Below are 115,343 nucleotides of genomic sequence, written 5' to 3'. Positions count from 1 at the left end.
GTCAGTTCCAGGAATCCGCCCTTCAACGCCTGATCGTTATAGAAGGCCCAGTTCGCTGTATACACGAGGTCGAAATCTTCGTTCGCCGCGAACTTCAGCGGGTATTTCTGGGTCCAGTCGGACCAGTCGAGGAACTCAGTTTCTACGGTAGCATTGATTTTCTCCTTGAGCTTGGTGTTCAGTTCTCCGAAGACCTTATCATAATCCCCAGGCTGTGGTCCGAGCAGAATCATTTTGAGCTTCACTTCTTTGGAGGTGTTCGGAGCGCCCGAATTTGTTGCTCCTTCCGATGTCGCCGGAGCCTTAGTGGCCTCCGCTCCTGTATTAGCGTTATTATTGCCGCCACCGCATGCACTGAGGACCGTCCCTAGTGCCATCATCGTTGCAAGCGTTACTGTAAGTTTCTTTTTCTTGTTCATCATGACCGATATTTCCCCCTTAAGTAATAGTTGCCTCAAGTCTTGTATTGATAACCAGGTTACCCTGTGATCATCCTTTAACTGCACCAATCGTAAGTCCTGTTACAAAATACTTCTGGATGAACGGATATGCCAGCAGGATCGGACCTGTAGCTACAATCGTCATGGCCATCTTCAGACTTTCGGTTGGCAGGTCCGTGTTGACTACCGCACCGGAAGCCATCATCGCCTTACGCATTCCATCCATGTTACCTAACATTTTGTAGAGATAATACTGGAGCGGCATCAGCTCCGACTTGGAGATGAAGAGCAATGCGTTATACCAGTCATTCCAGTAGGCCAAGGCAATGAACAGACCAATGGTCGCCAGAGCGGGCTTGGACAACGGTACAATTAACTGCATGAAGATCCGGAAATCGCCGGCTCCGTCAATTTTGGCGGATTCTGTAATCGCATCCGGGATGCTGCTCATGAAGGACTTCATGACAATAATATAGAAGACGTTCATCATCATCGGCAGAATCAGTACCAGAAGCGTATCCTTCAGATGCAGATAGTTGATGATCATCAGATACCATGGAACCAGACCGCCGCTGAACAATGTAGTGAAGAAGAAGAAGAAGGAGAAGCGGCTGCGCCATTTGAAATCTCTCCGGGACAGCACGTAGGCTGTCATTGATGTCAGGAACAATCCGACGATCGTACCGATGGCTGTAACGGAGATCGTCACGCCATACGCTCTGAGCATCTCAGCCGGATACTTGAACAGCAGGCTGTACGCTTCTGTCGAGAAGGCGGTCGGGAAGATCTGGAACCCTTTCTCGATAATCGCGCTCTCTTCACTCAGAGAGGAAGAGATAACCAGAATGAACGGGAAGATACAGAATATGGCCAGTATCGTAAGGGTTACGTATCCGATAACGGATAGCACCATTTTGTCCCGGTTTGCAGGCTTTCTGCGTACTTCCGGTGATTTAATATTAGCAGTGGTTGAACTCATCGGGCATTACCTCCTTGTCCTAGAATAGAGCGCGATCCTTGTCGTATCGGCGTACTGCATAGTTGGCCAGCATGATAGTTGCGAAGCCGAGCAGAGATTGATAGAAGCCGGCTGCTGCAGACATCCCGATTTCATTGGATGTGGTCAGCGAGCGGAAGACGAAGGTGTCGATTACGTCTGTGGATGAGAACAACAGGCCGTTGTTGCCGACCATATTGTAGAACATCCCGAAGTCTCCGCGGAAGATATTACCGATCGCCAGCAGCACCAGAATAATGACGGTCGGCATCAGGTTCGGAATCGTAATTTTCATAATACGCTGGAAAATATTCGCGCCGTCAATTTCGGCGGCTTCATACATCTCGGTGTCAATGCTGGTAATCGCGGCCAGATACATGATCGTTCCGTAGCCGAGTGTCTTCCACGCGGATACGATAACCAGAATGAACGGCCAGTAGGCTGCCGTATTATAAATATCGATTGGCTGCATACCCAGTCCCTTCAGCAGCACATTGACCGTACCTACATCGAAGTTGAACAGGTTGTACGCAATCGCGCCCACAACAACCCAGGAGATGAAATAAGGCAGGAACAATACCGTTTGGGTCAGCTTGCGGAACCATTTGCCCGCTACCTCGAACAGCAGGATAGCTGCGAAGATCTGAAGCCCGTTGTTCACAACGATGAATGCAATGTTATATAGCGCTGTATTTCGGGTTACGCGCCAGGCGTCGCCGGAATCAAAGAAGAATTTGAAGTTATCCAGCCCGTTCCACGGACTGCCGAATACCCCGCCCGTATAATCAAATTGCTTGAATGCCAGCACAATGCCCGACATAGGCAGATAAGCAAAGAGCAGAAAGAACAATACTGCCGGTGTCAGCATAAGAAGCAAGGATCTGTATTTCTTGACGTCATCCCAGAATCCATGTTGTTTCTGTTTCATCTTGAATCCCCTTTCCCATTCCCATTTCTCTATAGACTTATTATAAATAAGCGTCCATCCGGTGTGGATTAGGGCTATCAACTAAAAGTAATACTTTTTCAACGATCCGTTTAAATATATATACTTTCCAAAAAACAAAAAACGTTGCCCTCTGATTTGAAAACCAGAGCTGGCAACGTTTGGTAAGCAAAGCCTATATCTTCTGCTTCTTGCGGTATTCCCCGGGCGTCATGCCGGTGATCTGCTTGAACTGACGGTTGAAATAGATGATATTCTTATAGCCCATCCGTTCAGCTATCTCATAGATCTTAAGCGTCGGATCACTGAGCAGCTCGAACACTCTGCCTGTCTTGCGTTCGTTGACGTATTCACTGAAAGGAACCCCGTATTCCTCCTTGAACAGGAAGCCCAGATAATTCGGGGTGAAATCGAAGTGGGCGGCTACCTCCTTCAGTGTGATCTTCTTCTCCAGATTCTCCTCGACATAATTCATAATCTCGTCGATCAGCTTGCGCTTCTGCCGTTGCCGCTTCACATACAGCAGCTCTGACAGCTCGAAGAATCTCCGTCTCATCCACGACAGGATATCATGAATCGTCTCGAACTGGAACAAGATATCCGGCTGATGGGACTCCCACTGGAGCAGCTCATACAGATTCTCATTCTGCTGCTGAAGATCCGCATGCAGCTTGGAGGTGATACGGATAATCAGCTCATAGACATCCTTCTTGCCCGCATTCGTGAACAGCTCCAGGAGATGATCATCAATCGCCACCAGATCGTACTGGATGATCGCCTCCAGCAGTTGCACAACAGTCTGTTCAATCCTTGCCCCCGGCGTCCCGCGCGGGGAGGACTCCAGATTGTCGCGGATCAGCCGGTTCTTGCCCAGCAGCCACTTCGCACTGAGTGCAGCCGTTGCCTGCTGGTAGGATTCATGCAGCCCCGCCTCATTCTGGGCGTAACGCCCGACCCCGATGGTTAAGGTGCAGGGTGAACTCCCGGCCATCTGCTTAATCAGCTCATCCAACAGACTGAGGAAGCTGTCCGGCGGAAGGCTGCACAGAATGACGAACCGGTGATGATGGACAGGAATCAGCGTTCCCAGCTGGGCGCTCTCTACGAACGCTCTAATCTGTCCAGCCATCTGCCGCGTCTTGACACGCGCATCCTCCTCGGACAGGTCGCGCATTTTCCATTCCAGATCATCAATCTCAATAATCGCTGCAGCCGCCCCCTTCATGAGCAGCGGATTCAGGGCACTGCGCAGATGCTGCTCCGCCGGCTCAGGCGATGCATCCTCGAACCAGCGCAGAATCAGCTCCTTGTTCACCAGGGACAGCGCCTCGGTGAAGGAGCGGTTCTGCTCCCGTTCCTGCTCCAGAGCGGCAGACAGAGATTCCAGCATGTCATAGAGATCCTTGTCTTCTACAGGCTTCAACAAATAACCGGAGGCATTGATCTCAATTGCTTCCTTAGCATAGCTGAAATCCTCATGGCCGCTGATGAAGACAATTTTGACCTTCGGATGGATGACCTTGGCCCGCCGCGCGAATTCCGTCCCCGTCATAATGGGCATCCGTATATCGGACAGGATGATATCCACCCGCTCCTGTTCCATGATCTTAAGCGCATTGAAGCCGCTGTTCGCCGTTCCTACCACTGCAAGATCCAGCGGGCTGGCCAGCACTCTGCGCCGCAGCCACTCCAGATCGATCGCTTCATCGTCAACCAGCAATATATTGATACTCATCGCAATCTTGTCCTCCTGTATGTGTAACTGACCCTATGTCCCTCAGCTATTCGAATTATAGCGCCCTTGGTTTACAGCTCCTCATCGCCCTGGAGCCCAGCGGGGAGCAGCAGCCGCACGGTTGTGCCGCCACCGTAGAAGCTGGCAATTGTCACTCCGTACGCATCGCCGTATCTGAGCTTAATCCGCTCGTCCACATTTTTCACACCGTACCCGCCTGACTGGCTCGGCCCCTGCATCATACGCTTGACCACCTCAGGGCGCATGCCGATCCCGTTATCGATTACCTTAAGTTCAATATTGTCCCCTACCCGCTTGCCGGTCAGCCGGATGGCAATGGTCTCACCGAACCAGGCATGCTTGAATATATTCTCCACAAAAGGCTGAAGCAGCAGCTTAATCACCTGCATATGCAGAATCTCCTCGTCCACATCCACGTGCAGCGTGAAGGCATCTGCATATTTGACCCGCTGGATCTCCAGATACGTAGCCACCTGATCCAGCTCCTTTTCCAGTTCAATATAGACATTGCCCTGATTGAGCGTCAGCCGGTAGAACCGGGACAGCCCCTGGACCATCTCCGTAACTTTACCAATCTCACCGAGATTAGCCAGGCTGCTGATCGTAGACAGTGTATTATAGAGAAAATGCGGATTGATCTGTGCCTGCAGGGCTTCCAGCTCCGCCTGCTTCTTCTGGATTCCCTGCACATACACGCTGTTGATCAGCCCCTGGATGTTGGAGGCCATATCATTGAAGGAATCCGCGATCTGCACGAATTCATCATTGCCGGAGAAGCGGATACGCTTCTGGAAGTTCCCGTCCTGGAAGGAGCGCACCAGGCCTACGATCCGGCTCATTTTGCGGCCCGATATCCGTGCCACCACATACCCGATCAGGGTCATGACCAGGAAGCTAAGACTGCAGACCGCGATAATCACACGGCGCAGGCGTCCGGCATCCTGGGTGAGATATTTATGCGGAACCATCGCTTCAATAATGAAGTTACTGCCCGGAATCGGTTCCTGCAGCCTGAGGAAGCTCCCCTCTGCACTGCTATTATTGGCCGGACCCCGCTGGAACAGAACGTCACCGGTGGTCTCCTCCACCAGCCGCAGCGTAATTCCTTCCTCCAGCGGAAAGGTATCGAAGCCGCCGAACAGGTCCTCCAGCGATACCGTAATCCGCACATACCCGATCAGCGACTTGTAGTCACTGAAGTTGACGAGTCTGCGCACATGCGAGAGATTGCCCAGCTTCTGGTCCGTATCAATCTGCAGCCACAAATTATCACGCTTGGAATCCTTCAGTGAGCGGTACCATGAACTGCCTGTAATATCGTCCAGCGGCAGAATGTAGTAATCGCTGGTAATAATCGGCTCATCCAGATTATCGCCCGACACAATGTTCAGATCAGCGTTCGGGGTGTAGAGCATAAAGCGGATCTTGTTCCCGAACAGCTGCAGCGGCGCGGTAATCTGGGGGACAATCTCGTCAAGCATCGTCAGATAGATCTCAAACGGCGTCCCCTTCTGCTCAAGCGCACGCTGGAATGGCTGGCTGCCGAACAGGTTGTCCGACATCCGCTGAATCTCGTCCATCTGATAGCGGATATTGTTCCTCGACTGCTCCATGCCGGTACGGATGTTGGACTCGGCCATCTCTGTCCGGGAATCGGTCAGCATGGAATAGGAGATATAGCCGATGAACACATCCGTAAGCAGAACCAGCAGCAGATAAGGAATCATCATTTTATAGGTGAAAGGCATGTACTTCTTAAGCTTGGGCATCATTCACTGGACATCCTCTGCATGGAATTCGTTATAGCTATTCTACTCCGAAACGGTCTTTATGATAATACCAGGAACACGCCAAATAGCCCAGGGAGGATTAGGAAACAGCTCCCCGGGCTTATAGGTTATGGCCTCATACAAAACGATTCATTAAGGCTTACTTCACAGTTTCTCGCTGACTGCCCCGCCCGCTGTAATCTTCGCATTGAAGGAGAGCTGGTTCAGCTTCTTGATGGTCTCTTTATTGTAGGCATCCCCCATGAAATTCGGCTGGCCGCCAATGATTTTGACCGGCGTAATGCTGCTGGTTACCCCTGACGGGATAATGGTGAAATTAACCAACATGGAATGCAGGGTCTTGTCTCCGCCCCGTGTAGAACGGTTGAACACAAAATTGCCCAGTGAATAATAGATCGGCTTATGCTTGTAATATTCAATGCCCATCAGGCAATGACTATGCGCACCCAGGATGATATCTGCTCCGCTGTCGATCATCTGCTTGGCCAGCTTCCGGGCATACGCTTCCGGGTAATCCTTGAATTCCTGATTCCAGTGAATATATACAACCGTATAATCATTATCCTTGGCAGACTTCTTAATTGCACTCATCAGCGGCTCTGCCGTATAAGCGGAAGCTGCACCCGGACTGTTCTTGCCTGCATACCACGAAGGATCTGACAGCACACGGCTTGTACCCAGAACGGCGATCCGCTTGCCCTTGACGGTCTTGACATACGGTTTGAACGCTTCAGTGATATTGGCACCCGCACCGGTGTGCCCAATGTTGTTCTTATCCAGATGAATCAGCGTATCCAGCATCGCGGTCCGGCCGTAATCCAGAATATGATTATTGGCTACGGTCACGCCGTCGATCCCCGCTTTGCTTAATCCCTCAAGGGCCGCCGGCTTGGAGCGGAAGGCGAACGTCTTACTGGCCGCAGCCCCGCGCACAGAGACCGGAGTCTCCAGATTGGCAAAAGCCATATCTGCCTTCTGCAGCACCGGCGCTACCTTGGCGAACGGGAAATCAACGCCATACTTGGCAATCTGGTCGCCGACAAAGCCGTCCAGCAGAATATCCCCGGCAAACGTAAGGCGGATCTCCTCCTGCGGGGCAGCCCCCTTGGCGCTTATCCCCGCGGCAGGGACCAGTAGAAGAAGAATTATGAATATAACAGCATATCTGCGCAAAGTTCTCTAGCCCCTTTTTCTAATGTAATATAATAATGACTGTGGCTAGGAAATATAGAACACAACGCAGGATGCGCTCGCACTTGCCTGCTGATAGAACTCCCGGATGGCCTCGAAATAAGTATAGATATAATCAAAAAATTCATCCGCCTCATCATCATCCATCAACGGATAGATTCCTTCCTCCATCATCTGCCGGAACGGGTAGTGTTCCCGGAGCCAGGCTTCTTCTATTTCCTCCAGAGCCTCTGCGGTTAGCTTCACCTCATCCGGTTCCAGGGCGAACACCTCGGCATCGGACAAGTGCCCGATATAATGACTGGTCAGAGGAACAACAGCACCCAGAGGCGAAGAATTGCCTTCCTGTCCGCCATTCAGTATATAGTGCAGGGCTTGCCAGGACTTATCAATATCCAGCTTAGGCCCAATTTCGTGCAGGCTCACTTCTTCCGCACGGATCGACTGAAGTAATTCAGCAGGTACCGCCAGATAATTGCCGATCATCCCCATGAGATTGTCTCCTTCTTTCTTATGCCCTTGAAGCTATTCTACTACAATGGAAGGAAACAACCAAATGATGGATGAACTTTGCTAGATTTGAGCTTTTTTAAGCACTGCCCGGAAGCAGCTCAGGCCGCCCCACTGATCTGTCCGCACCGCATCTGCCGGAAGATTGAAGTCCGTCTCGCCCCAATACTGGAATCCGGCCTGCAGCAGAATCTCGTTCATCCGTGGCAGGTTGACAGTCGGATGGTCAAAGGTCAGCACCAGCAGACCTTCTCCGTTAAGCGTTCTATGGAATTCGCGGACTGCCAGCACCGCCTCCTGAACAGACAGATGCTCCAGCACCGAGATACAAAAAACTGTATCAAAGCTCTCATCCTCATAAGGCAGTGAGGTCAGATCAGCCTGGGCGAGATGCAGCCTGTTCACAGGTCCGGCCTCCACCTGGCGGGCTGCAGTTGCTCCGGCATCCTCGGTGATATTCTCCATTATCGCTTTATGCGACAGAATCCGGGCATCCTTATCGCAGGCATACACCTCAGCGCTATGCTCGGCAAGATAGAATTTGAGCGGGTGAGAGATTCCGCAGGCTGCGTCCAGTACCACATCATGCGGTGAGATGAAATGCGTACACCATTCGTATTCATACGGGCGGCTCCACCAGGCTTCCGGCAAATCATAAACCAGCTTGTCACGGCGTGCATCGGTATTCACAAAAAAACGGGAGACGTAAGGATGTGTCGGCATGGCCAGGACTCCTTTACTCGTGGGGATTTCGGTAGTGAGAGTATATTCACGAATCCCGGTTTCATGCTATAACCTCGCAGCAGCCTGACATGGGGATTATTTCGTAAGCTTCATAAAGTAGATTCCTATACCCAGATTATAAATGGCATGGGCAATAATCGATGAAATCAACGAATCCGTAAAATAGAACAATAAAGCAAATATCAGGCCATTAATGAATACTAATGCGTAAGCCAAATGTACCCCTTTATACTGTGGGATATGAATAACCCAAAATAAAAAAGTACTTATGACAATCACAACTCCATCAAGGAAAGAGCCATAACCTGTAAACAGTCCAATTAATACGCCCCTGAAGAAAAATTCTTCTACAATTCCTCCGCCCAGTGAGCTGACGGCAATGCCGCTTGGAGTTCTCATGATATTACGTATAATCTCCGTACCTTCCGACTGAGGAAGCACCGTTTTAGTTGTTATGATAAGACCGACTGAGATAAGCACTACAATCGTACCCACGAACAGACCCAGCAACGTAACTTCAAGAAAAGACATCCCACTGGGAACAAACAAGGACTGGATATAGGGAATGATTTCACCCCACCGGAAAATTGCAATGAGTGCTGCGCCTAAAACCAGAAATGGCACTAAACCTAACCCAATCTGGATCAGCCATTTATTATGTTGCCGAGTACTTAATTCACTCAATTTCTATTCCCCCCTTCCTTCAAACTGGTTGTTATAAAAGACATGAACCGCTTCAGCAAAAAATTCAGCCATATCATCAGGCAACAAAGCTCTTAAAATGTCCGATGGTTTGTTGGAGCCCCGATCTGAATGAAAAAGCTCGTTCATAGATACCGGAACAAGGGCTAATACTTCCTGTAACTCCCGCTGTACTTCTTGACTATCAGGACGCAGTCCGCTGTCAATGGATGTCTGAAAAAGAGACAATAACCTCCGGTTTAACCGATCGAATGCTATCTGTTGCTGTTTATTTTTGGGCATGATTTTATCTACCGTGGTTGCAGGGAAGTATTGTTGTAAAATCGTTCTTTGATCTTCTTCTAACCGGATCGCATTCATGAGCAACATCAGATCTTCATTGCTCAAATCGCCCGTTTCATTCATTACCTTCTTGATTCGGGCTATCATGTCCAAGGATTCGTTTATTATTTTTCGCTTATCAAGAAGCACAGCCTCCTGCATTTCCACCATTTCTCCAAAAGAATACACGGTCTCTTCAAGCATTTGTTTGATTTCGGTTAGCGGCCAGCCCATACTCTTAAGCAACTGTATGTTATAGAATTTCTTGAGATCATCTCTAGCATAAATTTTCTGATTGGCATCGTTTTTCTTTCCGGGAACAAGAAGCCCGATTTTCTCATAATGTCTTAGTGTCCTTATCGTCGTATTAACAGCGCTGGCGAATTTGCCCACCGTGAGCTCCATATAATCCCCCCATGTATTACCGTTTTAGATTTATAAGTACCGTGTTTTTTTATTATAAACTGTGACGTAACGTCCTACTCAATCCCTAATATTCAGGGTGGAAGGCTTCGCAAGCAAAACAGGCGCTATCCGTTAACGGACAGCACCTGCTCGGCGTAATCTATAGGACTTGTATCTATAAAATCTACTTATACATAATAGCTAAGCAGCTTCGCATCGACGCCGTGCCTGGCGATCAATCCGTCCAGCATCTTGGACCAGTCATGGTCTGAGGTGCAGCGTTCCGGCTGGGCTTCGAACCAGGCAACCGACCGCTTCACGCCTTCCGCGAACGGCAGGGTGGCCTGGAAGTCAGGCACCAGACGTTTGATCTTGCTGTTGTCGAATACACTGCTGACTGCCTGATCCCCGACCAGTCCGTCCGCCGTTCCCGCTGGAGTATTCGCAGCAATGAAGTCCGTAGACATGTGTACAACCTTCGGCTCACGGCCGGCTGCCTCCCCGATGGCGGCATAGATCTGATTCCAGTTCAGCACCTCATCCGAGGTAATATGAACCGCTTCTCCAATCGCTTCCTGGAGTCCCAGCAAACCAACGAAGCCTTTGGCAAAATCCGTATTATGGGTCAATGTCCATAGAGAGGTGCCATCGCCATGAATAACGAGCGGCTGTCCCTTGCGGATGCGTTCCACCAAGGACCATGGATGGCTCCAGCTGGTCAGCGCCGCCGGAATGGCTGTATCTCCGTAAGTATGCGAGGGACGGACAATCGTCACCGGGAAGCCGCTGCTCTGGTACGCTTCCATAAGCAGTTCCTCGGAAGCAATCTTGTCCCGGGAATACTGCCAGTAGGGATTCACCAGCGGAGTCTCTTCGGTAATCAGATAATTACGCTGGGGCTTCTGGTAAGCGGAAGCCGAGCTAATATAGATATACTGCCGCGTCTTGCCAGTGAACAGGTCAATATCTGTCTGCACATGCTCTGGCGTGAAGGCAATCCAGTCGACTACAACATCGAAGTCATACCCCTTCAGCGCTTCGGATGCCTGCTCCTTGTCACGGATATCACCGTGTATCACCTGTGCACCCTGCGGCACGAAGCTGCTGCGTTCTCCACGGTTGAACAGATACAGTTCTATTCCCCGTTCCACTGCCAGCCGGGAAACCGCCTGACTAATAAGCCCCGTTCCTCCGATAAATAGAACCTTCATCTGTATCCTCCCTCTCTCTTAACCGATAATTTCATCAATTCGTGTCAGTATATCCTCATTCAGCTCAATGCCGGAAGCCTTTACATTCTCCTCCACCTGCTCAGGGCGGCTCGCGCCCACCAAGGCACTGGATACATTAGACTGGCGCAGAATCCAGGCCAGTGCCAGGTTGCCTACAGAGATATCCAGTTCAGCGGCAACCTTGCCCAGCTCCTGAACCTTCGTAATCTTCTCCTCCGTAATTCCTTTACGCATCCAGTCGAGCCGGGCAGCCCGGCTGTCTGCCGGAATATCGGAGACCGAGCTGTATTTGCCGGTCAGCAGACCTTGAGCGAGCGGGGAGAATACGACTTGTCCGATTCCCTTGCGCAGCCCAAGCGGGATAATCTCCTTCTCGATATAACGTTCAAACATATTATAGACCGGCTGATTGACCACGATATGATCCAGCAGATACCGGTCGGCAACCGCAAAAGCTTCGGTCATCTGCGCCGCTGTCCATTCACTGACTCCCACATACATCACCTTGCCCTGACGGACCAGATCATCCAGTGCCCGCAGCGTCTCTTCGATCGGGGTCTCCGGATCATACCGGTGACAGTAGAGCAGATCCACATATTCAGCGCCCAGCCGCTTCAGGCTGGCATGGCATTGCTCGGTAATATGCTTACGGGACAGGCCCCGGTCATTGGGCCCGTCACCCATTACCCCGAATACCTTGGTCGCCAGGACATAGGATTCGCGCGGATAGCTGCTTAGGGTGGCTCCCAGCACCTTTTCCGCCGCCCCCTTCTCATAGACATTCGCGGTATCAAAAAAATTAATGCCCAGGGAGTAAGCGGTTTCAATGGCCTTAACGGCATTGTCCTGCTCTACATAACCTCCGTAGGTCAACCAGCTTCCCAGGCTGATCTCACTGACCTTAAGTCCGGTCCCACCTAATCTGCGGTATTTCATTAATCCCTTGCTCCTCTCTGAATCCGGCGGGTCCCGCCAACCGGTTGCTATATGCACCTATTCATTCTAGAACAATTTGGTAGAAATAGAAAGCGGAGCGGACGGCTCTACCGTTCCGCTCCACTTCTGCAGATAGATTCCAGATGAACATTCAGCACACGGATCACACGTTGTTTATTCATCCGGTCAGGCTCAAGCATGGCATGAAGAGCCAGGCCATCAATCAGGGCATATAGCCGCTCGGCTTCATCGCCCTTGTCCAGCCCCGGCTTGAAGAGCGCATGATGATCCAGATAGTCAATAATTTGGACAATCAGCGGATAGATCGCATCATTAAGCTCAGTAGCTCTCTCCCCGCCAGTCTTGAGATGGAAGGTAAATGCGAACCATACCTCCATCTCAGCCATGCTGCTGTCGTCCGTAGGAAGCAGCTCGAGCAGCACCTGCAAGATCTGCTCCCGTGGAGGAAGCTCCGACTGCATAATGTACACAATTCTCGCTGTTACGCGCTCCTTCACCAGATTCATAGCAAACTCCAGCAATTCCTGCTGGGTAGAGAAATAATGGCGCAGCGCACCCAAGGATACACCCGCCTCGGCAGCAATATTACGCACTGTAGCCCCTTTGATTCCCTGCCGGATAATGACCCGCCAGGTGGCTTCGGCAATATTCGATTTTCGTTCGGAATGATCTACAATTTTTGGCATGACCATATTGTAGCATACCGGAATTGATAAGCACAATTTAAATAATACGGTTGTATTATTTAAAATCCGCTGATATACTTCGACTAAGCTATACTTACTATCAACTATAACAAGGGGTGCGATATGAATCTGGTTGCATGGGCGATTGTTACCTGTGAGGTATTGTTCTGGGTGGTTATTCTTGCAGGCTTTACAGCGCGTTATATCTTCAAGCGGCCAACACTGGGGCTGATTTTGCTGGCGATGACTCCGGTCCTCGATATCCTTCTGTTGATGATCTCCGGCGTGGATTTGGCACAAGGTGCTACCGCTACGACAGCACATGCGCTTGCAGCTGTGTATATCTCCGTGTCCATTGTATTCGGTAAAAGCATGATCGCCTGGGCCGACGAACGCTTTCGCTACTATGTTACCAAGCAAGGAGCGAAGCCGGCCAAGCGTTACGGCATGGACCATGCCAAGCATTATTTTCAGGGCTGGGTGAAGCATTTGCTCTCTTTTGTGCTCGCTGCCGGTATTCTCTATGGTCTCATAATGTGGATTGACGACGCCGCCCGTACGGAAGCCCTGTTAAGTATCCTGACCGTATGGTCCGTGGTGGTCGGTATTGACCTGATCATCACTGTTACTTATTTCATCTGGCCCCGACAGGCCAAGCGTTCAAACTAAGCCGGCTAGACGCCGGCTCTTATATTTTTCACCGTCCGCTGTTCCAGTGAGAAATCCTTGTATATTCTATCCCCGCCATCGCCGGTAGGGGCTTGCGCTAACAATCCGACCTTGACCGTATCTCCCACCGGAAGGGTAAAGAAACGCATCATATCAAACTGTACGCCATCCGTCGAATAATGAAAAGCAAAAGCATTCCCGGACCTTGCGGCCTGCAGCCATACCTCATTGCCCTCAATATTGCAGCCATTCGCGTCATCCGAGGTCTGGTTCGTAACTACGCTGACCACCGCATGGGTATCGAAATCTGTCAGCTCAAAGCAGGCCTTCGCCCAGACCGACAGATCCTGCATCATCATAATGGAAGAAGAATCGTACGTGTCCCGGAAGTCATGACTCACCTTCACCCGCAGCACGAAATCCCCGGATACTTCAGTATAGAAGAACGGCGCATTAGTCAGATTCTCAGGCGTCAGCCCTTCTTCCGCAACTGCCCCGTTATTGCAGAAAAAATCGCTTTTTGCAGGCGCACTCATAATCACTGTATCTTCCTCAAACCGGATCGTCCCTTCATTCATCCACTGGTATGCTGCGAAATTAGTCTTGGTCATTTGGTAGTCCTCCTATTTTTGGATCTTTCCAATTTATTGTAAACGCATTCTTATACTATAGCAAAATGGCAAACCTGCCGGAAACCATATTTTAACAGACTCCAGAAAATGAGGTTGACTTAAACCATGGTTTAAGTCGTATCCTATAACTGTCGACACCTAAATAATCACTTGGAGGTCTCCAGATGAACTATTATTCCATTGGCGAAGCTTGAGGTGGCACCGCCGGCCGTAAATACAGATCTCGGCGGAACAGGGCTGCATGTACACGGCGAGCCGTTAGCTGCGTTCACGGACGGGATTTTCCAGGGACTCGCTGAGGGACTCCAAGAGATCGGATACGGCACTTCTGTGGACCGACTGCGCATGTCACGGGACCAGATTGACGAATATGCAGCCCAAATGTATGAGGCGACGAAGAGCTTTATCGAATAAAAAAAGAATCGCACCAAAGAGACCGTCTTAGGGTAGACGGTCTCTCTGTGTGCGTATACGTTATTTAGGGAAAGCCTGCTTACATCAGCTTCTTAATCTTTTCCACCGGTAACTCCAACGCTTTGGATACCTCTTCCGGGGTAAATCCGTGAAGCAGTAATTTACGGATAATCTCCGCCTGGCCTTGTTCTATTCCTTGCTCTATTCCTTGTTCTATTCCTTGTTCTATCCCTTTTTCTATTCCTTCAGCTATACCCTCTTCATATCCCCAACGCTTCCAGGCTGGCATGAGTTCCATAATCGCTTCACCCTCCTCCGGGTATTGTATCATTAATTCTTTTATGATCTCTTCATCCTGGGCCCGGTCCGGCTTGAAATATAAATCTGCCACTGACATCACAAGCGCCAGCCGACCTTGATCAAGTCGTGTCTTCAGCTTCATGAACATGCGCAGGAACTCCCGGCGCACTTCTCTTGCTTCTCTTGTAGTATACCCCATCTTGGCTAGTAACGCAGCAGCCACTGCATTGTCCGAATCAATAAATCTTCGCCAGTTCTGCTTACGCAATTCCACCTTTAGAAACTGGAAGCGCAAAATCTGGTGCTCAGGAATAACCATCTCCAAGGTGTCCTGCTCTTCTCTGATCTCATCTGAAGTGAAGATGGCAATCGGAATAATCAGCTTATGCTCTTTGCGGTAGCGCTCAAACAGACGGCTGAAATAGATAAACATCCGTTCATGAAACCGGTTATCCCGATACGACTGCGGCTCTAGATGAATTAGAATATAACCGTCCAGTCCTTTGTAGCGGATTTCCAGCAGCAGATCCAGCTCCCGCGCTTCCTCGCCAACAATATCAACCAGCAATTCCTGCATCAGAAACCGGGTTTCACTATAGTCCAGCATTGCATCAAGCTCAGGAAAAAACAACTCAATAAATTCCTGAAAGAACGTCTCTAGCAGCTTCTTAAAAGCCTCATCATGCGGTATGGGTATTTTAGTCGCCTCCTGTTATGTACAGCTTGTTTGTTGTGAGTATATTCCAATTAAATGGAATTCGGTATAATAAAACGCACATGCGTTCTTGTTTCGTCCGTTAAAAAAAGAGCAGCCCGATTAAATGGCTGCCCTTGTCTGATCAGAAGCATTAGCTTTATCTATCTAACCTACTCCTTATCCGCTTCAACAAGCTTATCCATGAGCCGGATGATCATCACTACAGCTTCAGCACGGGAAGCAGATTCCTTCGGTTTAAAGGCGCCGTTGCCTTTCCCAGAGACAATTCCCGCATTAGCGAAGGCATTAATTGGCTCTGCCGCCCAGCTTCCCGGGAGGTCAGAGAATAGTGCCGCCGTGCCGGGAACATAGCTCGTAAGACGCGCCAGCATAGTCACAGCTTCCGCACGGGTGATCTCCTGCTTAGGGTGGAAGGAACCATCGGCGTAGCCCTGAATGACTCCATGCTCTTGAAGCGCCGCAAGTGCCTTCGAAGCCCAATGCCCCTGCGTATCGGAGAATCCGTTCCCCTGTGAGCCGGTTAAGCCAAAGGCTTTTGTGAGCATTACAGCAAACTCAGCGCGTGTTACTTTGGCTTCAGGATGGAACGAACCATCTGCATAACCCGTTATCATCCCCATGCGGGCTGCGCGTTCAATGAACGAGGCACTCCACAGCGTGGAAGGCACATCCTTGAATGAAACAATAGCCGCTGTCTGGCCTTTTGCAACTATAGATTTAAGCGTATCTAAGTCCAATCCATCTTTAAGCACAGGCCTCGTTACGGTTGGCTTCATAGGACCGGCAGTTATAGCTGGTGTCGGTTTCGCTGTCGGTGTTGCTGTTGGTGACGATGTTGATGCTGGCGTTGCTGGCGTTGTTACCGCCGGCTTTGGTGTTGGCGTTGCTGCCGGTGTTACTCCCGTTTGTGGCGTTGGTGTTGGTGTTGCTGTCGGCGTTGGCGTTACCACCGGTGCCTTTCCTCCCTCAACCACGATGGGAATCGCAACGGTTAAGCCGCCGAAGGAAGCTGTAATCGTTACTCCATCCCCCGCTGCAACACCCGTAATGATCCCCTTGTCCGATACCGAGGCGACCCCAGGATCTGAGGTCGTCCAATGGACCTGATCTGTAACCACTGTACTTACTCCATTGTCATATACCGCTGTAATCACGGAAGCCGCTTGTTTGTTCACCTGCAAGGTGTGTGTACCAGGATCGGCGGCCAGCTTCAGTAGCTTAGGCAGCGTACCTTCTGTCTGAACAGTTACCGATAACTTCACCGGCGGCAGGTTGCCGTAATTCGCCTGGATGGTCGCCTCGCCCACTTCAACGGCATGAATGATGCCCTGGGCGTCTACTGTAGCTGACTGTTCATTAGAAGATGTCCATATGGCTTGGTTCGTGACATCGGCCGTGGAGTTATCGCTATAGGTAGCTGTAAGCACCGTTGCGTGCTTATCACCAACATTCAGCTTCAATTCGGCCGGGGCTACGGCCACGGAGGTTAGCGTCCGCTCATCTTTTTTCACAATCGTATAGTTGTCAATTAATTCTGCGCTTTGCGTAGTGCGGGCTTGGATTACGATCTTGTCATGGCTCACCTGAATGGCAGAATAGACCGGAACATCCTCGTCAAACATGAAATCCAGATACTCGTATTTGCTTCCATCGTAGAACTTCCAGCCAGACGCTCCGCCGTCCAGATAGACCGTTCCTTGCTCTCCGCTTGGCAGTGGCTTGCCTTTGCTCATCGGATAGGTCCGAGCATATACATGGTCATGGCCTTCCAGCACCAGATCGACCTTCAATTCTTCGAGAATAGGGGCAAAATAAGTCTGCGTGTATTCAATCAGATCGCCGCGTCCATCTTCGGTATGATAGGCAGGTTTGTGGAACATGACAACTTTCCATTTTTTGTTGCTGGTTAGTAGATCCTCCCGCAGCCACTCCGCTTGCTTGCCCATCGTGACTTCGTCTGCTTCTGAGTTCAGTACAATGAAATGCACCTCTCCTGAATCGAACGAATAGGCATACTCCTTCTGGAGCTCAGGTCCGTTAACAGGAAGCCCCAAGGCTTTGGCGAAAATGTACTTCCCTCCCCCTTTTACATCATGATTCCCCATGGCATACGCGGAAGGAACAGAGGAGGAATAGATCGACGAGGCTTGCCAGAACTGGCTCCATTCATTCAAAACCGCCCCGTCATCGACCATATCACCGCCATGCATAACGAACTGGGTACCCGGATAATTGGTGAACGCATTCTTGATCAATTGCTGATAGGTCTCCAGCCCATTGTCCCCTTTGGTATGCGAATCGGTTACAAATACAAAGGAAACAGGCTTGTCCGGCGCAGCCTCCACCGTCTTATAATTGTTCCAATCGCTCCAATGGCCATCGTAGCCAACTCTGTAATGATAGCCCGTACCCGGCTCAAGACCCGTGACTAATGCGTTATGAAACTTGATTTCGCCCATAGGTCCGCCTGCAACCTCAGGAATGACCTCCACCTCGGAGAGCGCACGCTGCATGGCTGCTTTTGCCGGAGCATTCGCCAGGTCACTATCCACCCAATCACTATCTTTCATATACTGGATGTAAGCTTCTTGAACGGTTGGCGCGCTCTGCCACCCTACACTCAGCATCGTCTTCATATCTTCGGTAACAAAGGTCTGCACATATTGCGGATCTTCCCCGCCAAATGGAGCTACAACATTCATACTGATACTCTCGCTTGTCCCGCCATCCTTGACAGCCTGCACGCTCCAGGTGCCAATGGCAAGGTTCGTCAGGGACGTATGGATCTCTCCCAAGGCATTGGTCAAGCCTATTCCTGTGCTAAGATCACTCTGCTCCACATCTGTGGATGAGATGTAACCCGCCTTGCTGCCATCCGGCAAATACACCTTGATGAATCCGGAGGCACTGCCTGCTGTGGCGAACATCCGCGCGTTTTTCTCAACATTAAGGAGCACTGCGGACGCTGAATCGGCTTTGGCATATACTTTGGACCCATCGGCGGTTACATGCACATAAGTCTGAGGACCGCTGGTATCGGTAAAATCAATCCCGGCTCCTTCCACCGGCGCTCCTGCGCGAGAGGTAACCGTGATGATATTCTGCGTGTTCAGGGCTGATCCCTTGATGCTGATCTTGTAAGGAAACCCGATCTTATAAGGAAGAGGGGAGGCTAAGGAAGGAACTGGCATTCCGCTTCCATACCCGAAACTGCCCTCCACCATGGTCATCTGCTTAGCTGTCTCTCCGCGCTCCATTTTCGCAGACCGGTTCACTTCAAAATCAATACTTGCCAGCGCATCCGCCTGATCCCCTTGCAGTCCCTCGGCACTGACTTCAACATAGCCGCCTGTATTATCGAGGGTCGTCTGCACATGGCTGAGGCCGGAGCGTGCAGTAATCACATTTGCCTGCAATGTCTCTGGATCGAACTTGATTCTGGCATGAAAGCTCTTGGCTTCGCCTACGTCCGTCGCCTTCAGCTTCAGCCGGTAGGTCTCATTACTAACAGCCTCCTCCGGGGCTTCCAAGATAAATCTGGCCCCATGCTCAATCTGAAAAGCATATTCGGCCGCTGCTGGATTGCCGGCCCTATCCTTCACTTCTGCGAGCACCTGATGATAACCTCCGGCCAGCGGAAGAGCCGGGTGATAGGTAATCTGCTGAAGATTCAGATCATAGGCATACGTTGACGATGCCACAGCCTGACCATCCACCGTTAACCGGATGGAATCCGGATCAATGCCCGACTTGGCATCCTTCGCTGATAGAATAAGATCAGAGACAGGAGCGCTCAAGGTTTGATTAGGAGCCGGTGCCGCCGGAGTTAACACAGGCACATCCATATCTTCATTAATGGGCTCATCATAGATCAGCCTGACGTCATCAATCCAAATGGAGCCTTTATTCTTTTTGCTCATTTGTCGTTCTTTCATCTGGAAGTAGAAGGCCAGGGTACCCGGCATGGTCAGGTCTGAACCTATATCCGCCTCAACATACTTCCACCCGCTCCAGTCTATCCCGGTCTCTTCACTCCTGATTTCATACGTTTTGGATTTGCCGGTGGAAGAAACGTAGAACTTGGAGGTAAGACCATGACCTTCCTGATTGGCATATACCCACATCCCGATTCTTTTAGGGGTTCGGTTAGTCAGCGCTAGCTGAGTTGCTGGCCCAACGGCAACCTGAGAGGGGTTATCGGTTATGCCAATGAAATCATAATCAATCCGCAAGGACTTCGCTCCGCTATGTACGTATTTCGGGTTCGACTCCAGCGCCAGACTGCCGCTATGAATGCGGGCACTATCAAAGGTTAAGTCCGCTAAGCTCACCTGTTCAAAATCCTCAACCTTCACGACCCCGCTGGTCTCCGCTGCCTCCCCAAAGGCAGTCGGTAACGGAGATAGAGCTGGGGTAAGGGTGGGAAGCAGAACCGTCATAGCCAAGATTCCGCTCCATACTTTCTTTACAAATGGATAATTACTCACGAACTTTCACGCTCCTTGTTGTCTGTTCTAGTAGTCAGCATAACGGCGTAATATGTTCGTAGAATCATCACAATGTAAGCATATTAAATTTTATTGTATTAGACAGCAACAGCAATCGCCTTCAGGGCCGGGGAGATCCATAGCTCGGCCCCCGTTGCCTGCTGAACCTCTTCTACAGTCAGACCCGGTGCGATTTCCATCAGCATCAGCCCTTGGTCCGGGATCACCTCAATGACCGCCATTTCAGTGACAATCGTATTTACGACATGCACCGCTGTCAGGGGCAGCTTGCAGGCTTTGACTATTTTCGGCTGCCCGTCCTTGCTTACATGATCCATAGCGATAATGACCCGCTTGGCCCCAACTACCAGATCCATAGCGCCGCCCATGCCCGGCACCTTTTTCCCCGGAATCATCCAGCTTGCCAGATTGCCCTGCTCATCGACTTCAAGCGCACCCAGCACGGTAATATCCACATGCCCTCCACGGATGATTGAGAAGGAGACCGCGCTGTCAAAATAGCAGGCGCCGGCCATCGTGGTCACGAAGCTGCCGCCAGAATCGATACAGTCGATGTTTTCCTCAGACTTCGCCGCCTTGGGGCCTACCCCGAGAATTCCGTTCTCCGCCTGTAGCATAATCTGGACATGATCAGGAATATAGTCTACTGCCAGGGTCGGCATCCCGATCCCCAGATTCACTACATCACCGTCTTTGAACTCCTGGGCGATTCTTCTCACAATAAATTCCCGGTTATTCATGCGTATTCCCCACCTTTACAATAGCATCAATCAAAATTCCAGGGACGTTGACATGATTGGGATCAATCTCCCCGAGCTTAACATAAGTATCTACCTCAGCTACTACATAATCCGCCGCCATCGCCATCACGAAATTGAAGTTCCGGGAAGAGCCGTCAATCACAAGATTCCCCGCCTCGTCCGCCTTATGGGCCCGGATCAGTGCCACATTTGCATGGAGAGGCAGCTCTAGCAGATACTCCCTCCCGTCGATATCAAGCTTTCTTTTGCCTTCCTCGACAATCGTTCCTACTCCTACAGGAGTTAACACACCGCCCAGCCCCGCTCCTCCGGCCCGGATTTTCTCAGCTAACGTGCCCTGCGGAAAAAGATTCACCTCGGCTTCCTTAGTCATTAGCAGTCTTCCGGTCTCTGGATTGGAGCCGATGTAGGAGGCATAGATGCGCTTGACCCGGCCGCTTTTAACCAGCTTATAGATCGATAATTCCGGGGTGCCGGTATCATTGGAAATTAGCGAGAGCTGACTGGCTGACTGCGTCTCGACAAGCGCACGCACCAGCTCTTCGGGGTGGCCTCCAGCCAGAAAACCGCCAACCATCACGGTATCTCCATCCTTCACCCTCTTCACGGCGTCTTCGGCGGAGATTAATTTGTTTATCATAGATTTCAGGCTCCTTGTTCATTATTTGGAGACAAGCTGGTTATTGGAGATAATCATGAATGACTTTCCCATAAGGCAGCGTTAGATCGGCAATAAAATGCTTTCCCCCGTGATACGTCTTCACCGGTAAATCGGCCACAGGGGCACTCACATGAGGAATCAGGCTTAAGCGGGCCGGCCCGGTCCAAGCGCCCTTTACGTGAACATCTTCAAGAGTGTAGGCAACCAGCTGCGCAATCTTAGGGGTCCCATCCACATCGGGAATCAGCTTCAGATTCACTTGGGTTTTGGCGATAGCTCTAGCAGTGTCCTCTGTATCCAGCAGGTTATGCTTATAAGGCATCGTTCCCACGGCCACCAGGACATCGTTATAGTGCAGCGTGCCGGTCAGCGTCTCTGTGCCTGCAACGGTCAGGCGGGGAGAGGCCCACTTTTTGGGGAACCCCCAGATTTCCCGTCCTCCCAGAATGGCAGGCGCATTATCCAGATACATCTGGGCTACAAAATTGCAGGGCTCCCCCTGAAAGGTACACGGAATCACGATCCCGCTCTCCTCATAGCTTCCCAGGCCCGACGAATCAGGCATCTTGATCCATTCATAAGACACGGTGTTACTGCCATCCGGCTGCAAGGGTTCCGGGACCGCCTGTCTGATCGCCGCAGGGTCGGATTCATAAGTGATGACCATAAATTCACGGTCAATGAAGCGGTAGGGCGGACGCCCGTAACCCGGACTAGCCGCAGGCATGGATTGCAGCGATAGCACCTCTTTTGCATTCATAATGATCTTAAACTCCCTTTCTGTCAGAATTGTGTTAATAACGTGCGTTCTCAACCAGCATGGCAATGCCCATCCCCGTTCCGATGCACAAGCTGGCTATACCGTAATGTTTAGAGCTTCGGACCATTTCATGGACCAGCGTAACGAGTACCCTGGCTCCGCTGGCCCCGACAGGATGTCCAATCGCTATCGCGCCGCCGTTAACATTCACCTTCTCCGGGTTAATCTCAAGCTCATGCAATACCGCGATGGCCTGTGCCGCAAAGGCTTCATTAATCTCGAACAAATCGATGGCCTCAAGAGGAATGTTCTGGTTCTTAAGCAGCGACTTAATGGCCCTTACCGGACCCATCCCCATATACGCAGGGTCTACGCCCACCAGTGAATACCCCCTAATATAAGCTAAAGGCTCTACCTCATGCTCCTTGCATTTGTCTTCCGACATGACCAGCACAGCAGCCGCTCCATCATTGATCCCCGAGGCATTCCCAGCAGTAACCGACCCGTTTTCCTTAAAAGCTGGCTTTAGATGAGCAAGCTTTTCTATGCTGACCTCTCCTCTTACATGCTCGTCCTCCGAGAACCATACGCTTTCCTTTCTAGTGGTGGTCATCACGGGCACAATCTGCTCGGCAAAAACCTGGTTCCGTTTAGCTTCGGCGGCCTTGATCTGGCTGTCATAAGCAAATTCATCTTGCTCCAATCGTGAAATATGATATTTCTCAGCAATGTTCTCGGCAGTAATACCCATATGATATTTATTGATCGGACAGGTCAGGCCGTCAGACACCACGGTATCTACCAGCTCGCTGTTCCCAAGTTTATAGCCGTTTCTTGCATTTCTCAGGACATAAGGGGCATTCGACATACTCTCCATCCCTCCGGCCATGAGGATACTCCCTTGTTCAGCCCGAATAGAGTTGTAAGCTAAAGCGACGGCATGAAGCCCAGAACCGCAAACGGTGTTAATAGTTGTTGCAGGGACTTCAATCGGGAAACCGGCTTGCAGCGCCGCCTGTCTGGCAGGATTCTGGCCCTCTCCCGCCTGAAGGACATTGCCCAGATAGATCTGCTCCACTAACGCAGGTTCTACATGGCTTTGCTGAAGGCAGGCCGTCATCACATTTGCTCCTAATTCTGTAGCACTAAGTGTCGAAAGTCCGTTGTTAAACGAACCAACTGCAGTCCGTAAGGGACTTACCAATGCAACTCTGTTCACAAAATTTCACATTCCTTTCTGATGGTATTGGACTTACATGCGGGTATTTATCACGATGTATGAGAGAGTATGCATTACGGCTTAGATCGGCTTAATCAGTTTGATTAGCTTGATCGGCTCAGCCGCCTTGATCGCCTTCCTCCATCTGATTATTTGGTATTTATTTACATATTTAGTGTAAGTCTAAACGCAGGTTTCCTCAACGCTCAAAATTATACATAATTTTACATATGGATACCTCTAGGCCCTTGTACACTCCCCCAACGAAGTCATACTATCATTTCCTTTGATATTCTGGTTATTAATGGTTATTTCAGAAAAACGCATGAAAACATACCAAAAGAGTTCACATCCTTTGTAGCGGATTTCCAGCAGCAGATCCAGCTCCCGCGCTTCCTCGCCAACAATGTCCACGAGTAATTCCTGCATCAGAAACCGGGTCTCACTGTAGTCCAGCATGGAATCCAGCTCAGGAAAAACAACTCAATAAATTCCTGAAAGAACGTCTCCAGCAGCTTCTTAAAAGCCTCATCATGCGGTAAGGGTATTTTAGTCGCCTCCTGTTATATCCTGCTTGTCTCTTGTGAGTTTATTCCATTTTAGTGGAATTCGACATAACAAAAGGTACATACGTTCTTGTTTTATCTTCTCTGCAATGAGTTCAATCTAGACAGCAAAATCTCACATTCCCTTCTTATGGTATTGGATTTACGGCAAAACGCCTCCGCCAGTTTCACTGGTCATGGAGGCGTTATGTACAGTTCTATGTAACACTTCGGGTTATACCTACTATATAGCGAAACAATATTAACAATGCAGGAATGCTGTTCCAGAGCTATGGAAGAACACTCACAGATTATTGCGCAGTGTTAGCTACCTGCCCGTCCATCAGTATGATTATCCTGGCATTCCCTGCTTCATCATACAATGTCGAAAGCATCTGTATGTCCCTGAGCGCATCTCCGGTGAGCGAGTTCCATTCCTTAACTGCCCTTTCATACAACTGTCCTGATTCGGAGTTGTAGTAATAATCCATATATTTGTCATTCTCTATGGCAGCTTTCGTTCCATACAGCTCTTTAATCCTTGTCTTACTCATCCCTAATTCTGCTCCCCTAGCGGTCCGGTAGACCCCCTGCGGTTCTCCCGCCATCGCCATGGAGACGACCTTATTATCTCGATAGATTACACTCACTCCGAATTCATAAGAATACGAATTAGGCAGGCCTACCGTACCCTTCCCCAGCACCTTCTCTGCGGCCTTGCGGCTCATACCATAGCTAACCCTTTCCTTGCTATTATCTGCCTTGAAGATGGCCATGTCCTGTTTGGAGAATGTATCCGGCTCCATACTAACGGCTTCATTATTACCGCAGCCAGGCAGTGCAAACAGCAGAAGAATGACTGTCCAGACTGTATAAACTCTTTTGAAATTCAATATTTTTCCTCCTAAGGTTAATATCAAATAACACTACCACAAAATTCTTTATCAGGCTATACAACCATCCCTTAAACTCGAATATAGGCTGTCCAGACTTCAGAATGCATAAAGAAACCGTTCTTTATAAAATGGATGACGATGACTGGTATCTCCATTTTACCAATAGAACGATTTCTTCATGTGTTTCAAGAGTATCTATTCATAGTTAAGTGGACGAACTGACCTGTGGATAACCTACTTCAGTAGCATCAACGCTCAGAACACCCGCTTCTTATCCTTCTCCTCGATCAAAATCTGCACCGATTCCTTGAACCGGATCGCATGAATGATCTCCCGCTCGCGCAGGAACTTGAGGCTGTCCTGCAGATCCACATCGTCGGTCATGTCAATCAGCCACTGGTATGTAGCCCGGGCCTTCTCCTCTGCGGCGATGTCCTCATACAGGTCAGCGATCGGATCGCCTTTGGCCGCAATGTAGGCGGCTGTGAACGGAACACCGGCAGAGTTGTTGTAGAACAGCGCATGATCCCGCTGCGCATAGTTCGGGCCTAAGCCTGCGGCTTCCAGCTCCTGCACCGAGGCATCCTTGGTCAGCTTGTAGATCATTGTGGCAATCATTTCCAAATGGGCAAATTCCTCGGTGGAAATATCCGTTAGTACCCCAATTACCTTATCGGGTATAGCATACCGCTGGTTCATATAGCGCAGCGCCGCAGCCAGCTCGCCGTCCGCACCGCCGTATTGCTCCATCAGATACCGGGCCATCCGCACATCACATTTGCCGACACGCACCGGGTATTGCAGCTTTTTCTCATAGATCCACATTCGTGAACTTCCCCCTCCTTAAGGCTATTTCATTTCCGGCTTCATGTCTTAGACTTGCCAAGGCCAGGGACTCTCGATCCATTGCCATGGAGCCTTAGAATAGGCACGGCCGAAATTCTGCAGAGGTCCGTATAGCTCCTGGAACTGGTTCGCCAGCTTGGTGCGCTCATAGGTCAGCTGATTGAACTGCTCAATCGCCTTCACATCCTCCGGATGAGTATCCAGGAACAGATTCAGCTCGACGAGTGCAAAATCAAGGACCTGCAGCTGCTCCAGCATCTCGTAATAACGGGGCTCACAAGGATTAGCTTCCATAGCCTACTTCCCTCCTTTGAACTTGGACTCATAAGGGCTGTATAGCGATGGCCATAACGTTCCATGCTTAAGCGCCTCCGGCAGGGAGAACTGCGGCAGATTCGGGGGCTGAAACGTGACGAATTGATTCGGCGGCACAACATACGTCTTGAACGGCACCGGCGGACAAGGATCAAACGGTCCCCTGTACGGTGTCCATACACGATCCTGGGAGTTCAATGATCATTCCTCCTCTTAATTGTTGAGAGCATACCTTCATGCTTCCAGATCTTTGACAGTTACCTTCGTAACTAACTTATGACCGCTCCTGAAGGGAAAAGAACCCCTGCGCAAAAAAACAAGGTACATCAGCAGCCCTGTCATGGCTGCTTGATGTACCCTGTTGTAAAGGTAGCCGCTATTCCGGCGGCTCTTCAGCATACTCTCTCTTCCTCCGCGTCCTCTGTATCCTCTTCGGCTGCAGGCGGAGCTTTCCACTGGGTATTAACTTACCTCATTTAAAGCGCATCACATCACGGGTAAGAACACATCTCTCCTGCCTGCTCCTTATCAAGTACCAGCCGACGATAAAATTGACCTGATTGTGGTTCTGGACACACTCTTTCTCAGGGGATATTGTTGATGTTGTTTCAATATCTCTTGCATGGAGGAGTGTACGCAATGATTAGACAAGCAACCGCCGATGATTGGAAGGAAATATCCTCTTTACTTGACCTGTTGGGATATCCTAATACCGGCTCTTTTATTAAAGGCAATATAGAAAAGTTAATCGCTCATCCTGACGAAGAGCTAATGGTATATGAAGATGAGGGACGAGTTGTAGCTTGCATTTCGTTGCATTATATTCCCCAGCTAGCTCTTCCAGGGGACATTGCTTGCATTAGTTATCTTGTTGTTGATTCAACAACAAGAAGTACAGGCATTGGACGTGAAGTTGAAGAATACGCAAGCCAGGCAGCTAAAAAGAGAAACTGCGACAGAATCCAGGTACATTGCCATTCCCGGAGGGTTGACGCACATCGGTTCTATAATCGGCAAGGTTTCTCAGAGTCTCCAAAATACTTCACAAAGATGTTATAACAAAAGAGCGCGGAATAACTCCGCTTACTCTTTATCTTCTTCCCAACCTTCCGCATCCTCTTCAGGCTCTGGAGAAGGCTCGCGGTGGATGTTGATCCGGGTGATCCGCAGCCGGGTGGACTCCTCCACCTCGAAGGTGACATCGCCAACTACAACTTTCTTGCCCTTGGACGGATTGCCCTCCAGCTCCTTGAACAGCCAGCCGCCGATGGAATCCACCTCGTCATCCTCAATTACAACGCCCGTGAGATCGTTGACGTCTTCAATCAGCATCCGGCCCTCCACGGAGATGTAATCCCCGTTACGCTCCACGCTGGGACGTTCATCCTCGAACTCGTCATGCAGATCGCCGACGATCTCCTCCAGGATCTCTTCAGCGGTCAGCAGCCCCGCAGTTCCGCCGTACTCGTCGACTACCAGCGTCAACTGGGCCTTGTTCTTCTGCATCAGTCGCAGCGCATGGCTAATCTCCATCGATTCCGGTACATTCAGAATCGGCCGGACCAGGGAAGCCAGATCATTTTGCTGCTCAGGTGGGGCGAACAGCAGATCCGTGATATGGATGAAGCCGATAATCCGGTCCTTATCTTCTAAGGCCACCGGATAACGCGAATGCTTCGTTTCCGTAATGATCCGCATGTTCTCCTCCAGCGGAAGATTGCTGTATAGTACATCCATATCGGTACGCGGCAGCATCACCTCACGGGCAAGCAGGTCCGAGAATTCGAAGATGTTGTCCATCAGCTTCATTTCATCCTGATCGATCACCCCGCTCTTCGCGCTCTGATTCATCAGAATGCGGATTTCCTCCTCTGAATGGGCAGCCTCAGCTTCACTGGCCGGCTCTACGCCGAACAGTCTCAGCAGAGCGTTCGCTGACGCATTCAGCACCCAAATGAAGGGCAGAAACAGATTATAGAAGAACATCAGCGGAGCGGACAACAGCAGTGCCGAGCCTTCTGTTTTTTGGATAGCCAGCGATTTCGGTGCCAGTTCCCCCAGCACAATATGTAAGAAGGTAATAATGGAGAAGCCGACGATCACAGATACCGTAGAGATTAACGTTTGGTCAGTAACACCGATCTGGTACATCAGAGGCTCCACCAGGAGTTCCGAGATCGCCGGTTCCCCGACCCAGCCGAGTCCAAGAGAAGCAAGTGTAATCCCGAACTGGGTGGCTGAGAGATACGAATCCAGCCGCTTGTTGACCTTCAGCGCATATCCGGCCATTTTGTTGCCTTCGCTGACCAGCTGGGTCAGACGGGATTGTCTGACCTTGACCAGTGAGAATTCCGCCGCAACGAAGATACCATTTAATAATACGAGCACCAGAACGAGCAAAAGATTAAGCACTAATCTTCCTATGTCAAATTCCGTATGCACTATAATAACGCCCCATTTCTACAAGGTGATCGCTTTTCTGGTTTTGAAATCGACCCCGGGATAATACATATCGGCCACGAGCAGGTTAGGCCCGCAGCAGCCTGCGGCATCGCAGTAACAATTCACTTGCTGATTCAAGGGATGCTTAGTCTGCCACTCGGTGAAAATATCATCCAGCTTCGCGCTGCTGATATTGCCAAACGCGGATATATCGGCAAAGTCCGTTACAAAGACGTCGCCCGTGAACAGGTTCACATTAACCCGGTTTCTTCCGTCCGGATCATTACGCAGCGTTACATTCTTCTCGCTGCGCAGTCTGCTCAGCAGCTGCTGGTCTTCCTCCAGGAAGCTGCAGGCGAAGAACGGCAGCGTGCCGAACAGCATCCACATCTCCGGGTCACGATGATCCAGGAGGGAATGAATCGCAGTATTCATCTCCCGGAGCGACAGCACAGGCAGCTTCGAAGCGAAGCTGGAGGCGTACATCGGGTGTACCTCATGACGTCTTGCCCCCATGTCCCCAATCAGCCGGTGAATCTCGGGAAGCTTGGTGTGTGTACGGTAGTTGATCATCGACTCGGCAGAGATCAGCATTCCATCGCTGCTCAGCTGGCGGGAATTCTCCAGCATCGTGTCATACAGCCGATAGGCGGCCTCCTTCGAGACCGGGTGACCGCTGTTCGCGAAGCCCACCTCGTGGAAGTCATCGCCGTTCACATAGTTGAACGAGATATGCATAACGTCCAGGTAAGGGAGCAGCTGCTCATAACGGGAATATGGCATGGTCAGGTTCGAGTTGATCTGTGAACGGATACCCCGCTCCCGTGCATATTTCAGCAGCGGTACGATAGTATTCTCCACCGTTCCTGCACGGAACATCGGCTCCCCGCCCGTAATGCTGATGGTCTGCAGGTGCTCTACCTCCTCCAGACGCTTCAGCATCTGGGTCAAAGGCAGCAGCTCTCCCTCTTTCATCGTGAGACTATCGCCGACGGCGCAATGCTCGCAGCGCATATTGCACAGATTCGTGACCGTCATCTCTACACTGGTCAGTACATGCTGCCCGTATTCGCGGAGTGAAGTAATCGGGTCCCACGGATCATACTCCGGCGACAGCTCTTTTACAGGGATTATAGATGATGGCTCTAATATACTCATTTCTTAAGGCTCCTTTAATGCTTATTCCTTATTATTAACCCAAAACAAAAGAAAAAGAACGATAACTTAAGCTATATCATACCACGACTACTCAAAAAAACAGCAAGGCGGAGAATACAGCTCCGCAATTCCTGCAGATACCCTATTCTCTCCTCGCTGCGCAGAACACCTATCCGGTACTTTTCACTACAGGTTCTCCCCCGTCCGTCACATCCACAATGACTACAGAGAGGGCTTTGCTGAGATCACGTTCATAGGGGGTAACCGTTTCGCCTTCGGGTCCGTTCAGCACCCGGACAACAGGCCGATGCGGCGTGCTGGGATCAATCTTGACCACCACACCGCTCTCGCCGGAGCTGAGCTTCACCGTAAGTCCCAGCGGATAGATGGCCACACGGTCTCTGAATAACTCCAGCTGCTTTTGTTCGTACAGGGTTCCAGAGCCGACATACAGCGCTTCTACCGCCTGATGGGGCAGCATGGCTTTTTTGTAGATCCGGTTGGAGGTCATCGCATCATAGGAATCTGCTACGCCCAGCCATTTCGCATATTCATGGATCTGCGGACCCGTCAGGCCGCGCGGATAGCCGGAACCATCAATCCGTTCATGATGCTGCAGAGCACAGTGAGCCGCCAGCAGAGGAATATTCGGCTCTTCCTTGAGAATGCGGTATCCAATCTCGGTATGCGCCTGCATATGGCGGAATTCCTCCTCGCTGAGCATACCGGGCTTTTGTACAATTTTGACAGGAATCTGCGTCTTGCCGATATCATGCAGCAGCGCCCCAAGCCCGATGACCCGCAGCTCTTCTTTGCTGTAGCCATGGGCAATGCCGAGCACCAGCGTATACAGGCATACGTTCAGGGAATGGACGTACAGGTAATTATCAGCCGTGTGCATGTCAAGCAGCATGATCATCGGGTCCTCTTGCAGGGACATGTCGTCGAGGATGGAATCCATCACCTTGGAGAATTTCTTGTCCAGATGATAAAAGCCTTTGGTAATCCCCGAGGCGCCAGACATCTGCTGGAACTGGTTACGGATCACCTTGAGCGCCTGATTACGCGTCTCATCCTGCAGCATTCCGGGAATCACAATATCCTCCGTGAGTGAATCCTCAATATAGATATAGCCGATATCGATTCTGGCGAGCCGCTTGATCAAGGGATCGGTAAGCTCCACTCCGTCCGCGAGCAGAACCAGCCCTTCATCATTATATATTTTTTTACCCAGCTTCATTCCCGCCTGAAGCCGATTGACGGATACTAGACGCACCTTGGCTCACTCCTGCCTTTAACGGTAAAATTGCTTATCTGTGATGCCAGGCTGAGAATCAACGCATAATAAACAGCCAGAAGGCGGCTGCAAGTATGAAGCGGTAGATGGCAAAATGCGTCGGTCTGATCTTCTGGATCATTCTCATGAACAGAACCACCACCACATAGGCCACGATGAAGGAAATGATGAAGCCGATGACAAAATACCCGATGGTCTCACTCGTGAAATTCTTGTACGAATCCAATAGCTCATACCCCGAGGCCGCGCACATAATCGGAATCGCGATGAGGAAGGAGAAGTCGGCTGAAGCCTTGTAGCTCACCCCGCTCAGCATCCCCCCGGAAATTGTTGAGCCGGAGCGGGAGAACCCGGGCCAGAGGACGGAAATAATCTGGAACAGTCCGATCGAAAGTGCCTGCCCGTAAGACAGATCATCCAGGTCATGCGCCGTCACGCGGATCTTGCGTTTGTTGACCCATTCGGCAATGATCATCAGAATACCGCCTGCTACCAGTGCCCAGAGGACGGTGGATGCCCCGAAGAGGCTTTTGATAAAGTCCCTTGCAAAAAAAGCTACAGCGAGCGCAGGCACAATGCCCAGCAGCACATGAATCAGGTTCAGGCGGGCTGCCGGCATTACGCCCCCTCTGTCTCTGCGGCCGAAGCCGAGCAGATTCACAATCCGCTGACGGTAAACCAGCGCAATGGCCAGTATGGCCCCCAGCTGAATCACAATCTCATAAGTCTTCATAATCGAATCCTGCTCATTGAAGCCCAGAAGCTTAGTCGTTAAAATCATGTGTCCCGTCGAAGAAACCGGAATGAACTCCGTAATTCCTTCCACAATTGCCAGAATAATGGCTGTAATTGTATCCATATTACTCCTCCTGATCTAGTCAATGAAACCTGGTAATGCGTTAACTATCAATTTGATTAAACATGGTATGGATCATCAGGTGGATTGCCTCTCCCAGCGAACCGCTTCACACTCATCCAGACTCCCCGGCCGCTGCAGCTCCATCCGCAGCAGATCGCGCAGGAAATGAGGAAGCATAAATACCGCCTCCCGGCCGTTGGCTATACTCTCATAGCCTGTACGGAACGTAAACATATCCAGCGTGCCGACACTATATACCTTGGTATCCTCCAGCTGCTCCCCGCCGGCAAAAATCGCAATACCGTTATCATAAGGCATGACCCTAGGATCGTACAAGATTTTTAATCCGTCCACGGCCAAGGTGCCCAGTACTTCTCCCCGGAAGCCGTATCCATAGATGACCTTATTGCGGAACTCTGCCATCAGACTCTGTTCCAGTGCAGTGCGGATATCCTTGCCTGTCAGCTGTACAATACAGGGATTAATCGGAGAAGGACATAAGGCATGCAGCATGCCCGCGGTGATGTTGCCCTCCGGCAGCGGGCCAAGCAGCTGGCCTGTATTAACAAGCGAGATGGGGCTGCCTGTGAACTGGCGGACCGCCTGTGCCAGCAGGTTGCCAAAAGGAGATTCCCCCTGCAGGTCCAGCGAAAGCATGCGGTCGCTGATGGCAACCGTCTCCTCCAGGGCTTCACGCCCGCGCAGCAGATGGATCGCCGCCGCCGGAGCGACAAGCTCCTCCGTCAAGGCAGGATCGACTGCCGTGCAGACTCCTTCGGCCAGGTGAAACGATCCGCCTGGCTGCTCCCGCTCGAAGACCACCCGTCCGGCGTACCGGCCGAATTTGCCGGCGCCGCATACGGCTGTCCCGTTAATCATCTGCGGCTGCTCCAGCATATGGTGGGTGTGCCCGCCCAGAATGGCATGCACGCCTTCCAGCTTCTCTGCCAGCCTCTGGTCTGCGGGCAGCCCCAGGTGTGACAGAATGATCACGATATCCACCTGCGGGGCAAGCAGCTGAACCTGCTCGCGCAGTGCCTCTTCCGGGTCCAGCACATCCCAGCCGAGCAAGGAATAGAAGGAGGTGAACGCCGCCGTCGCACCAGTTATTCCAATCTTGATCCCGTCTTTCTCCAGAACCGCGCGGCGCTGCATCCAGTGCGGCGGCTCACCGGTGGCGGACTCCAGGAAATTGCAGCATACTACAGGACACTGGATGCCTGTGAATATGGCTGAGAGCATCTCCTTGGAGAAGGTGAGGCCTTCGTTATTACCGATGGTGACTGCATCGTATCCGGTCAAATTCATAATATCGATGTTGGCCTGTCCCATCGTGCCTTCCGTCTCTACGGCAGCGCGGTCCATATGATCTCCGATATCAAGCAGCAGCACCGGCTCCTCGCCCGCCGCTGCCTTCATCGCGGATATCACTGCCGCGAGCGGACTCATCATTTCAAAGTGGCTATGTATATCATTGGTATGAATAATGGTTAATCTTTGCGGCCCAGGCTTCATAAGCTGGCTTCCCTCCCACTTGTACAGCCGTTTATAAAGTAAGCGGCAGGCTTGTTCTGTTCTAGAGTTAGCATAACATTTTCAGACTCAATATGGTATATTGTAATCATTATAAGCTGTCCTAAGCTTAAGTCCAGAAAGGGTGAAGAACACATGCATATCTCTATCCGGCTGTTCGCCGGTCTGGCCGAAATTATCGGTTCCTCCACTCTGGTCTTCCACGCCCATGAGTCCCCTGTAACAGCTGGCCGGCTGAAGGAACTCCTCTCCGCCTCCTATCCCGATGCTGCGCCGCAGATCGGTGTATCCCTGGTAGCCGTTGATCAGGAATATGCGCCTGATGATACAGATATTACCGAAGGCTCAGAGGTAGCCTTCATTCCGCCCGTGTCCGGCGGTTAACCGGACCGTTCCCCTTCCGCGAATATGCACAGGAACACAACAGGTTAGGACCAGCGGGTTGCACAATCTGCAAGCTACAATCAGTACTCTTACACCATTGAATATTGCGGACTTTGTTGCTATGCTGTAAAAAATTGCTATAGTAAGGTGGCCTATTCATTGAGAGTACACGTGATGGATCTTAAACCGGGTGATCATCTGCAGATGGATACCTTCAGCTCTCGCGGGCTGCATGTACTCCCTAAGGGATCACGGCTGCAAATGGAGGAAATCGCCAAGCTGATACAGCACGGCGTTGATTATGTAGATATTGACACGGTACAGGAAGAACCCGCCCCTTCCAGCCGGACCTCAATTATCCAGGCCGCAACCAACAGCTTCGATACCATGATTGACGGCTTTGAGTCTCTATATATGGAAGCGCTCAGCAAAGGCAGCTTCAATCAGTCTGTAGTGGATGATATTCTTCAGCCGACCTTATCCTCGCTAGACAAACACAAGGATGTAGTAACCCTCCTGCTGTTGCTGGACCGGGAGGATAATTATACCTATAACCATTCCCTTCAGGTTGGCATGCTCTCGTATTATCTGGCTACGTGGCTTGGCTATTCTAAGTCAGAGTGTTACGAGATCGGCCGTGCGGGATACCTGATTGATATCGGCAAATGCCGCATCTCCCCCGCCATTCTGAACAAACCCGGCAAATTAACGCCTGATGAATACGAAGAGATCAAATTACATACGGTTTACGGTTACGAAATCATACAGAATTCCATGAACGATCCTTTCACAGCTCTGGTTGCCTTGCAGCATCATGAACGCGAGGACGGCTCCGGTTATCCCAAGCAGCTGACTAAGACAGACATTCACCCTTACGCCCAGATTGCAGCCGTTGCGGATATTTACAGCGCTATGACCACTCACCGGGTCTATCAGTCCAAGCAGGAGCTAATTTCCGTTTTGCGTGAGATCAACTCCCTTAGCTTCGGTAAGCTGAACGGCAAACCGGTTCAGGCCTTCATCAATCATCTGATGCCTAACTTCATCGGGAAGCGCGTCCTGCTGAACACCGGTGATATGGGTGTCATCGTGATGAACAACCCGCTGGATGTCTTCCGTCCGCTTGTGCAGAGCGAAGGCAGGTTCCTTGACCTGTCACGCGAACGCACAATTGCCGTCGTTGAGATTTACATGGAGTAGCGAGACTTCCTCTACGCAGGATAAATCCTTACATTTCACATAAATCAAGCAGCACCCCTGCGTTGGCGCAGAAGTGCTGCTTGAAGTTGAAGAACAACTGAAGCCTCCCCCGGCCGGGGGAGGCTATCATTTTATCGGATTAGTGTGAGCAGCAGCTCGCCGCTAGGCACTTCTGTCCCTGTGCTCTTAAGCACATCGAGGTATTGTGCCGAGTTGGTCACAATCACTGGTGTTGCAGTTACAAATCCGGCAGCACGGATGGCTTCAAGGTCAAATTCAAGCAATAGCTGACCCTTGACCACCTTGTCGCCTTCCTTCACTTTTTTGGTAAAATGCTGCCCCTTAAGCTTCACGGTATTAACACCGACATGAATCAGCAGCTCCGCACCGCTATCCGAAGTGATGCCGATGGCATGTCCTGTCGGGAATACAGTAGTTACGGTACCGTTCACAGGGCTGGTCAAGATGCCTGAAGAGGGCTCAATGACTATCCCCTTGCCCATGGCGCCGGAAGCAAAAGCTTCGTCAGGCAGGGTGTTGAGCGGCTGCAGCGTACCGGAGAGCGGGCTTACAACCAGTTCTTTATCAATCAGCGTCGGTGTAGTTATACCCGAGGTTCCGCCTGGATTAACCGATGCCGCAGCAACTGTCTCAGGCTCCTTATAGCCAAGTACTAACACCAGTACAGTGGACAGTACAAATGCTACCAGTATACCAATGACTACCCAGACAAATCCGGTGCCGAAATACGTCGGCAGGGCCAGCAGACCCGGCAGCGAGAAGGACAATGCTCTTGCGCCGCCTGTTGCAATAATTGCACCGCCGATAGCGCCGGAGATACAAGCGTAGATGAACGGTTTTTTGAGCTTCAGAGTGACTCCATAAATCGTGGGTTCAGTAATTCCGAAGACTGCTGATAGTGTAGAAGAACCGGCAAGCGCCTTAAGCTGCGGGTTCCGCGATTTCAGGAATACACCGAATACAGCCCCGGCCTGCGACAGAACGGCCGCACTGAGAATAGGCAGCATGGTATCCTGACCCAATGTAGCAATATTGCTGAGCATGATCGGGACGAAGCCCCAATGTACACCAAAGATTACGAATACTTGCCAGAACGCCCCGGCTATGGCTCCGGCCACAAGCGGACTTAGATTGTAGAGCCAAGTATAGCCGGAAGCGAGTCCGTCACTGATCAGCGAGCCTACCGGTCCGAAGGCCAGGAACGTAAGCGGAATAACAATGAGCAGCGCGAACATGGGAACAAGAATATTCCGCACCGACTCATGAATGAAGGAACGGAACCACCGTTCTACATACGACTGCACCCATACCGCCAGAATAATCGGGATCACGCTGGAGGAATAGTTGATGAGTACGATCTTGATCCCCAGGAAGTGCAGCGGGTCTGGTGAGCCTACGGCCGCAATGACTGCGGGATAGATCAAGGCTCCGGCTATGGCAATCGACACGAACTGATTCGCCTTGAATTTGCGCGCTGCTGTAACCGCCAGGAAGACAGGCAGGAAATAGAATACGCTGTCGGCCGCCGCATTAAGGATCATGTAAGTGCCGCTGGTGGCGCTAATCCACTCCAGGGACAGAATCAGAGCCAGCAAGCCTTTGAGGATCCCTGCCCCGGCCAGTGCACCCAGAATCGGCGAGAAAATGCTCGAAATGATGTCCACCGCTTTGCCCAGAACTCCGGTGCTTTCCGAGCTCTCGTCGCTGCCGATTTTCTCCGCATCCTGAAGCGAGGTTTCCTTCATAATCTGCTCGAAGACCTGGCTGACATTGTTGCCGATGACCACCTGGAACTGTCCGCTGTTCTCCACTACTGTAATGACTCCCGGCGTTTTCTCCAGCGCTGCTTTATTGGCTTTGCTGTTATCCTTCAGCTTGAATCTTAAGCGTGTGGCACAATGAAAGACGGAATTCACATTCCCTTCTCCGCCAACGAGTGTGATGATTTTTTTGGATAAGTCTTTATCGCTCATTTGAGTTTGCTCCTTTGAAAGTTCTGTATTTAAGCATCGTTGCAGAGACGAGTTGTGCCAGCTTTTCTATCTTTCCCCTCTGCAAACAAGAAAAACCTGAACTCAAGGCAAAAGAGGCGTCATTACACGCTTTTTTTGCCATCAGTTCAGGTTTTGCCTGCATGACCAGTTACACCCTGAAAGATGATATGAAAATATGAAATGTTGTAGTCCTGCGTATGTTATCTGTTATGTGTTACTCCAGATTATTGCGTTCTGTTACACGCTGAATGTGAATCGTCAGATAGACATATTCATCCTTACTGAGGCTCTGACCATGCGATTTCTCCAGATATTCATTGATCTTGCCTACACATTCGAAAGCCTTGACATAGGTAATTCTCACCTGGTTGTACAGGAACTCTTCCCCGCTATTATTGGTCTCCTTCTTCAGCACACGCATGGAAAAATACTGCAGATGGGTCAGGAACCGCGAGTAGTTAAGTGAGGTCTCGTCCAGCACCACCTTATAATGATAAGTAACGATATTCAGAATATTCTGAACGATCTCTGTCATCTTGATCGTCGATCTAACCTCCGTGCCATCCATTCTGGCATTGACCAGATGCAAGGCAATGAAGCCGGCTTCGTCCTCACCCAGCGAGAGGCCGGTGGTCTGTTCGATCATCTTCAAGGCATCCAGCCCGATCCCGAATTCCTTCTGGTAAAAGCGCTTGATCTCAAACAGCATCGCATTCTTCAGCTGAATCCCCTTCTCAAAACGCTCCAGCGCGAAATGGATATGATCCGTCAGCGTCAGATAGAGATTATCGTTCAGCTCCGTGTGCAGCACTCCACTCGCGTAGGTGACAATGCCGCTGGCCAGCTCCAGGTGAGCTACCGGAATATCATTCAGCAGTTCAGTCAGCCGGGCAGTGAATTCATTCTCATTCAGCAGAAAAATCTTATCCACCTTGGCAGGATCAACATAATCCCCCGCTACCTTATTGAAGGAAATCCCTCTGCCCATCACAATAACCTCCTTGCCCTTCTGGTTCTTGGTCAGGAGCACATTATTGTTCAGCACCTTCTCGATAATCATCTCTATTTCACCTCCTGCCGCATAGTTTGTACAAAAAAAGCCTAAGTTGATCCCAATATCATTCATAAAATGATACTCGCATCAGCTTAGGCATTGCCCGCGTTACCGGTCACAATCCTGTATTACTGCTATTGTAGCATAAATAAAAGCGATTTCAAGAACTTTATTTATAAAGATCTAAATATTCATATTAGGCTTGATTCGGTTTGAAACCGGATCTTGAGGGCCACGCTAATAGCAGACAGTAATACAAGGAGGAGATATGATGCTTGCGGTTCACCAGCGCCTTGCCGAGCTATATACCCTGAGTCTGAAGCGCCCGCTGGCTCCGGCGGAACAAGACGAGCTTCAGCACTGCCTGCATGTTAACACCGTCTACTGCTGGGAAATGGCGCGCCTCCATGTCGAAGCCCTGCTGGCAGCAGATACTTATGATACCCAGTGGCAACAAGAGATCAGCGCGCAGCTGCTGGAGGTCCGGGTAAGCGGGAAGCCGGGGAAACGGTCTTGATGGAAAGGGAGCTCAGCGCACCACCTATACTTTCCAGCACATAAAAACAGCAGCCCATCCCCCATATCGGGGCCAGGCTGCTGCATGTGCTTCTACATGTGCTTCTACAAGAAGCGGAACTGCGCTTCAATTAATCCGTTATAAATACCGTCATGCTTGGTCAGCTCGGCATGATTGCCTTCTTCCTTAATCTCGCCGTGATCCAGGACCACAATCTTATCGGCATGCCGGATGGTCGAGAGGCGATGAGCGACGATGAAGGAGGTCCGTCCCTGAAGCAGCAGCTTCAGCGCTTCCTGAATCTTGATCTCCGTCTCCGTATCGATACTGGCTGTCGCCTCATCCAGAATCAGAATACGCGGATCGGCCAGCAGCGCCCGGGCGAAGGACAGCAGCTGGCGCTGGCCCATGGACAGTGCACTTCCCCGCTCCTCTACCTCGGTATCATAACCCCCGGGCAGCTTGGTGATGAAATCATGAGCATCTACGGCCTTGGCGACCTCTTCGATCTCTTCGTCCGTGGCATCCAGCCGCCCGAAGCGGATGTTGTCGCGGATCGTTCCCGAGAAGATGAAGGTATCCTGCAAGACAATCCCGATCTGTTCGCGCAGACTCTGGAGCTTCACCTCGCGGATATCCTGTCCATCAATGGTAATGCCGCCGCTCTTGATATCATAGAACCGGCCAATCAGGTTGATGATTGTGCTTTTGCCGGAGCCGGTATGCCCTACGAGAGCAATCGATTGGCCTGCTTTGACATCCAGATTAATGCCTTTGAGTGCCGCACGGCCCTTCTCATATTCAAACACAACATTATTAAAGTGAATATCCCCTTGGATCTTGGGCAGCGTTGTCGCTCCTGGCTTATCCTGAACGGCAGGCTGCTCATCGAGATACTCGAAGATCCGCTCTGAGGAAGCCATCGCAACAAGCAGCTGATTGTACATCTGTCCCAGCCGGTTGATCGGGTCCCAGAAGTTGCTGACATAACTGCTGAAGGCCACCAGGAGACCGACCGTAAGCTCACCGGACTGGATCAGATAAGCCCCGAGCCAGAAGAGGACCATCGTCCCGAAGCCGCCGGTGATTTCAATGATCGGACCGAACGCCTGGTTCATCGCTGAAGCCTTGTTCCACGATTTGCGGCTGTCCATATTCATGGCATCGAAATAATACATGTTCTCTTCTTCCTGGGTGTAGGCCTGAGTAACGCGAATCCCCTGAATCGACTCATTCAGATGCGAGTTGATCCGAGAGTTCTTCATACGCACATCCTGCCAGGCGATGCGGATTCTCTGCCGCAGCTTGGTGGAGATCAGGAACATGATCGGTACGGTAACCATCACCGCCAGCCCCAGCTTCCAGTTGATCAGCAGCAGAATAATCATAATGCCCAGCAGCTGCACACAGTCAATCATTAGATTGACGACCCCGTTGGTGAACAAATCCTGCAGCGAGTTGATATCATTGGTCACCCGGACCAGGACGGATCCGGCCGGACGTTTATCGAAGAAGTTGAAGGACAGCTTCTGGATATGCCGGAACAGGTCCGATCGCAGGTCATAAATCACCCGCTGGCCGATCACATTCGTATATTTGATCCGGTATACGCCGGCAATCCATTGAATCAGATACAGAATGATTACACTAGCCGTTAACGTGTATAGCAGCGTCAAGCTGGTGTTTCCGTCTTTTGGAGCAATTGCTTTATCAATCGCCATACTGGTCAGGAACGGAACCGTCAGCTTGGTAATCGTACCCAGAATCATCATGATCGAGACCAGCGGCAGCATTTGCTTCGCATATGGCTTCATATAGCTGAATAAGCGGGTGAACTGCTTCCAGTCAAAAGCCTTGTCGATCACATCATCGTCTTTATAGATAAAGCGTTCTTCCAGCGTCTGTTCTTCTACCTTACTGTTATCCGTATCTTTTACACCGTCAGTGGTCTGCTTGGAGGTCTCAAGGTTCATGCCGGATCACCTGCCTCTCGCTTCTTATCCCTGGCTAAGTAATCGGCGTACTGAATCCGGTACACATCCTGGTATGGCCCTGGGACCGCAATCAATTCCTGATGGGTGCCCTGCTGTACCATTCTCCCTTCATTCATGACAATGATCTGATCGGCATGGCGCAGGGAGGAGATGCGGTGGGCAATAATCAAGGTGGTCCGTCCGCGCATAACCTCCTGGAAGCCGGCCTGAATCTCGTGTTCCGTCTCCATATCCACTGCACTGGTCGCATCATCCAGAATGAGAATCCGCGGATTCTTGAGCAGTGCGCGGGCGATGGCAATCCGCTGCTTTTGGCCGCCCGAGAGACCCATTCCCCGCTCCCCGACTACCGTATCGTAGCCTTCCGGCATCTCCATAATGAAGTCATGCGCCTTCGCCAGCTCAGCGGCACGGATGATCTCATCCATGCTGACATTCTTCAGTCCATAAGAGATATTATTGCGGATCGATGAGGAGAACAGGAAGGTCTCCTGGAACACCGTCGATATTTGCGAACGCAGACTGCGGACCTGGAACTCGCGGATATCCACGCCATCGAGCTTGATACTGCCCTGATTCACATCATAGGCACGCATCATCAGTTGGGTAATCGTGGATTTACCGGACCCCGTTCCGCCAAGGAAGCCAATGACCGCACCAGGCTCGGCATGGAAATGAATATCCTTGACTGCCGGCATTTTGTTGCCGTAAGCGAAGGTGACATGATCGAACTCTACCTCACCCTTTACTTCTGCCGATACAAGCTCGCGGGCATTCTCTATATCCCGGACATCGATTGTCTGATTCAGCACTTCCAGCACACGTTCACCGGAGGCTTTCGACTGGGTATAGTTATTGATGTGGAACCCGAGTCCCCAGACCGGGCCAATGATGTACCAGATCAGGCTGAAGAACGCAACCAGCTCACCCAGCGACAACTGCTTATTGATAACCAGAGTACCGCCGACACCCAGCAGGATGGCGACACTGACCGAAGCCAGCAGCTCCATGAACGGGAAGAATTTACTCCACAGCTCGGCTGCAAAAATCTGATTATCTTTATAACGTTCATTACGGTGTGAGAACTTCTCAACTTCGTAAGCCTCTCTGGCAAACGATTTGACCGTTCTTACCCCGGTGACATTCTCCTGTACAGCCGTTGTCAGGGAACTTAACGCCAGGCGCATCTCCTGAAAGGCCGGATGAATCTTGGATTCAAACTTAAGCGCGACGACCGCCAGAAACGGCATAGTGATCAGAGTAACTAGCGTCAGCTGCCAATTGATGGTGAACATCATAATGGAGCCGAACAGAACCATGAAGAACACATTCAACAATTGGGCAAATCCGAAGCCGATGAACATGCGGATCGCTTCCAAATCCCCGGTCAGCCGGGACATCAGGTCACCTGTCTTCGCCGTATCATAATACCGGAAGGACAGAAATTGCAGCTTCTCATAGCAGGCATTACGCAGCCGGTAAGCCAGGAAATTCCCCAGCCGTCCGCCGAAAAATCCATGGGCAAACTGCAGGCACGCCTTGACAATAATGACAGCAAGCACACTGAGAGCGAGTACGGGCACCTCAGTAAACTTTAGGGGAACAATAACATCATCGATCAATCTCCTTAACAAATTGGGGGTAATAAGCCCCACTGCAGTTGCGGCCGCCAAACATACAATCGACAGAATCAGATAGTGTAGCTTCTCCCGATAAAAGCCCCGCAGTTGCCTGAGAACATCCATATCTCTCCTCCTTAAAGCTTTACGAAGTAAAGCTGGCTCCGTAAGCATAAACTTAGCTTTACGAAGTAACCTTCTTCGTAAGCATAAACTTAGCTTTACGAAGTAACCTTCCTCGTAAGCAAGAACTTGGTCTCTAAATATCGCACCGCAAGCTAGCTTTTTTAGCGCTTCCAATTTAGTGACTTTAAGCAGTTTATCATCCCTAATTTAATGCGGCAAAGGGGAGAAACCACCGTTTTCCCTCTTTTTTCGGAATAAACCGGGCTTAAGCAGGGGCTAAAGGACGCCCGTCGTTTTAAATGCTGCTATTTCCTCGCAAATACTGCTCAATTAAGAAATAGCAAGATTCAACGATGTGAAACAGCTTTTTAGAAGCCCAATAAAAGGTATTTTATGTATTTTTGTTGCGAAATGGCTTCTGAAGAGGACTGAGATTCCGCTAATCGGGAAAATCAGCAGTATTTACTCAGCAATCGGACTCAGGTTCCTTTATTTCACAGACCGGCCCTGTTTTAACATCTCGAAAGACAATATAAGGGAAACTCAGTCCGTTTCAGCACCAATATGAGCTTTTTTGAAGATATAAGAGCTTCTCAGTCCACCTCATCCCTACTACAGAAAAAAACTCAAGCAGTCCTAATAGAACACAAAAATGCCCACAGAGCTTTGACCAACCTGCATCAAAGTTCTGTGGACACTCAGTACATATATCTTTGAATATTGGAGGAAGCTCCTGGTTACCCGATACTGCCTTCCATTTCAAACTTGATCAATCTGTTCATCTCGACCGCATATTCCATCGGCAGTTCTTTGGTGAACGGCTCGATGAAGCCCATGATAATCATCTGCGTGGCATCGGCTTCGGAGAGGCCGCGGCTCATGAGGTAGAATAGCTGCTCCTCAGACACCTTGGAGACCGTCGCTTCATGCTCAAGCACAATGTTATCGTTCATGATCTCATTGTAAGGAATCGTGTCCGAGGTGGACTCGTTATCCAGAATGAGCGTATCGCATTTGATATTGGATTTCGCGCCTTCTGCCTTGCGGCCGAAGGAAGCGAGTCCACGGTAAGTGACCTTGCCGCCGTGCTTACTGATCGACTTGGATACGATGGTTGAGGTAGTATCCGGTGCTAAGTGGATCATTTTGGCGCCTGCATCCTGATGCTGATTCTTGCCCGCTACCGCGATGGACAATACAGAGCCCTTGGCTCCACGGCCTTTAAGAACAACCGCTGGATATTTCATTGTCAGCTTGGAGCCAATGTTGCCGTCTACCCATTCCATGGTAGCATTCTCTTCGGCAACCGCACGTTTGGTAACCAGGTTATAGATGTTCGGTGCCCAGTTCTGAATTGTTGTATAACGGACACGGGCATTCTTCATGCAGAGAATCTCAACCACTGCACTATGCAGAGAGTTCGTGCTGTAGATCGGTGCAGTACAGCCTTCAACGTAATGCACGAAGCTGTCTTCGTCTGCCAGGATCAGAGTACGCTCGAATTGTCCCATATTCTCGGAGTTGATGCGGAAGTAGGCCTGCAAAGGAACTTCACACTTCACACCCTTAGGAACATAGATGAAGCTGCCCCCGGACCATACGGCACTGTTAAGTGCGGCGAACTTGTTGTCAGCAGGAGGAATGATCGTACCGAAGAACTTCTTGAACAGCTCCGGATGATCACGAAGCGCAGAATCTGTATCCGTGAAGATTACACCCTGATCTTCAAGGTTCTGCTGCATGCTGTGATAGACGACCTCGGATTCATACTGTGCAGAGACACCGGCAAGGAACTTCTGCTCCGCTTCCGGAATCCCCAGCTTGTCGAAGGTCTCTTTGATCTCAGAAGGAACTTCCTCCCAAGTCTTGCCCTGCTTCTCTGAAGGTCTAACATAATATTGGATATCCTCGAAATCCAGATCATCCAGATTCCCGCCCCACTGCGGCATTGGCATCTTGCGGAACTGCTCCAGGGATTTCAGCCGGAATTCCAGCATCCATTCCGGTTCGTTTTTGATAGCGGAGATTTCCCGGACGATTTCTTCCGTGAGTCCTTTACCAGACTGAAATATCGACTTGTGCTCGTCACGGAATCCGTACTGGTATTCCTCCATATCAGGCGCTTTCTTAGCCATGGTGTCAGCCTCCTTGTGTAATGTTATTGATAAGCTTCTTACGTTTCTATGCCTTTGCGAAGCGCGTTCCAGGCCAGAGTGGCACATTTGATCCGCGCAGGAAATTTATTAACACCGGAGAGGGCCTCAATATCTTCGTAGTCTCCAAAATCGGCTGCCTCACCCTTCATTAGAGAGGAGAAGCTGTCGGCCATCTCAAGCGCATGCGCTACTGTCTGGCCTTTGACCGCTTCCGTCATCATCGAAGCCGACGACATGCTGATCGAACAGCCTTCGCCGCTGAAACGGGCGTCTTGGACAACGCCATCCTCCACCTTAAGCTGAAGTGTAATACGGTCGCCGCAGGTAGGGTTATTGAGTTCGATCTTAAGTGCGTCGTCTTCAAATGAGCCGCGATTCCGGGGATTTTTGTAATGATCCATAATTACGCGTCTATATAAGTCATCCAAGTTCATAGCTGAAGTACTCCTTTGCCTTGATTAAGGCTTGAACCAGCGAATCTACATCCTGCTCTGTATTATACAGGTAGAAGCTTGCCCTTGCGGTGGAGCTGACCTCCAGCCAGCGCATGAGCGGCTGACAGCAATGATGCCCCGCGCGGACAGCCACGCCTTCCGCATCCAGCACGGTGGCTACATCATGCGGATGGACATCACCCAGGTTGAAGGTGACTACCCCCACCTGACGGTTACGGGGACCGTAGATCGTCAGATCGCCGATCTCCGACAGGCGCTGCTCCGCATAAGCAGCCAGCTGCATTTCGTGGCGGTGGATCTCATCCATCCCTACCTCCTGGAGAAAATCAATCGCTGCCCCTAATCCGACGGCACCCGCAATAATCGGTGTTCCACCTTCGAACTTCCACGGCAGCTCCTTCCAGGTAGACTCATACAGCCCGACATCATCGATCATCTCGCCGCCGAATTCGACCGGATCCATAGCTTCCAGCAGCGCCTTCTTGCCATAGAGAGCACCGATACCCGTAGGCGCAAGCATCTTGTGCCCGGACAAGGCGTAGAAATCACAATCCAGGTCCTGCACATCCACCTTCATATGAGGTGTGCTCTGTGCCCCGTCCACAACGATTACTGCACCGTTCCGGTGGGCAATCGCTGCAAGCTCTTTGATAGGATGGGTAACCCCCATGACATTGGATACATACGCTATGGCTACGATCTTCGTCTGAGCAGTAATCGTCTGCTCAGCATCCTCCAGCGTAATCGTCCCGTCCTTCTGCAGCGGAAGGAATTTCAGGGTGGCCCCGGTGTTCTTGGCCAGTTGCTGCCAGGGAATGAAATTGCTGTGATGCTCCATCTGGGTAATCACAATCTCATCCCCTTCCTTCAGGACGGAAGGACCGTAAGAGGAAGCTACAATGTTAAGCGCGGTCGTTGTCCCGCGTGTGAAGATGATTTCCTTCACGCTGCGGGCATTAATGAAGTTCTTGAGCTTCTCACGGGCGCCTTCATACGCATCGGTTGCCCGGCTCCCCAGGGTATGCACCCCGCGGTGTACGTTGGCATTATCCCATTCGTAGTAAGACTTGAGCGCCTCAATGACCTGGCGCGGCTTCTGTGAAGTGGCTGCACTGTCCAGGTAGACCAGAGGATGGCCGTTAATCTCTTGGTTCAGGATGGGAAACTGCTCCCGGATCTGACTGCTAATCATTGGCCTAACTTCCTTTCCACAAGAGATTGGAGCTGATTGCGCAGTCCCTCCAGTGGAATTTGCGACACAACAGGTGCAAGGAAGCCGTATATGATCAGTGTTTCTGCATCATGACGCGATAATCCCCGGGACATCAGGTAATAGACTTGCTCGTAATTGACCTGTCCTACAGAAGCGGCATGGCCTGCGGTAACATCATCTTCATCTATAAGCAAAATTGGGTTGGCGTCTCCGCGCGCTTTAGGGCTTAGCATCAGAACCTTCTCTGTCTGCTGTCCGTCAGCTCTGGTTGCGCCCTTCTCAATCTTCGTAATTCCGTTAATGATCGAGGTTGCTGAATCCCGCATAACAGCACGGGTAATCATATCACTCGGTGTATTCCGTCCGAAATGCTGCGCCTGTGTAGTGTAGCTCAGCTTCTGCGAGCCGGAGCCTACAGCAATTACCTTTGCATCTGAGCTTGAACCGTTGCCTTTAAGCACCGATTTGGTATCACTGGCTGTATCGCCATAGTTCATCTCACCGATGATCCATTCGATCGAACCGTCATTCTCCACAACGGCACGGCGGTAAGTAATATCTGTAGTATCCTGGCCGAGCTGATGCACCGTAGCGTATCTCACTGTAGCGCCAGCACCGACGAAGACTTCAACCGCTCCGTTATGCAGACCCGCTTCGGACTTATCCGATACATAGTTATCTACGTAAGTCACGGAACTATTCGAATCGGCTACAATCAGAATATGCGGTACAAAGGCAGCTTCAGCGTCATCCGTGAGCAGCACCGCCTGCAGCGGAGTCTCGAGGATGACATTCTTCGGAACGTAGAGGAATACCCCGCCGTTCCATAGTGCTGCATGCAATGCGGCGATGGAGTGCTCTTCAGGCAATACTGCCTTATGCAGATAACGCTGAACAAGGTCTCCATGCTCTCTGACTGCAGTCTGCAAATCGGTGAAAATGACCCCTTGCGCAGCCAGCTCCGGGGCTAGGCGGGCATATACAGCCCCTGAATTCCGTTGAATAATCAGGCTGCCTTCTTCTTGTCCTTCAATTAGCCCGGCAATAGAGGCCGGTGCCTCTTGAAGTGCCGCCAGCGACTGGCTTGGCTTGTATGCCCCATAGTTGTTGATATTCCAGCGGTCAATCCGCGTCTTCTCCAGCTTCGGCAGCTCAAGCTCAGCAGCAAGCTCCAGAGCCTTCAAGCGGCCGTCCTTCAGCCAACCCGGTTCACCGCTGCTCTGCGACTGTGCGCTGAGCTGCTGGGCGTCCACGGGAAGAATGGTTTGCGTCGTCATAAGTGGTTTCCTCCTTCCAGCGTTTCTAAGCTTCTTGTCCTACAGTTTCGTCTTCGATGCCGAGCTCTTCCTTGATCCATTCATAACCTTCTGCTTCCAGTCTCTGTGCCAGCTCAGGACCGCCGGATTTGACAATCCGTCCCTGCATCATGACATGCACATAGTCAGGCTTGATGTAATTAAGCAAACGCTGATAGTGGGTAATAACCAGGAATGCGCGTTCCGGACTGCGCATGGAGTTCACACCGTCAGCAACAATTTTGAGTGCATCTATATCCAGGCCGGAGTCAATTTCGTCAAGGATGACGATCTTGGGGTCCAGCATCATCATTTGCAGAATCTCGTTACGCTTCTTCTCCCCGCCGGAGAAGCCCTCGTTCAGGTAACGGTGCAGGAACTCAGGATTCATATCCAGCTCCTTCATCTTGGCTTCCATCAGCCGGATGAAACGGATTAGAGAGATCTCACTGCCCTCTTCACGGCGGGAGTTAATCGCACTGCGCAGGAAGTCGGAGTTGGTCACTCCGCTGATTTCACTCGGATATTGCATCCCGAGGAACAATCCGGCACGGGCACGTTCGTCCACTGCCATCTCCAGGAGGTCTTCCCCTTCAAGTACAGCGGTGCCTTCTGTGACTTCATACTTAGGGTGTCCCATCAGCGCCGAAGCCAGCGTACTTTTACCCGTACCGTTCGGTCCCATCACGGCGTGAATTTCTCCGCCCTTCATCTGAAGATTGATTCCCTTCAGAATTTCTTTTCCTTCAATCGTCGCTTTCAGTCCCTCAATGACAAATTCTGCTGCCATAATAATTATTCCCTCCATTGATCGATTTGCGAAATCAGAAAGTTGTATTGTCACAGGTTAACCCTGATTACAAGCATTTAGATTTTTTATCACATTGTAATTATTATAAAGTGAATCAGGATGATTATCAATGATTCTCACTAATTTTATTACAAAGGTCCGGTTTTTACAAATGAATTCAGCTCTATTCTTACTTCTGGAGGCAAAGCTCTGGATTCTGGGCCGCTTTTGTCCCCGCCCAGTTCCAGCACAGCAACGATCCGCTCCAGCGGGCGAAGTCCAAGTGCCTTACACCGTTCCCGTTCATACACCCATTCCGGAATGTGGCGGCGTACCCGCCACGCTTCAGATTTGGCCAGAAGCTGAAAATTCTGAACGAGACAGCAGACTGCGGCATAATCCTCCTGCTGCTTATGAGGATCGGCTTCTTCTGTGGCTACAACCAGCAGCAACGGCAGCAGGGCTTGCTCCTCTGCAGAGCTGAGTTGACGGGCAACCTCGCCGCCGGTTACGTAGACGAACCTCCACGGTTCCCTCAGGCCGTCATTCGGTGCCCAGACCGCTTCGTTCAGCAGCTTCTGTACGCTTTGTGGAGCAGGCAGAGTGGAATCTGCAAGCAAGCTGCCCTCCTCACCAATGATAGTCCAGCTTCGCTCAGCCGGCGTTCTTTTCCGCCCCTTCTGTGCCTTGTCAAAATAGCCGATTTCCAGAATTCCGGCAAACCGTTCTCCCTCACGCAAACCAATTTTTTTATATAAAGACTCGCTGAGAATTATGGGATCTGTGTACCACAGCATACCAAGTCCCTGCTCCCAGCCCAGCAGCTGAACGTTCTGCATGATGCTGCAGACCGCGGCATAATTCACATCCCGCTGCTGCTGCGTTTCAGCGGCTTCAGCAATGAAGAGGATGTGGGCCGGCGTATTCATTATTTGCTTCTTCAGAAGAACGGTCATTTTGGAAGGAAGGAGCTTGGCAAGAGTGCTTCCCTTAACCTTCGCGATCATACATTCTGCCAGTTCATCCCGGGACTCGGGGGTTCCGGCATAAAGACAGCGCCAGTGAGGTGTTCCCTCGGCCTCGTATAGACCGGCGGCTTCATTCAGCACAGATACAATAGTTTCCTGCTCAACTGGCATATCGCTGAATCTCCTAATCGTCCGCCGTTCTCTTATGGTTCCGGATACATTCTTCACTCTCATTCCTCCCCAAATATAGCTTTGGCATGAAATTAATTTACCAGTAAACTATATTTTTAAATATGGGGAATGTCAATCCATTATTTTAAACGATAAATCCGTTAAATAATTAGTTTACTAGTGAATAATAATGAATTAGAATAGATTTAGTAAATACAAGTTACAAGAAGGAGTGGCCTGGCCCCATGTATCCAGCCGAAGGACTTAAGCGCCTGTTGTATGACCGTTTTATCCATTTATCCCATTTATCAGAGGAATATATTGCCGCTGAAGAGAATACTTTGGCTGAACTCCTGCAGGAGCACGGGATTACGTTCTCATCAACCAGTCTAACCAGCATTCATGTCCTCGATTGTATCGGCAATAACGAACCGATTAACAGCACTGCAATCGCGGACAAAATGAAGCTGTCCAAGGCGAGCATCACCAAAATCAGCACCAAGCTCCTGCAGGATGGCTGCATCAAGCGAAGCCGGATGAACGACAACAAGAAAGAGGTATACTTCAGCCTTTCCCCTAAAGGCAGACAGCTCTTTGACATCCACGCCAAGATGCATGAGCACCTTGAACAGAAATTTCTCGAGAGCATGAACTCCTTCACCGAGCCGGAGCTGCAGGCTTCCCTGAAATTCGTCCAAACAATAATTGATCATAGTCCAAAATAACCACACTATCAAAAAAATAAAGCCTCCCGCGGGAGGCTTGCCTTCGTCTTCTTCATTCTGGACGCCTGCCTGGCAATCAGCCCAGGAAAGCGCGCAGCATCCACTGGTTCTTCTCCAGATCCGTGCGGATCTTGATGAACAGGTCTGCTGTCGGCTGGTCGCTGATTTCTTCTGCCAGCTCAATGCCTTCTGTCAGTTCTTCAGCCACTGTAGCGAAATCTTCGATCAGCGCCTGAACCATACCGCGGGCATCTTCTTTGCCTGTGGCTTCCTGAATGGTAGCCAGTTCCAGATATTCTTTCATAGTTGCTGCAGGGCTGCCTTTGATGCTCAGCAGGCGCTCAGCCACCTCATCCATTTTGAGTGTAATATCATCGTACAGCTCTTCGAACTTCACATGCAAGGCGAAGAACTGCTCACCCTTCACATACCAGTGATAGTTATGAACTTTCACATACAATACGTTCAAGTTGGCAACCTGACGGTTCAGTACCTGTTCCAATGAAGCAGTGTTCACTTTATTTGATGCTTTAGCCATGAGATGATCCCTTCCTTATCCACTTTAATTTAGCCGGCTGCTTGTCCATTATCCGGCCTTGCAGTTGTCTATTCTTCATTTACCCTTCTGCCTGGAGGGCGAAACAAGCTTGAACCCGGACATGCCCTCATCCCCGCCGCCAGATGCAAGCTTCTGTCCTACCCCGTAGGATGAACCAAGCAGTCGCTGGTTATGCTAAATAATACGGTTCAAAGACAGAATAAAGTCAGCCAAAGGACTGGGAAGTCCCTTGGCTGACTGCACATCGCTATGCGCCTTACATCATTAGCAGCAAGGCCTCTGCACCGGACATGCCTGGAACAATTCCCAGCTTCTCTGCTTCTATGGTTACAGACTCCAGCGGCGCGGCCAACAGCTGAGGAAGCGTGCGCACCCCGACAGCCCTTGCCGCAATAATCTGCCGGTCGCTCAGCACCTCGTTCAGCAGTCCTATATCCAGCGCCCCGCACATGATATATCCTTTGTCTGTACTGATGCTGAGCAGCGTAGTTTTGGGCAGCTTCACCTCAACACCTACCAGGACATGGTTGCCCACCATCATAGGCTCTAACGTTACCATTTGCAGCACCTCCTTCTTTTCACATTCACGTTGTAGGTTATGCTTCCGGCTCAGAGCGCGTGTGGACGATGGTCCTAGTTCATAGAGAAATTGAAGGGCCGGAAGTCCTTATTTCTATGCAAGAGGGTATATAATTTCCGCTTATTTAGTGGTATAGTTTATATACTAATTTAAATTAAAGAAATCGTGACTAACGATTACGCTGGGGGATTAATGGATAAGAAACTACAACACACCGACGGCAATTATCTATTCAATGTCGACATCCTGATTAATGCCCGTACGAACCCGCTTGCGCTGCAGTTCCTGCTTGAAATGTTGAATGCCAGCGACAAAGTCACGGATTTCAACATCAACTCCGGGCTGGAGCTTGGAAGAGCCATTGATCATCTGTTGAAGTCTGCAAAAATGGCTCTGAAGAATGACGCCTTCACACCTGCTCCGGTGAAATTGCCGGAGAAGCCGGCAGACCCTCCGGCAGACAAGCCTGCGGAGAAGCCAGCAGCCAAGAAGCCGGCGGCAGCACCGGTAGAAACTCCTGCTGATGTATTCGGCAAAATCAGGCAGTACATTCAGAATAACCAGCTGGTCCGGCTGCGTGCGAACCGGCACGGCAAGCAGGTGTCCATGCCTTGCCGTATTCTGAACTTTGACGAAACGGCGAATTCGCTGAGTGTATACCATGTGGACGAGAAGCAGGTCTACACCTTCAAGCTTAATGAAATCGATGAATTCCTGTAAGACAAAGAAGCACCTGCTCCAGGTTCCCTGGGGCGGGTGCTTCTTTGTCTTACAGTTATTGTCGAATACAATGCTCCAGCTGTACTTCACTTCTTGCGCGAGAAGGCCTCCAAGGCCAAGCAGAGCCAGCCCGCAATGAAGCATACGCCTCCCAGCGGAGTAATCGCTCCGAGAACTTTGATACCGGAAATACTTAGGATGTACAGGCTGCCCGAGAACAGGATCACCCCGGCAACCATCAGCCGCCCTGCCCAGCGCAGACGGACACTTTCGCCCCATTGCCCTGCGGTAAGCCCGATAAGTATCAAGGCCAGCGCATGGAACATATGATACTGGACACCCGTCTCGTACACCTGCAGATAGTGCTCACTGATTTTTGGCTTCAGGATATGCGATCCAAACGCGCCGATGGCAACAGACAGCATACCCAGCAAGGCTCCCCAGCCTATCAATCTTCGTTGCATGGATACACAACTCCTTCCCTGAGTTGAACTCCTCCTATCTTAACGTATCTGCTCCGCCTTTTGCCAGCCGCATCATTCAGAGCATATATGCCCTGAAGACTTGCATTTAGAGCGGTGTTATGATGAAGTGGTAGTAATAACCTATTATATCCCAAGGAGTGCAGCCCATGGATTATCATTCACCTCCCGAACAAGACACGAATCCGGATTATGTATACCAGGAGAACAAACGCGACTTTAAGCACTCCGGTCCCGGTATCGCTTCGTTCGTAATTGCTCTGCTCACACTGGTCTGCTATGCCATTACCTTAGTGTATGTAGGAGCGCAAGCGTCTTCTCTGATGAATGAGCATAATAAACTGATTGCCGATTCGGCAGAAACGATCATGTATCTGGGTCTGACCATGCTGATCCTTGTCGCAGTGAATATCATCGGGGCGGTTACCGGAATTATCGGTCTGACTCTGCGCAGACGGCGCAAGGTATTTGCTGTCATCGGCACCATCATCAATGCGGGCTTCCTGCTCCTGTTCATGCTTCTGCTATCCGTCGTTCTGGTGAATGCAGGAGCGTCCTAATAACCGTTCTACAGCAAACACAGCATATCCCCTCGAACCGGGACATGCTGTGTTTTGTTGTGAAGCCATATAGCAGTGCTGGACACTTAGATCTCGAACTCTTCGCTTGAGTCGGACAGTCCGCCATTCTGCACTCCAGAGCTGTTGGCTACGGCAAGCACGTATACCTTATATTTGGTGCCTTTCACTATTGGATTACCGTTAATGTCTTTCGCTGCAGCCGCTATCGAGAGATTGCTTCCGTTAGGGACTGCTGATCTATAGTATGAGGATTGCACGCCAAGGGCTTCTGTACTGCCGAAGCTCTGCTTGGAAGGGACGGCGAATACCCGGTATTCGGAGATATTCGACTCACGGGAGGATTTGGTGAAGTTAACCACAACTTTGCCGTTATCCATGCCGTAGGTCACATTCGTCACGGAGGTGACAGGTAGCTTAGCCGATAAGCTAATAGCTGCCGTTCCCTCCGACAATACGTTAGCTCCCTGGTAGCTGCCGTTTCTGACAGTCAAGACATATACTCTGTAGCTGATTTCCGGCTTGATGGCCGTGCCGCGGACGTCTTTGGCTGAGGCATCAAGCACCTGATTGGTGCTGTCCCCGGATGTACCTGCGGTAGTATAATTCCCCGCATTGTTCGCATCCGACAAGCTGAAGCTGTTGTAGTAGTTCGTTGGCACCACCAGAATCCGGTAATGGCTGATGTAGGATTCATCTCCGGCATGATTGAACGATACTCTCAGATCACGGCCGTCTCCATAATCGTTCACATCACTCACACTTAGATTCGATATGGCACTGAGGCCGGAGGTATTCACCAGCGTAATCGCCGGAGAAGCAGCAGATAGCACATTCGAGCCCGAATTGTTCCAGTTACCTGCCGCGAGCACATACACTTTGTAGCTGGTTCCATTCCTGATCAGGGATCCGCGCACATCTCTGCTGGAGGAGCTCAGAATCTGTTCGGTATACGTTCCTGATGTGTTTACCGCCGTATAATTGGCACTGGATACGTTATTTGCATCATTTAAGCTGAAGCTGCTGTAATAGTTCACAGGCACAACCAGAATGCGGTACTGACTGATATTGGTCTCGTCTGAAGCATGGTTAAAGGTAACCTTCAAATCCCGCCCGTCATTATAATCGTTCACATCGGTCACATTCAGGTTGGATACCCCTGCATTGGCGAGTGTAAGGGCCGTCGAAGCAGGTGACAGCACATTATTCGCTGCATTGCTGCTGTCAACCGCCAGTACATATATCCGGTAGCTGACACCCGTCTTGATCAGCGCTCCATCTGTATCTCTGGAGCCTGAGGTGAGGTTCATACTGATATTGTTGCCCGTCTTGTTGAGCTGCGTGTAATTGCTGCTGGAGACCGCATTAGCTCTGCCCAGATCAAACACCTGGGTATTCGACGCTTTGACTACGAAGATCCGGTAAGAGCTTATCTTGCTCTCATCGGCCAGCTTATTGAAGCTGACGGAGAGATCGCGGCCGTCCCCGTAATCACTGGTATCTGTTGCCTGGACGGTGCCCAGTGCCGGAACTGCCTTGTTCTGCAATGTAATAACGGCAGATGCACTGGAGAGGGCACTGGTATTATTGCCTTTGCCGACTGTTACTACATATACGCTATATCCCTGATTATTCTTAATCAGGTCACCATCGATCGTTCTGGCGGCAGCGTTCAGCTTCACAACAGGATTGGCTCCTGTTACCAGAGCAACGGAGTAGTTATTGGAACCTACTGCCAGTGCAGACGACAGGTTCAGTGAAGTACCAGTCTTGGCGACAAGCACGCGGTATTGATCCACCAGCGATTCGTCGGCCGCACGGTTGAAGCTGACCTGCAGATCCCGGCCGTCTCCATAATCGCCGATATCCTGGGCGGTTACCCCCGATACCGGAGCCGCATTCCCGCCTACCGGAACCGGAGTGGTGATCGTTACAATCTGCGCAGCCGGATTCCAGCCGACCTCGCGGCCGAGCGCTTCACTGACGAACCGGGTAGGCACCATTGTGCGGCCCTTCAGATTCTGGCCCGGCACATCCAGGCTGACTGCCTTATTGTTGATAGTTGCGATCTTGGAGCCAATCTTCAGTACAATCGTTGTATCATTCTGGGAAGCAGTTACTGTCTGTGTCTTCTGATTCCACTTGATGTCGGCATTGAAGGCTTCAAAGATAGCCCGCAGCGGTACCATGGTCCGTCCGTTCACCATTACCGGCGGCTGATCGGTGGACAAGGTCACTCCATCAATAATAACTCTGATGGGTTTGGCTGCTGCCTGGGCAGGGGCCTGAAACAACATCGGGAACACCAATAATCCTGCTACAATCGAAATCCATAACTTTTTCACAAGCTCACCCTCCCGGATAGGAAACATCTCTCATTTTTCTATCTCTTTGACGCAAGCTGGGCAGAAAAAGTTTCTCTCAAATCCGGTTACAAAAAAATAACTTTTAGAGCCGGTTCCAAAGACAGCAAAAAGACTGCAACAGGAGGGTACCTATGAGGTATTCCGCCATTGCAGTCCTGGTTCCGGGTACTCTGCCGAATCAGTCCGCTTTGGTCAGACTGGACAATACCCGCTGAATCACGACAGGATCTTTTCCGACTATTTTTTCCACATAAGTAAATACTACAGGTTCATCCATCTCAAGCCCTTCCGGCGCCTCCTCTGTACCTGCACCGAGTTCAAAGGCCGTCGGCCCTTCTTCTGTCACAATCTCCACGGAATGGGTATCTATCTGCCCGACATAAGTGCCTGAGCCTTGAATCTTCTCTGACTCTGCGGCTGCGGAAGGACTAGACTTAAGCACCGGACTGGCGAGAGGTACCGCCGCCGTCTGTACAGGGATGACCGAAGAGCCTGCTGAGGACGATTCTCCGGGGGCTTCCGCCGGGCTGTTCCCGCCACAAGCCGTCAAGGTGAGCATCAATGCAGCGATTGCTGTCATAGCGGGTAGCGTACGCTCTAGTCTCATGATGTATGCCTCCTCTGCTTAGTTGTGTGCTGCTTACCTTACCTAAAGATTACCCAGCAAGCCGGGTAGTGTAAACTTGCCGTTACGGGCTGGGCATCAGCCGTACGCACAGAAGCGCCGGACTAATACAATAGATGAAGAGCCTTATTCAGCATTTGAAGGAGTGGTATCCTTGAGAATCGATATCGGCTGCGGCCCCGGCAAAGAGTCCGGGTGTCTGGGAATCGACCGCACACAGTACCCCGGGGTGGATATCGTCTGCGATATTTGCGAAGGAATCCCCCTGCCCGACAATACGGCCGAATTCGTAATGGCCAGCCGGGTCATGCCTTATGTGAACGATCTGTTTACAGCGATGTCAGAGATTTATAGAATAAGCACGCACCAAGCGGTTGTGTGTATTCTCTCACCCTATGCCCATAGCTTCCCGCATGCCTCCAATCCTATGTTTAAGCAAAAGTTCGATGAGTATACCCCCCGTTATTTCACCGGAAGTTTCTTCCAGCCCCATCAGAGCCCGCTGTGCCCGGAGATCCCGGATTATCCTGTGCCGCTGCCGCCGTTTGACTTCAGACTGCTGCGGATGGAGCTGTTCTATCAATATCCTTATGACGACAATCTGTATGATACGGAGGAGCTGGAGGTGCTGAAGACGCTGCAGTCCAATGTCATTCACGAAATTATGTACCACTTCGCCGTCATTAAGCGGGAGATTACCGATGAGGAACTGGAGGCGATGAGCCGGAAGGTACTGCCTGAACCACAGTCGCTGCTAGAACGCCGGCTTCGGCTGCAGAACAGGAAATATATGTTGTAAACTTTTGGGATGGACATACAAGATTGCTCAAAACTGGACATAGGCTAATACAACACAAGCAAGATCGCATATCGGCTTCCCGCAGGAGCCGGTCTGCTTTTTTTTTGAAAATAGAAGAATTTATTTGTTTCACATGATAACTTATCCTTCTATTTCTCGCTGAAACGGTACCGTCCTTTACAAGGACGGCAAAGCCGTTTCCACTTGCTGTCTGAGCTTCTATTCAAAAGGAGGTGAAAATTATTCCTCTAGTCGTTCGGTCTACGGTTAACGCAACTGGCGCCATCACTTTTACAGGCAACACACTTGGACTTAGCCGCTCTGATGTTGTCGGTGTACCGGGTACACAGGACAGTATCGGAGGCTTCTCTACGATCAATACTGCTTCTGTATTCGGCACTTACCCTGCCGGCACTACCAGTTTATATCAGAGCAACAGTTCAGCAGCAGTTCTAGTACTCCCTGCCGGAAGCACGGTTCTGTATGCCGAGCTGATCTGGGGCGGTTCCTATGTTAACGGCAACGTCAATCTCACTACGGCAATCAACAACCCTGTATCCTTTACTACACCGCTCGGGAACACGGTCAGCGTCACCCCCGATTCAGCCACAGCCAATTCGGTGGATCTGGGTGGCGGGGCACTCGCGTATGTCCGTTCCGCCAATGTCACCAGCACCATTCAAGCCTCCGGTGCCGGAACCTATGTCACTGGCGGTGTAGTCGGGACTATTGTTATTCCTGGTGATTCCACTGCCAACCATGCGGGCTGGACACTTGCCGTCATCTACCAGAATCCGTCGCTGCCCTTCCGCAACATGTCTCTGCGTGCAGGTGCGGTCCTTGTCCAAGCCTCCTCGGCGCCGGTGGTCACCACCATTACCGGCTTCGCCACACCAGTCACCGGTGCGCTGGGCGGACGTATCCAGTTCAGCGCCCAGGAAGGAGATGCCAACCGATCAGGCGACCAGGCGCTTTTCGGCCCTACCTCCGCCACCCAGGTCGCCCTGTCCGGGCCTAATAACTTTGCCAATAACTTCTTCGCCTCGCAGATTAACAATGATACCGGCAATCTGAATACGACCGGCACGTTCGGCACCCGCAACCAGACTAACGGCAGTCCGGGCTCCAACATTGTCGGGGGGCGGCAGGGCTGGGATATCACGAATGTGGATGTATCCGCGCGTCTGGTCAATAACCAGTCCTCCGCACTCCTGACCTTGACTACTTCAGGCGATGCTTATGTCGTTAACGCCAACGGGCTGCAAATTGACATCAATGCTCCCAAGATCTCCTTGGCCAAAAGCGCAAATGTCGCCGGTACCATCGTTGGCGATCTGGTCACCTACACCGTAACGGTCAACAATACCGGTACGGCAAGTGCAGCCAGTGTTGTATTGTCAGATACTTTACCGGCAGGTCTTACTTTTGTCGCAGGAAGCGTGGTGGTTGCCGGTGTTTCCAGGCCGACTTATGATATAACCTCCGGCATCCCGCTGGGATCACTGGCCCTTGGCACTTCTATAACGGTTACCTATCAAGCCAGGGTGACTTCCTTGCCGAATCCGCAGTTCGTCCCCAACACAGCCACCGCCGCCTTCACCTTCCAGAGTGTGGCCGGAGGCCCGATTGTGAGCGGAGTTATTCCATCCAATACACAATCGCTGCCGGTATATTCTCCGGTTCTCGGCATTGTCAAAAGCGCCAATACTTCCAACGCAACCGTCGGAGACCAGATTCTCTACACCCTGCAAATCTCCAATACCGGCAATATCGGCGCCACGACTACGCTCACAGATAACATTCCTGCCGGCAGCTCCTATATTCCGGGAAGCTTCACGGTAAACGGTACGCCCGTGGCGGGTAATCCTGCCGCCGGGATCGCCATCGGCACCATCGCAGCAGGAGGAAGCTCGACCGTCCAGTTCCGCGTGCTGGTGAACAGCCTGCCCTCTCCTCCGCAGCTCGTTGACCAGGCTACAGCCGCCTATACCTTCCTGGTTCCGGACGGGCGGACCGTGAACGGTACGGCAGCCTCCAATACGCTCACCATACCGGTTCGACTGCCGAATGTCGCACTTGTCAAAAGCGCCAGCTTCCCGGATGTCGCCGTAGGCGATACCCTGCAATATACGTCTGTGGTTACTAATAACGGAATTGTCGCCATCACGAATGTTGTGCTCTCTGATCCGATACCTGCAGGCAGCACTCTAGTGCCTGGAAGTGTGGTGGTGGCGGGAACCGCGCGGCCAGCCGCTGATCCGGCTTCGGGGATATCTGTCGGCACCATTGCGCCAGGGACCAGCGTAACAGTAACCTTCCAGGTGAGTGTCAACTCTGTGCCGGGAAGCGGCCAGCTCGCTAACCAGTCATCGGCCTCTTACAGCTCGGGGTCCTTCAACGCCATCACACAGTCCAACACAACCTTGACTCCCGTATACCAGCCCGTGATCGGTATTACCAAAAGCGCAAGCCCCGGCAGCGCCACGGTTGGGGGAAATGTGCTGTATACCCTGCAAGTCCAAAATACCGGCAATCTCGCAGCAACGGTAACCTTAACTGACACGATTCCTGCCGGGTCTGCCTTCGTCGCCGGAAGCGTCACAGTGAACGGCGTGGTCCGTCCATCAGATTCTCCCGTAAGCGGAATTCCGCTCGGGTCCGTAGCACCGGGAGCCGGCTTGACCGTAACCTTCCTCACCACTGTTCAATCCCTGCCGTCTCCGGCAACCTTGACGGACCAGGGCAGCAGCAGTTACACCTATCAGTTGCCCAGCGGACGCTCTCTGTCCGGCGGAAGTGTATCTAATACAGTGACTATTCCAGTCTCTGCCCCGAACATCACGATTCTCAAAAATGCCAATCTCACCTCTGTGGCTGTAGGCGAATATCTTACTTACACCGTCTCCGTATCCAACCCCAGCGGTGTAGCTGTTAACAATGTAGTGCTATCTGATCCGGCTCCGGCAGGCAGTGCCTTTGTAGCGGGGACTGTCACGGTGAACGGGACGGCCGTACCCTCTGCCAATCCAAATGCCGGGATTGCTCTCGGTACACTTGCTGCGGGCGCAACAAGCATCGTTGTCTTCCAGGTTAATGCGACCTCTATTCCAAGCCCGCCACAACTGAGCAACCGGGCCAGCGCCTCATTTACGGCCGGCTCATTCAGCGGAACGGCCCTATCCAATACAGTGTCTACCCCGGTCTTCATTCCAGTCATTGGACTTGTCAAAAGCGTAGGCCCTGCGCAGGCCTCTGTAGGCAGTCTGCTCTCCTTCTCCATCCTGGCCAGCAACACCGGCAATATCGCGGCCATGCTGAATCTGACTGATGCCCTGCCGCCGCAGACGGTATTCGAGACCAACAGCGTAAGTATAGGCGGGACGCCGCTGCCTGGGTATAGCCCATTAACGGGCATTCCGGTGGGGCCGCTTGCTCCCGGAGACAGCGTCGTAGTCAGCTTCCTTGTTACGGTTACTGCGCTCCCCCCGAACCAGCAGCTGCCCAATACCGCAGCGGCCTCCTACACGTTCACCCTGCCGGATGGGCGTCAGCTTGGCAGTAACACCGTGTCGAACACCCTTACCGTACCCGTCTCGGCACCAAATGTCAGTGTGGTCAAAAGCGTCAATGCCATTGATGCCGTCACCGGTGATATCCTCACCTTCACCTCCGTGCTGACGAATACCAGTATTGCCTCTGTCAGCAACATCATTCTCAGCGATCCCTTGCCAGAGAATGCAGCGTTCCTTCCCGGAACCGTAATTGTCGGCGGCGTCTCCCAGCCGTTGGCAGTTCCGTCCGCCGGCATCCCAATCGGCAGCCTGGGGCCTGGAGCCTCCGTTGCCGTCACATTCGAGGTGAGAATAACCATGCCGATTCCTTCACAGGTCAATAACCAGTCGACCGTCAGCTTCACCTCCGGGGTCTTCTCCGGCTCTTCATCGTCCAATGTTACCACCACACCGGTCACACAGCCGCAGATCTCGCTTGTCAAAAGCGCCAGTGACCTGAACGCCACAGTTGGCGATACGGTCATTTATACCGTTGTGGTCAGCAATACCGGTAACCTGGCCGCCAATGTTACCTTAACCGACAATATCCCGGCTGGTACTACCTTTGACCCTAACAGCGTCATTGTCGGCGGTTTTCCTCAGCCGGGGGCTGCACCGGATACCGGAATTACTGTCGGAACTGTCGCTCCCGGGGCAAGTGTACCGGTCAGCTTCACGGTCTTCATCGTGTCCCTGCCGTCCCCGCAGCAGCTGGTCAATCAGGCAGCTTCTACCTATACCTTCACACCGCCTGACGGCCGGCTGCTCAGCGGCAGCGCCGTCTCCAATACTGTAACCATCGCCGTCTCTGCCCCCAACCTGTCGGTGGTCAAGAGCACCGCTTCCACTTCAGTAGCAATCGGTGACACCATTGCCTATTCCGTCGATATCACGAATAACGGGGCAGACCCGGTAAACAATGTGATCCTCAGCGATCCAACACCGGATGGAGCCACTTTTGTGCCCGGCAGCGTGTCCGTGAACGGGGTTCCTTTCCCTAATGCCCATCCGGCATCAGGGATTCCAGTCAGTACGCTTGCCTCTGGTGCCTCAGCCGTTGTCTCTTACAGTGTCACCGTCGCCTCCGTACCCGCAGATGCCTCCATTGATAATGAGGCGAGTGTCACTTATACCTCAGGTGTCTTCGCCGGCTCAACCTTCTCCAACCCTGTGGCGGTCCCCGTCTTCCAGCCGGAGATCGCAGCAGCCAAAGCTGCAAATACCACCAATGCCACAGTCGGGGATACCGTGACCTACACCATCAACATCAGCAATACGGGCAACTATGGAGCCAGCCTGACGGTCACGGACAATATTCCGGCCGGTACTACCTTTGTGACCAACAGCGTTCTGATTAACGGCCAGCCTCTGCCGCAGGCCGATCCTTCCACCGGAATCGCCGCAGGTACCATCGCTCCGGGAGCGACTGTAGCTGTCACATTCTCGGTGGTCATCACTTCATTGCCATCGCCGCAGGTTCTGGTCAACCAGGGAACCGTGGCTTCCAGCTTCACCTTGCCGGACGGAAGAACCCTGGGAGGCTCTTCCCTCACGAATACCGTGACCCTGCCGGTCTCGAACCCGAACCTGGCTGTCGTCAAAACTACGGCAACCACCGCAACCAATATCGGAGACACCATCACGTATTCCGTAACCTTAACCAACAACGGTATTGCGACAGTCAATAATGTGGTATTCACGGATGCTCTGCCTGCCGGGACCGCCTTCGTTCCGGGCAGCGTGCTCGTGGATGGCGTGGCACGCCCTGCGGCTTCACCGGCTACGGGGGTGACCATAGGCAGTATCGCTCCCGGGGCTTCCGTCACAGTGGCCTTCAACGTGACGGTTACAGCACTGCCTCCTTCCGGGTTACTGAACAATCAGTCCTCAGCCAGCTTCACTTCCGGCGCCCTGTCCAGTGCGGCCTTCTCCAATATTGTGACCACTCCGGTATTCCAGCCGATCATCGCTGCAGCCAAGAGCTCCAGCGCTCAAAATGCAACGGTAGGCGACACCATTGTGTATACCGTCAATGTAAGCAATTCAGGCAACTATGCGGCCTCAGCCACGCTGACCGATACGATTCCGGCAGGTACAACTCTGGTTCCGAACAGTGTGCTGATTAACGGCTTTCCTTCTCCGGGTGCTGATCCTGCTACCGGAATCACCCTGGGCAGTATTGCAGCCGGCGCAGCGCTGACCGTAGTGTTCTCCGTAGTGATCGACACGCTGCCGGCCAGCCAGCAGCTTAGCAATCAGGCCATCCTCGCCTTCAACTATACGCTGCCGGATGGACGCGTCTTCAACCAGTCCGCCAGCTCGAACATCAATCTGATTCCGGTATCATCGCCGGATGTTCTTGTAGCCAAGAGCACTACTGTAATTGATGCAGTCCCGGGGGATACCGTTGCGTACAGTATTGCAGTCACCAATAACGGCATTGCACCGGTTAATAATGCCGTGCTGAGTGATCCCATTCCGGCCGGCTCTTCCTTTGTGGCCGGCAGCGTAGTCGTGGACGGCACTCCGCTGCCGGGGGGCAATCCGGCAAACGGGATTTCGCTCGGAACCATAGCTCCGGGAGCTACCGTTCTGGTTACCTTCAACATCCTGGTCAATACACTGCCCAATCCGGCCACACTAAGCAATCTGGCTTCCGTCAGTTTCACCTCCGGCGCATTCTCAGGTGCCTCTTATTCCAATACGCTGGTCACTCCGGTATTCCAGCCGGTTATCGGCATTCTGAAGGCTGCCGATACCACGAATGCGACGGTGGGAGATACCGTCACCTATTCACTCAGCGTCACCAATACAGGCAATCTTGCGGCTGTCGTCACCTTAACAGACTCCATCCCTGCAGGAGCTGTATTCATTCCGAACAGCGTACTGGTTAACGGCCAGCCCGTTCCCGGCGCTGATCCGACTACCGGAATCAACCTGGGTACAGTTCCAGCGGGCGCTACTGTTACCATGCTCGTCACCCTGCAGGTTACGCTGGCTTCCCTGCCTTCACCGCAGCAGCTGGTGAACCAGGCCGCCGCAGCCTTCACCTTCACGCCACCGGATGGCCGCTCGCTCTCCGGATCTGCCGTATCGAATACGCTGGTCATCCCCGTCTCTTCACCGGACGTAACCGCAGTTAAGAGCACTCCGGCTGTCGATGCGGTTGTCGGTGATATCATCACTTATACGATTGCCGTCACCAACAACGGCATTGTTCCCGTCAACAACGTGGTCCTCGTTGACCCGATCCCGGCCGGCAGCCAGTTCGTTGCAGGCAGCGTAACTGTAGACGGCACTCCGCGTCCCGGAGCAAATCCGGGCACCGGTATCCTGATCGGAACGATCGCACCGGGAGCAACCTCAACGGTAACCTTCCAGGTTCAGGTCATCGTCATATGACAGACGGCTCAGGGCTTCAGCCTGTCGTAAGTAATCAGTCCATGGTTCTATACAGCTCGGCAGAGGGCACGGACTCGGTTACCTATTCCAATACCGTCAATACGCTTGTCGTGGGTCCGGTATTATCGCTGCAAAAGCAAGCAGACCGTCAGATCGCCTCCCTGGGGGAGACACTCGTCTATACAGTGACCGCCAGGAACAGCGGCAATACCGGGGCGGTTGTCACCATCACGGATGTGCTTCCCCCGGGTGTCTCGTTCGTTGCCAATAGTGTGCTTAGAGACGGTGTCCCCCTTCCGGGGATCACTCCGTCTTCCGGCATTCCCCTTGGCATTCTCGCCCCCCATTCGGGGGTCAGCATCGCCTTCCAGGTCATTGTCATCTCGCTTCCGCCTTCACTCGCGCTGCATAACAGAGCGGTTGGCACGTATTCCTTCAATACACCTGAAGGCAGAGCGGTGAACGGGGAGATCCGCTCCAACCCTGTTAGTGTCTCCCTGCTGTCCTACCAGTTGTCTTCCCTGCTCTCAGCCAGCACCCCCACGACCTTCATTGGGGATGTCGTCACCTACACCCTTCAGCTCAGGAATGAAGGCACCCTGCCGCTGACCACAGTCATTGCTATGCTTCCCGTTCCGGAAGGCACCTCCTTCCTTCCCGGAAGTGTTATCGCTGGCGGGATTTATCAGCCTGAGGCCGACCCGGCTTCAGGCATCGGACTGGGTTCGCTCCCTGCAGGAGCAGCCTCCGAGGTCTCCTACCGTGTCCGGGTGACCTTGAATCCTCCAGGATCAGCGATTCTTGCGAACGCGCAGATCTCTTATCAGGCTAATGACAACCGAACCTCCACCACAAGCAATACGGTTCAGATTACGGTCATCCAGCCCGGATTATCGGTAAGGCTGAAGGTTGATCTCTACAGCGCAGCGCCCGGTGACAACTTACGGTACGAGTTCATTGTGAATAACAGCGGCAATCTGGCTGTGAACGCGCTGCTCACGGACGCCGTTCCGCCAGACGTACTGTTTGTCTGGGACAGCGTCCGTGTGGACGGGATTCCCCAGAAGGGCCTCCGCCCCGGGGACAGAATCCCGCTGGGCACTTTACGGGCAGGCGCTGTTGCTGTGGTTGATTTTCTCGTATCCATTCCGGGTGCCACCGATATCCGCCAGACTCCGGCTATTCAGAATCAGGGAGTGGTCCAGTATACATTCTCCCTGCCGGACGGGCGCAATGTCGGGCAGGTCTCCCGCTCAAATGCGGTGACCACGTTGCTGTTCACGCCCATCATTTCTATTCAGATTCAGGGTGAGCCGCCCGTTATTGAGCCTGGAGGCATCGCTGAATTCAACATTCAAGTGTCCAACAGCGGGAATTATCCGGCTGAAGTCTCAGTGATCCGGATTGTACCGCAGGGTACCGTCATTGATCCTGATATCGTTACGATAAGCGCCACTGTAATACCCGGTACACCGTACAGCGGAACAGTTGCTCTGGGAACGCTGCAAGCCGGGCAGACGGTCACACTCACTTATTTTGTCAAAATAAATACGGATTATATGGGCAAGGATCTTCAAGGCTCTGCGGCTGCCCTGTATGTGTTCACCATCGATGGACGACGGTACTCTGGCGAAGCCCGTTCCAACACCTACAAGTTGCTGATGGAAGAAATCAGTGAATAATACAGCTCACATATCCACCATCTCCCTGAATATACTTTAGTTACAACCTGCTGCATTTGTCTCAGTCTCAATAGTGACAATACCGAATAATACAGTCCATGGGAGGTGGTCATCCTTGTCCCAGCCGTCCGGTCCATACGCTTTTGTCGTCTCCAAAGAAGACTGGTCCCTTCACCGCAAAGGCCATCAGGATCAGGAGCGTCACCAGCAAAAGGTCAGAGAAGCCATCAAGGGCAATCTGCCCGATCTGGTTACTGAAGAGAACATTATTTTGTCGGGCGGCAAGCAGATTGTGAAGGTGCCGATCCGCAGTCTGGATGAATACCGGATTATCTATAATTTTCGCAAGCAGAAGCATGTCGGACAGGGAGACGGCGAGAGCCAGGTAGGCGATGTCCTCGGGCGTGATTCCCAGTCGGCCCAGCCGGGCAAAGGGGATAAAGCGGGCGATCAGCCGGGAGCGGATACCGTTGAGGCCGAGGTCGATCTCGAGGATCTGGAGGATATTCTGTTCCAGGACATGGAGCTGCCCCATCTGAAGCCGAAGGATAAGGAAGAGATTGAAGTCAAATCGATTGTCTTCAATGATATCCGCAAAAAGGGCATGATGTCGAACATCGACAAGAAACGAACGTTACTTGAGAATCTGCGGCGCAATGCCAGCAGCGGCAACCCTGGAATACACAGCATCAGCCCCGATGATCTGCGTTACAAGACCTGGGATGACATCACGGTCCCTCACTCGAATGCCGTGATTATTGCCATGATGGACACCTCGGGCTCGATGGGTACTTTTGAAAAATACTGCGCCCGCAGCTTCTTCTTCTGGATGACCCGCTTCCTGCGCCGCCAGTATGAGAAGGTGGATATCGTATTCTTGGCCCATCATACGGAAGCTAAGGAGGTCAGCGAGCATGACTTCTTCACCCGGGGCGAGAGCGGGGGGACGATCTGCTCCTCGGCGTACCAGAAAGCACTGGAGATTATCGACAGCCGCTATCCGCCTGCCCAATACAACATCTACCCCTTCCATTTCTCGGATGGCGACAACCTGACCTCCGACAATGAACGCTGTGTCAAGCTGATCGGCGAGCTGCTGAAGCGCAGCAATATGTTCGGCTACGGTGAGGTGAACCAGTACAACCGCAGCAGCACTCTGATGTCCGCCTACCGCCACCTGAAGCAGGAGCAGTTCATGCATTATGTAATTAAGGATAAGAAGGAAGTCTATCAGGCGCTGAAAGTTTTTTTCGGCAAAAAGGTTACTGAAGCTTAAGCAGCCTGACATTAGACTTGTCAGCCCGGGCCACCCCGGGCTATGCGCATTTTTGTTGTGAGTTCCCGCCCCGCCCTGCCGCTTCTTGCGGTGTGCGGGGTTTTTGTGCGGTTTTTTTGTGCTGGCTTGGAACTTGCGCCGCATAAGTCTGTTGACTATTATATCGTCAGCCGATATAATAACTATATCGGTTGACGATATAACGACAGATGGTATACCGTCAGATGCTATAACGCCGAAGGATACAAAGGAAATGACCTGGTCTGTGGAATGAGACCCAAAGATGCAAGATAAGGAAGGTGATGGCATTGTCCGGCAACAATGAATACGGGGCGCTGACCGAAGGCGTCTATTATATCCTCTTGTCCCTGCTCACCCCGATGCACGGCTACGGCATTATGCAGAATGTGAAGCTGCTGAGCAATCAGCGTGTAGAGCTGGGGGCAGGCACGTTATACGGAGCGTTAAGCACGCTGGTGGAACGGGGCTGGATCAAGCTGCTGGCCGGTGGAGAAGATTCACGCAAGAAGGAATATCAGATTACGGAGCTTGGCAAATCGATAGTCCAGAGTGAAATGACAAGGCTTGACGAGTTGCTCACAAATGGAAGAAAGCTACTGGGAGGCGAAGTGTAATGAGTCAGGTGGTACGCAAATTTTTCATGGATTTCGAGAAGGAAGAAGCGTGGCTGAATGAGATGTCTGCCAAGGGATGGGCACTGGTGGAGCATTCTTGGGCCCGTTATGTGTTCGAGGAGAGCGCCAAGGGGGAGTATATTTACCGGATTGAGCTGCTGGAGAAGGACCCTAAGGAGGCGGCAGGCTACTTGCTATTCATGGAGGAGACCGGGGCCGAGCGTGTGCCGTCCGGGCCTCCTACCAAGGCCAATCGTGCATTTATGAACCAGCGCTGGGTGTTCTTCAGAAGGAAGGCCTCGGAAGGCCCCTTCCAGATCTATACCGATGCGGATTCCAAAATCAAACACTATCAGCGAATCTATAAAGTCTATCTGTCCCTTGCGTTCCTTGAGCTGATCATCGGCTCCTTCAATATCATGCTGATTATGCTGAATACTTCCTCTAACATCTACAAAATCAACCTCATCGTGGGAGTGTCCGTTATCATTCTGGGCCTGTTCTTCGTGTGGCTCAGTTTGCCGGTCCGCCGCAAGATCGCGCGGCTGCAGCAGGAGAAGCTGATCCGAGAGTGAGGGGTTACTTGATGGCAGCTAACAAGTGGAATAGTGCTGCTTATTTCTTCAACTTCTTACGATTATAGGTAAACAAGTGGAAAAACAGCATCTGCTAGGGCCGGTTTTGCTCCGAGTGGGCGCTATGCAAACATTTAAGTGTTGTTTTTCCAACTCTTGCCGGAATATCGTAGATCCGTTCGATAACAAATGCCCAAGATCCACCTATACCCCCATTGCGGCAAGCAGAGCAGTTTTTCGCATACATTCGGCGAAGCGCCTACCCTGAGTAAATTGTGTTCGGTTTTTCGCATACACATACATCCGTACCTTACGCGCTCATGCACATCCTCCTCCACCTATGCCAAAATTAAAGGGCTATCCCAAGCAGTCATTTCATGACTTTGGGACAGCCCTCATTCCAATATTTCTTCGCTTCGTTAGACTGATGCCTGCTCCGCTTACTGCACCTTCTCGCGGTCCTTGCCCTTATCGGATTCCCCGGCGTTCTTGTTCGCGGCCTCGCGGTCCTGCATCATCTCGTCTACTGACTTCACCTTGAGGCGGGCGGCGCCTTCGTTGCCGGCATTTGTGGGGATCAGATCACCAGAAGCTAGGCGTTCCTTCGCTTCTGCAATGGCTGCGCTGTACTGTGGCAGCCACTGTTCTCCGGCCACCAGCATCTCGTCAACCATCTGCCAGATCTCCTTCGGATTGCAGACGGCACCGACCAGCGGGTCCATCATGAACGCCTGACGCAGCAGCTTGTCGTCACCATGCACTGCCGCCTCCACCGCCAGGCGCTGCACGGAGATACTCACGTTGCAGACTGCCGCCAAGCCGAGCGGCAGGTCGCCAACCAGCGGCATTGAGATGCCGTTGCGGTCCACATAGCCCGGCGCCTCAATAATAGCATCATCCGGCAAATTGGTGATCACGCCGTTATTCACCATATTGAAATGGCCTCTGTACACGCGTCCTGTCTCCAGTCCTTCAATAATGAACGAGCCATGCTCCTCGCCGCGCTTCTCCGGGATATACTCCATCGCCGGGTCCTTCATCCAGTTCGGAAAGTCTGTCTCGAACCAGTTGCGGCCTTCGGTACAGATCCGCAGGTAGCCGCCCGTCTCGCCGTTAATCCATACCCCCATATCGATCCAGTCCATGATCTCCTCGGGGCGCTTGCGGTACCACGGAACGTATTCGCTTAAATGGCCGTTCGACTCTGTACTGTAATAGCCGAAGCGGCGGAGCATATCAATCCGCACCTTCTCCGTGCGGCTGTAATCAGGATGTTGCTCGAAGGCTTCCAGAAGACCAGCTGTCAGATCCTTGCCTTCATGCTTCGCGGAGATATACCAGGTCTGGTGATTGATCCCGGCACAGATAATGTCCACCTGCGACTTCTCCAGACCATACACCTGGGCGATCTGCTGATGTCCATGCTGTACGCCATGGCAGAGCCCGATGGTCCGCACACCGCCGTATTTATTACAGGCCCAGGTCAGCATAGCCATCGGATTCGAGTAGTTCAGCAGCAATACATCCGGCGCAGCTGTCTCACGGATATCACGGCAGATCTCCAGCATCTCCGCAATCCCGCGCTGCCCGTACATAATCCCGCCTGCGCACAGCGTATCTCCAACACACTGATCCACGCCATACTTCAGCGGAATATCCACATCGGTAGCGAAGGCCTCAAGCCCCCCCATACGAATAGTACAAAATACGTACTTGGCTCCCCTGAGCGCTTCCCTGCGGTCCGTGGTGGAAGAGATAGTGATATCCAGACCATTCTCCTTAATATCCCGCTGGCACAGCTCGGTGACCATGTCCAGGTTATGGCTGTTTATATCCATGAAGGAAACTTCGATATTACGGAATTCCGGCACAGTCAGCAGATCGCGCAGCAGTCCGCGGGTGAAACCGATACTGCCTGCCCCGATAAAGGTTACTTTAAAAGACATAATAATCATCCTCCGGCAATGAATTATTGACTCCTGTCCATTGTAGCAAGGAGGCTGCCGGAAGCGTAACCAATATCATGACCATTTTGCAGATAACCTGTCAACAATCCTAACCTTATGTGCAGAAGGACAATCACGGCATGGACACCTAGCTATTCTTCACTCCAGTAATGGCGTTCGATAGAGTTGCGGTATTCGATAGGAGTACAGCCTGAATATTTCTTGAATAGCAGATGAAAATATTGCCTGCTGCTGATCCCCACATAGTCGGCAATCTCCGCTACCGGAATCTCGCCCTGTCCCAGCAGCATCCGGGCTTTCTCCATACGCAGCTGGTTCAGGTAGTCAGTCAGGGTCTGCCCTGTGTGCGTCCGGAAGATGCGGTGCAGATAGCCCGGGTGAACATTCACAGAGAGCGCGACTTCCTTAACCTGGAGGCTCCGGTCATAATTCTGATGCAGGAACTCGATGGCCCGCCGCACATAGAGCTGTGAGGGCTGCTGGCTGGCCGGAAGCGATTCCCCCCGCAGTCTGGCGAGCCGCAGCAGCAGCTCCACGAAGAGCAGATGCACCATACTACTCCCCTTCCGCCCGCGTTGATCCAGCTCCAGCACCAGCGCTTTTAGCACATGGAAAACCTCCTCCTGATCGGACAACACCAGACTGTCGAACGGATGCCGCAGCAGCTCTGCAAGCATTTCCTCCTCCCGGGCCAAGCTGCCAATGGAAGGAACTACGCCCTCATATTCGGTAAAAGCAAATTCCACATTCAGCATCCGGCAAGAGGAGCCCTCGTCCACGATCAACCGGTGCGGCACCTCCGCATCCAGCAGAATCATCTCTCCCCGCTTCAGCCGGAAAGGTGTGTAGCCACCAGCTTCACTCCGCACCTCCACTACACAGCTGCCTGAGATAAGATACATGATCTCCGTGGAGTTGTGATGATGGTAAGCCATCGTATAATTGCTCCATTGCTTGTAGTAGTAAGCCAGAAAGTGCGGGCTGTAATCCCTCTCCAGCAACGCCTGTTCAAATAGACTGCCATTCATCTCCGCTACGCCGCCCGCCTCCCCTCTGCCATTATCGATAGCACAAGTGTATCGCTTGATCGCAGGCAGGACAAGCAGCGGGTTGCCACTCCCCTGACCTATCCATTTTATCCCGGCGCAAAAAAACAAGAGCAGAAGGCCCGCGCCCTCTGCTCCCATTCATCATTCTCAGTGAATCTTTGTTAATATTCCATTCACCAGACTATACACCCCGCCGCCCTCTATCTCCTCGGGCTGTCCATTCAGCAGGTAGATGCCGGTCTCTTCATCAATTCCGTAATTCGGCAGCTCGCCGAGGGTACGGACCGCTGTCCGTAGATGCTCCTCCTCATCCCACTGCGTGAAATGGACGGATAGCAGCAGATCAGGAATCAGATTGAGGCCCTTGCGGTGTTTGAATTGTCTGCTCTCATTATCCTTGGCAGAAATTACGCAGCGCTCCGGGCTAATCAAGGCTCCTGCCGAGAATCCCGCAACCGGTATTCCAGACTCATAACGCTGCCGGATCACTTCAGCGATAGGGGTATCCACAATGAGGTCGGCATACAGATCCGTATCCCCGCCCCCGATGACGATCCCGCCGCAGGCCCGGAGGCACTCTATAGCAGTATTCACCTCAGTAGACTTCAGCGGCAGATAACAGAATTCGGCTATCCCTGCGTCAGCCAGCGGCTGCATACAAGCAGCCATATAGTCTGGCCAGTCTTCCCCTTCTTCAAACAACACAGCGACAGGTTCTGTGGCTGCTGTCATCGTGCTTACGAACCTCCGTGCCAGTCCACGGGTAAACGGCGGACCGCCGCCGTTCAGAAATAAATGCTTGTCCATGACATCACCTTCAGTATTCAAGATATCCTGCATCTAACCTCATCCATCTTATAGAAAAGCGCAGGTTCCCGCAATACGCTTCCTCACCCGCTCCCCCTCATCCTTGTATCCCTTCATCCCTGAAAAGAAATCATCGACTGCTTCAGCTGCTCCGCCAGCCCCTCCAGTCTGTGCGAAAGGGCGACCAGCTCCCTGCTGACCGTGAATTGCTGTGAGGACATGGACGCCACCTCTTCCGTAGAGGCACTGGTCTGCTGCACCACCGAGATCACACTCGCCATGGATTGTCCCAGCTGCTGCTGGTATTCGGTCAGCTCGGAGACCGCCGCCGAGGACTGGTTCAGAACTCCGCTGAACACCTCCATCTCGGCCCTTACACTCCCGAAGATGAGTGAGGATTCCCGGACCGAAGCCAGCTGGCTGTCAAACATCGGCGCAGCCTCATTCACAACCTTGACCGTATTCTCGATATGGCCGCTGATCTCCCCGGTAATCCGGGAGACGGAGGCAATCGACTCGCTGGATTGATTGGCCAGCTCTCTAATCTCATTGGCAATGACAATGAAGCCTCTCCCGGCGGCACCGGCGCGCACGGCTTCAATTGATGCGTTCAACGCCAGAATATTCGTCTGCTTATTCATCGCAATCATCGGAGAGAGGATGCTGCGGATCAGCACCGTGCTATCCCGCAGCATGGCTGAATTCTCCTGAATCAGATCCATCAGCTTCAGCACACCTTCGCTCTGCGAGACCAGCTTCTTCATCCGCTCCGCTCCCTGGTCGCTGACCTCCATGACCTTCCTTGCGGAAGCAGCCATAACTGCATTATTCTCTGCCACTTCGCTGGTCTTGCCGCCCATCAGCTCTACCTTGGCATTGCTGCTCTCTGCCTCGGCCGCCAGACTGGCGGCTCCCCCGGCGATTTCGCCAGTGGCGGTTGCGACCTCACTGGCCTGGCCGCTAATCGCACCGGAAGCGGCAACGAGCTGCGCGGAGGTCGCTAATACCTCCGCAGCCGAGCTGCTGCTCTGCCCGGCCATCCGGGAGATCTGCTCCATCATCCGGTTGAAGCTGTGGCCCAGCCGCCCGATCTCATCCTGGCCCTTGAAGCTGGTCCGCACCTGCAGATTGCCCCGCTCGCCCTCTTCCATCAGCCGGGCCAGCTTGCCAAGCGGACGGCCGATCAGCCGCACCAGGACATAGCCGATGACCAGACCAATTAGAGCGGCAGCCAAGACTACCAGCAAGGTAATATAGAGCAGCCGGTCGGCCGATCGGGTGAAATCACTTACCGGAGCGTACCCCAGCAGCGTCCAATCCGCCGTACTCAGCGGCTGGTAGACTACAAGCTGCGGGCTCCCCTGCTCATCCCCGGCCGTGAAGGACCGCTTCCCGCTGTCACCCTGGCGTGCTCTGGCCGGCTCTTGTCCCTCACTCTTTTGCACTCCGGTCTGCTCCCCGGCCTTCAACTCTCCGGTATGTATGTAAGATGCCTGCCCGAGCAGCACATCGTCCGCGCTGTACGCAACCCGGCCCGAAGAATCGAGAATGCGGATCTCTCCGGCCAGCCCGATATGCAGGTTGGACAGCACATCTGTCAGCGCCTGGCCCTTCACCTCAATCAGCATGTAATACTCTGCCGCCGGATTCTGAATATTCCGCAGCAGACGGCCCATCGTCATAGCGGACTGGCTGTACGCGTCGAAGAAGCCTTTAGCCCGGACGGGGAACCAGACGGGATTGCCTTTAGCATTATCAATCTCCTTCATCCGGGCCAGGATGCCTTCATCACTGCGAACTCCGCTAATTCCCGTCGATTTGTAGGATTCGGCGTCGACCATACTTCTTGCGACCAGCCTGACACCAAGCAGCCGCTCATCCGATCCTCTGACGGAGTCCAGCTTGCGGCGTATCCGGTCCTCTGCGGCTGCCCGCGCAACCGTACCGGCGGTTGGAAGATTAACCGTCTCCATGTCAGCCTTTAGCGCCGGATCTACAGCGAATTGCCTGGAGAGCGCTTCATATTCAGCGAACAGGAAATCCAGCTTGTCCGCCGCCTGGACAATGGACTGTGAGGAGGCAGCTGCCACCTCATCGGTAATGATCCCTTTTGCCGCATAATAGGAGGTTAAGCCCAGAACTGAGGACAACAGGACAATCGTACAGAACAGAATTACGAATAACTTGACGCCAACCGAGCTGAAATTAATGAATCGCCGCCGCTGCATTACATTCTCCCCTTATCATCCAGATCACGATTTCTCCACGTAAGAAAGGTGCAGCCCCTAAGAACTGCTTCAAGGCCGCACCCGTTATTCGTACATACATTGACTAATTGTTATTTCCCTATCCCTTGCTGGCCCCAGCCGTCAGGCCGTCAACCAGCAGACGCTGCAGGAAGCCGAAGAGAATCATAATGGGTACAGAGATCAGCACGGCGCCCGCCGCGAACAGCGTGAAGTTGGAATTCTGCATCGTATTGACCATATCCCACATCCCCACGGCAACCGTCCAGTTCTCCTTGGTCCGCAGAATCAGCTTGGCGAAGATGAAATCGACCCACGGGCCGACAAACAGGGTCAGCGCTATATAGGTGATCATCGGACGGGATAACGGCAGAATAATCCGGGTAAAAATCCCAAAGTTGCTCGCCCCGTCGATCCGTGCCGCCTCATCCAGTGAACGCGGAATCGTGTCCAGGAAGCCCTTGGCGATCAGCGTTCCTCCGAGCGGCGCTCCGGCCGCATAGACGATAATCAGCGCCAGATGGGTATCCAGCAGATTGAACTCCTTCAACAGCAGATAGATGGCGATCATGCTCATGAAGCCCGGGAACATCCCGAGGATGAGCAGTGTGGACATGGTGGTCTTGCGGCTTTTGAACCGGAACCGGGATAAGGCATAGCTGGTTAACAGCGTCAGCACCAACCCGATCAGCATCGAGAACACCGCAATCTTGAGCGTGTTCGCATACCAGGTTCCAAACATATAGACCGGTGAGGTAAACAGCTCTTTATAGTGGGCAAGGGTGAATGTCTCGGGAATCAGCGTCTTACTGTACAGGGATTTACCCGGCCGGAACGATGCAAGCAGTATCCAGAGTGCCGGATAGATCGCAGCAACCGCCAGTGCAACAAGAACGATATAGCTTAAGCAGAGACGAATAAAATTCGCTGCCTTGCGTCCGATGATCATTGAATCATGTCCTCCTCTTGGAACGATTTGGTCCGGCGGTAATTGTACAGGGAGAACCCGGCAACAATGAGGAACAATATAATGCCGATAGCAGACGCCATATTATTCTTGTTCTGATCCAGCGTCAGCTTATACAGCCAGGTGACGAGCAGATCCGTCGAGCCGGCGTACTGGTAGTTCCCGTTCACCGGGTTCCCTCCTGTCAGCAGGAAGATTGCATTGAAATTGTTGATGTTCCCGGCGAACTGCATGATCAGCGTAGGCGCGGTGGAGAACAGAATCATCGGCAGGGTGACGATCCGGAATTTCTGATAATTGGTCGCACCGTCCACCTCAGCCGCTTCGTACATATCGCGGGGAATAGTGGTCAGCACCCCCATAATCAGCAGCATGGATACCGGGATACCCACCCACATGTTCACCACAATGACTGTAACCTTGGCCCAGAACGGATCTGTCAGCCAGGGCAATCCATTCAGCCCGAAAAAGCCGAGATACTGGTTGATCGGGCCGAACTGCCCGTTAAACAGGTTGCGCATCAAGAGGAGCGAGATCATCTGCGGAATGGCATAAGGAATGATCAGGAGCATTCTCCACATGCCCTTGAAGCGTATCCCTTTTTGGTTGATCAGCAGGGCAACAAGCATCCCGCCGAAATAAGTTGTTATTGTGGACAGAACCGCCCAGATGACGGTCCAGGTAAGTACGCCGTAAAAGGTATGGCTCCAGGTTTTCAGCACCAGCAGATTGCGGAAGGTCTCAAAGCCCACCCAATCCACCAGCTTGGCCGGAGGGATGTGATTCGGTGCGGCATAGTTGGTAAAAGCCAGCATGATCATAAAGAAGATCGGCATAATGGTGAAGAACAGAATTCCAAGCCCCGGGAGCAGCAGGAAGCTCTGGGCAAATTTATAATCCAGAATATAACGTACGGATTGTGTAAATGTATGCGATGGACGGCCGTTTTCGCGTTCTGCTCCGGTTTTATAGGCATCCCTAATATTCATGTACCAGACAATCAGGAATAACACAAAGAACAGCAGGGTAATCAGACTTTCAATCAGAATGACGATGGAATGGTCCCCGGGCACCATTTTGGCAATTCCCTTTACCTTTTCCAGACGGCTTGGAGATTCCCCGAGTGTGGTGATCCCCCAGAAGGCTCTTCCCAGATTGCTAATGAAATAGATAAGTGCCACAGCTTCTACAGCCATGAACATAAGCCCTTTGATGAATTGGCGGTTATATATTTGTCCCAATCCCATAAAAATGGCCGACAGTATTCCAGCTCTCGCTTTGTGTCGCTGCATTTCCCTTCCGTTCTCCTCTCCGTGCGGAATTCAAGGAAACTGCCCGCCGCAGGCTATGCGGCGGGCAACTCTAATTCCACGGTAAGCTGATGGTTGTGTAATTACTGGGCAGTGGCCCCGTTGTTCAGGTCCTTGATTTGTTCTACAGCTTTGTCCATCGCAGTCTTAGGATCTGTGTTGTTATCCCAGATTGCCGGAAGTGCTGCGTTCACCGGGCTCCAGACGTTCCCCATTTCAGGAATCGAAGGCATCGGCTGGGAGTTCTTGGCTTGCTCGGCAAAAGCGGATACGAACGGATCATCCGTAATCTGCGGGTCCTGCAGGGCTTCATTATTGGTCGGCACGGAACCGACCAGCTTGTTGAGCGTCAGCTGCGAGTCTTTGCCGGAAGCAAAGTGGGCATACAATTTAGCAGCATTCGGATATTGCGTATAGGCGTTGACGGTAAAGATCTTGATCCCGGAGAAGGTAATGGCGGTTTTGCCGTCAATGGTTGGAACCGGAGTGATTCCGAGGTTGTCGCCCAGCGCCTCTTTATATCCGGCAAGCTCCCATGGTCCTGTAATATCCATAGCTACATCGCCGCTGTTGAACAGACTGCGCTTGATGTCCGGGTTAATGTCACCGCTCTTAATCGGCAATACTTCCTTCAGCTTCGCAAATTCAGTCAGACCTTTGATCGCACCTTCATTATTCAGGCCGATATCGTCTTTGTCGGTACCGTCTTTGCCGAACAGGTAGCCTCCGGTAGTGGCGATGAACGGATAGTTGAAGTACATGTTGCCGACTTCCCACATAATGCCGTAACGGTTCTTAGCTTTATCCGTGAATGTTTTGCTGAAGGCAATGACGTCATCGAAGGATTTCGGAGCTTCTTTTATCAGAGACTTGTTGTAGAACAGCGCATAGGTCTCCGCCGCTCTTGGATAGCCGTACAGCTCACCTTCATAGGAGGAACCGACAATTGAAGCCTCAGTGTTCTCAGCCTTGGTCTGCTCTGCAAAGACATCATTCGGGAGCAGCAGGCTCGCACTTGCCGCCTTGCCGAGATTATCATGCGGAATGACGGTAACGTCTGCTGCCAGACCGGAAGGACCATCCTGGGTCAGCTTGCCAACTTGGTCAGGCGGTGCTACCTCTTCAATTTTGACCGGAACGTTATATTTGGCAGTGAATTGCTTGGAGATTTCTTCGGCGAACTGTCTTTCTTCCTTACTCTCCCAGATCACAAGGGATGCGCCCTCTTCAGGGACGATCTCACCCGCTGCCGGAGCGTTGTCGCTGCCGCCCCCGGCATTATCCGTAGCCGCTGCATTATCCGAAGGAGCATTAGTCGCCGCTGCATTCCCCCCCGTATTGTTGTTGGAGCCGCATGCCGTAATTGATATTGCCATCGAGCACGCTGCGGTGAGAACCATAAGTTTTTTGAGATCCATTCCTTTTAACCCCTCCTGTGTGTGTATATTACTTGATTTGACGATGATGCTTCTTTTGCCTTGACGATGATGCCCCCTACTTTGCGCAAACGATTTCAGAGGATTCAAAAAAAATTCTGCTTTCTACCATTGCCTCTTCCGAATGCATCATGCCTTGTTTAGAAAGCGCTTCATTCCTGAATCCATAATACATCAGCAGGCTTGTAGTTGTAAAAACGTTTGCACATAGCTAAATCAATGAAATTAAGCCATTTAAAATACATTTCTTTGACTTTACTCTCTTTATCGCATGATTACTTTAAATAACTTCGATATACTTTAATTTCAAAATTTATTCTTGCATTTTTTGTCGTACTTAGACGAATTTTGTTGTATAATTGCTAAATATTATCAATTTACAGACTTTGGAAATCGGTTTCCCGTTGATTATCCTTTGTGCAACTGTTTGTACAAACCTCTTGAACCTCATTTTGTTCCGTGCTATAATCCAAACCATCATGAAACACCCCATTCTTCACCAATCTAAAGGCACTGTCCCTTATCGGGTACAACCTCGGCGTAATCTAACCGGCGGTTGTGCCTCTTTGCCATGTGCAGAATCGGGTGCGTAATCTATATAGCCAAACTAAATCTAGGAGGAATTATTATGTTATTAGAAGCCGTGTATCATCGTCCCCGTCTGAACTGGTCGTACGCCTACGATCACAACACCATCCACCTGCGGCTGCGGGCCAAGAAGGGGGACCTGACCGAGGTCTTCGCCTGGGCGGGTGATAAATATGCCTGGGACACCACCAAGGAACTGATCCCGATGACCCTGTTCACTTCCGATGCGATGTTCGATTACTGGGAATGCGAATCGGTTCCGCTCTACCGCAGGCTGAAATACGGCTTCCTGCTGCAGCAGGGCCAGGACCGGATCTGGATGACAGAGAGTGATTTCCAGAAGGAGCGTCCCGCGAATCCCAACCGGCTGTTTGAATTTCCCTACATAAGCCGCGGTGATGTCTTCACGCCTCCGGCCTGGGTCAAGGATGCGGTGTTTTATCAGATTTTCCCGGAACGGTTCGCGAACGGCAATCCTGACATAAGTCCTGATCATGTGGAGCCTTGGGGCGGAACCCCCCGGCCGGATAATTTCTTCGGCGGAGATCTGCAGGGTGTCATAGATCATCTCGACCATCTGACAGAGCTGGGCATTACGGGCATTTATTTCACACCGGTCTTCACTGCCACCACCAATCACAAATATGACACGGAGGACTACATGCAGGTCGATCCGCATTTCGGTGATGTGCCCACACTGAAAAGATTGGTCGATGCTTGTCATGAGCGCGGCATCCGCGTGCTGCTGGACGCGGTCTTCAACCATGCGGGCCGTACCTTCGCTCCGTTCGTGGATGTGCTGGAGAAGGGTGAGGATTCGGAGTATAAGAACTGGTTCCATATCCGGGAATATCCGCTCCAGGTCGTGAACAATATTCCGACCTACGATGCCTTCGCCTTCGAGCCGCTGATGCCGAAGCTGAACACAGAGCATCCTGAGGTGAAGGAATATTTGCTGAAGGTCGCAGAGTATTGGATTAAGGAGGTCGGCATCGACGGCTGGCGTCTGGATGTGGCCAACGAGGTGGATCACGAATTCTGGCGTGATTTCCGCAAAGTGGTGAAGCGTGCCAACCCCGAGGCTTACATTCTGGGCGAGATCTGGCATGAATCAGCCCCTTGGCTGGAAGGCGACAAATTCGATGCCGTCATGAACTACCCGTTCACGGATGCGGTGCTTGACTTCTTCGTCTACGGAACCCTGGATGCAGAAGGCTTCTCCCATTCGATCGGCAGACAGCTGTCCCGGTATCCGCTCCAGGCCAGCGAGGTTGCCTTCAATCTGCTCGACAGCCATGATACTGCGCGGCTGCTGACTGTGGCAGAGGGTGATAAAAACGTCATGAAGCTGGCTGCGCTGTTCCAGTTCACCTTCATGGGCACGCCCTGCATTTACTACGGGGACGAGATCGGAATGGATGGCGGGGGAGACCCGGATTGCCGAAAATGCATGGAGTGGGACCCGGAGCGGCAGGACCGCGATTTGTTCAACTTTTACCGTAAGCTGATTGAGATCCGCGGCAGCCACCGGGCGCTACGTACCGGACGCTTCACCTTCCTTGAAGCCGGAGCCGGAGGCAGTAAGCTGGCCTACGAGCGCAGTCTGGGCGATGATCTGATCATCGTGCTGATCAATACGGAGGAGACGGTGCAGACCTTCCGGCTGGATGTTCAGGAACGCAATTGGGAGAATCTCTGGACCGGCGAAGCGCTCCGCGCCGAACGCGGCAAGCTGTCACTGCGGCTGCCGGCATACGGCTTCGCCGTGCTTCAGGCAAACATGTCCTAAACTCTGCCCGCTTTCTTATAAGCTGATTCAGAACATTTTAGCGCAACCGTTTGTATATTGAAACAGAGCTACTACTTAGTACTGGACACAATAGAATCAATTCTGTTGTGTCCTTTGTATATTCAGTATTTATAGGGTCTGTTGAATTTTTTTAACTTGCTAATCTTCCGAAAAAGTAATGTTCAACTGCTTACTTTTTAAAGATTTATCAGCAACACCCTGCTCTCTTTGCACTAATTTTGCACAAAAACCCTTTTACAATTGCACTGATTTGCACATACCTCTGCTCCACTTCCAAATTCATAATAGCTTAAGCCGTATCGCCGTGTGGTGCTCAGAACGTATAAGTCACGGGGATTGCGCCCTATGCGAGGTTCACTATTTACAATCAACCCCACTTCGATTAATATTACTGTGTAAAGCAAACGGTTCCATTAGGAGGTTTCTATGACAGTTACCATTAAGGACGTTGCCAAGAAAGCGGGAGTCTCTCCCTCAACGGTGTCCCGGGTGTTGTCAGGCCATCCCAGAATCAGCTTAGAAACTTCCCGTAAGGTCAAAGTGATTATGGAAGAAATGGGCTACACCCCGAATATGATGGCCAAAAGTCTGGTATCCAAGACCACTAACAGTATCTGCATCATTCTTCCGAAACCGGCTGAAGAGCTGTTCTCCAATTTGTTTTTTATGGAATTAATCCGCGGGATCGTCACTCAGTCCAGCCGTTCCGGCTATGATGTGCTGATCAGTTCCGGGGCGAACGAGAAGGAGGAGCTTGAAGCTGTCTCCCGTCTGCTTAAGGGACGCCGCGTGGACGGCGTTATTCTGCTGTATTCCCGTAAAGACGATGCGGTGATCGATTTTCTGCAGTCGGGCGGTTATCCCTTTGTCCTGGTTGGACGGAGCGACCGCTACGAGGATATTCTGTCAGTGGACAATGATAATATTATGGCCGCCTATGATGCGACGAATCATCTCATCTCCATGGGACATGAACGCATCGGCTTCGTCAGCGGCCCGCCGAACCTCATCGTTTCACGCGACCGGCTGGAGGGTTACCGCAAGGCCATGCAGGGTAAGGGTCTTACGATGAAGGATGAATGGATCGTTGAAGGCGAGTTCTTGCAGGACAGCGGCTATAGGGCGATGTCCTTCTTCATGAATCTTCCGAACCGTCCGACAGCGCTTGTCGCGGTGGATGATATGGTCTCCTTCGGGGTACTCCGCGGATTGAACGAGCTGAAGTACAAGGTCCCTGAGGATCTGGCGATTGTCAGCTTCAACAATATCCCGCTCTCCGAGCTGTCCAGTCCTCCGATCAGCAGTATTGATATCGGAATCTATCATCTTGGCTATACGGCCTCGCAGGTACTGATCCAGAACATCCAGAAGCCGGATAATCAGGATGGTTATACGAACCGTTTTGTCATTCCACACCGTTTAATCGTACGGGAGTCCTCTATGCATGCTCCGGGAAACTAAGGCATGTACAAGAAAATGAATGAAGCAGACTTACGCTTCATTTATTTTTTGGAGCTTTGTACAAACGTTTGCGCTAACATATGGAGTGTATTCACTAATCATTTTAGGAGGTTTAATATGTCAGATATCAAAGCCTGCCTGTTCGATCTGGACGGCGTTCTCGTAGACACTGCCCGGTATCACTATATTGCTTGGAGGGAGCTGGCCGAGGAGCTTGGATTTGTCTTTACAGAGCAGGATAACGAGCGGCTCAAGGGAGTCAGCCGGGCGGCCTCGCTGGAAATCCTGCTGGAAATCGGCGGCATCTCGCTTGGCGAAGATGACAAAGCCAGACTGGCGGAACAGAAGAATAACCGCTATGTCGAGTATATCGCCAAGATGGACAGCTCGGAGATTCTCCCCGGCGCCCTGGACTTCCTGAAGGAATGCCGGACCGACGGCATCAAGGTTGCCCTCGGCTCAGCCAGTAAGAACGCGATGACCATCTTGAACAATACCGGCCTGACCCCATACTTCGATGCCATCATCGACGGCACACATACCAGCGCGGCCAAGCCGGACCCGGAGGTCTTCCTGCTGGGCGCGAAGGCTCTTGGCACCGCTCCCGTACAATGCGTCGTCTTCGAGGATGCCGCAGCCGGTATCCTGGCCGCTTCCCGTGCCGGTATGCGCAGCGTGGGCATCGGCTCCCCCGAGACACTCAGCGGAGCAACACTAGTTGTCCCTTCCCTACAGCAGCTTACTGTTGCCACGCTGAAGGAATCTTTTTCCACTGTGTGACGAATAGTAACAGAAGTAGGAACGTGAACCGTTCCGAGCCGTGAGCCCTCCCGCTCACGCTGCATCTAGCCCGCCGGACAGCCTTACTGCACTTTGTACAACTATATTGCCAATTTAGCTCCCATTCCTCCGCTCAGTTGTACTTTGTACAATTATGCAATCACTTTTAGGCTGATATGACCTTTTAGAGCAGATTTAGTTGTACAGACTACAGTTATACGGCTTCAGTCCCTCTAATCGCGCCTATTAAATGCACAGAATACAACTAACCAAAGTCTAAGCCTCTGAGCTTTGCTCCGGGTGCGAAAAGCGGCATTTACTGTATGCACTTATCAATTTAATTCATCATCTCAGATCTACAGTCAGATCGGATGCTGCACTTGCATCTTCTACCCTACCCTCAGGAAAAGAACTGAGGGTAGTTATTAAACTTATGGGGATGAAGCTGCGGAGTGAAAGTTTGGAGCTGTAGGAGCGTTAGCGACCGCCTTTATAATCAGATTTCATCCGCTGAGAACCACTTCAATAAAGAAATCTGATTATAACAGCGGCCGGAAGTCCAAACCTTTCGCGCAGCGGCGATGCAGTCCCCATGATTTTAGTACGAAGTTCAGTTCTTTTCACATCCCCCCTTAAAGGAGCCATAACCATGAAACAATACTTAACAATCAACGAATGGTCCATTATCGAAGAGTCCTTTGATCCGCAGACCCAGGAAATATCCGAAAGCGTATTTAGTATCGGGAACGGATACATGGGCGGCAGAGCAAACTTCGAGGAGCAGTACAGCGGACCCAGCCTGCAAGGCAGTTACATGGCTGGCGTCTATTACCCTGACAAGACACGGGTCGGCTGGTGGAAGAACGGGTACCCGGAGTATTTTGCCAAAGTGCTGAACAGCACTAACTGGATCGGCATCAACATCGAGCTGGACGGGACGCCGCTGGATCTGGCCCACTGCACAGTCAGCGAATTCCGCCGGGTACTCAATATGAAGGAAGGCACACTCTCCCGCAGCTTCACCGCAACCACCCAGGACGGCAAAGAAGTTAAAGTGGAGAGCATTCGGATCGTCAGCATGGTCCGTCATGAGATCGGGGCGATCCGCTATTCGCTCACTCCGCTCAATTTCGCAGGGAATATTACCGTAACCCCCTACCTGGACGGCGATATCAAGAACAAGGACTCCAACTATGACGAGAAGTTCTGGAACGAGGTGGAGAAGAAGGCTGGACCAGAAGGCGGACATCTGACCCTGAAGACCAAAAAGCTCGATTTCCATGTCACCTCCGCCTTCGTCTTCGATATTCTGCTGAATGGTGAGCCGGTTGCGGCCGAAGCAGGAGTGCTGGAACAGGACAAATATGTGGGCAGTACAGTGAATGTTCCGGTACAATCCGGCGATCAGCTGGTTATTTATAAGTATGCTGCGAATGTCACCTCCCGCAATTACGGTCTGGGACAGCTCGTGGATGCCGCATCGGCTGCACTTCAGCGTGCGCGGGAGGCGGGGTTTGTGGCGCTTTTGACAGAACAGGCTGCGGCATGGGGCGACAAGTGGAAGGAAAGCGACATTATTATTGAGGGCGATGTGTCAGCGCAGCAGGCGATCCGGTTCAATATTTTCCAGCTGAATCAGACTTATACGGGCGAGGATGACCGGCTCAACATCGGACCGAAGGGCTTCACCGGGGAAAAATACGGCGGCAGCACCTACTGGGATACGGAAGCGTATTGTGTGCCGTTCTATCTCAGTACCGCCGACTCCGCGATTGCCCGCAATCTGCTGATCTACCGCTACAAGCATCTGGAGAAGGCCAAGGAGAATGCCCGCAAGCTCGGCTACCGTAAAGGCGCGCTCTACCCGATGGTCACGATGAACGGTGAGGAGTGCCACAACGAGTGGGAGATTACGTTCGAGGAGATTCACCGTAACGGCGCGATTGCCTATGCCATCTATAACTATGTGAATTATACCGGCGACAAGGCTTATCTGGGCCAATACGGCCTGGAGGTGCTGGTAGAGATTGCGCGCTTCTGGGAGGAGCGTGTGAACTATGTGGCGCATAAGGACAAATACGTCATGCTGGGCGTCACCGGCCCGAATGAATACGAGAATAACGTCAATAACAACTGGTACACGAACCGGATGGCCGCCTGGACGATGGAATACACGCTGGAGGCTCTGGCCTATTTGCAGGAGAATGAGGGTACGCGTTACGCCGAGCTGGCTGATAAGCTGGAGCTGCTGGAGAGCGAAACGGCCAAGTGGAATGAGATTATCGCCAAAATGTACTATCCGGCTGACGAGGAACGCGGCATCTTCCTCCAGCAGGACGGCTTCCTCGACAAGGAGATCATCCAGGTCAAGGATGTGCTGCCGGAGAACCTGCCGCTGAACCAGAAATGGTCATGGGACCGGATTCTGCGCTCTTGCTTCATCAAGCAGGCGGATGTGCTTCAGGGACTCTACTTCCTCGGCGACCGATATGATCTGGAGACTAAGAAGCGCAACTTCGACTTTTACGAGCCGATCACCGTTCACGAGTCCTCTCTCTCCCCTTGCATCCATGCCATACTGGCCTGTGAGCTGGGCTATAAGGAAAAGGCGTATGAGATGTACCTGCGGACCTCGCGTCTGGATCTCGACAATTACAATAACGATACGGAGGACGGCTGCCATACCACCAGCATGGCGGGCACGTGGATGTCGGTTGTTCACGGCTTCGGCGGACTTCGCGTGCTGAACGACCGGCTCGTCCTGAACCCGTCTAACCCGGGACACTGGACCTCCTATTCGTTCAAAATCATGTTCCGCGGCTCGCGGCTGAAGGTCACCGTGACCGATGCACAGGTTACCGTCAGCAACGAAACCGAGGTTCCAGCCTCCCTCACCATTCACGGCAAGGAGTATACAGTGAACGGACTGGGCACTGTCAGTGCCGGGGGTGCTTCCGTCACGGTGTAATTTGATCAGCCCCGAAGATATTTGGCTTCTTCGGGGCTTTTTTTCAATAAGAGCTCCACTAATTCTGCCAAATCATCAATGACAGCATCCGCTTCAGCCACTGTGACAAACGGATCATTCCGTTTCCAGACAGCCTTCATTCCTGCTTCGCGGCTCGCACGTATATCGTTATCCGGATGATCGCCAACAAAAATAGCATGCTCTGCGGCTACACCCAGCCGGGTCAATGTACGATGGAAAATAGCCGGATCTGGCTTGCGCAGTCCCTCCCATTCGGAGATAAGCACCTCATCGAATAAATGCCCGATGTTCAACGCCTTGAAATTATCGTATTGAAATTGGCCATAACCATTCGAGATTAACGCAATCTTCAGACCATGATTCTTGAGCTCAGTAAGCATAGCTAACAAATTCGGGTAACCTGTACAATGTTGCTGGAAGTTGTATAAGTAATCATCGAGCAGTGAGCTCCAGTCCAGCTTTGGAATAGAAAACTCTTGTATGAGCTGTTGATACACTTTGTCCTTCCACAGGTAACCGTGATTATCAAGCTCGATGAAGCGCTGGACAAACAGCTCATGATCAACGGTTTGAAGTTCCGGGTAGCGCCGGTATTGATCTTGGACAAACTTTAACAGAGAGGTGTCACGGTCCAGCAGTGTTCCATCCAAATCAAAAAGAACCGCTTGGATTATCAGTTCAATCACTTCCTTTTCTTATTACCTATTAAAATGAATATACCATAGAAGGAGCATCCCCCAATGAAAAGAACCTTTTGGAAAGAAGCCGTAGTCTACCAGATCTACCCGCGCAGTTTCCAGGACAGCAACGGAGACGGCATCGGTGATCTGCAAGGTATCGTCTCCCGGCTGGATTATCTGCAGAAGCTGGGCGTTACTGTCGTCTGGCTGTCGCCGGTCTACAAATCGCCGAACGATGACAATGGTTACGATATTAGCGATTACGAGGATATTATGGATGAGTTCGGCACGCTGCGGGACTGGGAGGAGCTGCTGGCCGGACTGCATGAACGCGGCATGAAGCTGATGATGGACCTCGTCATCAACCATTCCTCGGACGAGCACGCCTGGTTCGCGGAATCCCGCTCTTCGAAGGATAATCCCTACCGGGATTATTACATCTGGCGTCCCGGCGGACCGGACGGCGCGTTGCCGAACAACTGGAGCTCCATCTTCAGCGGACCGGCCTGGGAGCGGGATGAGGCGACCGGCGAATATTATCTCCACCTGTTCTCGCGCAAGCAGCCGGATCTGAACTGGGAGAACCCTCGGCTGCGGGAGGCACTCTACAAGATGATTGCCTTCTGGCTCGACAAGGGTGTGGACGGACTGCGGATGGATGTCATCAATCTGATCTCCAAGGTGGAAGGCCTGCCTTCGGTCGAACATGAGGATCTCGCACCCGGGGAGCTGGCGGGCGGCGGCGAATACTACATGAATGGTCCACGGGTCCACGAGTATCTGCAGGAGATGAACCGTGAGGTTCTCTCCAAATATGACGTAATGACCGTCGGGGAAACGCCGGGAGCAACGGTCGAGGATGCCATTCTCTACACAGACGAAGACCGCCATGAGCTGCAGATGGTGTTCCAGTTCGAGCATATGGACGTGGACTCCGGCCCAGGCGGGAAGTGGAATGTGGTGCCGTGGACGCTGAAGGGGCTACGGGATATTTTGCATAAATGGCAGGTGGGGCTTGCAGACAAGGGCTGGAACAGCCTCTATCTCAACAACCACGATCAGCCGCGGATGGTCTCCAGGTTCGGAGACGACGGCAAATACCGCGTGCAATCGGCCAAAATGCTGGCTACCCTGCTGCACACGCTCAAAGGCACACCTTACATCTATCAGGGCGAGGAAATCGGTATGACTAACGTAAAGTTTCCCACGCTTGAAGACTATAAGGACATTGAGATTCTCAATATGTACCGGGAAAAGGTGACCGAAGGCGGCGCAGACCACGACACCATTCTTCAGGCGATTCATACCAAAGGCCGCGACAATGCCCGCACGCCGATGCAGTGGGACGCCTCCAGCAATGCCGGATTCACCGATGGAACCCCGTGGCTGAAGCTCAATCCGCGCTACACCGAGATTAACGTCGAGCAGGCGCTGGCTGATCCGGACTCCGTCTTTTACTATTATCAGCAGTTGATTCAGCTGCGTAAGCAGCATCTGATTATGGTCTATGGCGATTATGAGCTGCTGCTGCCGGAGCATGAATATATCTATGCCTATACCCGCGCCCTGGAAGGTGAAAAGTGGCTAATCCTGCTTAACTTCAGTGATACCCCGCAGACTATAGAGCTTACGGAGGAGCTGAATGCCGTCACCGCAACGATCATCGGAAATTATTCAGAGGAGCCCGCTGCCATGGACCGCAGCACCCTCCGCCCTTACGAGGCCAGAGTCTGCCGGATCGGATAGCGTAACGAAGGCTGACAAATCCCTTCATCCATGGCATCATAGATGGACAGACTGCCGGACGAAACCTGTCACTAATGAGCAGAGAATAACAGGAACATACGTGCGGTAACATGATAGAATGATTTCAGAAGGAGATGGGGAGCTTTGGAATGGCTGATCCGAATGAAGAACGCACTGGACTATATGGAGCTGAAAATGACTGAAACGCTGCGCATCGAGGATGTGGCTGAGGTAGCTTATGTCTCACCGTTCCACTTCCAGCGCATGTTCAGTATGCTGACCGGCTTCACCGTGGCCGACTATATCCGCAAACGCAGATTGACACTGGCCGCCCAGGAGCTGGCCGTATCCAAGGTTCGTGTGCTGGATGTGGCGCTGAAATACGGATATGAATCGCCGGAGTCCTTCGCCAAGGCGTTCCGCAAGGCGCATGGGATTACCCCTTCGGAAGCGCGTAAATCGGGCGTCCAGCTCAAAGCCTTCCCCCGCATCTCATTCCATCTATCATTGAAGGGAGATCAGGACATGGACTACAAAATCGTGGATAAACCAGCTTTTACTGTTATCGGCAAATCAATGGAGGTCACTACCCGTGACGGGGAGAATTTCCGCAGAATCCCGCAGTTCTGGGACGAATGCAATGAAGACGGCACTTCCGACAAGCTGATTGAGCTTAGCGCCTCCCGTGAATGGCTTGGCATCTGCATGTGTATGGATATGGAGAAGGAAATGCTTACCTACTGGATCGGAGTGGAAGGAACACCGGATACGGATGCACAGGGGTATGAGACGGCAGTCGTTCCGGCCGCCAGCTGGGCGGTCTTCCGGTCAGAGGGCGCTTTACCGCATGCGATTCAAGGGGTTTGGCAGCGGATCTATCAGGAATGGTTCCCGGGAACCGGCTACGAGCATACCGGCGGACCTGAGATCGAGCTATACCCGCCCGGCGATACATCTGCTGAGGATTATGTGTGTGAAGTATGGATTCCGGTGATGAAGAAATAAGCTGCAAGGCTGGATGTGGTATCCGGGAACGGCTTCGCTGTCTAACATGGACGGTGAGGCCGTTTTGGCGTGGGCGGGGGCGCTGTGTGTCTGTCAGGTTACATTTTTTTGTTTTGAGATTCTTCCCAAGCTTGGTATAATAAACAGATTATAGTTTTCTTAATCTAGTGTATTCTCATCCGAGATCGGTGAAGGAGATATTCATGTCTATCGTAAAAATCTTTTCAGACAGCACTTCCGATTTGCCGCAAGGCTGGAAGGACACCTATGATATCGGCATTGTGCCGTTATATGTAGTCTTTGAGAACGGTACCTTCAAGGACGGGGTCGAAATCACCCCTGAGGAGGTCTACCGCCGGGTCGCTGCGAGTGGTGCTCTGCCTAAGACCGCTGCGCCTTCCCCTGCTGATTTCATCGCCGCGTTCCAGCCAGTGATCAGCAGCGGCCATGATATTGTCTATATCAGTCTATCCTCTGCTCTATCTTCTACATATCAGAATGCACTGCTGGCAGCGGGTGAATTCCCGGAGGGCCGGGTGCATGTCGTAGATTCTGAGACCTTATGCGGCGGAATTGCGCTGCTGGTCATGAAGGCTGCCCGTGCCGCAGCCACAGGCGAGAGCGCTGCCAACATCGCAGCGATGATTACCGAAGCCCGTAACCGGGTGGAATCGGAATTCGTGGTCGATACGCTGGACTACTTATACATGGGCGGACGCTGCTCGGGAATGCAGAACTTCATCGGCAGCCTGCTGAAGATCCGTCCGGTTCTCCGGCTGGTGGACGGAGCCATTGTCCCTGTTGCCCGCATCCGCGGCAAAAAGGAGAAAGCGGTGGAGCAAATGCTTCAGCATGCGCTCGCGAATGCCGCCGATATGGACAAGGAGCTGCTCATTATTGCCCATACGCTGGCAGAAGAGGATGCCAAGATGCTGGAGACCGCGCTGCGCGCGCAGACCGGTGTCGAGGAAATAGCCGTCATTCATGCCGGCTGTGTCATCGGGAGTCACTGCGGACCTGCTACGGTAGGTCTGATGTATATGCGCTAGAGCGGGTGGAGCCAGTAGCAGGCATCAGGTCCGGTAGTGGCTGCCCCGATTGCATAGCTTGCTTCACCAAGACAGCACCACCATGCGGGTGAATGCTGTAAGAACTTAAGCTGACTGGACTGCTCACCATCGCGCCAGCACAATGTGATCGGTTTTTCGATTACATTTGGCTCATTTGCCTCACGATAGTGCAATGTGATCGGTTTTTCGATTACATTTTGGCCGATATACTATCCGCTGCTCCAATTGTGTTCGGTTTTTCGCGTACATTCCGCCTACTTGCTTCAAGCTAACAGCAGGTCCCCAAATGGAGACCTGCTGTTTTTTTGCTGGATACTATTATGTTGTCCTATCAGGATATAACGGTCTTAACAGCCCCTCAGCAGCATCGGCAACCAGCGTGTAGAATTCGGGGAATCCCTGGTGCTCGGCACTCTTGATTTCTTCAAAGGCACGGATAGATAGCCCTTGCGAAGCGACAGAGGTCAGGATATTCCCCAGCGTCCAACTCCGCACCACCACTTGTCCTACGCCGGAACGCTCCTCTTCAGGAAGCAGCTTGGCGAATGCAATTTCACTTTCTCTAAGCGTATCGTCAAAATAATTTCCGGTGGGATGCTGAAGCGTCTTGGTGGTCAGCCATGCCCTGGCGAACGGATGGAAATCGGTCAGCAGGAGCCGTCCATTTGCCTTCAGCCGTCTGCGGACCAAGGCAAACACCTCATTCAAGTCTGCGAAATAATGCAAAATCCCAAACTCCATCAGCACCACATCGAACGTTCCCAAGGCTTCTTCTTCGGGGATATTCATGACGTCTGCACAGAGGTAATTCAGCTTCACCCCCGCTGCCTCCGCCACTTCACAGGCGTATAAGCGGTTCTCTTCCGAGATATCCACGACGGTGACTTCTGCCCCCAGCAAGGCGAAGCAAATCGCCTTCCTGCCATGAGAGCCGAGCAGATTCAGCACCTTCAAGCCTGTCGGATCGCCTGTGTACTTAAGCCAATACCGCAGCGTATGTGCGGGATCTTGCTGCAGCTGCAATGCAAGCTCCTCAGGTGAACCATGATAGTGTGTCCAAGCCTGATACGCTTTTGTCTCCCACGCCGCCTTATTCGTACGTGACATCTGCTCTTGCATGTTACTCCCCCTTATAAGAAGAATTTGGAAATTATACTCTCTGATTTTACTATAATCTGCTTATAATGCAACAAGCAAAACGCCTGCGCCAAATAAATTCTTACATATGAACCAAGAAGTCTGAGAGAAGATGGCCGTTGCCAGCAAGCAAATGGAAAAACGTAGCTTATTTCGCCGGATTCAGCGGATCATGGACCAACAAGTGGAAAAACAGCAACTAAAATTGATGATTTTACCTTTTAGGCTGAATTGGGCTAAATTAAGTGCTGATTTTCCAACTGCTATCCCAGTAAGAGCCTATCGAAGATAAGCAAGTGGAGAAAATCCAATTGTTTACGCTGCCCATGCGTCAGAGTGGAAATAACAGACAGAAATAACCCGCTCCCACTGTATCTTGGGGAACGGGTTGTCTGGCTCGATAGTTGAGTATACAGTTGAGTGACTCGATTGACAAGAACACAAGTGAACTTCCGCCCCTCCCACCGGCCCCGGCTAAGCCTCAGGAGAGTATTCAGGCTCCAGTTCTTCCTTCATAAAAGGCAGCATGAACCGGAAGATCGATCCCCGGTCCTCCTCGCTCTCCACAAAGATCGTTCCGCCCATCAGCTCCACGAGCTGCTTACAGATGGCAAGTCCCAATCCTGTCCCGCCGTATTTGCGGTTAATAGACGGATGTAGCTGGGAGAAGGACTGGAAGAGCAGATTCAGCTTGCTGTCGGCAATGCCTACGCCGGTATCGCGGACCGAGAACTCCAGGAGATATTCCGGTGAGGCGGGCAACGGGATGTTCTTGACTGACAAAGTGACACTGCCCCGCTCGGTGAATTTCAGCGCGTTGCCGACCAGATTGACGATAATCTGGCGCAGCCGGCTTGGATCGGTCGTGACGATGTCCGGCACACTCGTATCTGCCCACCAGCGCAACGAGAGCTTCTTCTCCTCCGCCTTCGGAGTGAACAAATCGATGACGCCCTCCAGCATCTCCCGCAGATCGAAGCGTTCGGATTGCAGCGGCATCTTGCCGGCCTCCATCTTGCTGAAATCGAGGATGTCATTAAGAATCTGCAGCAGACTGTAGCTGCTGCTGCGCAGAATCTCGGCGTAGCTGCGCTGTTCCTCCCCAAGCTCGGTCTCCAGCAGCAGGTCGGCCATGCCGATCATTCCGTTCATCGGCGTGCGGATCTCATGACTCATCATCGCCAGGAAATCCGACTTGGCCTGTGCAGCCCGCTCTGCTGATTCCTTGGCGCGGAGAACCTCCCGTTCGTTCGTAATATCGCTGAAGGAAATAACCACACCGCAGATCCTCCCCCGGTCCAGCAGCGGAGCGATCCGGTAATTCACGAAGAAGCTGGTTCCATCCTTGCGCCAGAAGACTTCATCCGCCATGCTGCGGGTAACTCCGTCTTGCAGGGTAAGCATAATGGGGCACTCCAGCAGGGAATGGCGGGGCGCACCTCCATGCAGAGAATGGATCATCTCCATCATTGGCAGCCCGGTCAGCTCTGACGGCTTGTAACCCAGCATCTCTGCCCCTTCACGGTTAATGAAGATGGTCCGGCCGAGGTTGTCCAGGCCGAAAATTCCGGCCGAGACAGAGTTCAGAATGAGGCTAAGCCGTTTGTCCTCAGCCATCTCGAAGATGAATTCAGCCACCGGCAGCTCATCGTCATCCTTCGTGGCGGCTACTTCATCCGCATACGCAGAATACCCGTCTCCTGCCTGCACATTCCGCTCAGCCCTTGCCGCAAGGCTGCTGCTCATACTCACCCAGCTACGCAGCAGACTGGAAAGGGGGCGGTTCCCGGGATCATGGAGAATAGCGAATACACCGGCAATGCCTTCGTCTGTGTGAAGCGGTACATAGCGTACTGTAACAACTGCACACTCGGCATCTCCCATACCAGTACTTCCAGCACTAGCACTTCCCACACCTCCAGCACCAGCACTTACCACACTTCCCGCACCTCCGGCATTCCCCGCACCGCCAGTACCGCTGCCCGTCTCTTCATGTCCCTCCGCGGCTTCCAAGGCCAGCCCGAAGCTTGATGTAATCCCGGCCAGGGCAGATGCGAAATGAACCTCGCCGGGCGGATGCATCCGGCATTCGTTCAGTCTGCCTGCCTCCTCGGCACTTAACATCCGGTTGCTGTCCCTGTATCGCCCCTGCCTGTCCAGCACAATGATGAAGTCTGGATGATGATCAAACAACGCTCTATACGTACTTTCGCCTGATAGCGCGTTGTCCAGAATAGTAGCCCAGTCCTTAAGCATAGCCCACCTCCTCCGCTCTTGCTTCAACTATGCTATAGTTAGCGTCCGAAGACTGCAGAAACGCTCTGATTATGTAGAACTCTCTGAATTAGTTCCTATTATAGCAAAAAAAACGTATGCGGTCGCCAGAAAAACATTGCACTAGCCAGTCTGTACAACGGCAAAAACAGTGCAAGTCCTTCAGAAGGACCACACTGTCTGCTGCATTTCTAAGAGTGGACCGGCTACGATTCCGGCAGCCTCAGCTTACATCCTGATGCTCGATATTTCGGATCGAGAAGTAGGCAACCGCCACCCCGGCCAGGGCCAGGCTAACCGAGATCCCAAGCAGATCACCCATGCGGAAGCTTCCGTTCCCGAAGCCGGAGGAGATCAGCATCACGATCAGGACGGCGGAGACAATCGTAGCCGGCACCGATTTGCGGCGCATCCCGAAGTATAGCGGAATCAGTCCGATACCGGCTGCGTAGAGCGCATCCATTCCGGCTTGCATAGAGTAGGTAATAACCAGATCCATTGTCAGCGTTCCCTGAATGAGGTCAGGCAGGAAATAACCAACACCTGCAAGAATACCGCTGATCACTATATTAGACAACCAAATAGTAAGGAAGGTGAATAGAAAGACAATAATCAGCTTGGCCGCCATGAGCATTTTACGCGGTACCGGATACATGAACAGCACTGTGATTGTATTATTCTTATACTCGTCGATGACCAGCTTGCTGATCAGTACAGAGGCGAAGATGATATAGATTGCTTTTACAAAAACAGATACCCCTTGAAATAAATCGCCATACGTCCCGAAGTCTCCTTCATCAATCCCCGTAAAAGCAATAAGAATCATGAAGCCCAGAATGGCCAAATTTGCAATCAGCACACCTTTAAGAAAAGTGAATTTACTCTTGCGCAGCTCCAGCCGGATTAACTTAAGCATGGTTGTTGCCCCCCATCAGTTCCACAAAATGATCCTCCAGCGAATGATGCTTCTTGCTCATACTCTCCAGCTCCACCTCTGCTGCGGACAGGGCCCGGCTCAGCTCCAGCTGCGGGATATCTTCGTATACACGAATGGTCCGTGGGTCAAGCACCTTGTAATTGCGGAGGCCCAGCTTCCCCTCCAGGACGAAGACGGCCTTCGTACACTCGCTAGTCACCAGCTCGATATACTGGGTTTGCTGGCTCCGGATCGTATCCATTGCCACCTGCTCCACCAGTACCCCTTCACGGATTACGCCGATTGTGTCGGCAATCTGTTCGATTTCGCCCAGAATGTGGCTGGAGATCAGCAGCGTCATGCCATAATCACGGCTTAGCATACGGAACACCTCGCGAAGTTCCTTGATTCCAAGCGGGTCCAGCCCGTTAATCGGTTCATCGAGGATCAGTAGCTCCGGCTTGGTCATGACCGCTCTGGCAATGCCCAGCCGCTGCTTCATCCCGAGGGAGAAATTCTTCACCGGTTTGCTGTCCACCGCTCTCAGCTTCACTAATTCGAGCGCTTCCTCTATCGCGTTGGCATCATAAAAGCCCATATACTCTCCATGCAGCGCCAGATTCTCGCGGGCACTCAGCTTGTCGTAGAACACCGGGTATTCAATAATGCTGCCCATGCGCTTCAGCATGTCGTAAGAGCGGTGGGTCATCTTCTCCCCGGCAAATTCAATCTCGCCCGCCGTCGGCTTCACCAGATTTGTGATCATTTTCATCACCGTTGTTTTGCCCGCGCCGTTCGGTCCCAGGAATCCGTAAATTTCACCCCGCTTAATCTCCATATTCACACTACTCACAATTTCCTTATCCTCATAGACCTTGGTCAGATCCCATGTCTGGAGTATCGTTGTCATTTTCCGTTATCCCCTTTAGCCTCGTCTTGTTCTTCCTGGTATTTATTCTACAGGGCGGAATTTGCTTTTTTCTTACTGAAATCTTACTTAATTCTTAAGAAGCTTCAGAAGGACTGTCTGGGAAAAGAGAGCGTAAATGCCGTACGCACATTCGGCTGGCTGCTCAGGGAAATAGTGCCGTTCATCTGCTCGGTCAGCCGCTTCGTAATCGTCAGCCCCAGGCCGCTGCCCTGATAGTCGCGGTTGCGCGAATCCTCCAGGGTGTACAGCCGCTCGAACACCTTATCCTCGTGGCCTTCGGCGATGCCCTTGCCCCGGTCCCACACTTCTATGCAGACCCGTCCGGCGTCCGGGTACAGCTTCAGCCCCAGCACTCCCCCTGCATTACCGTAGGTAATCGCATTGGAGAGCAGGTTCGTCAGTATCCGGTCCAGCGCCTCATCATTGCCCATGATATGAAGCGGCTCTTCCGGAATCTCAATCTGCACATCCGTGCCGCTCTCACTAAGCAGATCATAGAAGGCCAGAATATTCCGGCGGCAGACCTCGCCCAGCTCTACCCGCGAGAGCGGGATATCCCGGTCCCCCGACTCCAGCTTCGCCAGATCGAAGAACCGGTTCATCAGCGCAATGACCTCGCCGGCCTTGGTATGAATCGTCCGCAGCATACGTTCCTGCTCTTCTTTGGATACCGTCTCATCATGCAGCAGCGTCTCAATATAGCCCAGCACTACCGTCAGCGGCGTCTTCAGATCATGCGACACATTCGCCAGCATTCCGCGCATAGATTGCTCCAGCTTGCTCCGCTTGGCCGCTCCCTGATGGTTAACATCCAGCAGACGGTTCAGATCGGTCAGCAGCTGCTGCATCTGCGGACTGCTGCTCATTAGCAGCAGCCGCTCATGCGATCCGCCTTCTATGATGCTCTCCAGCTTATGATGAATGTAGTCCAACTGGCGGGCATGCTGCCGTGAATTCAGGAACTGCAGCGTAGAGACCACAAGCAACAGGACAAGCAGAACCAGCAACAGAATGATCACAGCAGCATATCCCCCAGCTTGTAGCCGATCCCCCACAGCGTCTTGATATACTCCGGACGGGAGGGATCTTCCTCGATTTTCTCGCGCAATCTGCGCATATGTACATTAATTACGTTCTCATCGCCATAATAATCCTCTTCCCAGACTTGGCTGTAGATCTGCGCCTTGGTGAATACCCGGCCCGGACTGCTCACGAACAGCTTCAGGATGTGGAACTCCTTGGCGGTCAGCTTCAGCTCTTGCCCGTTCTTGCGTACGGAGAAATTATCCAGATCCACGGTCAGTCCCCGCAGCTCGATAACCTTCGGCTTCTCTGCCTGCGACTCCCCGCTGCCCTGCGCTCCGCTCCCGACAACAGCCTGGCTTCCAGATGCAGCATACCCCGCCCGGCGGATCGCCGCCTTCACCCGGGCTGCCAGCTCAATCATCGAGAACGGCTTCGTAATATAATCATCCGCGCCGAAGCCCAGCCCCAGCGCCTTGTCCACATCGCTGTCCTTCGCCGACATAATCAGTACCGGCACAAGACTGCCGCTGCGGATAATCTGCAGCACATCCGTGCCGCTGCGCTTCGGCAGCATCAGATCCAGCAATACCAGATCGTAAGTAAGACCGCCCAGGAACTTGCTCACTGCCATGTCCCCGTCATATGCGATCTCCACCTCATAGCCCTCTTTGGTCAGATAAGAATGGACCATTTCGCTGATCGCTTCATCATCCTCGATCAGCAGCACCCTCTGTTGCATAGTGAACCTCCTGTAATTAACTCTGTCTACCATCTATTTGAAATTATACCCTCTGTCCGTGCCGGATTCTATATAGATTGAAAATGAACTGAAAGGGTGCTGTTCTCCGTATACATTCTCTGAACCTGACAGGCCGTGGTCCAGTTCCTCCTATTATAATGAATGATATAATCTCTTATTCAATCTGACAGACAAGGTGGTATGATCATGGCAGCCAAAACCAACAAGCAGCTCATTCTTGAATTCGAATCCTTCATCCCCTATATTCAATCGCTGGACAGCATGGAAGATGCAGACTGGGAGGCTCCGCTGGAGGCCGGAAAATGGTCCCTGCAGGATGTCCTTTGCCACATCATACTGTGGGACAAATACTTTTATGAGGAGGCCCTGGTCAAAATCCAAGAAGGCCTGCCGCTGACAGCTGCGCATCTGGACTTCAATGTATTCAATGCCAATGCGGTTCTATACGCCAGGACAGTAACCCGGCAGGAAGCCATCCAGCAATTCGTGCTGTACCGGACCAAGATTACCGGGCTTGCGGCCTCATTAAGCGATACGGCCCTTGAACAGAATCATCGGGATGGTGACGGCAAGAAATTCAGCATACGCAAGTATCTGAGAGATTTCATCTCCCACGACAAGCATCACAAGAAGCAGATAGAGAAATATGCAGCATCAGTTGCAGTCTCTAAATCATAAAACTGCGGCCCCGTCTGTCCACTGAAATCTGGATAGATGGAGCCGCAGCTTTTTATCATTCTTTTGGATATAAACGATGCTTAATCCTGATTCCTAATCACAATATCGAACTTCTCATGATTCGGATGCATGAATAATTTATTGTAAGGGTCCGTATTCAAAAGATTCACATTCTCCTGCCCGAGCAGACTGGTCAGATGACCGGCAAATGTGGTTTTGCCCGATGCCATAAAATGCGGCCAGGGAACCGGCTGTCCTTCCAGCAAAATCCCGGCAACAATGGCCCATATCCCGCTGAGTGTTATTGACCGGCAAGGTACCTTTCCACTTCAAGAGAAGCCAGCAGCAACGGCGCTACACCCATTGGTACATCGGATACAACAGCTTCGGAAATGTAGTAGTCGTAGGAGCCGTTACGGTCTTTGCTGAGCCCGGCCCCGTGGCAGATCTTGTGCAGATGAACGCCTTGTTCGTCTTCGGTAACCAGATGCTTAAGGATTCCCTCGTAGCCTTTTAACATCGCTGCCTTGAAGGAAGGCTCCAGATAACGCAGCCGCAGAGCTTTGGCCATTGCATAGACGAACATGCAGGAGCCTGTCGCTTCGAGGTAGTTGCCTTTGCGTCCCGCCTGATCCAGCACCTGATACCAGAGGCCGCTCTCCTGATCCTGCACCTCAACCAGCGCACCGCACATCCGCTGAAAAATCCCCATTACCGTTCCCCGCTGCGGATGGGTCAGCGGGAAATGCTCCAGGCAGTCCACGGCGGCCATCGCGTACCAGCCCATCGCCCGGCTCCAGAAATGAGCCGACAATCCGGTGGAGGAATCCGCCCACTCCTGCTCCCCGGATTCATCCCAGCCGTGATAGAACAGGCCGGTACGCGGATCACGGGTTCTGCGCTCAATCAGCAGCAGCTGACGGGCCGCTTCATCGATCAGCTCCGGACGCCCGAAGACTGCCCCGTATTCGGCCAGGAACGGCGAAGCCATGTATAACCCGTCCAGCCACATCTGGAAGGGATATATTTTCTTATGCCAGAAGCCGCCTTCGGAGGTCCGGGGCTGTCCGATTAGCTGCGCTGCCAGCAGATGGGCGGCTTCCGCGTAGCGCTGCTCACCCGTCTGAGCGTACAGCCAGAACAGATTCTTGCCCTGATTGATCTGATCCAGGTTATATTCCTCCAGCGTGTAGGAGCGGATGCTTCCGTCCTCCCCGATGAAGCTGTCCATATGCCGCTGCATGAAGGAGAGGTACTCAGGCTCGCCATGCTGCACCCCGGCCCGGGCCACTGACATCAGCAGCATACCGGGCACATACGCCCAGCGCTCCATTACATATTCGTGCTCCCCTTGTTCATTGCATTGACCGATGAATGTATCCGCGATTCTGCGGGATAAGCCTGTGCTTACTGCTTCTGATATAGACATCTCTATTCCTCCTGTCATTTGCGTTACTGTAACCCTACTCCTGCGGACCGGCAAGCTGCTTAAGCAGCCAGGCATACGCCGGTTCCCCGTGAATCTCATGGCCCCCTGTGAAAAAATCCGCCGCAAGCTGCCCGCCATGGCCCTCTGCGGCATAGATTTGCTCCAGCCGCTCCAGAGCCTCCCTCACGCCGGCGGGACCAAACAGATGATCCGCGTCTCCCGCCTCCAGGAACAGCCCGCGTGGTGCAATCAGGCCCAGCAGATCCGGCATCTCCGCTTCCAGCAGAATGCCCGGAATATAATTGTCCAGACAATGATGCCGGGTGAGAATGCTGGCTTGGAACGTATTGGCATAGCCGCTAACAACCGCACTGTTGATCCGTTCATCCAGTGCAGCCGTGAAGCCCGCCACCAGCCCGCCGCCGGAGATGCCCATAATGCCGATCCGTTCCCCGTCAACCTCTTTCCGCTCCTGCAGATAATCCAGCGTCCTCATCGTCTCATAGATACGGCAGCCTGCCATCGTCTGCCCTGCCATCAGCAGCGCCGAGGACAGGCGGAAGCAGGAATTACGTCCAGGCTCGCCGCTGGCCAGATCCTCAGCCAGACGCCTGTCTCCGAATCCGAGTACCTCGGGAGCCGCAACGACGAAGCCCTGCTTCACCAGGGAGACGGCAAAATTCTTATGCAGTCCCGGGTCCCCCGTCCGCTCCGACCCGTCCGGGTTCAAGCCGGTAATCTCGCGGCTGCCGTAGCCATGCCCGTGAATAGCCAGCACAGCCGGGCAGGGAGAGCCTGCCGGCACCTCCGGGATCAGGAGATACAGGGCCATTCTAAGTCCTTCATAAGTGGTAATCTCTATACGTTCGCGGATGTATCCGCTGCAGACCGTCCGCTCCAGCTGTACCGGTTCAAGCGCCGCCCGCTGAGCGGGAAATCCGCCCAGCCGCTCTATGAACCTCGCGGCAAGGGATGCCCGCCATTCCGCAAAGGGGATGTCCTTGCGGAAGGCAGAACTCCGAGGTACAGAAGCCGTCAATTGATTGATGTATTGTTCCAGTGATTCCATCTTGGAGATCCTCCAATCTTGAATTCCCGGGTCCGGGTATACCACAGTCCAAGCGATTAATAGCCCTCGGGATGCCAACCATCCAGCACAGACAGAATCCGGTACTGCGCGGCTTCCTCCGCAGTTAACTGGCGTGACCACGCTACCCGGCCCTCGGGGCAAGCGCCCGGGCCGCTGCTGCCATACTCTTCATAGCGGCTGGTCTGCTCCCTGTCCGGCTGCCCCCAGTTATGCCAGCCTTCGCCGGTCACTGAACCGTCCATCACCGTGCGGATGAAGGCGACATGCGCGTAAGGGCGCCAAGGGCGTCCGAGATAGCACTCGCTTACCCCTTCGCCGCCGGTAATCCGGCAATCCAGGAACACATAACCGAAGGCGGCTCCCTCCGGCGTTGAAGCCGCTGTGATATACCCTCTGGAACGCTTGTTATGGAGATGGCAGCGGTCAAACAACGCGGTCGCCGGACCAAAAATATAATCCACATCCCCTTCAATGTAGCAATCATCATAATATTGCCGTCCCGGCCCGGTATACAGGGTATCCTGGTCACCTAACAGACGTACACGCCGGAACACAGCCTGCCCGGCATCGACGAACGCCGCGACCGCCTGTCCTGTTCCCGGGCCGGAAGTGTTGCGGATGGTCAGATTCTCGGCAGTGAAGTCTTCTGCGAACACGTTCAGCGTCCCGGTGCGGAAGGTACGCAGCGGTTCACCGTCCGCGCCGAGCGTATGGGCATTATCATTCCACGAGATAATGGTAGAATGCTGGTCCTCTCCCAGCAGCAGGATGGGCGGGGCTTCGCGGGCGATCGTAACCTTTTCCTCATAGATCCCGGGCTTAATCCGTATGGTTACGGCTTGTGTCTCCCCCGGCGGGATGGAATCCAGCGCCTCCTGCAGACTACTGTATCCTTCTCCGGCATTCTTCGAGACTATAATTAACATGGATGGCTCCTTTCACAGCAACCTGAATATATTCTATAATAACTCTAACAGCTTCCAGGAGAAGAGGAGATGTATGAACAGCGTATCTGGCCCTAATCCCAAATATCATCTTGAAGACGGACGCTTCAGCATCCAGCATATGAAGCGTAAAGGCATCACTGCGATGCCGCGTCCCCACAGCCATGAATGGACTGAGCTGTATTACCTGACGGATGGGGAGCGTGTATATTTTGTGGACGACCGGGTGGTTACGGTTCACAAAGGCGAGCTGATTCTGATTCCCGGCCGCGAGCTCCATTCCACGGCAAGCTCCGAGAAGGCCGAATTCGAGCGTATTCTGATCAATTATGACCCGCTGCTGCTGCCCCCGGTGCTGAGGGACGAGCAGCAATGGTTTCAGAGCCACCGCTACCGCTTGTTCAGGCTAACCCTGCGCGAGCAGAATGAAGCGGAGTCCCTGCTGAACCGCATGCTGGAGGAATCCCGCATCCGGCGGCCCTTGTACGAAGTCAGTGTCACCGCTCTATTGACCGAGCTGATGGTTCTGCTCCAGCGTTCAGAGAGTACGGCCCAGGCCGGCGGGACCCGCCATCCGCTGCACCATTTGGTAAACGAGGTTGCCACCTATATCCGCGCCCATTACCGGGAAGCGCTTACGCTGGAAGAGACCGCCAAGGACTTTTTCATCAGCCCCTCTTATTTGAGCCGGGTATTTCATCGCCTGACCGGCTTTCATTTCCGGGAATATATCGTCCATATCAGGGTCCGCGAGGCCCAGCGCCTGCTGGCCGGTACCCCCGCCAGAATTCAGGAGATCGCTGGAGCAGTCGGCTTCGAGCATCTGTCCCATTTCAATAAAACTTTCAAAAAATCAACCGGTCTGACCCCGCTCCAGTACCGCAAGGAAGCGGGGTCACAGCCTGCACCGGAGTCCTAAGGTTAAAGCTCGGTGATGGCTAGGTCTCCTGAACGGACAAGCTCCACATCACTGCACTTATGCATCTGTACCTGCGGCTCCTCCTGCGTCTGCAGCCTGATCCGGTCCAGCTTCAGCCCTGCTGCATGGCGCAGGATGATACCCCGCCTGCTTATGGCGCTGAAGTTCTCCACCGTAAGCGCAGCAAGCGGCATTTCCGGTAACCCGTTCACCAGCAGCGCGGTTGCCGCCCCGTGGCAGGCCATATTCCGCAGCGTGATGTTACGGAACTGCGGAGTCTCCTCCGTGACCGGAACCTCCTGCTCGTCATAACCCTCAGACCCCTCAACCCCGGCATAGAACAGGTGGAAGGATACCGCTTCATGGACGATGCCTGACATCTGTATATTTTCGATCAGGATATCCTCCACGACGCCGCCTCTTCCCCGGGTACTCTTGAAGCGCAGCCCGATGTCCGTACCCATGAACACGCAGTCGTTCACCCGGACCGCTTGCACACCGCCTGACATTTCACTGCCGATCACTACCCCGCCATGTCCGTGATAGACCGTACAATGGCGGATCGTAATGTACCGGCAGGCTCTTCCTGCCTGGCGGCCTTCCTCATCCTTGCCGGATTTCAGGCAGATGGCATCGTCGCCTACATCGAACCTGCAATGCTCCACCAGCGCATGTGTACATGACTCCAGATCCAGCCCGTCCCCGTTCTGGGAATACCACGGATTACGGACCTGAATATGTCTGATTGTAACCTGCTCACAGCCCATGGGATGCAGACACCAGGCAGGAGAACTCTGAAAGGTCGGCCCCTCCAGCAGCACTCTCTGGCAATTCCGCAGGCTCAGCAGCGCAGGACGCAGATACGCACGGCCAGGGAGATAGGCTTCCATTGCTGTCTCGCCGTTTTCCTTCAGCTGCAGAACATAAGCTTCTCCCGCAAGCGCTTCCTTGGAAGGCCACCATATCTCACCCTGTTCATCCAAGGCCCCCCCGGAGGCAAGCAGGCTATTCCATTCCAGTTCCGTCCGCTTGAAGCGTTTCACCGGACGCCAGGCCTCGCCGCTGCCATCGAAGATGCCTTCACCGGTTATGGCTACATCGATCAGATTCTCCCCGTCCAGCGGAGCCTGGCAACGCCATCCGGCAGTCCCTTCGTAATGGGAGAACAGCAGCGGATACAGATTGTAGTCGGGTTCAAAGCATACCAGCGCCCCCCGCTCGGCACACAGATTGATCCGGCTGTGCAGCGTCAGCGGCCCGGTGCGCCAGATTCCCGGCGGGATGATCACCGTTCCTCCTCCTGCGGCAGCGCAGGCATCCAGGGTATCCTGTATAGCAGACGTACACAGCAGCCCTTCAGCTTCTGCCCCATAGTCTGTAATACGGAAAGTCCGCTGCGGAATCTGCGGCAGCTCCGGGATTGGATAAGCTGCGGAATCATGTATTGTTTTCATCGTATTCCTCCTTCAGTGTCTATTCAAGCTCTTCATAGCTGAACCAGCCGTAATCCGCAACATTGCTGCTCTGCGCTCCACCCGCACTGGCATACATTCCGATATAGGCCCCTGTAAAACCTCCGGCCCAATCCGTACTCAGCACCCGGCCGTCAGCCCGTTCATGCAGTGCGGTCCAGGTGTCAGAATCTGCGGCTCTATAATAAAAGCTATAATCTTGCCCCCTGGCTTCTACCTTAAGCTGTACCGTATCCTGCGCATACGGCGCAGAGGCCAGCAATTGCTCAGCTCCTCTGCTGCGGACGGTCAGCTTCAGCAGCTGCCCTCCGTCCTGTACCACCCGTTCATACCGGAAGTGGTTGTCCCCATTCTGGATCAGGGCCAGTCCGGCGCTCTCGCCTGCGGCCTCCGGCTGGAAGCGCATTGCCGCTGCGGCTCTGAAGCTGAGATGCTGCTGCCGTCTTCCGATATAAGCCGGATTGCCGGTCTCCGCCAGCACCTCCGGCTTCAGCCGCAGCCGCAGATGCCCCGGATGCTCGCTGAGGCTCCAGAATTCACCGCGCGGCGTGCGCAGGAAGTTCCAGACGGGGTTAAGCTCCCCGGCAGCAAAATCATCCCGCACCGGCAACAGCGGCCACTGCGTCACCGGCAGATCCGGCGCTGGCCCCTCCAGCTCAAGGACGCCCTTGCCGGGATTCACTACCGGCCATTCGTCCTCCCACTTGACCGGAGTCAGGAAGGTCTCCCGGCCCAGGTTGCGGTAATATCCCCCGCAGGTCCGGGAGGCCAGACAGAGCATCCACCACTCCCCGTGCTGCGTCTCCACAAGCTCCCCGTGGCCCGTATTCACGATGGGGTACTCCCTGCCGAGATGGCGGTGGGTCAGAATCGGGTTGGCCCGGCATCCCTCATAGGGCCCCGTCACGTTCTGGCTTCTGGCAACCGTTACTGCATGGGTATGGCCGGTGCCTCCCTCGGCGATCAGCAGATAATACCATCCTCCGATGGAATACAGATGCGGCCCTTCCTGGGCATGTGCAGTCTTCAGCGCACCTTGCCAGAGGCTGTGCTTCGGACCGGTGAGTCTGCCCTGCGCCAGATCAATCTCCTGCAGCCAGATATCCATATGCTTCGGATAATCCTGGCCTTCGGGAGGAACCCGGTTACCGGTATAATAGACCTTGCCGTCCTCATCGAAGAACAGGGAAGGATCAATGCCGGGCGCATCCTCCAGCCAGACAGGGTCGGACCAGTCCCCCGCCGGATCAGCGGAGGTTACATAGAAATTATGAGGTTCCTTGTGATTATCAACAAACGTCGTGATCATATAAAAGAGGCCCTGATGGTACCGGAGGGTCGGCGCCCAAATCCCCCTCGACGGAAGAATCCCGTCCAGATTAAGCTGGGACGGACGGTCCAGCACATGGCCCAGCTGGCGCCAGTGGACAAGGTCTCTGCTGTGAAAGACCGGAACCCCGGGATAGAATTCAAAGCTTGAAGTGACCAGATAATAGTCTTCACCTACACGGATAGCCGAAGGATCAGGGTAGAAGCCCGGCAGCACCGGATTACGGAATGTTCTCAAATTCGGAAGTCCTCCTTCACGCGGGCGATAGGTACGAATAATTAATCAACGATATGTAAGCATAACCAATTATAGTTCGTATAAGTTTAATTTTCTTGCGCTTTCTATGTTCTTTTTCCTATTTTTTATACTTTCTTGTCCTGGAAACAGAAACAGCGGCAGCAGGGGACGGATAACGTCTCTTACTGTCGCTGCACTATGGAGTAGAATTCACTCTCGTTATTTTAATCAAACGTCTTAGCATATTCTCTTAACTGTTCAGGATCACTTGTGTGATTCAGCCTTACTTCCTTACATAGAGCGAATAGGTCTCTGGTGCGGCAAAATTTAATTTCTGCGCCAATCGGATGGAGGCAATATTGTGAAGGTCACAGTCCCATCTTGGTGTGATCTGACGTTCTAAGCACTCCAGGATAAAAGCTTCGGCAACACACCACGCCACGCCTCTTCCCCTATACAAAGGATTTGTCACAATATCAATCTCCGCATACTGTTCGGACGAGAATATAGAGACACACTCTCCAGCAATTACTTCGAGTTCCGTAACAAAGAAACCGAAGCCCTTGTCCGCAAAACGCTCCACTAGTCCCCAATATTTCCGGATGTACGCCGCATCGAACTCTCTATCCCCCTCAAGCGATTCCTCATTTATCCTGTTCAGCCGGAAGCCCTCCTGCATACCCGCTCTTCCCGATTGCAGGTAACGCTGCTCATTGAATGTAAAAGAATACCTCTGCAGCCTCTGCAGCTTCGCCCCTAAAAGCTCATTGATTCTGCGATCCCACCCCTCAGAGGATGAAAATAACGTAAATCTCTGATCTAGCCTCTCTCTATGCTTGAATTCGTGCAGCAGCCTGGATGCAAAATCATCATTCGTTTCATCCCCCACCACTGTATAAATGCCTGAAGAAATACCGATCAGCGCCGAAGACTTATCGATGATGATGTCCCCGTCAATGTAACGATCTAATACCGAATACGCAAATGTGGGATAACTCTTACCTTGGCTCTCATCCATAATATTTCTTGCGGCGATGACAGAAGCATCTATTTTCATTACAATTCAATCCTTTCTACAGCGAAAAACTATTTAGTCCATATCAAATTAGATAAATAACTAATTACATACTAATGTAATATGTTAAATTATACAATTGTTATTAATTATATGCGGTGCAGCTTACGATACCGGGAGGGCGTTAATCCCAGCTTCGCCGTGAACACCCGGCTTAGGTAGAAGCCGTTCTCGTAACCGCAATGCTGGGCGATCCCTTCAATGGGCAGTCTGGAATCCTCCAAAAGCTGGCAGGCCCGTCTAAGCCGGAGTCCGGTTACGAAGTCTGACGGGGCCGTCCCATAGGCCGCACGGAAACGCCGCGTTAATTGTACTGGAGTAATATCAAGGGTAGCGGCCAACTCCTGCAGGGTCATAGGTGTACAAGCGTGCTCCAGCAGCCATTGCTTAGCCTGCTGCATCAGCGGGCCCGGACTTGTCTCTTCAGAGCGCAGCTCCTCGGATGCACTGCTGCGCTCGATTTCAAGCAGCCTCCAGAGATCCTCCAGCATATGCTTCATCCGGCTATACCCCGGCTCCTCCTGAATCCCTCTTCCGATACTCCGCATATAGCGGTAGGTAGATCTTAGGCGCTCCACGTCCCTGACTGTCCAACTGCCTCCAAGCGTTGCAGCGTCCTCCGGTGCCCCCTCTTCCTCCCATTCGAATTGTATGAAATGAAAAGTCAACGGACTAAGCGTTCTCCGGTAAAAAGTTGTCCCCGGCGGACATACAATGATGTCCCCGAATCCGCCCTCCCCTTCGTGGTCCCCGAAGCGATAAGCGAAATGTCCCTGCTCAACCGCAAATAACGTCCACACAGGATAGGTGTCGTGCTCCAGCAGGAACTGTTTTTTCTGCTCCCAATAGATATAGGCTGCCGGACGAACCGACCAATTCATGCGCATGTCTGACTCCCCTCCGATTGCATTATTCAGCGAAATAAAGTATATAAATCAAGAAATTAAATGCATGTCATTTGATTAATGATTATCCTATCATGAAACTACGGATATATTAACATACACCAAAGGAGAGGTTCAACAATGCGTAGTGAAACGGTCAACACGGATGTAACGGTGGTAGGCGGAGGACTGGCAGGGGTATGCGCGGCGATTGCGGCAGCCCGGCTGGGCCAGCGTGTGGCGCTGATTAATAACCGTCCGGTGCTCGGCGGCAACTCCAGCAGCGAGGTGCGGGTATGGGTCTGCGGCGCAACCTCACACGGTATCCACCGGTATGCACGTGAAACGGGGATCATGGGCGAGCTGTTTGTGGAGAACCAGTACCGCAACAAAGACGGCAATTCGTATCTCTGGGATATGGTTGTGCTTGAAGCAGTTAAGGCCGAACCGAACATTCAGCTGTTTCTGAACACGGATGTACATGAGGCCGATGCTTCCGAGGATGGCAGCGGCCAGCGGAGCATCCGGTCCGTGACGGGCTGGATGATGGGGTCGGAGCGGAGAATTACTTTTGAGAGCGCGGTCTTTCTGGACTGTACAGGGGATGGCCTGGTAGGCTTCCTGGCAGGTGCAGAGTACCGGCTGGGCCGTGAAGCACGCGAAGAATATAATGAGGAATGGGCACCACTGGTTGCCGATGATATTACGCTCGGCAGCACACTGCTCTTCTATACCAAGGACGCAGGCCATCCGGTCAAATATATCGCTCCGGCCATGGCAAAGGATATTACACAAACCGCTATCGCCGAGCGCCGTATCATCCGCAGCGGCGACAACGGCTGCGCCTACTGGTGGATCGAATTCGGCGGCGAGCAGGACACCGTTCATGACAATGAGGCCATCCGCGACGAGCTGTGGTCTGTGATCTACGGGATCTGGGATTATATTAAGAACTCCGGCAAATTCGACGCGGACAACATGACGCTGGAATGGGTCGGTTCGACTCCGGGCAAGCGGGAGTACCGCCGGTTCATTGGCGATTATGTCCTGAATCAGAATGATATCCTGGCTCAGCGTGAATTCCCGGACCGCGTGGCGTTCGGAGGCTGGTCCATTGATCTGCATCCGCCGCAGGGAGTGTACGCTACAGAGTCAGGCTCAAAGCATATGTATTCAGACGGCAGCTATCACATCCCGTTCCGTTCGCTGTACTCCGCGAATGTCAGCAATATGCTGATGGCCGGCCGCGACATCAGCGCTTCGCATGTCGCGTTCGGCACGACCCGCGTCATGGCTACCTGCGCGGTCATCGGCGAAGCCGCCGGTATCGGCGCGGCACTCTGCGCTGCCAAGGGAATATCGCCGCGCGAACTGCATGCGGCCCACCTGAATGAGCTGCAGCAGACGATGCTGCGCCAGGACGCTTCCGTCCTCGGGCTATGCAACGAGGATGAAGCAGATCTGGCGCTGAAGGCTGCGCTCAGCGCCTCCAGCGAGCGGAGCCGGCTCGCTGTAGAGGATTCTGCGTTCAGCGTAACGCTTACCGATAACATCGGCATCACTGTTCCGGTTGATCCTGAGCTGGACGGGATTGAGCTGCTGATCGATGCGGCCGAAGCCGCAGAGCTGACGGTCGAGCTATGGGAGACCGGTCGGCCCCAGAATTATATTCCCCATACGTTAATCCAGTCTGTATCAGCTCCCGTCCAGGCCGGACCCGCCCAGTGGGTGAAGCTCCCGCTGCAATGGAAGCCGGAGTCACCGCGCAACGCCTTCCTGGTCGTCAAGGCCAATGCTGCGCTGTCCTTGCATATGGCAGATGAGCCAGCTTCGGGAATGCTTGCATACGGGCATAGCGAGACCCCCGCTGCCTCAAGGGACTTCGGCGAGAATCCGCCCGCACAGCCGGTAGTGCAATGGGACAAAAAGAAATATGACCACAAGGCTCCCTGCCTCCGTCTGTCCGGGACAACGAGCGCCTTCGCCGCAGACAAAGCCACCGACGGCTACCTGCGTCCGTACGGCGGGCCGCATCTGTGGTCCTCGGACCGGATGGCCTCCGGTAAGCCGGAGTGGCTGGAGCTGGCCTGGAACGCGCCGGTAACTCTGCGCGACGTTCACGTTACCTTCAATGACGATGTCAACGAGGACTTGATCAACCTGCATCATCATGTTACGCCTTACGAAATCCTGCCAACGCTCGTTAAGGAGTATCGTATTGAAGCTTACATCGACGGTAATTGGAGTGCAGTTGCCGGGGAACGTGACAACCACAAGCGCAAGCGGGTACACATGCTGAATGAAGCTGTGACAGCCGACCGACTGCGGGTCGTGGTCCTGGGAACCAACGGCAGCGAGTATGCGGAGATTATTGAGGTACGGGTGTATGGTTAAGGGAGTGGGCTATTAGTCTGGCTTAGTTAGAAGGAGTGTTGAGCGGAGCCTGACTGCGGTCAGGCCCTTGTTTGGCTTATACGGGACTTTTGCCGGGAGGCGCGGATTACTGCTCCGTCCACTGCTCAAAGAGATTGTATAATTCATCCAGGCGTTCCTCGTCTTCGGCCGCGAACATTAGCAGATGGCCCCCGTTATTGTTCATAATCACAATCAATTCACCCGGCCGGCCAAAAAAACGTACGCCCGTGTACAAATCCGAATCTGCTTGGCGGGATGGAAAGTTCTGCTCAATTCGCTCCGCAGCAGCCTCATCGATGTCCCAATATTCTTCGCTGCTATTCTCCATCGCCAGCACTGCCTGCAAATGGGCCATAGCCAGCAAAAATTCCTTAACAGACGAACGCAGGCGCTCCCATTCCTCTCCGCTGCGTACATAGACGGGAGGATTATCGAGCTTCATATCCGCTGCACGGATTCCCCAGACGCAGGCTTCTTGATTTTCGGTATAAAAGATGCAGTAGTCTTCTTCCATATAACGCGGAAAATTCTGAGGCTGAACCAGAAAATCCTGAGTCGCGTTCAATGCAGAGTGGGCCCCAAGCTCCGTATAATACGCCCGCAACACCTGCGGAATATGCCCGTAGCGTTCCATCCATGGTGTTAATGATTCATTATCAAATCCGCACGGTTCTGTAATATGGAACAGGTCCCGAATCGCTGTAAAATCGGTCATTACTTATCCCTCCCGTTCGTCGATATCCAAGTATTAATTAATGTAATTTTAACATAATTTATTGTGAAAAAAAGCCTGATCCTTTGGCGTAAACGCTCAGGGATTAGGCTTTTTGCCGTTTATTTTAAAGCTTCATACAATACAATAAGAGCCAAAGACTGTCCGTACGCCATAGGTCTAAGGGCAATGTTCTTGTAATGCTCCTTATCCATTCCCATACCGGTTCCAGCCGATACATTCAGGACCGTTCCATCTGCGCTAATATTCTGACATACCGACTGAATGGCCTTGTCTGCTGCAGCCTGATAGGAGGAATCGAGAATACCGGTTTTGATGCCTTTGATAATCCCTGCGGCGATTGCGGCTGACCCGGATACCTCTTCATAGCTGGACGGGTCCTGCAGGACGGTATGCCAGAGACCGGAAGCTGCCTGGAGGGAGACCAGGGCATTAACTTGAGCGGTATACGTATCAATCAAAAACCGCCGGAACCCCGGGCTAATTGAATCCTGGCAGGCTTCCAGGTAATCGACGATACCATAGGTGAACCAGGAATTGCCGCGGCACCAGAAGATACTGCCGAAATTATCGTTGCGTTCGAAGCTCCAGCCATGGAAGAACAGGCCGGTATGCTTGTCGAACAAGTATTTGATATGGAGCAGAATCTGGTGTTCAGCCTCATGCGCCCACTCCGGCCGGTTAAACTTGCGTCCCGCCTGGTTCAGAAACAGCACCGCCATAAAGAGTGTGTCAATCCATAACTGTCCATTATGCAGGTGAATGCCATCCCGGTTGCCAATCGCAGTGACCGTGTGCTGAAAGCCGCCTTCTTTGGTCTTGGGCAGCTCATGGATGAGCCAATCTGCATGCTCCCGGCATAGCTCTTCCAGTTCGCTGGAAGGCTCAAGCTGATCCAGGAGCAGCACCAGAGGCAGATAAGGAGCTGTTGTATTAATGTTTTTGGAAGGCAGGCCCGCCTCCAGATTACGGGAAACCCAATTCCGGAAAAATTCCATATAGCGCGTATCGCCATAATGCTTTTGCAGCTTGTAAAGACCATAAAGACCTACGCCCTGAGGCCAATCCCATTCTTCAATGCCGAAATCGCGCTGCACAATCCCTACTCTGGTATCGGCCTGAATCACGGTTTTATCCTTTTCATAGTCGCTGCCGCCCAGGTTCATAAGCCTGTCTACGACCAGCCCGATTTTTTGAAGCAAACTTTCATTTGTCATCGATTCATCAGCTCCTTATCATTTCATAAGTTCCGGTTAAATGGTCCGCAGATGCCACTGATCGTTAATTTCTTTAATTAATGACTGATCGCATTTGGGTGTCCGGTCATAGGCCAACAGGCCGTTAATCTCCTGCTCCACATCCGTTAACTGCGTATAACAATAACCATAAATAATCTTGGAAGCGTACACCGCCTTCATGATTCTTCCGTATTCCAGAACAAGGTCCTCTGCAGATTGTGCGCTGGTATATCCCCAGCCGTCGTCAGCGCCAGCCTTATAGCTTATCCCGCCGAATTCAGTTAACAAGATCGGCTCGCCCCGATGCTCATATCCGTCTGCATATACACTCCGGGCCGATGGCTTGGAAGCAAGCATGGTATCTTTTGTCGAAAGAATCCGCTTGAACTCTTCATACTTATCGGACTCATCCGCTCTGCCATGCTGATAATTGTGTACCGCACAAATGTCCGTCAGCGTCATTTCCCAGCCGTCATTCGATATGACTAACCGGGTATTATCCAAGGAATGAATCAGACTATACATGGCTACGCTGTGATACTGCTGTTGCTTATCTGATTTCACCAGCGGAATGCCCCAGCTTTCGTTAAGCGGAACCCAGGCCACAATCGAGGGATGATTGAAGTCACGGTCAATAATCTCAATCCATTCTTTGGTTAACCGGGCTACAGCATCATTATTGTAAGAGGCGTTCGCCGCACATTCTCCCCATACCAGGAACCCAATCCGGTCAGCCCAGTATAAAAACCGCGGGTCCTCGACCTTCTGATGCTTACGGCAACCGTTGAACCCTAGTTCTTTGGCTAATTCGATATCCTTCTTCAGATGGTCATCCGTTGGCGCTGTAAGCAATCCTTCCTGCCAATATCCTTGGTCCAGTACAAGCTTCTGGTAATAAGGTTTGTTATTCAGATAGACCATACCATTCTCTGTATGAACCTTCCGCATGCCGAAATACGATTCAATAGAGTCTACCTCAACCCCGTGATCGTACAGCTTCATTTCCACATCAAACAAATTAGGCGTCTCCGGACTCCATGTCCAGCCGGCCCGGTGAAAGTTTGTGCGGAATATTTTCAGACCAAACAGATCTACCATTCTGCGTGTTATAGGCTGTAACAATCGTATTCGGTCCTGAGTAACAGATACTCCGCCAAAAGAAATACGAAGTTCCAACTCTAATTCTTCAGAACCATCCCCCTCAGACTTCACTTCTATTCCAATACTCCCTTGATCCAAATCGGGCGTAAATTTCACCTGTTGAATATGCACAGGGTTTACCGCCTCCAGCCACACAGTCTGCCAAATCCCTGTTGTACGGGTATACCAGATGCTTTCGGGCTGCTCTAACCAGAACTGTTTGCCCCGGGGAATAGTCTCGTCTGTTGATGGGTCCTCCACATGAACCGTTACCTGTTCTTCCTGTCCAGTTAAGGCATGCGTAATGTCAAAAGAAAATGAAGTGTGTCCGCCCTCATGCATCCCGATATATTGACCATTCACATACACCCAAGCTCTATAATCTACCGCTCCAAAATGTAATATCACCCGCTTTTTATACCAGTCCGGATCGAGTGTGAAATTGCGCTTATACCAGACATAGTCATGAAACGTGGTATCGTGTATTCCGCTGGCAGGGGTCTGAAAGGCAAAGGGAACCTGAATGGTCTGGCTGAAATTCTCACCTGGATCAAACCATCGTTGCGCGGCTCCCACATTCCTGTCATCAAATTCAAATTGCCAGCTTCCATTCAAATTAAGCCATGCGTCTCTGACGAACTGCGGACGCGGATATTCCATCCTGTGTGTCATTTAGCTTCAGCTCCCATCTTAGTAGTCCGCAACAATAAAAGTTAACTTTTTGTGGTTTAGATAGTAAATCTTCCTCGCGGGCAAGCAAATACTATCATGATGAAAGCGTTCTTTCAAGGTTATATCAACGTTATTCCTCATTTTCAACTTTGTGGTATACTAAATAAAATTACCGCTTAACCAGACTGTTAATTGTAAACTAAAAAGTTAACAACCGGAGGTTCATATGTTCTTAGAACTCGACGATCATGGTATTTCTGTTCTGAAAGCACTGGCATCAGACACCAGAGCTTCGATTCTCAGACTATTGCTACATACACCGCTTACGGTCAGTGAGCTAGCCGTAAAACTTAACTTAAGCAAAGCGATCGTCTCACGCCATATCCGGTTACTGGAGGACGCCAAGATCATCAAGCTCCAGGACAATCTGGAGGCTGCCGACAGCCGAAAGAAGAATTTCATTGTTGCGGTCGATCATATTGCCCTCAACTTCCCGCAAAAGCTCCATCTTCCTTTTAAAGTCATTACGAATGAAATCAAGCTGGGATACTATTCTAATTTCTCAGTCACCCCCACCTGCGGATTAGCCAGCCAGGCTAAAATTATCGGAAAGTTAGACGATCAACGGACCTTCGTCTCCAATGACCGGATCGAGGCCTCCTTACTGTGGTTTGCGGAGGGCTTCGTCGAATATATCATTCCGAATGAATTCAACCACAATTTCACTGCAGAATTATTAGAGTTATCCTTAGAGCTCTCATCAGAGTTTCCTGAATCCAACAATAATTGGCCGAGCGATATTGCTTTTTATATCAACGATGTTTTTTTAGGCACATGGACGGCTCCGGGGAATTTCTCAGATGTGCGCGGGAAGTTAACCCCTCCCTGGTGGGATAACGAACTAAGCCAGTACGGCCTGTTGAAACATTTAAGAGTCACCAAGAAGGATACAGGAATAGACGGTCAAAAAATATCATCGGTCTCCCTCGCTGAGCTTAAGATCGAAGACTCCCCCTTCATCAAGCTGAGGATTGGGATTGACGGGAATTCTACTAACAAAGGCGGCCTTACCATCTTCGGAGAGCACTTTGGAAACTATCCGCAGAATATTCTGCTTAAGTTGTTCTATACGGAGGCGGAATAAGGGAGATTTGGGCTGGGCATGCCCATCATACTCCCTCCCCTCCCCCCATATACATAGGAAGAACGGTTCACAAGCTGGAAGGAGAGATGGATGCATGCCCGGTGATGATGAGATTAAAGCGCTGGAGCGGTCGATTGCCGAGATTACGGAGATTGCTTCCGGGTTCGGACTCGATTTCTATCCGATGCGTTATGAGATATGTCCGGCGGATATCATTTATACCTTCGGTGCCTATGGGATGCCCACCCGGTTCGGACACTGGAGCTTCGGGAAGACTTTTCACAAAATGAAGTCGCAATACGATTTCGGCTTAAGCAAAATTTATGAGCTGGTCATCAACTCTAATCCGTGCTACGCCTTTCTGCTGGACGGCAACTCTCTGGTGCAGAATAAGCTGATTGTTGCGCATGTGCTGGCGCACTGCGATTTTTTCAAGAATAATATGCGCTTCTCCATGTCCAACCGGGATATGGTCGAGAGCATGTCCGCCACCGCCGACCGCATCAATGATTATTCCGTCACTTATGGCACAGACACTGTAGAGAGCTTCATTGATTCAGTGCTGGCGATCCAGGAGCATATCGACCCCAGTCTGATCCAGCCGCGCAAGCTGGGCAAGACTCATCTGCTCGAAGCCAAAATGAAAGAGCGCAAGGACTCCCCGCCCGGCGGATCTGGTCCGCCTAATGCCTACAGCGAACTGTGGGATCTGGAGAAGAGCGATGCTGCTGTGCAGGAGCCGGAGACTGCCGGTAGGCGTGCTTTTCCCCCGGAGCCGGAAAAAGATATCGTCTGGTTCATCCAGCAATACTCTACCGCTCTGGAGGACTGGCAGCGCGACATCATGACGATGCTCCGTGACGAGATGCTCTATTTCTGGCCGCAGATGGAGACCAAGATCATGAACGAAGGCTGGGCTTCCTACTGGCATCAGCGGATCATGCGCGAGCTGGACCTGACCGCCGAAGAGACTGTCGAATACGCCAAGCTGAATTCATCGGTGGTGCAGCCTTCCCGCCAGAGCCTGAATCCGTACTACCTGGGGCTGAAGATCTTCGAGGACATCGAACGCCGCTGGGACCGGGACAAAATGTTCGAGGTGCGCGAGCTGGATTCCGACCTCTCCTTCATCCGAAGCTATCTCTCCAAGGAACTGGTGAACGACCTGGACCTCTACGTGTTCGAGAAAAAAGGCCCGGAGTGGAAAATCACCGATAAAGCGTGGGAGAATGTGCGCGACCAGCTCGTGCTGGCCCGGGTGAACGG

The 115,343-nt window shown here is 52.2% G+C and carries 98 protein-coding genes and 1 pseudogene (1 of these 99 running past the window's edge); 28 read left to right on the top strand and 71 right to left on the bottom strand.

The genetic code is table 11. The annotated features are described in order from the left end of the window. The 13 genes from C162_RS07135 to C162_RS07075 all read right to left on the bottom strand — a co-directional run. Nucleotides 1-419, bottom strand: the beginning of a protein-coding gene (locus C162_RS07135; RefSeq protein WP_036692943.1) for an extracellular solute-binding protein. It extends 1,156 nt beyond the left edge of the window; the window shows 419 of its 1,575 coding nt (coding positions 1-419); the start codon lies at nucleotides 417-419; the stop codon falls past the left edge of the window. A 70-nt stretch (nucleotides 420-489) separates the two neighbouring features. Beyond that, nucleotides 490-1,419, bottom strand: coding sequence for a carbohydrate ABC transporter permease (locus C162_RS07130; protein WP_036692868.1), 930 nt, complete (start codon nucleotides 1,417-1,419; stop codon nucleotides 490-492). A 19-nt stretch (nucleotides 1,420-1,438) separates the two neighbouring features. Continuing rightward, nucleotides 1,439-2,365, bottom strand: coding sequence for an ABC transporter permease (locus C162_RS07125; RefSeq protein ID WP_036692867.1), 927 nt, complete (start codon nucleotides 2,363-2,365; stop codon nucleotides 1,439-1,441). A gap of 193 nt (nucleotides 2,366-2,558) precedes the next feature. Continuing rightward, complete coding sequence (locus tag C162_RS07120; protein WP_036692866.1) at nucleotides 2,559-4,118, bottom strand: response regulator; 1,560 nt, start codon at nucleotides 4,116-4,118, stop codon at nucleotides 2,559-2,561. A gap of 71 nt (nucleotides 4,119-4,189) precedes the next feature. Then, the gene (locus C162_RS07115; RefSeq protein WP_036692865.1) at nucleotides 4,190-5,911 is read right to left on the bottom strand and encodes a sensor histidine kinase; all 1,722 of its coding nucleotides are present in this window, start codon (nucleotides 5,909-5,911) and stop codon (nucleotides 4,190-4,192) included. Nucleotides 5,912-6,073: 162 nt separating this feature from the next. Then, entirely contained in the window at nucleotides 6,074-7,063 is a 990-nt protein-coding gene (locus C162_RS07110; RefSeq protein WP_442792422.1) for a CapA family protein, read from the bottom strand. Nucleotides 7,064-7,147: 84 nt separating this feature from the next. After that, nucleotides 7,148-7,612 carry a DUF1877 family protein gene (locus C162_RS07105; RefSeq protein WP_036692861.1) on the bottom strand — a complete coding sequence of 155 codons (465 nt, stop codon included), beginning with the start codon at nucleotides 7,610-7,612 and terminating at the stop codon, nucleotides 7,148-7,150. Between the two features lie 81 nt (nucleotides 7,613-7,693). Further along, nucleotides 7,694-8,353 carry a class I SAM-dependent methyltransferase gene (locus tag C162_RS07100; RefSeq protein ID WP_036692859.1) on the bottom strand — a complete coding sequence of 220 codons (660 nt, stop codon included), beginning with the start codon at nucleotides 8,351-8,353 and terminating at the stop codon, nucleotides 7,694-7,696. Nucleotides 8,354-8,449: 96 nt separating this feature from the next. After that, complete coding sequence (locus C162_RS07095; protein WP_036692857.1) at nucleotides 8,450-9,058, bottom strand: CPBP family intramembrane glutamic endopeptidase; 609 nt, start codon at nucleotides 9,056-9,058, stop codon at nucleotides 8,450-8,452. Nucleotides 9,059-9,061: 3 nt separating this feature from the next. Beyond that, nucleotides 9,062-9,802, bottom strand: a complete 741-nt coding sequence (locus tag C162_RS07090; protein ID WP_036692855.1) for a MerR family transcriptional regulator — start codon at nucleotides 9,800-9,802, stop codon at nucleotides 9,062-9,064. A gap of 188 nt (nucleotides 9,803-9,990) precedes the next feature. Further along, complete coding sequence (locus tag C162_RS07085) at nucleotides 9,991-11,013, bottom strand: SDR family oxidoreductase (protein WP_036692853.1); 1,023 nt, start codon at nucleotides 11,011-11,013, stop codon at nucleotides 9,991-9,993. 18 nt (nucleotides 11,014-11,031) lie between these two features. Beyond that, on the bottom strand, nucleotides 11,032-11,970 hold the full coding sequence (locus C162_RS07080; protein ID WP_036692849.1) for an aldo/keto reductase family protein: 939 nt from the start codon (nucleotides 11,968-11,970) through the stop codon (nucleotides 11,032-11,034). Nucleotides 11,971-12,077: 107 nt separating this feature from the next. Beyond that, nucleotides 12,078-12,677, bottom strand: coding sequence for a TetR/AcrR family transcriptional regulator (locus tag C162_RS07075; RefSeq protein ID WP_036692942.1), 600 nt, complete (start codon nucleotides 12,675-12,677; stop codon nucleotides 12,078-12,080). 123 nt (nucleotides 12,678-12,800) lie between these two features. Between C162_RS07075 and C162_RS07070 the strand changes: the two genes are divergently transcribed. After that, a complete protein-coding gene (locus C162_RS07070; protein ID WP_036692848.1) occupies nucleotides 12,801-13,346 on the top strand; it encodes a hypothetical protein in 546 nt (181 codons plus the stop codon). 5 nt (nucleotides 13,347-13,351) lie between these two features. On the opposite strand, the gene C162_RS07065 is transcribed toward C162_RS07070, so the two are convergent. Continuing rightward, entirely contained in the window at nucleotides 13,352-13,957 is a 606-nt protein-coding gene (locus C162_RS07065) for a DUF1349 domain-containing protein (protein WP_036692846.1), read from the bottom strand. Nucleotides 13,958-14,167: 210 nt separating this feature from the next. Here C162_RS07065 and C162_RS07060 point away from each other — a divergent pair. Then, nucleotides 14,168-14,392 (top strand): annotated as a pseudogene (locus C162_RS07060) (short-chain dehydrogenase); the annotation flags it as partial. A 79-nt stretch (nucleotides 14,393-14,471) separates the two neighbouring features. Here C162_RS07060 and C162_RS07055 read toward each other — a convergent pair. The 11 genes from C162_RS07055 to C162_RS07005 all read right to left on the bottom strand — a co-directional run bounded on the left by C162_RS07055 (nucleotide 14,472) and on the right by C162_RS07005 (nucleotide 26,119). Continuing rightward, on the bottom strand, nucleotides 14,472-15,383 hold the full coding sequence (locus tag C162_RS07055) for an Rpn family recombination-promoting nuclease/putative transposase (RefSeq protein WP_256706354.1): 912 nt from the start codon (nucleotides 15,381-15,383) through the stop codon (nucleotides 14,472-14,474). Nucleotides 15,384-15,559: 176 nt separating this feature from the next. Next, a complete protein-coding gene (locus C162_RS07050; RefSeq protein WP_036692839.1) occupies nucleotides 15,560-19,897 on the bottom strand; it encodes an S-layer homology domain-containing protein in 4,338 nt (1,445 codons plus the stop codon). A gap of 98 nt (nucleotides 19,898-19,995) precedes the next feature. Continuing rightward, complete coding sequence (locus C162_RS07045) at nucleotides 19,996-20,658, bottom strand: 3-oxoacid CoA-transferase subunit B (protein WP_036692836.1); 663 nt, start codon at nucleotides 20,656-20,658, stop codon at nucleotides 19,996-19,998. Continuing rightward, nucleotides 20,651-21,319 carry a CoA transferase subunit A gene (locus C162_RS07040; protein ID WP_036692833.1) on the bottom strand — a complete coding sequence of 223 codons (669 nt, stop codon included), beginning with the start codon at nucleotides 21,317-21,319 and terminating at the stop codon, nucleotides 20,651-20,653. Before C162_RS07040 ends, C162_RS07045 begins: the two co-directional genes overlap by 8 nt. A 40-nt stretch (nucleotides 21,320-21,359) precedes the next feature. Then, the gene (locus tag C162_RS07035; protein WP_036692830.1) at nucleotides 21,360-22,100 is read right to left on the bottom strand and encodes an acetoacetate decarboxylase; all 741 of its coding nucleotides are present in this window, start codon (nucleotides 22,098-22,100) and stop codon (nucleotides 21,360-21,362) included. Between the two features lie 34 nt (nucleotides 22,101-22,134). After that, nucleotides 22,135-23,319 carry an acetyl-CoA C-acetyltransferase gene (locus C162_RS07030; RefSeq protein ID WP_036692828.1) on the bottom strand — a complete coding sequence of 395 codons (1,185 nt, stop codon included), beginning with the start codon at nucleotides 23,317-23,319 and terminating at the stop codon, nucleotides 22,135-22,137. A 240-nt stretch (nucleotides 23,320-23,559) separates the two neighbouring features. Next, entirely contained in the window at nucleotides 23,560-23,778 is a 219-nt protein-coding gene (locus tag C162_RS07025) for a hypothetical protein (protein ID WP_036692827.1), read from the bottom strand. Nucleotides 23,779-24,175: 397 nt separating this feature from the next. Beyond that, nucleotides 24,176-24,757 carry a hypothetical protein gene (locus C162_RS07020; RefSeq protein ID WP_036692825.1) on the bottom strand — a complete coding sequence of 194 codons (582 nt, stop codon included), beginning with the start codon at nucleotides 24,755-24,757 and terminating at the stop codon, nucleotides 24,176-24,178. 258 nt (nucleotides 24,758-25,015) lie between these two features. Continuing rightward, the gene (locus tag C162_RS07015) at nucleotides 25,016-25,585 is read right to left on the bottom strand and encodes a manganese catalase family protein (RefSeq protein ID WP_036692823.1); all 570 of its coding nucleotides are present in this window, start codon (nucleotides 25,583-25,585) and stop codon (nucleotides 25,016-25,018) included. A 48-nt stretch (nucleotides 25,586-25,633) separates the two neighbouring features. Beyond that, on the bottom strand, nucleotides 25,634-25,900 hold the full coding sequence (locus C162_RS07010) for a spore coat protein CotJB (RefSeq protein WP_036692822.1): 267 nt from the start codon (nucleotides 25,898-25,900) through the stop codon (nucleotides 25,634-25,636). 3 nt (nucleotides 25,901-25,903) lie between these two features. Then, nucleotides 25,904-26,119 carry a spore coat associated protein CotJA gene (locus C162_RS07005; protein WP_036692819.1) on the bottom strand — a complete coding sequence of 72 codons (216 nt, stop codon included), beginning with the start codon at nucleotides 26,117-26,119 and terminating at the stop codon, nucleotides 25,904-25,906. Between the two features lie 441 nt (nucleotides 26,120-26,560). Between C162_RS07005 and C162_RS07000 the strand changes: the two genes are divergently transcribed. Beyond that, nucleotides 26,561-26,980 (top strand): GNAT family N-acetyltransferase, encoded by a 420-nt coding sequence (locus C162_RS07000; protein WP_036692940.1) that lies wholly within the window; start codon nucleotides 26,561-26,563, stop codon nucleotides 26,978-26,980. 24 nt (nucleotides 26,981-27,004) lie between these two features. On the opposite strand, the gene C162_RS06995 is transcribed toward C162_RS07000, so the two are convergent. The 5 genes from C162_RS06995 to C162_RS06975 form a co-directional block, all read right to left on the bottom strand. After that, on the bottom strand, nucleotides 27,005-28,363 hold the full coding sequence (locus C162_RS06995; protein ID WP_036692817.1) for a hemolysin family protein: 1,359 nt from the start codon (nucleotides 28,361-28,363) through the stop codon (nucleotides 27,005-27,007). An 18-nt stretch (nucleotides 28,364-28,381) separates the two neighbouring features. Then, nucleotides 28,382-29,521: a radical SAM/CxCxxxxC motif protein YfkAB gene (gene yfkAB / locus C162_RS06990; RefSeq protein WP_036692815.1), complete on the bottom strand. Its 1,140-nt coding sequence runs from the start codon at nucleotides 29,519-29,521 to the stop codon at nucleotides 28,382-28,384. A gap of 169 nt (nucleotides 29,522-29,690) precedes the next feature. Further along, nucleotides 29,691-30,797 carry an HD-GYP domain-containing protein gene (locus C162_RS06985; RefSeq protein ID WP_036692813.1) on the bottom strand — a complete coding sequence of 369 codons (1,107 nt, stop codon included), beginning with the start codon at nucleotides 30,795-30,797 and terminating at the stop codon, nucleotides 29,691-29,693. Nucleotides 30,798-30,855: 58 nt separating this feature from the next. Further along, nucleotides 30,856-31,677: an undecaprenyl-diphosphate phosphatase gene (locus C162_RS06980; protein WP_036692810.1), complete on the bottom strand. Its 822-nt coding sequence runs from the start codon at nucleotides 31,675-31,677 to the stop codon at nucleotides 30,856-30,858. Between the two features lie 75 nt (nucleotides 31,678-31,752). After that, nucleotides 31,753-33,192, bottom strand: a complete 1,440-nt coding sequence (locus tag C162_RS06975; RefSeq protein WP_036692809.1) for a bifunctional metallophosphatase/5'-nucleotidase — start codon at nucleotides 33,190-33,192, stop codon at nucleotides 31,753-31,755. 153 nt (nucleotides 33,193-33,345) lie between these two features. On the opposite strand from C162_RS06975, the gene C162_RS06970 reads away from it, so the two are divergent. Together C162_RS06970 and C162_RS06965 are read left to right on the top strand one after the other, a co-directional pair. After that, entirely contained in the window at nucleotides 33,346-33,594 is a 249-nt protein-coding gene (locus C162_RS06970; protein WP_036692939.1) for a MoaD/ThiS family protein, read from the top strand. Nucleotides 33,595-33,753: 159 nt separating this feature from the next. Continuing rightward, entirely contained in the window at nucleotides 33,754-34,794 is a 1,041-nt protein-coding gene (locus C162_RS06965) for an HD-GYP domain-containing protein (RefSeq protein ID WP_036692808.1), read from the top strand. Between the two features lie 131 nt (nucleotides 34,795-34,925). Here C162_RS06965 and C162_RS06960 read toward each other — a convergent pair whose 3' ends face one another. The 3 genes from C162_RS06960 to licT form a co-directional block, all read right to left on the bottom strand. Then, entirely contained in the window at nucleotides 34,926-36,788 is a 1,863-nt protein-coding gene (locus tag C162_RS06960) for a beta-glucoside-specific PTS transporter subunit IIABC (RefSeq protein ID WP_036692806.1), read from the bottom strand. Continuing rightward, nucleotides 36,778-36,951: a hypothetical protein gene (locus C162_RS35900; RefSeq protein WP_156949556.1), complete on the bottom strand. Its 174-nt coding sequence runs from the start codon at nucleotides 36,949-36,951 to the stop codon at nucleotides 36,778-36,780. The genes C162_RS06960 and C162_RS35900 overlap by 11 nt, the downstream gene beginning before the upstream one ends. Nucleotides 36,952-37,023: 72 nt before the next feature. After that, nucleotides 37,024-37,869 (bottom strand): BglG family transcription antiterminator LicT, encoded by an 846-nt coding sequence (gene licT / locus C162_RS06955; protein ID WP_036692805.1) that lies wholly within the window; start codon nucleotides 37,867-37,869, stop codon nucleotides 37,024-37,026. Nucleotides 37,870-38,131: 262 nt separating this feature from the next. Here licT and C162_RS06950 point away from each other — a divergent pair, with 262 nt between their 5' ends. After that, the gene (locus C162_RS06950) at nucleotides 38,132-38,380 is read left to right on the top strand and encodes a DUF7667 family protein (protein WP_235218366.1); all 249 of its coding nucleotides are present in this window, start codon (nucleotides 38,132-38,134) and stop codon (nucleotides 38,378-38,380) included. Between the two features lie 104 nt (nucleotides 38,381-38,484). On the opposite strand, the gene C162_RS06945 is transcribed toward C162_RS06950, so the two are convergent. From C162_RS06945 to C162_RS06910, 8 genes are all read right to left on the bottom strand, one after another. Continuing rightward, a complete protein-coding gene (locus C162_RS06945; RefSeq protein WP_036692802.1) occupies nucleotides 38,485-40,353 on the bottom strand; it encodes an ABC transporter ATP-binding protein in 1,869 nt (622 codons plus the stop codon). After that, nucleotides 40,350-42,119 carry an ABC transporter ATP-binding protein gene (locus C162_RS06940; RefSeq protein WP_036692801.1) on the bottom strand — a complete coding sequence of 590 codons (1,770 nt, stop codon included), beginning with the start codon at nucleotides 42,117-42,119 and terminating at the stop codon, nucleotides 40,350-40,352. The genes C162_RS06945 and C162_RS06940 overlap by 4 nt, the downstream gene beginning before the upstream one ends. A 737-nt stretch (nucleotides 42,120-42,856) precedes the next feature. Beyond that, nucleotides 42,857-44,254: a Fe-S cluster assembly protein SufB gene (gene sufB / locus C162_RS06935; protein ID WP_036692799.1), complete on the bottom strand. Its 1,398-nt coding sequence runs from the start codon at nucleotides 44,252-44,254 to the stop codon at nucleotides 42,857-42,859. A 38-nt stretch (nucleotides 44,255-44,292) separates the two neighbouring features. Continuing rightward, entirely contained in the window at nucleotides 44,293-44,709 is a 417-nt protein-coding gene (gene sufU, locus C162_RS06930) for a Fe-S cluster assembly sulfur transfer protein SufU (RefSeq protein WP_036692798.1), read from the bottom strand. After that, the gene (locus tag C162_RS06925; RefSeq protein WP_036692795.1) at nucleotides 44,696-45,922 is read right to left on the bottom strand and encodes a cysteine desulfurase; all 1,227 of its coding nucleotides are present in this window, start codon (nucleotides 45,920-45,922) and stop codon (nucleotides 44,696-44,698) included. Before C162_RS06925 ends, sufU begins: the two co-directional genes overlap by 14 nt. Continuing rightward, nucleotides 45,919-47,220: a Fe-S cluster assembly protein SufD gene (sufD, locus tag C162_RS06920; RefSeq protein ID WP_036692793.1), complete on the bottom strand. Its 1,302-nt coding sequence runs from the start codon at nucleotides 47,218-47,220 to the stop codon at nucleotides 45,919-45,921. Before sufD ends, C162_RS06925 begins: the two co-directional genes overlap by 4 nt. Nucleotides 47,221-47,245: 25 nt before the next feature. Continuing rightward, a complete protein-coding gene (gene sufC / locus C162_RS06915) occupies nucleotides 47,246-48,028 on the bottom strand; it encodes a Fe-S cluster assembly ATPase SufC (protein WP_036692790.1) in 783 nt (260 codons plus the stop codon). A 149-nt stretch (nucleotides 48,029-48,177) separates the two neighbouring features. Then, the gene (locus C162_RS06910) at nucleotides 48,178-49,224 is read right to left on the bottom strand and encodes a nitroreductase family protein (RefSeq protein WP_084648842.1); all 1,047 of its coding nucleotides are present in this window, start codon (nucleotides 49,222-49,224) and stop codon (nucleotides 48,178-48,180) included. 188 nt (nucleotides 49,225-49,412) lie between these two features. On the opposite strand from C162_RS06910, the gene C162_RS06905 reads away from it, so the two are divergent. Then, nucleotides 49,413-49,892: a MarR family transcriptional regulator gene (locus C162_RS06905; protein WP_036692786.1), complete on the top strand. Its 480-nt coding sequence runs from the start codon at nucleotides 49,413-49,415 to the stop codon at nucleotides 49,890-49,892. A 76-nt stretch (nucleotides 49,893-49,968) separates the two neighbouring features. Here the strand turns inward: C162_RS06905 and C162_RS06900 are convergent, their stop codons facing one another. Both C162_RS06900 and C162_RS06895 read right to left on the bottom strand, forming a co-directional pair. Further along, a complete protein-coding gene (locus C162_RS06900) occupies nucleotides 49,969-50,430 on the bottom strand; it encodes a Dps family protein (RefSeq protein ID WP_036692784.1) in 462 nt (153 codons plus the stop codon). 277 nt (nucleotides 50,431-50,707) lie between these two features. Next, nucleotides 50,708-51,010 carry a YunC family protein gene (locus C162_RS06895; RefSeq protein ID WP_036692781.1) on the bottom strand — a complete coding sequence of 101 codons (303 nt, stop codon included), beginning with the start codon at nucleotides 51,008-51,010 and terminating at the stop codon, nucleotides 50,708-50,710. A gap of 213 nt (nucleotides 51,011-51,223) precedes the next feature. On the opposite strand from C162_RS06895, the gene C162_RS06890 reads away from it, so the two are divergent. Next, the gene (locus C162_RS06890; protein WP_036692779.1) at nucleotides 51,224-51,751 is read left to right on the top strand and encodes a hypothetical protein; all 528 of its coding nucleotides are present in this window, start codon (nucleotides 51,224-51,226) and stop codon (nucleotides 51,749-51,751) included. 86 nt (nucleotides 51,752-51,837) lie between these two features. Here C162_RS06890 and C162_RS06885 read toward each other — a convergent pair whose 3' ends face one another. After that, entirely contained in the window at nucleotides 51,838-52,215 is a 378-nt protein-coding gene (locus C162_RS06885; RefSeq protein ID WP_036692776.1) for a DUF423 domain-containing protein, read from the bottom strand. Nucleotides 52,216-52,382: 167 nt separating this feature from the next. Here C162_RS06885 and C162_RS06880 point away from each other — a divergent pair, with 167 nt between their 5' ends. Next, nucleotides 52,383-52,793, top strand: coding sequence for a hypothetical protein (locus C162_RS06880; protein ID WP_036692773.1), 411 nt, complete (start codon nucleotides 52,383-52,385; stop codon nucleotides 52,791-52,793). Between the two features lie 86 nt (nucleotides 52,794-52,879). Here the strand turns inward: C162_RS06880 and C162_RS06875 are convergent, their stop codons facing one another. Together C162_RS06875 and C162_RS06870 are read right to left on the bottom strand one after the other, a co-directional pair. Continuing rightward, entirely contained in the window at nucleotides 52,880-55,156 is a 2,277-nt protein-coding gene (locus C162_RS06875; protein ID WP_162174444.1) for a copper amine oxidase N-terminal domain-containing protein, read from the bottom strand. Between the two features lie 199 nt (nucleotides 55,157-55,355). Next, nucleotides 55,356-55,784, bottom strand: a complete 429-nt coding sequence (locus C162_RS06870) for a hypothetical protein (protein ID WP_051493281.1) — start codon at nucleotides 55,782-55,784, stop codon at nucleotides 55,356-55,358. Nucleotides 55,785-55,956: 172 nt separating this feature from the next. Here C162_RS06870 and C162_RS06865 point away from each other — a divergent pair, with 172 nt between their 5' ends. The 6 genes from C162_RS06865 (at nucleotide 55,957) to C162_RS06840 (ending at nucleotide 67,722) form a co-directional block, all read left to right on the top strand. After that, nucleotides 55,957-56,601, top strand: coding sequence for a methyltransferase domain-containing protein (locus tag C162_RS06865; RefSeq protein WP_051493280.1), 645 nt, complete (start codon nucleotides 55,957-55,959; stop codon nucleotides 56,599-56,601). Nucleotides 56,602-56,834: 233 nt separating this feature from the next. After that, complete coding sequence (locus C162_RS06860) at nucleotides 56,835-63,554, top strand: DUF7507 domain-containing protein (protein ID WP_084648841.1); 6,720 nt, start codon at nucleotides 56,835-56,837, stop codon at nucleotides 63,552-63,554. Further along, a complete protein-coding gene (locus tag C162_RS06855; RefSeq protein ID WP_036692772.1) occupies nucleotides 63,551-65,236 on the top strand; it encodes a DUF11 domain-containing protein in 1,686 nt (561 codons plus the stop codon). Before C162_RS06860 ends, C162_RS06855 begins: the two co-directional genes overlap by 4 nt. 115 nt (nucleotides 65,237-65,351) lie before the next feature. After that, the gene (yhbH, locus tag C162_RS06850; RefSeq protein ID WP_036692770.1) at nucleotides 65,352-66,512 is read left to right on the top strand and encodes a sporulation protein YhbH; all 1,161 of its coding nucleotides are present in this window, start codon (nucleotides 65,352-65,354) and stop codon (nucleotides 66,510-66,512) included. Nucleotides 66,513-66,814: 302 nt separating this feature from the next. Beyond that, the gene (locus C162_RS06845; protein ID WP_036692768.1) at nucleotides 66,815-67,147 is read left to right on the top strand and encodes a PadR family transcriptional regulator; all 333 of its coding nucleotides are present in this window, start codon (nucleotides 66,815-66,817) and stop codon (nucleotides 67,145-67,147) included. Then, complete coding sequence (locus tag C162_RS06840; protein ID WP_036692764.1) at nucleotides 67,147-67,722, top strand: DUF2812 domain-containing protein; 576 nt, start codon at nucleotides 67,147-67,149, stop codon at nucleotides 67,720-67,722. The genes C162_RS06845 and C162_RS06840 overlap by 1 nt, the downstream gene beginning before the upstream one ends. Before the next feature lie 440 nt (nucleotides 67,723-68,162). On the opposite strand, the gene C162_RS06835 is transcribed toward C162_RS06840, so the two are convergent. From C162_RS06835 to C162_RS06805, 7 genes are all read right to left on the bottom strand, one after another. Next, complete coding sequence (locus C162_RS06835) at nucleotides 68,163-69,668, bottom strand: alpha-glucosidase/alpha-galactosidase (protein ID WP_036692763.1); 1,506 nt, start codon at nucleotides 69,666-69,668, stop codon at nucleotides 68,163-68,165. Between the two features lie 152 nt (nucleotides 69,669-69,820). Then, on the bottom strand, nucleotides 69,821-70,717 hold the full coding sequence (locus tag C162_RS06830; protein ID WP_036692930.1) for an AraC family transcriptional regulator: 897 nt from the start codon (nucleotides 70,715-70,717) through the stop codon (nucleotides 69,821-69,823). Between the two features lie 168 nt (nucleotides 70,718-70,885). Then, the gene (locus tag C162_RS06825) at nucleotides 70,886-71,578 is read right to left on the bottom strand and encodes a Type 1 glutamine amidotransferase-like domain-containing protein (RefSeq protein ID WP_051493279.1); all 693 of its coding nucleotides are present in this window, start codon (nucleotides 71,576-71,578) and stop codon (nucleotides 70,886-70,888) included. Between the two features lie 80 nt (nucleotides 71,579-71,658). Then, nucleotides 71,659-73,773, bottom strand: a complete 2,115-nt coding sequence (locus C162_RS06820; RefSeq protein ID WP_036692761.1) for a methyl-accepting chemotaxis protein — start codon at nucleotides 73,771-73,773, stop codon at nucleotides 71,659-71,661. 118 nt (nucleotides 73,774-73,891) lie between these two features. Then, complete coding sequence (locus C162_RS06815) at nucleotides 73,892-74,740, bottom strand: sugar ABC transporter permease (RefSeq protein ID WP_036692759.1); 849 nt, start codon at nucleotides 74,738-74,740, stop codon at nucleotides 73,892-73,894. Continuing rightward, nucleotides 74,737-76,050: a sugar ABC transporter permease gene (locus C162_RS06810; RefSeq protein ID WP_036692757.1), complete on the bottom strand. Its 1,314-nt coding sequence runs from the start codon at nucleotides 76,048-76,050 to the stop codon at nucleotides 74,737-74,739. Before C162_RS06810 ends, C162_RS06815 begins: the two co-directional genes overlap by 4 nt. A 101-nt stretch (nucleotides 76,051-76,151) precedes the next feature. Continuing rightward, nucleotides 76,152-77,486, bottom strand: coding sequence for a sugar ABC transporter substrate-binding protein (locus C162_RS06805; RefSeq protein WP_036692756.1), 1,335 nt, complete (start codon nucleotides 77,484-77,486; stop codon nucleotides 76,152-76,154). 646 nt (nucleotides 77,487-78,132) lie between these two features. Here C162_RS06805 and C162_RS06800 point away from each other — a divergent pair. From C162_RS06800 to C162_RS06785, 4 genes are all read left to right on the top strand, one after another. After that, a complete protein-coding gene (locus tag C162_RS06800; protein WP_036692753.1) occupies nucleotides 78,133-79,881 on the top strand; it encodes an alpha-glycosidase in 1,749 nt (582 codons plus the stop codon). Between the two features lie 447 nt (nucleotides 79,882-80,328). After that, complete coding sequence (locus C162_RS06795; protein WP_036692751.1) at nucleotides 80,329-81,363, top strand: LacI family DNA-binding transcriptional regulator; 1,035 nt, start codon at nucleotides 80,329-80,331, stop codon at nucleotides 81,361-81,363. Between the two features lie 117 nt (nucleotides 81,364-81,480). After that, nucleotides 81,481-82,143, top strand: coding sequence for a beta-phosphoglucomutase (gene pgmB / locus C162_RS06790; RefSeq protein WP_036692748.1), 663 nt, complete (start codon nucleotides 81,481-81,483; stop codon nucleotides 82,141-82,143). A 649-nt stretch (nucleotides 82,144-82,792) separates the two neighbouring features. Further along, nucleotides 82,793-85,111, top strand: coding sequence for a glycoside hydrolase family 65 protein (locus C162_RS06785; RefSeq protein WP_036692747.1), 2,319 nt, complete (start codon nucleotides 82,793-82,795; stop codon nucleotides 85,109-85,111). A gap of 5 nt (nucleotides 85,112-85,116) precedes the next feature. Here the strand turns inward: C162_RS06785 and C162_RS06780 are convergent, their stop codons facing one another. Beyond that, the gene (locus C162_RS06780; RefSeq protein ID WP_084648843.1) at nucleotides 85,117-85,809 is read right to left on the bottom strand and encodes an HAD family hydrolase; all 693 of its coding nucleotides are present in this window, start codon (nucleotides 85,807-85,809) and stop codon (nucleotides 85,117-85,119) included. A 63-nt stretch (nucleotides 85,810-85,872) separates the two neighbouring features. Here C162_RS06780 and C162_RS06775 point away from each other — a divergent pair, with 63 nt between their 5' ends. The 3 genes from C162_RS06775 (at nucleotide 85,873) to C162_RS06765 (ending at nucleotide 89,612) form a co-directional block, all read left to right on the top strand. Further along, the gene (locus tag C162_RS06775; RefSeq protein ID WP_036692745.1) at nucleotides 85,873-87,558 is read left to right on the top strand and encodes a glycoside hydrolase family 13 protein; all 1,686 of its coding nucleotides are present in this window, start codon (nucleotides 85,873-85,875) and stop codon (nucleotides 87,556-87,558) included. Nucleotides 87,559-87,702: 144 nt separating this feature from the next. Beyond that, on the top strand, nucleotides 87,703-88,563 hold the full coding sequence (locus C162_RS06770; protein ID WP_200869187.1) for an AraC family transcriptional regulator: 861 nt from the start codon (nucleotides 87,703-87,705) through the stop codon (nucleotides 88,561-88,563). Between the two features lie 203 nt (nucleotides 88,564-88,766). Beyond that, on the top strand, nucleotides 88,767-89,612 hold the full coding sequence (locus C162_RS06765; protein WP_036692743.1) for a DegV family protein: 846 nt from the start codon (nucleotides 88,767-88,769) through the stop codon (nucleotides 89,610-89,612). Nucleotides 89,613-89,951: 339 nt separating this feature from the next. Here C162_RS06765 and C162_RS06760 read toward each other — a convergent pair whose 3' ends face one another. After that, nucleotides 89,952-90,752, bottom strand: coding sequence for a class I SAM-dependent methyltransferase (locus C162_RS06760; protein WP_036692741.1), 801 nt, complete (start codon nucleotides 90,750-90,752; stop codon nucleotides 89,952-89,954). A 130-nt stretch (nucleotides 90,753-90,882) separates the two neighbouring features. On the opposite strand from C162_RS06760, the gene C162_RS06755 reads away from it, so the two are divergent. Continuing rightward, nucleotides 90,883-91,062 (top strand): hypothetical protein, encoded by a 180-nt coding sequence (locus C162_RS06755; RefSeq protein ID WP_036692737.1) that lies wholly within the window; start codon nucleotides 90,883-90,885, stop codon nucleotides 91,060-91,062. A 182-nt stretch (nucleotides 91,063-91,244) separates the two neighbouring features. Here C162_RS06755 and C162_RS06750 read toward each other — a convergent pair whose 3' ends face one another. The 5 genes from C162_RS06750 to C162_RS06730 form a co-directional block, all read right to left on the bottom strand. Continuing rightward, entirely contained in the window at nucleotides 91,245-93,026 is a 1,782-nt protein-coding gene (locus C162_RS06750) for a PAS domain-containing sensor histidine kinase (protein WP_051493278.1), read from the bottom strand. 241 nt (nucleotides 93,027-93,267) lie between these two features. Next, nucleotides 93,268-93,960 (bottom strand): ABC transporter permease, encoded by a 693-nt coding sequence (locus C162_RS06745; RefSeq protein WP_036692733.1) that lies wholly within the window; start codon nucleotides 93,958-93,960, stop codon nucleotides 93,268-93,270. Further along, nucleotides 93,953-94,870 carry an ABC transporter ATP-binding protein gene (locus tag C162_RS06740; protein WP_036692731.1) on the bottom strand — a complete coding sequence of 306 codons (918 nt, stop codon included), beginning with the start codon at nucleotides 94,868-94,870 and terminating at the stop codon, nucleotides 93,953-93,955. The genes C162_RS06745 and C162_RS06740 overlap by 8 nt, the downstream gene beginning before the upstream one ends. 104 nt (nucleotides 94,871-94,974) lie before the next feature. Next, nucleotides 94,975-95,910: a sensor histidine kinase gene (locus tag C162_RS06735; protein WP_036692728.1), complete on the bottom strand. Its 936-nt coding sequence runs from the start codon at nucleotides 95,908-95,910 to the stop codon at nucleotides 94,975-94,977. After that, nucleotides 95,907-96,656: a response regulator transcription factor gene (locus C162_RS06730; protein ID WP_036692726.1), complete on the bottom strand. Its 750-nt coding sequence runs from the start codon at nucleotides 96,654-96,656 to the stop codon at nucleotides 95,907-95,909. Before C162_RS06730 ends, C162_RS06735 begins: the two co-directional genes overlap by 4 nt. Nucleotides 96,657-96,863: 207 nt before the next feature. On the opposite strand from C162_RS06730, the gene C162_RS06725 reads away from it, so the two are divergent. Beyond that, entirely contained in the window at nucleotides 96,864-97,355 is a 492-nt protein-coding gene (locus C162_RS06725; RefSeq protein ID WP_036692725.1) for a DinB family protein, read from the top strand. A gap of 80 nt (nucleotides 97,356-97,435) precedes the next feature. Here the strand turns inward: C162_RS06725 and C162_RS36605 are convergent, their stop codons facing one another. From C162_RS36605 to C162_RS06705, 4 genes are all read right to left on the bottom strand, one after another. Further along, the gene (locus C162_RS36605; protein ID WP_200869186.1) at nucleotides 97,436-97,585 is read right to left on the bottom strand and encodes a hypothetical protein; all 150 of its coding nucleotides are present in this window, start codon (nucleotides 97,583-97,585) and stop codon (nucleotides 97,436-97,438) included. A gap of 71 nt (nucleotides 97,586-97,656) precedes the next feature. After that, nucleotides 97,657-98,784, bottom strand: a complete 1,128-nt coding sequence (locus tag C162_RS06715) for a glycoside hydrolase family 88/105 protein (RefSeq protein WP_036692721.1) — start codon at nucleotides 98,782-98,784, stop codon at nucleotides 97,657-97,659. Nucleotides 98,785-98,818: 34 nt separating this feature from the next. Further along, nucleotides 98,819-99,853, bottom strand: a complete 1,035-nt coding sequence (locus tag C162_RS06710; RefSeq protein WP_036692718.1) for a dienelactone hydrolase family protein — start codon at nucleotides 99,851-99,853, stop codon at nucleotides 98,819-98,821. Between the two features lie 56 nt (nucleotides 99,854-99,909). Next, nucleotides 99,910-100,800 carry a pectinesterase family protein gene (locus C162_RS06705; RefSeq protein ID WP_036692716.1) on the bottom strand — a complete coding sequence of 297 codons (891 nt, stop codon included), beginning with the start codon at nucleotides 100,798-100,800 and terminating at the stop codon, nucleotides 99,910-99,912. Between the two features lie 73 nt (nucleotides 100,801-100,873). Between C162_RS06705 and C162_RS06700 the strand changes: the two genes are divergently transcribed. Continuing rightward, nucleotides 100,874-101,737 carry an AraC family transcriptional regulator gene (locus tag C162_RS06700; RefSeq protein ID WP_036692713.1) on the top strand — a complete coding sequence of 288 codons (864 nt, stop codon included), beginning with the start codon at nucleotides 100,874-100,876 and terminating at the stop codon, nucleotides 101,735-101,737. A gap of 2 nt (nucleotides 101,738-101,739) precedes the next feature. Here C162_RS06700 and C162_RS06695 read toward each other — a convergent pair whose 3' ends face one another. The 4 genes from C162_RS06695 to C162_RS06680 all read right to left on the bottom strand — a co-directional run bounded on the left by C162_RS06695 (nucleotide 101,740) and on the right by C162_RS06680 (nucleotide 106,738). Then, a complete protein-coding gene (locus tag C162_RS06695) occupies nucleotides 101,740-103,191 on the bottom strand; it encodes a glycoside hydrolase family 28 protein (RefSeq protein WP_051493277.1) in 1,452 nt (483 codons plus the stop codon). Between the two features lie 19 nt (nucleotides 103,192-103,210). Then, complete coding sequence (locus C162_RS06690) at nucleotides 103,211-104,776, bottom strand: glycoside hydrolase family 43 protein (protein ID WP_036692711.1); 1,566 nt, start codon at nucleotides 104,774-104,776, stop codon at nucleotides 103,211-103,213. A 283-nt stretch (nucleotides 104,777-105,059) separates the two neighbouring features. Further along, nucleotides 105,060-105,833, bottom strand: coding sequence for a GNAT family N-acetyltransferase (locus tag C162_RS06685; RefSeq protein WP_051493276.1), 774 nt, complete (start codon nucleotides 105,831-105,833; stop codon nucleotides 105,060-105,062). Nucleotides 105,834-105,940: 107 nt separating this feature from the next. Further along, entirely contained in the window at nucleotides 105,941-106,738 is a 798-nt protein-coding gene (locus C162_RS06680; protein WP_051493275.1) for an AraC family transcriptional regulator, read from the bottom strand. Nucleotides 106,739-106,876: 138 nt separating this feature from the next. On the opposite strand from C162_RS06680, the gene C162_RS06675 reads away from it, so the two are divergent. Continuing rightward, nucleotides 106,877-109,129 carry an FAD-dependent oxidoreductase gene (locus tag C162_RS06675; protein WP_036692709.1) on the top strand — a complete coding sequence of 751 codons (2,253 nt, stop codon included), beginning with the start codon at nucleotides 106,877-106,879 and terminating at the stop codon, nucleotides 109,127-109,129. A 106-nt stretch (nucleotides 109,130-109,235) separates the two neighbouring features. On the opposite strand, the gene C162_RS06670 is transcribed toward C162_RS06675, so the two are convergent. From C162_RS06670 to C162_RS06660, 3 genes are all read right to left on the bottom strand, one after another. Further along, a complete protein-coding gene (locus C162_RS06670) occupies nucleotides 109,236-109,865 on the bottom strand; it encodes a hypothetical protein (RefSeq protein WP_036692708.1) in 630 nt (209 codons plus the stop codon). Nucleotides 109,866-109,984: 119 nt separating this feature from the next. Then, nucleotides 109,985-111,100, bottom strand: coding sequence for a glycoside hydrolase family 88/105 protein (locus C162_RS06665; RefSeq protein ID WP_036692706.1), 1,116 nt, complete (start codon nucleotides 111,098-111,100; stop codon nucleotides 109,985-109,987). A gap of 36 nt (nucleotides 111,101-111,136) precedes the next feature. Beyond that, on the bottom strand, nucleotides 111,137-112,933 hold the full coding sequence (locus C162_RS06660) for a glycoside hydrolase family 2 protein (RefSeq protein ID WP_036692704.1): 1,797 nt from the start codon (nucleotides 112,931-112,933) through the stop codon (nucleotides 111,137-111,139). A 226-nt stretch (nucleotides 112,934-113,159) separates the two neighbouring features. Here C162_RS06660 and C162_RS06655 point away from each other — a divergent pair, with 226 nt between their 5' ends. Further along, nucleotides 113,160-114,077 (top strand): ArsR/SmtB family transcription factor, encoded by a 918-nt coding sequence (locus C162_RS06655; protein ID WP_036692702.1) that lies wholly within the window; start codon nucleotides 113,160-113,162, stop codon nucleotides 114,075-114,077. Between the two features lie 94 nt (nucleotides 114,078-114,171). After that, a partial coding sequence (locus tag C162_RS06650) for a SpoVR family protein (RefSeq protein WP_036692699.1) occupies nucleotides 114,172-115,343 on the top strand: 1,172 nt, incomplete at its 3' end.

Source organism: Paenibacillus sp. FSL R7-269 (genome assembly GCF_000517865.1).
In the GTDB taxonomy this organism is placed as follows: domain Bacteria; phylum Bacillota; class Bacilli; order Paenibacillales; family Paenibacillaceae; genus Paenibacillus_AQ.
This window is presented reverse-complemented; position numbering and strand designations above follow the sequence as displayed.

Excerpts from the sequence above, each read along its gene's own strand:
- sufU (WP_036692798.1), bottom strand. The coding sequence starts at position 44,709 with ATGAACTTGGATGACTTATATAGACGCGTAATTATGGATCATTACAAA.
- C162_RS06950 (WP_235218366.1), top strand. The coding sequence starts at position 38,132 with ATGATGCTTGCGGTTCACCAGCGCCTTGCCGAGCTATATACCCTGAGT.
- yfkAB (WP_036692815.1), bottom strand. The coding sequence starts at position 29,521 with ATGAGTATATTAGAGCCATCATCTATAATCCCTGTAAAAGAGCTGTCG.
- C162_RS07045 (WP_036692836.1), bottom strand. The coding sequence starts at position 20,658 with ATGAATAACCGGGAATTTATTGTGAGAAGAATCGCCCAGGAGTTCAAA.
- C162_RS06825 (WP_051493279.1), bottom strand. The coding sequence starts at position 71,578 with ATGCAGGATATCTTGAATACTGAAGGTGATGTCATGGACAAGCATTTA.
- C162_RS07000 (WP_036692940.1), top strand. The coding sequence starts at position 26,561 with ATGATTAGACAAGCAACCGCCGATGATTGGAAGGAAATATCCTCTTTA.
- C162_RS07115 (WP_036692865.1), bottom strand. The coding sequence starts at position 5,911 with ATGATGCCCAAGCTTAAGAAGTACATGCCTTTCACCTATAAAATGATG.
- C162_RS06885 (WP_036692776.1), bottom strand. The coding sequence starts at position 52,215 with ATGCAACGAAGATTGATAGGCTGGGGAGCCTTGCTGGGTATGCTGTCT.
- C162_RS06670 (WP_036692708.1), bottom strand. The coding sequence starts at position 109,865 with ATGACCGATTTTACAGCGATTCGGGACCTGTTCCATATTACAGAACCG.
- C162_RS06700 (WP_036692713.1), top strand. The coding sequence starts at position 100,874 with ATGAACAGCGTATCTGGCCCTAATCCCAAATATCATCTTGAAGACGGA.
- sufC (WP_036692790.1), bottom strand. The coding sequence starts at position 48,028 with ATGGCAGCAGAATTTGTCATTGAGGGACTGAAAGCGACGATTGAAGGA.
- C162_RS06745 (WP_036692733.1), bottom strand. The coding sequence starts at position 93,960 with ATGCTTAAGTTAATCCGGCTGGAGCTGCGCAAGAGTAAATTCACTTTT.
- C162_RS06775 (WP_036692745.1), top strand. The coding sequence starts at position 85,873 with ATGAAAAGAACCTTTTGGAAAGAAGCCGTAGTCTACCAGATCTACCCG.
- C162_RS07085 (WP_036692853.1), bottom strand. The coding sequence starts at position 11,013 with ATGAAGGTTCTATTTATCGGAGGAACGGGGCTTATTAGTCAGGCGGTT.
- C162_RS06680 (WP_051493275.1), bottom strand. The coding sequence starts at position 106,738 with ATGCGCATGAATTGGTCGGTTCGTCCGGCAGCCTATATCTATTGGGAG.
- C162_RS36605 (WP_200869186.1), bottom strand. The coding sequence starts at position 97,585 with ATGGCATCGGGCAAAACCACATTTGCCGGTCATCTGACCAGTCTGCTC.
- C162_RS07080 (WP_036692849.1), bottom strand. The coding sequence starts at position 11,970 with ATGAAATACCGCAGATTAGGTGGGACCGGACTTAAGGTCAGTGAGATC.
- C162_RS06960 (WP_036692806.1), bottom strand. The coding sequence starts at position 36,788 with ATGAGCGATAAAGACTTATCCAAAAAAATCATCACACTCGTTGGCGGA.
- C162_RS06810 (WP_036692757.1), bottom strand. The coding sequence starts at position 76,050 with ATGCAGCGACACAAAGCGAGAGCTGGAATACTGTCGGCCATTTTTATG.
- C162_RS06880 (WP_036692773.1), top strand. The coding sequence starts at position 52,383 with ATGGATTATCATTCACCTCCCGAACAAGACACGAATCCGGATTATGTA.
- C162_RS06815 (WP_036692759.1), bottom strand. The coding sequence starts at position 74,740 with ATGATCATCGGACGCAAGGCAGCGAATTTTATTCGTCTCTGCTTAAGC.
- C162_RS06925 (WP_036692795.1), bottom strand. The coding sequence starts at position 45,922 with ATGATTAGCAGTCAGATCCGGGAGCAGTTTCCCATCCTGAACCAAGAG.
- C162_RS06660 (WP_036692704.1), bottom strand. The coding sequence starts at position 112,933 with ATGACACACAGGATGGAATATCCGCGTCCGCAGTTCGTCAGAGACGCA.
- C162_RS06830 (WP_036692930.1), bottom strand. The coding sequence starts at position 70,717 with ATGAATGGCAGTCTATTTGAACAGGCGTTGCTGGAGAGGGATTACAGC.
- C162_RS06900 (WP_036692784.1), bottom strand. The coding sequence starts at position 50,430 with ATGGCTAAAGCATCAAATAAAGTGAACACTGCTTCATTGGAACAGGTA.
- C162_RS06730 (WP_036692726.1), bottom strand. The coding sequence starts at position 96,656 with ATGCAACAGAGGGTGCTGCTGATCGAGGATGATGAAGCGATCAGCGAA.
- C162_RS06715 (WP_036692721.1), bottom strand. The coding sequence starts at position 98,784 with ATGTCTATATCAGAAGCAGTAAGCACAGGCTTATCCCGCAGAATCGCG.
- C162_RS07015 (WP_036692823.1), bottom strand. The coding sequence starts at position 25,585 with ATGTGGATCTATGAGAAAAAGCTGCAATACCCGGTGCGTGTCGGCAAA.
- sufD (WP_036692793.1), bottom strand. The coding sequence starts at position 47,220 with ATGACGACGCAAACCATTCTTCCCGTGGACGCCCAGCAGCTCAGCGCA.
- C162_RS06845 (WP_036692768.1), top strand. The coding sequence starts at position 66,815 with ATGGCATTGTCCGGCAACAATGAATACGGGGCGCTGACCGAAGGCGTC.
- C162_RS07065 (WP_036692846.1), bottom strand. The coding sequence starts at position 13,957 with ATGACCAAGACTAATTTCGCAGCATACCAGTGGATGAATGAAGGGACG.
- C162_RS06980 (WP_036692810.1), bottom strand. The coding sequence starts at position 31,677 with ATGGATACAATTACAGCCATTATTCTGGCAATTGTGGAAGGAATTACG.
- C162_RS07125 (WP_036692867.1), bottom strand. The coding sequence starts at position 2,365 with ATGAAACAGAAACAACATGGATTCTGGGATGACGTCAAGAAATACAGA.
- C162_RS07130 (WP_036692868.1), bottom strand. The coding sequence starts at position 1,419 with ATGAGTTCAACCACTGCTAATATTAAATCACCGGAAGTACGCAGAAAG.
- C162_RS06675 (WP_036692709.1), top strand. The coding sequence starts at position 106,877 with ATGCGTAGTGAAACGGTCAACACGGATGTAACGGTGGTAGGCGGAGGA.
- C162_RS07070 (WP_036692848.1), top strand. The coding sequence starts at position 12,801 with ATGAATCTGGTTGCATGGGCGATTGTTACCTGTGAGGTATTGTTCTGG.
- C162_RS06755 (WP_036692737.1), top strand. The coding sequence starts at position 90,883 with ATGGCCGTTGCCAGCAAGCAAATGGAAAAACGTAGCTTATTTCGCCGG.
- C162_RS07035 (WP_036692830.1), bottom strand. The coding sequence starts at position 22,100 with ATGAATGCAAAAGAGGTGCTATCGCTGCAATCCATGCCTGCGGCTAGT.
- C162_RS06795 (WP_036692751.1), top strand. The coding sequence starts at position 80,329 with ATGACAGTTACCATTAAGGACGTTGCCAAGAAAGCGGGAGTCTCTCCC.
- C162_RS06695 (WP_051493277.1), bottom strand. The coding sequence starts at position 103,191 with ATGAAAACAATACATGATTCCGCAGCTTATCCAATCCCGGAGCTGCCG.
- C162_RS35900 (WP_156949556.1), bottom strand. The coding sequence starts at position 36,951 with ATGCAGGCAAAACCTGAACTGATGGCAAAAAAAGCGTGTAATGACGCC.
- C162_RS06760 (WP_036692741.1), bottom strand. The coding sequence starts at position 90,752 with ATGCAAGAGCAGATGTCACGTACGAATAAGGCGGCGTGGGAGACAAAA.
- C162_RS06905 (WP_036692786.1), top strand. The coding sequence starts at position 49,413 with ATGTATCCAGCCGAAGGACTTAAGCGCCTGTTGTATGACCGTTTTATC.
- C162_RS06895 (WP_036692781.1), bottom strand. The coding sequence starts at position 51,010 with ATGGTAACGTTAGAGCCTATGATGGTGGGCAACCATGTCCTGGTAGGT.
- C162_RS06665 (WP_036692706.1), bottom strand. The coding sequence starts at position 111,100 with ATGACAAATGAAAGTTTGCTTCAAAAAATCGGGCTGGTCGTAGACAGG.
- C162_RS06800 (WP_036692753.1), top strand. The coding sequence starts at position 78,133 with ATGTTATTAGAAGCCGTGTATCATCGTCCCCGTCTGAACTGGTCGTAC.
- C162_RS07090 (WP_036692855.1), bottom strand. The coding sequence starts at position 9,802 with ATGGAGCTCACGGTGGGCAAATTCGCCAGCGCTGTTAATACGACGATA.
- C162_RS06835 (WP_036692763.1), bottom strand. The coding sequence starts at position 69,668 with ATGTCTTTTAAAGTAACCTTTATCGGGGCAGGCAGTATCGGTTTCACC.
- C162_RS06820 (WP_036692761.1), bottom strand. The coding sequence starts at position 73,773 with ATGCAGCGGCGGCGATTCATTAATTTCAGCTCGGTTGGCGTCAAGTTA.
- C162_RS06870 (WP_051493281.1), bottom strand. The coding sequence starts at position 55,784 with ATGAGACTAGAGCGTACGCTACCCGCTATGACAGCAATCGCTGCATTG.
- C162_RS07100 (WP_036692859.1), bottom strand. The coding sequence starts at position 8,353 with ATGCCGACACATCCTTACGTCTCCCGTTTTTTTGTGAATACCGATGCA.
- C162_RS06805 (WP_036692756.1), bottom strand. The coding sequence starts at position 77,486 with ATGGATCTCAAAAAACTTATGGTTCTCACCGCAGCGTGCTCGATGGCA.
- C162_RS07010 (WP_036692822.1), bottom strand. The coding sequence starts at position 25,900 with ATGGAAGCTAATCCTTGTGAGCCCCGTTATTACGAGATGCTGGAGCAG.
- C162_RS06855 (WP_036692772.1), top strand. The coding sequence starts at position 63,551 with ATGACAGACGGCTCAGGGCTTCAGCCTGTCGTAAGTAATCAGTCCATG.
- C162_RS06785 (WP_036692747.1), top strand. The coding sequence starts at position 82,793 with ATGAAACAATACTTAACAATCAACGAATGGTCCATTATCGAAGAGTCC.
- C162_RS06890 (WP_036692779.1), top strand. The coding sequence starts at position 51,224 with ATGGATAAGAAACTACAACACACCGACGGCAATTATCTATTCAATGTC.
- C162_RS06765 (WP_036692743.1), top strand. The coding sequence starts at position 88,767 with ATGTCTATCGTAAAAATCTTTTCAGACAGCACTTCCGATTTGCCGCAA.
- C162_RS06685 (WP_051493276.1), bottom strand. The coding sequence starts at position 105,833 with ATGAAAATAGATGCTTCTGTCATCGCCGCAAGAAATATTATGGATGAG.
- C162_RS06940 (WP_036692801.1), bottom strand. The coding sequence starts at position 42,119 with ATGGATGTTCTCAGGCAACTGCGGGGCTTTTATCGGGAGAAGCTACAC.
- licT (WP_036692805.1), bottom strand. The coding sequence starts at position 37,869 with ATGATTATCGAGAAGGTGCTGAACAATAATGTGCTCCTGACCAAGAAC.
- C162_RS06970 (WP_036692939.1), top strand. The coding sequence starts at position 33,346 with ATGCATATCTCTATCCGGCTGTTCGCCGGTCTGGCCGAAATTATCGGT.
- sufB (WP_036692799.1), bottom strand. The coding sequence starts at position 44,254 with ATGGCTAAGAAAGCGCCTGATATGGAGGAATACCAGTACGGATTCCGT.
- C162_RS06710 (WP_036692718.1), bottom strand. The coding sequence starts at position 99,853 with ATGGAATCACTGGAACAATACATCAATCAATTGACGGCTTCTGTACCT.
- C162_RS07105 (WP_036692861.1), bottom strand. The coding sequence starts at position 7,612 with ATGGGGATGATCGGCAATTATCTGGCGGTACCTGCTGAATTACTTCAG.
- C162_RS06725 (WP_036692725.1), top strand. The coding sequence starts at position 96,864 with ATGGCAGCCAAAACCAACAAGCAGCTCATTCTTGAATTCGAATCCTTC.
- C162_RS07075 (WP_036692942.1), bottom strand. The coding sequence starts at position 12,677 with ATGCCAAAAATTGTAGATCATTCCGAACGAAAATCGAATATTGCCGAA.
- C162_RS07025 (WP_036692827.1), bottom strand. The coding sequence starts at position 23,778 with ATGCTGGACTACAGTGAGACCCGGTTTCTGATGCAGGAATTACTCGTG.
- C162_RS06740 (WP_036692731.1), bottom strand. The coding sequence starts at position 94,870 with ATGACAACGATACTCCAGACATGGGATCTGACCAAGGTCTATGAGGAT.
- pgmB (WP_036692748.1), top strand. The coding sequence starts at position 81,481 with ATGTCAGATATCAAAGCCTGCCTGTTCGATCTGGACGGCGTTCTCGTA.
- C162_RS07120 (WP_036692866.1), bottom strand. The coding sequence starts at position 4,118 with ATGAGTATCAATATATTGCTGGTTGACGATGAAGCGATCGATCTGGAG.
- C162_RS06705 (WP_036692716.1), bottom strand. The coding sequence starts at position 100,800 with ATGTTAATTATAGTCTCGAAGAATGCCGGAGAAGGATACAGTAGTCTG.
- C162_RS06655 (WP_036692702.1), top strand. The coding sequence starts at position 113,160 with ATGTTCTTAGAACTCGACGATCATGGTATTTCTGTTCTGAAAGCACTG.
- C162_RS07040 (WP_036692833.1), bottom strand. The coding sequence starts at position 21,319 with ATGATAAACAAATTAATCTCCGCCGAAGACGCCGTGAAGAGGGTGAAG.
- C162_RS06840 (WP_036692764.1), top strand. The coding sequence starts at position 67,147 with ATGAGTCAGGTGGTACGCAAATTTTTCATGGATTTCGAGAAGGAAGAA.
- C162_RS06945 (WP_036692802.1), bottom strand. The coding sequence starts at position 40,353 with ATGAACCTTGAGACCTCCAAGCAGACCACTGACGGTGTAAAAGATACG.
- C162_RS06975 (WP_036692809.1), bottom strand. The coding sequence starts at position 33,192 with ATGAAGCCTGGGCCGCAAAGATTAACCATTATTCATACCAATGATATA.
- C162_RS06750 (WP_051493278.1), bottom strand. The coding sequence starts at position 93,026 with ATGCTTAAGGACTGGGCTACTATTCTGGACAACGCGCTATCAGGCGAA.